Annotated in this window: 108 protein-coding genes and 1 pseudogene (1 of these 109 cut by a window edge); 55 read left to right on the top strand and 54 right to left on the bottom strand. The window is 61.0% G+C overall.

What is annotated here, in order from left to right; translation table 11 throughout:
• Nucleotides 1-266 carry the 3' end of an aspartate aminotransferase family protein gene (locus BG457_RS01720; protein ID WP_071795223.1) on the top strand. It extends 1,063 nt beyond the left edge of the window, so 266 of the gene's 1,329 nt are visible here — the last part of the coding sequence; its start codon lies off the left edge, out of view; its stop codon occupies nt 264-266.
• A gap of 22 nt (nt 267-288) precedes the next feature.
• Here BG457_RS01720 and BG457_RS01715 read toward each other — a convergent pair whose 3' ends face one another.
• From BG457_RS01715 to BG457_RS01700, 4 genes are all read right to left on the bottom strand, one after another.
• Nucleotides 289-480 carry a hypothetical protein gene (locus tag BG457_RS01715; RefSeq protein WP_071795222.1) on the bottom strand — a complete coding sequence of 64 codons (192 nt, stop codon included), beginning with the start codon at nt 478-480 and terminating at the stop codon, nt 289-291.
• A 93-nt stretch (nt 481-573) separates the two neighbouring features.
• A complete protein-coding gene (locus tag BG457_RS01710) occupies nt 574-2,502 on the bottom strand; it encodes a molybdopterin biosynthesis protein (protein ID WP_071795221.1) in 1,929 nt (642 codons plus the stop codon).
• 4 nt (nt 2,503-2,506) lie between these two features.
• Nucleotides 2,507-3,493 (bottom strand): MoeA family protein, encoded by a 987-nt coding sequence (locus BG457_RS01705; protein WP_071795220.1) that lies wholly within the window; start codon nt 3,491-3,493, stop codon nt 2,507-2,509.
• 122 nt (nt 3,494-3,615) lie between these two features.
• Entirely contained in the window at nt 3,616-4,830 is a 1,215-nt protein-coding gene (locus tag BG457_RS01700) for a LysR family transcriptional regulator (protein ID WP_071795219.1), read from the bottom strand.
• A gap of 157 nt (nt 4,831-4,987) precedes the next feature.
• On the opposite strand from BG457_RS01700, the gene BG457_RS01695 reads away from it, so the two are divergent.
• Genes BG457_RS01695 through BG457_RS01680 form a run of 4 tightly spaced genes read left to right on the top strand, consistent with a single transcriptional unit; the run spans nt 4,988 to nt 8,427 of the window.
• A complete protein-coding gene (locus tag BG457_RS01695; protein WP_245770907.1) occupies nt 4,988-5,734 on the top strand; it encodes a PIG-L deacetylase family protein in 747 nt (248 codons plus the stop codon).
• Nucleotides 5,735-5,743: 9 nt separating this feature from the next.
• Nucleotides 5,744-6,700 carry a VOC family protein gene (locus BG457_RS01690; RefSeq protein ID WP_245770906.1) on the top strand — a complete coding sequence of 319 codons (957 nt, stop codon included), beginning with the start codon at nt 5,744-5,746 and terminating at the stop codon, nt 6,698-6,700.
• A gap of 1 nt (nt 6,701) precedes the next feature.
• Nucleotides 6,702-7,373: a 4-carboxy-4-hydroxy-2-oxoadipate aldolase/oxaloacetate decarboxylase gene (locus BG457_RS01685; protein WP_071795445.1), complete on the top strand. Its 672-nt coding sequence runs from the start codon at nt 6,702-6,704 to the stop codon at nt 7,371-7,373.
• Complete coding sequence (locus BG457_RS01680) at nt 7,366-8,427, top strand: 4-oxalomesaconate tautomerase (RefSeq protein WP_071795217.1); 1,062 nt, start codon at nt 7,366-7,368, stop codon at nt 8,425-8,427. The genes BG457_RS01685 and BG457_RS01680 overlap by 8 nt, the downstream gene beginning before the upstream one ends.
• 183 nt (nt 8,428-8,610) lie before the next feature.
• Here BG457_RS01680 and BG457_RS01675 read toward each other — a convergent pair whose 3' ends face one another.
• The 9 genes from BG457_RS01675 to BG457_RS01635 all read right to left on the bottom strand — a co-directional run bounded on the left by BG457_RS01675 (nt 8,611) and on the right by BG457_RS01635 (nt 17,603).
• Nucleotides 8,611-9,615: a branched-chain amino acid ABC transporter permease gene (locus tag BG457_RS01675; RefSeq protein ID WP_071795216.1), complete on the bottom strand. Its 1,005-nt coding sequence runs from the start codon at nt 9,613-9,615 to the stop codon at nt 8,611-8,613.
• Nucleotides 9,612-10,541, bottom strand: a complete 930-nt coding sequence (locus BG457_RS01670; protein ID WP_071795215.1) for a branched-chain amino acid ABC transporter permease — start codon at nt 10,539-10,541, stop codon at nt 9,612-9,614. Before BG457_RS01670 ends, BG457_RS01675 begins: the two co-directional genes overlap by 4 nt.
• Nucleotides 10,534-11,253, bottom strand: a complete 720-nt coding sequence (locus BG457_RS01665) for an ABC transporter ATP-binding protein (protein ID WP_071795214.1) — start codon at nt 11,251-11,253, stop codon at nt 10,534-10,536. Before BG457_RS01665 ends, BG457_RS01670 begins: the two co-directional genes overlap by 8 nt.
• Entirely contained in the window at nt 11,250-11,996 is a 747-nt protein-coding gene (locus tag BG457_RS01660) for an ABC transporter ATP-binding protein (protein ID WP_071795213.1), read from the bottom strand. The genes BG457_RS01665 and BG457_RS01660 overlap by 4 nt, the downstream gene beginning before the upstream one ends.
• Before the next feature lie 61 nt (nt 11,997-12,057).
• The gene (locus BG457_RS01655) at nt 12,058-13,353 is read right to left on the bottom strand and encodes an ABC transporter substrate-binding protein (RefSeq protein WP_071795212.1); all 1,296 of its coding nucleotides are present in this window, start codon (nt 13,351-13,353) and stop codon (nt 12,058-12,060) included.
• A gap of 61 nt (nt 13,354-13,414) precedes the next feature.
• Complete coding sequence (locus BG457_RS01650) at nt 13,415-14,293, bottom strand: SphA family protein (protein WP_071795211.1); 879 nt, start codon at nt 14,291-14,293, stop codon at nt 13,415-13,417.
• 71 nt (nt 14,294-14,364) lie between these two features.
• Nucleotides 14,365-15,264, bottom strand: a complete 900-nt coding sequence (locus BG457_RS01645) for an alpha/beta hydrolase (RefSeq protein ID WP_071795210.1) — start codon at nt 15,262-15,264, stop codon at nt 14,365-14,367.
• Between the two features lie 8 nt (nt 15,265-15,272).
• The gene (locus BG457_RS01640; protein WP_071795444.1) at nt 15,273-16,037 is read right to left on the bottom strand and encodes a coniferyl-alcohol dehydrogenase; all 765 of its coding nucleotides are present in this window, start codon (nt 16,035-16,037) and stop codon (nt 15,273-15,275) included.
• Nucleotides 16,038-16,130: 93 nt separating this feature from the next.
• Nucleotides 16,131-17,603 carry an aldehyde dehydrogenase family protein gene (locus BG457_RS01635; protein WP_071795209.1) on the bottom strand — a complete coding sequence of 491 codons (1,473 nt, stop codon included), beginning with the start codon at nt 17,601-17,603 and terminating at the stop codon, nt 16,131-16,133.
• A 206-nt stretch (nt 17,604-17,809) separates the two neighbouring features.
• On the opposite strand from BG457_RS01635, the pseudogene BG457_RS20670 reads away from it, so the two are divergent.
• Nucleotides 17,810-18,160: pseudogene (locus BG457_RS20670) on the top strand (XylR N-terminal domain-containing protein); the annotation flags it as partial.
• Between the two features lie 15 nt (nt 18,161-18,175).
• The gene (locus BG457_RS01630; protein WP_245770911.1) at nt 18,176-19,480 is read left to right on the top strand and encodes a sigma 54-interacting transcriptional regulator; all 1,305 of its coding nucleotides are present in this window, start codon (nt 18,176-18,178) and stop codon (nt 19,478-19,480) included.
• A gap of 177 nt (nt 19,481-19,657) precedes the next feature.
• Here BG457_RS01630 and BG457_RS01625 read toward each other — a convergent pair whose 3' ends face one another.
• The 3 genes from BG457_RS01625 to BG457_RS01615 are packed head-to-tail and all read right to left on the bottom strand — an operon-like array spanning nt 19,658 to nt 23,544.
• Nucleotides 19,658-21,091: an NAD-dependent succinate-semialdehyde dehydrogenase gene (locus tag BG457_RS01625; RefSeq protein ID WP_071795207.1), complete on the bottom strand. Its 1,434-nt coding sequence runs from the start codon at nt 21,089-21,091 to the stop codon at nt 19,658-19,660.
• A 56-nt stretch (nt 21,092-21,147) separates the two neighbouring features.
• Nucleotides 21,148-22,200, bottom strand: a complete 1,053-nt coding sequence (locus BG457_RS01620) for a tartrate dehydrogenase (protein WP_071795206.1) — start codon at nt 22,198-22,200, stop codon at nt 21,148-21,150.
• Nucleotides 22,201-22,218: 18 nt separating this feature from the next.
• A complete protein-coding gene (locus BG457_RS01615; protein WP_071795205.1) occupies nt 22,219-23,544 on the bottom strand; it encodes an NAD(P)/FAD-dependent oxidoreductase in 1,326 nt (441 codons plus the stop codon).
• A 173-nt stretch (nt 23,545-23,717) separates the two neighbouring features.
• Here BG457_RS01615 and BG457_RS01610 point away from each other — a divergent pair, with 173 nt between their 5' ends.
• The gene (locus BG457_RS01610) at nt 23,718-24,212 is read left to right on the top strand and encodes an Lrp/AsnC family transcriptional regulator (protein ID WP_071795204.1); all 495 of its coding nucleotides are present in this window, start codon (nt 23,718-23,720) and stop codon (nt 24,210-24,212) included.
• Between the two features lie 8 nt (nt 24,213-24,220).
• On the opposite strand, the gene BG457_RS01605 is transcribed toward BG457_RS01610, so the two are convergent.
• The 4 genes from BG457_RS01605 to argE form a co-directional block, all read right to left on the bottom strand.
• A complete protein-coding gene (locus tag BG457_RS01605) occupies nt 24,221-25,126 on the bottom strand; it encodes a 2-hydroxyacid dehydrogenase (RefSeq protein ID WP_071795203.1) in 906 nt (301 codons plus the stop codon).
• The gene (locus BG457_RS01600) at nt 25,126-26,514 is read right to left on the bottom strand and encodes an aspartate aminotransferase family protein (RefSeq protein WP_071795202.1); all 1,389 of its coding nucleotides are present in this window, start codon (nt 26,512-26,514) and stop codon (nt 25,126-25,128) included. The genes BG457_RS01605 and BG457_RS01600 overlap by 1 nt, the downstream gene beginning before the upstream one ends.
• A 16-nt stretch (nt 26,515-26,530) precedes the next feature.
• Nucleotides 26,531-27,361: a GNAT family N-acetyltransferase gene (locus tag BG457_RS01595; protein WP_071795201.1), complete on the bottom strand. Its 831-nt coding sequence runs from the start codon at nt 27,359-27,361 to the stop codon at nt 26,531-26,533.
• Nucleotides 27,362-27,482: 121 nt separating this feature from the next.
• Complete coding sequence (gene argE, locus BG457_RS01590; protein WP_084657391.1) at nt 27,483-28,607, bottom strand: acetylornithine deacetylase; 1,125 nt, start codon at nt 28,605-28,607, stop codon at nt 27,483-27,485.
• A gap of 201 nt (nt 28,608-28,808) precedes the next feature.
• Between argE and BG457_RS01585 the strand changes: the two genes are divergently transcribed.
• Both BG457_RS01585 and BG457_RS01580 read left to right on the top strand, forming a co-directional pair.
• On the top strand, nt 28,809-29,474 hold the full coding sequence (locus tag BG457_RS01585) for a haloacid dehalogenase type II (protein WP_071795442.1): 666 nt from the start codon (nt 28,809-28,811) through the stop codon (nt 29,472-29,474).
• A gap of 3 nt (nt 29,475-29,477) precedes the next feature.
• Nucleotides 29,478-30,767 (top strand): NAD(P)/FAD-dependent oxidoreductase, encoded by a 1,290-nt coding sequence (locus BG457_RS01580; protein WP_071795200.1) that lies wholly within the window; start codon nt 29,478-29,480, stop codon nt 30,765-30,767.
• A 47-nt stretch (nt 30,768-30,814) separates the two neighbouring features.
• On the opposite strand, the gene BG457_RS01575 is transcribed toward BG457_RS01580, so the two are convergent.
• Entirely contained in the window at nt 30,815-31,687 is an 873-nt protein-coding gene (locus tag BG457_RS01575) for a GNAT family N-acetyltransferase (RefSeq protein ID WP_071795199.1), read from the bottom strand.
• Nucleotides 31,688-32,523: 836 nt separating this feature from the next.
• On the opposite strand from BG457_RS01575, the gene BG457_RS01570 reads away from it, so the two are divergent.
• The 3 genes from BG457_RS01570 to BG457_RS01560 all read left to right on the top strand — a co-directional run bounded on the left by BG457_RS01570 (nt 32,524) and on the right by BG457_RS01560 (nt 36,236).
• Nucleotides 32,524-33,453 (top strand): helix-turn-helix transcriptional regulator, encoded by a 930-nt coding sequence (locus BG457_RS01570; protein WP_175546698.1) that lies wholly within the window; start codon nt 32,524-32,526, stop codon nt 33,451-33,453.
• A gap of 102 nt (nt 33,454-33,555) precedes the next feature.
• Nucleotides 33,556-34,944 carry an FAD-binding oxidoreductase gene (locus BG457_RS01565; protein WP_071795197.1) on the top strand — a complete coding sequence of 463 codons (1,389 nt, stop codon included), beginning with the start codon at nt 33,556-33,558 and terminating at the stop codon, nt 34,942-34,944.
• Nucleotides 34,941-36,236 (top strand): hypothetical protein, encoded by a 1,296-nt coding sequence (locus tag BG457_RS01560; RefSeq protein WP_071795196.1) that lies wholly within the window; start codon nt 34,941-34,943, stop codon nt 36,234-36,236. The genes BG457_RS01565 and BG457_RS01560 overlap by 4 nt, the downstream gene beginning before the upstream one ends.
• Before the next feature lie 225 nt (nt 36,237-36,461).
• Here BG457_RS01560 and BG457_RS01555 read toward each other — a convergent pair whose 3' ends face one another.
• The 12 genes from BG457_RS01555 to BG457_RS01500 all read right to left on the bottom strand — a co-directional run bounded on the left by BG457_RS01555 (nt 36,462) and on the right by BG457_RS01500 (nt 47,409).
• Entirely contained in the window at nt 36,462-37,586 is a 1,125-nt protein-coding gene (locus BG457_RS01555; RefSeq protein WP_281249210.1) for a cation:proton antiporter, read from the bottom strand.
• Between the two features lie 48 nt (nt 37,587-37,634).
• Nucleotides 37,635-37,940 (bottom strand): hypothetical protein, encoded by a 306-nt coding sequence (locus tag BG457_RS01550; protein WP_139257499.1) that lies wholly within the window; start codon nt 37,938-37,940, stop codon nt 37,635-37,637.
• A 160-nt stretch (nt 37,941-38,100) separates the two neighbouring features.
• Nucleotides 38,101-38,769, bottom strand: a complete 669-nt coding sequence (locus BG457_RS01545; protein WP_071795193.1) for a lytic transglycosylase — start codon at nt 38,767-38,769, stop codon at nt 38,101-38,103.
• A 3-nt stretch (nt 38,770-38,772) separates the two neighbouring features.
• Nucleotides 38,773-39,276 carry a molybdopterin cofactor-binding domain-containing protein gene (locus BG457_RS20665; RefSeq protein ID WP_071795192.1) on the bottom strand — a complete coding sequence of 168 codons (504 nt, stop codon included), beginning with the start codon at nt 39,274-39,276 and terminating at the stop codon, nt 38,773-38,775.
• 124 nt (nt 39,277-39,400) lie between these two features.
• A complete protein-coding gene (locus BG457_RS01535) occupies nt 39,401-39,850 on the bottom strand; it encodes a DUF2892 domain-containing protein (protein WP_071795191.1) in 450 nt (149 codons plus the stop codon).
• Between the two features lie 141 nt (nt 39,851-39,991).
• Nucleotides 39,992-40,804 carry a DUF2243 domain-containing protein gene (locus BG457_RS01530; protein WP_217649478.1) on the bottom strand — a complete coding sequence of 271 codons (813 nt, stop codon included), beginning with the start codon at nt 40,802-40,804 and terminating at the stop codon, nt 39,992-39,994.
• 256 nt (nt 40,805-41,060) lie between these two features.
• Entirely contained in the window at nt 41,061-41,789 is a 729-nt protein-coding gene (locus tag BG457_RS01525; RefSeq protein ID WP_071795189.1) for a FadR/GntR family transcriptional regulator, read from the bottom strand.
• 19 nt (nt 41,790-41,808) lie between these two features.
• A complete protein-coding gene (gene yjfF, locus BG457_RS01520; protein ID WP_071795188.1) occupies nt 41,809-42,765 on the bottom strand; it encodes a galactofuranose ABC transporter, permease protein YjfF in 957 nt (318 codons plus the stop codon).
• Nucleotides 42,762-43,796 (bottom strand): ABC transporter permease, encoded by a 1,035-nt coding sequence (locus tag BG457_RS01515; RefSeq protein WP_071795187.1) that lies wholly within the window; start codon nt 43,794-43,796, stop codon nt 42,762-42,764. The genes yjfF and BG457_RS01515 overlap by 4 nt, the downstream gene beginning before the upstream one ends.
• On the bottom strand, nt 43,793-45,322 hold the full coding sequence (locus tag BG457_RS01510; protein ID WP_071795186.1) for a sugar ABC transporter ATP-binding protein: 1,530 nt from the start codon (nt 45,320-45,322) through the stop codon (nt 43,793-43,795). The genes BG457_RS01515 and BG457_RS01510 overlap by 4 nt, the downstream gene beginning before the upstream one ends.
• Nucleotides 45,323-45,504: 182 nt before the next feature.
• On the bottom strand, nt 45,505-46,458 hold the full coding sequence (ytfQ, locus tag BG457_RS01505) for a galactofuranose ABC transporter, galactofuranose-binding protein YtfQ (RefSeq protein ID WP_071795185.1): 954 nt from the start codon (nt 46,456-46,458) through the stop codon (nt 45,505-45,507).
• 231 nt (nt 46,459-46,689) lie between these two features.
• The gene (locus tag BG457_RS01500) at nt 46,690-47,409 is read right to left on the bottom strand and encodes a helix-turn-helix transcriptional regulator (RefSeq protein WP_071795184.1); all 720 of its coding nucleotides are present in this window, start codon (nt 47,407-47,409) and stop codon (nt 46,690-46,692) included.
• Between the two features lie 83 nt (nt 47,410-47,492).
• Between BG457_RS01500 and BG457_RS01495 the strand changes: the two genes are divergently transcribed.
• The 3 genes from BG457_RS01495 (at nt 47,493) to BG457_RS01485 (ending at nt 51,278) form a co-directional block, all read left to right on the top strand.
• On the top strand, nt 47,493-47,891 hold the full coding sequence (locus BG457_RS01495; protein WP_245770903.1) for a RidA family protein: 399 nt from the start codon (nt 47,493-47,495) through the stop codon (nt 47,889-47,891).
• Between the two features lie 470 nt (nt 47,892-48,361).
• A complete protein-coding gene (locus BG457_RS01490) occupies nt 48,362-48,997 on the top strand; it encodes a hypothetical protein (protein ID WP_071795183.1) in 636 nt (211 codons plus the stop codon).
• A gap of 145 nt (nt 48,998-49,142) precedes the next feature.
• Complete coding sequence (locus BG457_RS01485; RefSeq protein WP_139257498.1) at nt 49,143-51,278, top strand: hypothetical protein; 2,136 nt, start codon at nt 49,143-49,145, stop codon at nt 51,276-51,278.
• Between the two features lie 313 nt (nt 51,279-51,591).
• On the opposite strand, the gene BG457_RS01480 is transcribed toward BG457_RS01485, so the two are convergent.
• Complete coding sequence (locus BG457_RS01480) at nt 51,592-51,870, bottom strand: ABC transporter permease subunit (protein WP_071795181.1); 279 nt, start codon at nt 51,868-51,870, stop codon at nt 51,592-51,594.
• 332 nt (nt 51,871-52,202) lie between these two features.
• On the opposite strand from BG457_RS01480, the gene BG457_RS01475 reads away from it, so the two are divergent.
• Both BG457_RS01475 and hmuQ read left to right on the top strand, forming a co-directional pair.
• Nucleotides 52,203-52,787, top strand: a complete 585-nt coding sequence (locus tag BG457_RS01475) for a hypothetical protein (protein WP_139257497.1) — start codon at nt 52,203-52,205, stop codon at nt 52,785-52,787.
• A 246-nt stretch (nt 52,788-53,033) separates the two neighbouring features.
• Nucleotides 53,034-53,360: a heme-degrading protein HmuQ gene (hmuQ, locus tag BG457_RS01470; protein ID WP_071795440.1), complete on the top strand. Its 327-nt coding sequence runs from the start codon at nt 53,034-53,036 to the stop codon at nt 53,358-53,360.
• Between the two features lie 62 nt (nt 53,361-53,422).
• Here the strand turns inward: hmuQ and BG457_RS01465 are convergent, their stop codons facing one another.
• The 5 genes from BG457_RS01465 to BG457_RS01445 all read right to left on the bottom strand — a co-directional run bounded on the left by BG457_RS01465 (nt 53,423) and on the right by BG457_RS01445 (nt 59,353).
• Nucleotides 53,423-55,504, bottom strand: a complete 2,082-nt coding sequence (locus BG457_RS01465) for a TonB-dependent receptor domain-containing protein (protein ID WP_071795179.1) — start codon at nt 55,502-55,504, stop codon at nt 53,423-53,425.
• 92 nt (nt 55,505-55,596) lie between these two features.
• Nucleotides 55,597-56,385, bottom strand: coding sequence for a heme ABC transporter ATP-binding protein (locus tag BG457_RS01460; protein ID WP_071795178.1), 789 nt, complete (start codon nt 56,383-56,385; stop codon nt 55,597-55,599).
• Between the two features lie 6 nt (nt 56,386-56,391).
• Complete coding sequence (locus BG457_RS01455) at nt 56,392-57,471, bottom strand: FecCD family ABC transporter permease (RefSeq protein WP_071795177.1); 1,080 nt, start codon at nt 57,469-57,471, stop codon at nt 56,392-56,394.
• Nucleotides 57,472-57,475: 4 nt separating this feature from the next.
• Nucleotides 57,476-58,315: a heme/hemin ABC transporter substrate-binding protein gene (locus tag BG457_RS01450; RefSeq protein WP_071795176.1), complete on the bottom strand. Its 840-nt coding sequence runs from the start codon at nt 58,313-58,315 to the stop codon at nt 57,476-57,478.
• A 3-nt stretch (nt 58,316-58,318) separates the two neighbouring features.
• The gene (locus tag BG457_RS01445; protein WP_071795439.1) at nt 58,319-59,353 is read right to left on the bottom strand and encodes a hemin-degrading factor; all 1,035 of its coding nucleotides are present in this window, start codon (nt 59,351-59,353) and stop codon (nt 58,319-58,321) included.
• A gap of 190 nt (nt 59,354-59,543) precedes the next feature.
• On the opposite strand from BG457_RS01445, the gene BG457_RS01440 reads away from it, so the two are divergent.
• From BG457_RS01440 to BG457_RS01410, 7 genes are all read left to right on the top strand, one after another.
• Complete coding sequence (locus tag BG457_RS01440) at nt 59,544-59,936, top strand: hypothetical protein (protein ID WP_139257496.1); 393 nt, start codon at nt 59,544-59,546, stop codon at nt 59,934-59,936.
• Nucleotides 59,933-60,604 (top strand): MotA/TolQ/ExbB proton channel family protein, encoded by a 672-nt coding sequence (locus tag BG457_RS01435; protein WP_071795174.1) that lies wholly within the window; start codon nt 59,933-59,935, stop codon nt 60,602-60,604. The genes BG457_RS01440 and BG457_RS01435 overlap by 4 nt, the downstream gene beginning before the upstream one ends.
• Nucleotides 60,597-60,983: a biopolymer transporter ExbD gene (locus BG457_RS01430; RefSeq protein WP_139257495.1), complete on the top strand. Its 387-nt coding sequence runs from the start codon at nt 60,597-60,599 to the stop codon at nt 60,981-60,983. Before BG457_RS01435 ends, BG457_RS01430 begins: the two co-directional genes overlap by 8 nt.
• On the top strand, nt 60,980-61,366 hold the full coding sequence (locus tag BG457_RS01425; protein ID WP_071795173.1) for an ExbD/TolR family protein: 387 nt from the start codon (nt 60,980-60,982) through the stop codon (nt 61,364-61,366). The genes BG457_RS01430 and BG457_RS01425 overlap by 4 nt, the downstream gene beginning before the upstream one ends.
• Nucleotides 61,363-62,373, top strand: coding sequence for an energy transducer TonB (locus BG457_RS01420; RefSeq protein ID WP_084657387.1), 1,011 nt, complete (start codon nt 61,363-61,365; stop codon nt 62,371-62,373). The genes BG457_RS01425 and BG457_RS01420 overlap by 4 nt, the downstream gene beginning before the upstream one ends.
• 158 nt (nt 62,374-62,531) lie before the next feature.
• Nucleotides 62,532-62,960, top strand: coding sequence for a hypothetical protein (locus tag BG457_RS01415; protein ID WP_139257494.1), 429 nt, complete (start codon nt 62,532-62,534; stop codon nt 62,958-62,960).
• A gap of 129 nt (nt 62,961-63,089) precedes the next feature.
• The gene (locus tag BG457_RS01410; protein ID WP_071795171.1) at nt 63,090-63,560 is read left to right on the top strand and encodes a Dps family protein; all 471 of its coding nucleotides are present in this window, start codon (nt 63,090-63,092) and stop codon (nt 63,558-63,560) included.
• 15 nt (nt 63,561-63,575) lie between these two features.
• Here the strand turns inward: BG457_RS01410 and BG457_RS01405 are convergent, their stop codons facing one another.
• Nucleotides 63,576-63,815 carry a DUF1289 domain-containing protein gene (locus BG457_RS01405; RefSeq protein WP_071795170.1) on the bottom strand — a complete coding sequence of 80 codons (240 nt, stop codon included), beginning with the start codon at nt 63,813-63,815 and terminating at the stop codon, nt 63,576-63,578.
• 40 nt (nt 63,816-63,855) lie between these two features.
• Nucleotides 63,856-64,038, bottom strand: coding sequence for a hemin uptake protein HemP (hemP, locus tag BG457_RS01400; RefSeq protein WP_071795169.1), 183 nt, complete (start codon nt 64,036-64,038; stop codon nt 63,856-63,858).
• 1,025 nt (nt 64,039-65,063) lie between these two features.
• Between hemP and BG457_RS20095 the strand changes: the two genes are divergently transcribed.
• Together BG457_RS20095 and BG457_RS01390 are read left to right on the top strand one after the other, a co-directional pair.
• A complete protein-coding gene (locus BG457_RS20095) occupies nt 65,064-65,225 on the top strand; it encodes a hypothetical protein (RefSeq protein ID WP_175546697.1) in 162 nt (53 codons plus the stop codon).
• Nucleotides 65,226-65,366: 141 nt separating this feature from the next.
• Nucleotides 65,367-67,793, top strand: coding sequence for a PAS domain S-box protein (locus tag BG457_RS01390; protein ID WP_071795167.1), 2,427 nt, complete (start codon nt 65,367-65,369; stop codon nt 67,791-67,793).
• A gap of 143 nt (nt 67,794-67,936) precedes the next feature.
• On the opposite strand, the gene BG457_RS01385 is transcribed toward BG457_RS01390, so the two are convergent.
• From BG457_RS01385 to BG457_RS01375, 3 genes are all read right to left on the bottom strand, one after another.
• On the bottom strand, nt 67,937-68,635 hold the full coding sequence (locus BG457_RS01385; RefSeq protein ID WP_071795166.1) for a response regulator: 699 nt from the start codon (nt 68,633-68,635) through the stop codon (nt 67,937-67,939).
• 567 nt (nt 68,636-69,202) lie between these two features.
• Nucleotides 69,203-69,595, bottom strand: a complete 393-nt coding sequence (locus tag BG457_RS01380; protein ID WP_071795165.1) for a TadE/TadG family type IV pilus assembly protein — start codon at nt 69,593-69,595, stop codon at nt 69,203-69,205.
• A complete protein-coding gene (locus BG457_RS01375) occupies nt 69,592-70,095 on the bottom strand; it encodes a TadE/TadG family type IV pilus assembly protein (RefSeq protein ID WP_071795164.1) in 504 nt (167 codons plus the stop codon). Before BG457_RS01375 ends, BG457_RS01380 begins: the two co-directional genes overlap by 4 nt.
• 399 nt (nt 70,096-70,494) lie before the next feature.
• On the opposite strand from BG457_RS01375, the gene BG457_RS01370 reads away from it, so the two are divergent.
• The 7 genes from BG457_RS01370 (at nt 70,495) to BG457_RS01340 (ending at nt 77,729) form a co-directional block, all read left to right on the top strand.
• Nucleotides 70,495-70,659 carry a Flp family type IVb pilin gene (locus BG457_RS01370; RefSeq protein WP_071795163.1) on the top strand — a complete coding sequence of 55 codons (165 nt, stop codon included), beginning with the start codon at nt 70,495-70,497 and terminating at the stop codon, nt 70,657-70,659.
• Between the two features lie 117 nt (nt 70,660-70,776).
• The gene (gene cpaB / locus BG457_RS01365; RefSeq protein WP_071795162.1) at nt 70,777-71,547 is read left to right on the top strand and encodes a Flp pilus assembly protein CpaB; all 771 of its coding nucleotides are present in this window, start codon (nt 70,777-70,779) and stop codon (nt 71,545-71,547) included.
• Between the two features lie 103 nt (nt 71,548-71,650).
• Nucleotides 71,651-72,835: a CpaE/TadZ family protein gene (locus BG457_RS01360; protein WP_175546696.1), complete on the top strand. Its 1,185-nt coding sequence runs from the start codon at nt 71,651-71,653 to the stop codon at nt 72,833-72,835.
• 71 nt (nt 72,836-72,906) lie between these two features.
• Nucleotides 72,907-74,328 carry a TadA family conjugal transfer-associated ATPase gene (locus tag BG457_RS01355; protein WP_071795434.1) on the top strand — a complete coding sequence of 474 codons (1,422 nt, stop codon included), beginning with the start codon at nt 72,907-72,909 and terminating at the stop codon, nt 74,326-74,328.
• Nucleotides 74,329-74,556: 228 nt separating this feature from the next.
• Nucleotides 74,557-75,363 (top strand): type II secretion system F family protein, encoded by an 807-nt coding sequence (locus tag BG457_RS01350; RefSeq protein ID WP_217649477.1) that lies wholly within the window; start codon nt 74,557-74,559, stop codon nt 75,361-75,363.
• 10 nt (nt 75,364-75,373) lie between these two features.
• Nucleotides 75,374-76,342 (top strand): type II secretion system F family protein, encoded by a 969-nt coding sequence (locus BG457_RS01345; RefSeq protein ID WP_071795430.1) that lies wholly within the window; start codon nt 75,374-75,376, stop codon nt 76,340-76,342.
• A gap of 34 nt (nt 76,343-76,376) precedes the next feature.
• Nucleotides 76,377-77,729: a pilus assembly protein TadG-related protein gene (locus tag BG457_RS01340; protein ID WP_071795159.1), complete on the top strand. Its 1,353-nt coding sequence runs from the start codon at nt 76,377-76,379 to the stop codon at nt 77,727-77,729.
• Nucleotides 77,730-77,757: 28 nt separating this feature from the next.
• Here BG457_RS01340 and BG457_RS01335 read toward each other — a convergent pair whose 3' ends face one another.
• Entirely contained in the window at nt 77,758-78,156 is a 399-nt protein-coding gene (locus BG457_RS01335) for a hypothetical protein (protein ID WP_139257492.1), read from the bottom strand.
• A gap of 301 nt (nt 78,157-78,457) precedes the next feature.
• Between BG457_RS01335 and BG457_RS19770 the strand changes: the two genes are divergently transcribed.
• From BG457_RS19770 to BG457_RS01320, 3 genes are read left to right on the top strand one after another with little or no spacing between them, the layout of a single operon-like run.
• A complete protein-coding gene (locus BG457_RS19770; protein ID WP_139257491.1) occupies nt 78,458-78,646 on the top strand; it encodes a hypothetical protein in 189 nt (62 codons plus the stop codon).
• A gap of 12 nt (nt 78,647-78,658) precedes the next feature.
• Entirely contained in the window at nt 78,659-79,612 is a 954-nt protein-coding gene (locus tag BG457_RS01325) for a hypothetical protein (RefSeq protein ID WP_071795156.1), read from the top strand.
• Between the two features lie 14 nt (nt 79,613-79,626).
• Nucleotides 79,627-81,228, top strand: a complete 1,602-nt coding sequence (locus BG457_RS01320) for a 3'-5' exonuclease (protein ID WP_071795155.1) — start codon at nt 79,627-79,629, stop codon at nt 81,226-81,228.
• Between the two features lie 76 nt (nt 81,229-81,304).
• Here BG457_RS01320 and BG457_RS01315 read toward each other — a convergent pair whose 3' ends face one another.
• Nucleotides 81,305-83,362 (bottom strand): DUF262 domain-containing protein, encoded by a 2,058-nt coding sequence (locus BG457_RS01315; RefSeq protein WP_071795154.1) that lies wholly within the window; start codon nt 83,360-83,362, stop codon nt 81,305-81,307.
• A 201-nt stretch (nt 83,363-83,563) separates the two neighbouring features.
• Here BG457_RS01315 and BG457_RS01310 point away from each other — a divergent pair, with 201 nt between their 5' ends.
• The 6 genes from BG457_RS01310 (at nt 83,564) to BG457_RS01285 (ending at nt 91,928) form a co-directional block, all read left to right on the top strand.
• On the top strand, nt 83,564-83,977 hold the full coding sequence (locus BG457_RS01310; RefSeq protein ID WP_071795153.1) for an MbcA/ParS/Xre antitoxin family protein: 414 nt from the start codon (nt 83,564-83,566) through the stop codon (nt 83,975-83,977).
• Entirely contained in the window at nt 83,974-84,663 is a 690-nt protein-coding gene (locus BG457_RS01305) for an RES family NAD+ phosphorylase (RefSeq protein WP_217649476.1), read from the top strand. The genes BG457_RS01310 and BG457_RS01305 overlap by 4 nt, the downstream gene beginning before the upstream one ends.
• 197 nt (nt 84,664-84,860) lie before the next feature.
• The gene (locus BG457_RS01300) at nt 84,861-87,254 is read left to right on the top strand and encodes a type I restriction-modification system subunit M (protein ID WP_071795151.1); all 2,394 of its coding nucleotides are present in this window, start codon (nt 84,861-84,863) and stop codon (nt 87,252-87,254) included.
• On the top strand, nt 87,251-88,558 hold the full coding sequence (locus BG457_RS01295; RefSeq protein ID WP_071795150.1) for a restriction endonuclease subunit S: 1,308 nt from the start codon (nt 87,251-87,253) through the stop codon (nt 88,556-88,558). Before BG457_RS01300 ends, BG457_RS01295 begins: the two co-directional genes overlap by 4 nt.
• Before the next feature lie 15 nt (nt 88,559-88,573).
• On the top strand, nt 88,574-88,888 hold the full coding sequence (locus BG457_RS01290) for a hypothetical protein (protein WP_139257490.1): 315 nt from the start codon (nt 88,574-88,576) through the stop codon (nt 88,886-88,888).
• Between the two features lie 16 nt (nt 88,889-88,904).
• Nucleotides 88,905-91,928 (top strand): type I restriction endonuclease subunit R, encoded by a 3,024-nt coding sequence (locus BG457_RS01285; RefSeq protein WP_071795148.1) that lies wholly within the window; start codon nt 88,905-88,907, stop codon nt 91,926-91,928.
• Here BG457_RS01285 and BG457_RS01280 read toward each other — a convergent pair.
• From BG457_RS01280 to tnpA (BG457_RS01260), 5 genes are all read right to left on the bottom strand, one after another.
• Entirely contained in the window at nt 91,925-92,299 is a 375-nt protein-coding gene (locus BG457_RS01280; protein WP_071795147.1) for a CopG family transcriptional regulator, read from the bottom strand. The genes BG457_RS01285 and BG457_RS01280 overlap by 4 nt on opposite strands.
• A 39-nt stretch (nt 92,300-92,338) precedes the next feature.
• Entirely contained in the window at nt 92,339-92,635 is a 297-nt protein-coding gene (locus BG457_RS01275) for a hypothetical protein (RefSeq protein ID WP_071795146.1), read from the bottom strand.
• On the bottom strand, nt 92,635-94,260 hold the full coding sequence (gene tnpC / locus BG457_RS01270; RefSeq protein WP_071795145.1) for an IS66 family transposase: 1,626 nt from the start codon (nt 94,258-94,260) through the stop codon (nt 92,635-92,637). The genes BG457_RS01275 and tnpC (BG457_RS01270) overlap by 1 nt, the downstream gene beginning before the upstream one ends.
• A 62-nt stretch (nt 94,261-94,322) precedes the next feature.
• Nucleotides 94,323-94,670: an IS66 family insertion sequence element accessory protein TnpB gene (gene tnpB, locus BG457_RS01265; RefSeq protein WP_071795144.1), complete on the bottom strand. Its 348-nt coding sequence runs from the start codon at nt 94,668-94,670 to the stop codon at nt 94,323-94,325.
• Nucleotides 94,667-95,035, bottom strand: a complete 369-nt coding sequence (gene tnpA / locus BG457_RS01260) for an IS66-like element accessory protein TnpA (RefSeq protein ID WP_071795143.1) — start codon at nt 95,033-95,035, stop codon at nt 94,667-94,669. The genes tnpB (BG457_RS01265) and tnpA (BG457_RS01260) overlap by 4 nt, the downstream gene beginning before the upstream one ends.
• A 352-nt stretch (nt 95,036-95,387) precedes the next feature.
• On the opposite strand from tnpA (BG457_RS01260), the gene BG457_RS01255 reads away from it, so the two are divergent.
• The 8 genes from BG457_RS01255 (at nt 95,388) to tnpC (BG457_RS01225) (ending at nt 102,800) form a co-directional block, all read left to right on the top strand.
• Nucleotides 95,388-95,774, top strand: coding sequence for a hypothetical protein (locus BG457_RS01255; protein ID WP_071795142.1), 387 nt, complete (start codon nt 95,388-95,390; stop codon nt 95,772-95,774).
• Nucleotides 95,771-96,481 (top strand): P-loop NTPase family protein, encoded by a 711-nt coding sequence (locus tag BG457_RS01250; RefSeq protein WP_071795141.1) that lies wholly within the window; start codon nt 95,771-95,773, stop codon nt 96,479-96,481. Before BG457_RS01255 ends, BG457_RS01250 begins: the two co-directional genes overlap by 4 nt.
• Complete coding sequence (locus tag BG457_RS01245; protein WP_071795140.1) at nt 96,478-96,999, top strand: hypothetical protein; 522 nt, start codon at nt 96,478-96,480, stop codon at nt 96,997-96,999. Before BG457_RS01250 ends, BG457_RS01245 begins: the two co-directional genes overlap by 4 nt.
• A gap of 132 nt (nt 97,000-97,131) precedes the next feature.
• The gene (locus BG457_RS01240) at nt 97,132-97,500 is read left to right on the top strand and encodes a plasmid mobilization relaxosome protein MobC (protein WP_139257489.1); all 369 of its coding nucleotides are present in this window, start codon (nt 97,132-97,134) and stop codon (nt 97,498-97,500) included.
• Nucleotides 97,497-100,268 carry a relaxase/mobilization nuclease domain-containing protein gene (locus BG457_RS01235; protein WP_071795138.1) on the top strand — a complete coding sequence of 924 codons (2,772 nt, stop codon included), beginning with the start codon at nt 97,497-97,499 and terminating at the stop codon, nt 100,266-100,268. Before BG457_RS01240 ends, BG457_RS01235 begins: the two co-directional genes overlap by 4 nt.
• Nucleotides 100,269-100,449: 181 nt before the next feature.
• A complete protein-coding gene (gene tnpA / locus BG457_RS20625) occupies nt 100,450-100,839 on the top strand; it encodes an IS66-like element accessory protein TnpA (RefSeq protein ID WP_084657380.1) in 390 nt (129 codons plus the stop codon).
• On the top strand, nt 100,836-101,189 hold the full coding sequence (gene tnpB, locus BG457_RS19600) for an IS66 family insertion sequence element accessory protein TnpB (RefSeq protein WP_084657378.1): 354 nt from the start codon (nt 100,836-100,838) through the stop codon (nt 101,187-101,189). Before tnpA (BG457_RS20625) ends, tnpB (BG457_RS19600) begins: the two co-directional genes overlap by 4 nt.
• A 54-nt stretch (nt 101,190-101,243) precedes the next feature.
• Nucleotides 101,244-102,800, top strand: coding sequence for an IS66 family transposase (gene tnpC / locus BG457_RS01225; RefSeq protein WP_071795137.1), 1,557 nt, complete (start codon nt 101,244-101,246; stop codon nt 102,798-102,800).
• Nucleotides 102,801-102,966: 166 nt separating this feature from the next.
• Here the strand turns inward: tnpC (BG457_RS01225) and BG457_RS01220 are convergent, their stop codons facing one another.
• From BG457_RS01220 to BG457_RS01210, 3 genes are all read right to left on the bottom strand, one after another.
• Nucleotides 102,967-105,489, bottom strand: a complete 2,523-nt coding sequence (locus BG457_RS01220) for a S8 family peptidase (protein ID WP_084657376.1) — start codon at nt 105,487-105,489, stop codon at nt 102,967-102,969.
• Nucleotides 105,398-106,456 carry an AAA family ATPase gene (locus tag BG457_RS01215; protein WP_071795136.1) on the bottom strand — a complete coding sequence of 353 codons (1,059 nt, stop codon included), beginning with the start codon at nt 106,454-106,456 and terminating at the stop codon, nt 105,398-105,400. The genes BG457_RS01220 and BG457_RS01215 overlap by 92 nt, the downstream gene beginning before the upstream one ends.
• A 145-nt stretch (nt 106,457-106,601) precedes the next feature.
• Entirely contained in the window at nt 106,602-107,087 is a 486-nt protein-coding gene (locus tag BG457_RS01210) for an IS66 family transposase (RefSeq protein WP_071795135.1), read from the bottom strand.
• Nucleotides 107,088-107,500: 413 nt separating this feature from the next.
• Here BG457_RS01210 and BG457_RS01205 point away from each other — a divergent pair, with 413 nt between their 5' ends.
• From BG457_RS01205 to BG457_RS01190, 4 genes are all read left to right on the top strand, one after another.
• Nucleotides 107,501-107,995 (top strand): hypothetical protein, encoded by a 495-nt coding sequence (locus BG457_RS01205; RefSeq protein ID WP_071795134.1) that lies wholly within the window; start codon nt 107,501-107,503, stop codon nt 107,993-107,995.
• Nucleotides 107,996-108,135: 140 nt separating this feature from the next.
• A complete protein-coding gene (locus BG457_RS01200) occupies nt 108,136-108,618 on the top strand; it encodes a hypothetical protein (protein ID WP_071795133.1) in 483 nt (160 codons plus the stop codon).
• A gap of 133 nt (nt 108,619-108,751) precedes the next feature.
• The gene (locus BG457_RS01195) at nt 108,752-111,064 is read left to right on the top strand and encodes an AAA family ATPase (RefSeq protein ID WP_071795132.1); all 2,313 of its coding nucleotides are present in this window, start codon (nt 108,752-108,754) and stop codon (nt 111,062-111,064) included.
• A 944-nt stretch (nt 111,065-112,008) separates the two neighbouring features.
• On the top strand, nt 112,009-113,716 hold a 1,708-nt coding region (locus BG457_RS01190; RefSeq protein ID WP_071795131.1), incomplete at its 3' end, for a recombinase family protein.

Here is a 113,716-nt window from a genome sequence, read left to right as displayed (position 1 = left end):
TGCCGCGCCATCATGCCCTGCGCGGCATCCGCAACTCCGGGCTGTTCTTCGGCATCGACATCGGGGGGCAGGATGACCCGCGCGAATCCCGTCGCAAACTGGCGCTCGATGTGGTCAATGCCCTGCGCGACGATGGGGTTCTGATCAGCACGACCGGCGCCAATGAAGACACACTGAAGGTCCGCCCGCCTCTGATCTGCGAAGCCGAACATGTGGATTTGTTCCTGTCCAAGCTCGATGACGCGCTTACTGGCCTTTCAGGGTAGCGCTGAACCTGGACGTAACGAGTCACGCAGCTTCTTCGGGCCGCATTGCTGCGAAATCCGAGGAAAAATGAGAGCCGCTTGCGAGCGCGGTAAAGGCGGAGCCGCCAAAAGGCGGCGTCCAGCCGAAATGCCGTTCCATCAGCACCGCCAGCGCTGAAACGGAAAAAAGCAACGCGAGCGGGCGAATGATCCGGGACAGGATGGATCTGCGCATCGCCGTCGGATGGCCCCAAAACCCCGGTCTGTCCCTGAAGATCGCGGCGCATCCTGTCCTGACACGCATTCTACCCACTCGCAGAGCTTTTCGTCACCCGCGTGCAAATCCGATCGCGGCCAGTGCCCCCGCGCTATCGCTCAGGGCCGCCTCGAAAGCGGCAAGGGCCTTGGGGTTGCGCGGTTCATCGCTGACGGCAAAGTCGTAGTGCTCGTCCGCGACGGGCAGAAAGCCCAGTCCCATCGCCTCGGCGACTGGCCTGATTGCCATGCCCCAGTCGGCCCGGCCCTGCGCAATGGCCGCCGCGACCCCATTGTGCGAGGCGGGTTGGTTCCAATAGCCGGGCGGGCGGGTGCCCTGCAACAGGCGGTCCAGCAAGACGCGGGTGCCCGACCCCTGATTACGGCCCACCATGATCGCGTCGGGATCGGCCAGCACCGCCGCTAGTGCGGCGTCCAGAGCGCATCCATCGAAGCGCGGATCACCGGGGCGGAACAACAGCCCCTGCATCCTGCGCCAACCGGGGATCAGGCGCATCCCCTCTGACAGGAACGGGCGGTTGTAGGCGCCGCTTTCGGCGTGCAGCAGGTGGATGGGCGCGATGTCGCACTCACGCCTGCGCAACGCCGCAAGGCCACCCTGCGAGCCGGTGGCAAGGATGCGCGCGGTCAAGCCCTGATCGGCCAGTCGCGCTACGACCGCATCCAGCCCGACACAATGACTGCCGATAATGGTCAACCCCGGGGGCGCGACGGCGGATCCGAACAGCGTGACCTCGGCCTCGGTGCCGGGCGCCAGGCTTTCGGCCAGAGGGGGCACGGTCAGAAACCCGTCCGCCTGTGCAAAGGCCGTCACGGCGCCCGAGCCCTTGGTCACAGGATGCGCGACCAGCCCCTCCGGTCCTTCGGTCAGGGCAACCATGGCAAATTCGGTGCGACCCAGTTCTGAGGTCAGGCGCGCGGGCAGCGTTGCCTGAACATGCGCCGCCCCGCGCGGTGGCAAGCCTGCCATCATGCGCAGGGCGGGGGCGACCAGTTCGTGAAAGGTGAACATGGCCGAGGTGGGAAATCCCGGCAGCACTACGACCGGCTTGCCGTCACAGACCGCCAGACACAGCGGCTTGCCCGGCTTCAGCGCCACGCCATGCGCGACAATACCGGGTGCGCCCAAGCCCGCGATCACCTTGACGGTCAGGTCTCCCGCCCCTTTGGAGGTGCCGCCCGACAGGATCAGCGCGTCATGCGCCGTAAAGGCGGCACGCACCGCAGCCTCCAGCGCGGCAAGGTCGTCAGGCACGGCGCCCAGATGCGCGGCCTCGCAGCCGTTTTCGCGCAGGGCGGCGGCAATGACGGGACCATTGGAATCATAGACCCCGGCGGGGCGCAGGGGCTGGCCGGGCTGCACCAACTCGTCACCAGTGGACAGCACCGCCACACGCGGACGGCGCCAGACAGCAGCGCGGTCCAGCCCGACAACGGCCAGCATCGCAACTTCGCGCGCACCGATCAGAGTGCCCTTGCGCAGCAGAGTCTGGCCGCGCGCGATATCGGAGCCTGCGAAGGACACATGCGTGCCCGGAGCCAAAGCGCGGGCGATTGCAATGGCGTCGCCCTCTGGCTCGGTATGTTCGATCATGACCACGGCATCGGCCCCGCGCGGGATGGGTCCGCCAGTCGCGATGGGGGTGGCGGTTCCCGGTGCCACGGAAAGATGCGGTGCAGTGCCGCAATGGATAGTTTCCGCATTCAGGCGCAGAGTGACGGGCCATGTTGCCGAGGCTTCGAACAGATCGGCCGCGCGCACGGCAAATCCGTCCACTGTTGCGCGGTCGAAAGGGGGCGCATCGACCGGGGCGGCAATATCGGCGGCCAGCACCCGTCCGGGCAGGTCCATCAGCGCCACGTCCTCGGACCCCAGCGGCGCAGGGCGCAGGGCCGCGAGAAAGGCGGCCTCGGCCTGGTCACGGGAAGATATCTTGAGGAACTGGTCCTGTACCGAAGGCAGGGCAGGTGTTTCAGGCATGGAGTCACCCAAAAGGCAGATCAAACGGGGTGGCGGAGAGGGACGCGCCGGCGGGCATGCCTTCACTGTCGGGAGGCAGGATCGCAAATGCGCAGGCAGTGGCAAGATCCGACAGGGCGAGAATGCCCGCAGGCCCGGGTAACCACTGGCCATCCTGCTCGCTCAGGAGCACCAGCTCGGACAGGCCCACTGTTGAGGTGAGCTTGCGTGCCAAGGGCCGGGTTCTGGTCTGGGGCGCAGCACCGGTCAGGCGCGCCATCACCGGCAGCGCAAGCCCCAGGCAAGCCGCCACCATGCCGTCGAAACGGGCCGGGACGGTCAGCAGGAGCCCGGCCCCTGTAGGCGCAAGCCATGCCGTTTCCGCCGGGGCAAGGGCAAGGCGGGGCGTATGGTCGGTCGTGGCGCGCAAGGTCAGATCAGCAGGACCATCGACCACACAGGCCCCAAGGCCCGCGAACCAGCCGCGCGCGAAAGCTGTCTGCGCCGGGTCATCAAAGGCGATCGCCACACGCGGCTGGCGCGTTGCAATCCGGGTGATCCCGGCCTTGCCAGCGATCAGGATGTGCCGGGATGTGAGCTTCGTGCCCGCAGGGGCGATCACGTCACCTGTGCGTCCGTCATGGCCCGTGCGCCGCACCCCATCGCCGGGGCTGACGGGCCGGATCGCCTCGCACAAGCCGGATGCGGTGTCGGTCCCGTCCTCGGGCAGAATGGCGTCCGTGCCTTGGGGCAGCGCCCCGCCCGGCACAACCCGGACCGGATCCGCCAGCGGCACCGGCGCGCCAGCGCTTGCACCCACCAGATCGAGCGCGGCAACGGCAAAGCCCGCACGCAACGCCTCGGTTGCGGATGGCAGGTTATGCGGCAGGCAAATATCCTCGGCCAGCACCAGCCCGGCGGCCGACGCGGTCTCCACCCATGTTGCGGGGACCGGTGTCAAATCATCGAGGGCGGGGGAAAGGCAGATCCCGAGAGGCGTGAGGCTGGTCATTTTGTGCAGGTAATCCTGTGCCGCAAGAAAGCCAAGGCCGAGATGAATGATCCCGCCCCGACGTTGGTCCTGATTTCGGCGCGCACGAGATCCTCTCCGCGCCTGTCGTCCTGCGGCATCCGTCACACCACTCTCGCCCCTGAACCTGACGCGGCGGCATCGGGATGGTGGCGTTGCGCGATCTCCTGACCGCATTGGCGCAGATCGTCCATGAGTTCTTGTTGAATGCGCGTCGGCTGCCAGTTGGCGCGCTGCAGGATACCGATGGGACGACGCGTGTTGGCGGGCCGCAGCGGCAATGCGATCAACTGGCCGGAACGCAGATCAGCATCCACCTGCAGCCGTGAGGCGAAGCCCAGATGGTCCGACGCCATCAGGATTTCGCGCATCAGGACAATCGAACCTGTCTCGATCAATGCCGAAGGTGTGGGCAGAGGGGCAAACATGGCATCGAAGGCGCGGCGCGAGGGCGTGCCCTCCGCCGCAACCACCCACCCGCTTGCTTGCAACGGCACCAGATCTGTTGCGGCATTGGCGGGGTGTCCAGGGCGCGCCACAATAAGCATGATATCCTCAAACAGGGGCTCCTGACGCAGGTCCGGCACGAACTCGTCCGGGCGCAAGGCGCCAAGAAGCATGTCGATTTCGCCACGGCGCAGCCCCAGCGCCAGATCGCGGAACGGGCCATCAACCACACGAATGCGCAGATCTGGCCTGCGGGCCTTCATACGAAGGATGGCAGGCGCCATCAGGCAGGATCGCGACAGGGGCATTGCCCCGACAACGATGCAGCCGATATCGCGCCCTGAAAGTTCGGCCAACTCGGATTGAGCCTGCGCGAGTTCGGTCATGGCAAGTTGCGCGGCTGTGGCCAGTGCGCGGGTCAGGCGATGCGCCTTCACCCCATGCGGGGTGCGGTCGAAAATGGGGTGCCCGACCTCTGCCTCGATCTGGGTGACGGCGCGGTGGATGCTGGGCTGGGCCAGCCCAAGCCTGCGCGCGGCCTCGGAGAAGCTCTCGGCCTCGGTGACGGCGATGACAGCGCGCAACTGGGCCGTCGTGGCGGTCAATGGCAAACGGGGCGACAAGTCACACAAGCGCGGATCGAGCAGCCCAAGTGCGCGGGTGATCCTGTTGCCCAGCATCCTGCCCGCCGGAGTCGGCGCCAGCCCTTGCGGACCACGGTCATAGAGCGTGATCCCCAAGCCGCGCTCCACCTGAGACAATGCCTGACTCACGGCAGGTTGCGACAGGTTGATCCGTTTTGCGGCCCGCGACACCGATGCCTCTGCTTGCAGCGCGGCGAGGATTCGGATCCGCCGCAGATTGGTCAGCATCGGGGAAAGCCGGGATGGTCAGTCATGCGTTCGTTCCTCGTCAGCCCGCTTCGGGCCGCACCTCTTTATAGCAGAAATTTATGGCTGATGTCGATCATCTGACTTGGTGGAACAGACCAGTGATGCCACATGCTATGCAGCATAGAGGGAGGCGCAGTTGTCGCAGGATCAAGCTATCACACGCAGCGCTCTGGTCATTTCCGCCCATGCTGCGGATTTCGTCTGGCGCTGCGGCGGCGCGATTGCCTTGCACGCGCAGGCTGGCGTCAAGGTAACCGTTGTCTGCCTGTCCTATGGCGAGCGCGGCGAAAGCGCAAAGCTGTGGAAGCAACCCGGCATGACACTGGAGCGGGTCAAGGCCGCGCGGCGGGCCGAGGCGCGCGCGGCCGCGCAGGCGCTTGGAGTGCATGAACTGATTGAATTCGACATGGGTGACTACCCGCTGGAATTCAGTCGCGAGCACAAGGTCCGGCTGGTGCAGGTGATGCGCGACGCCCAGCCCGATTTCATGCTCAGCCACAGCCTGTATGACCCCTATAACAGCGACCATATGCTGACGACGCAGGTGGTGCTGGAATGTCGGTCCATCGCACAGGCCTGGGGGCATGAGCCGGGGCAGAAGGTTCTGGGGGCGCCGCAGCTTTACCTGTTCGAGCCGCATCAGACCGAGCAGATGGGCTGGAAGCCGGATGTGTTTCTGGACATAACCCCGGTCTGGGACCGCAAGCGCGCTGCGATCGAGTGCATGGCGGGGCAGGAGCATCTGTGGGATTTCTACACCCGCGTCGCGCAGAACCGCGCCAATCATTTCACCCGGAACTCCGGCGGTCAGGGCGGGGGGCAGGCCTGTGCCTATGCCGAAGCTTTTCAGTCGGTTTTTCCGCGCACTGTCGGCGCTTTGTGAGGGATGCACATGTCAGATGCTTGCCATGACATCGCCCATCTGGGCCATGTTGAAATCTATACCGACCGGTTCGAGGAAAGCCTTGATTTCTACACGCGGATCTATGGGCTGAAACTCTCTGCGCAGGATGCGACCAGCGCTTATCTGCGTGCCTGGGACGATTACGAATTTCACACGCTCAAACTGACGCGCCACAATACCACGGGCGTCGGCCATATTGCCTATCGCGCCAGCAGCGAAGCTGCGCTGGAGCGTCGTGTGGCGGCGATCAGCGCAAGCGGGTACAAGGTGCATGGCTGGACGGATGGCGATCCGGGTCATGGCCGCGCTTTTCGCTTCGAGGATCCGTTCGGCCATCTGTTCGAGATCTATTATCAGACCCGCCGCGCCGAGCCGGGACCGCAGGACCGGCCCGTGCTCAAGAATACCGCCAGCGCCTTTTCCGGCGCGGCGCCGCGCAGGATTGATCACCTGAACCTGCTGGCCTCGGATGTGCGCGCGTTCCGTCGCTTCATGGAAACCTGTCTGGGCAGCCGGGTGACGGAATATATCCAGCTTGACAACGGACGGCTGGGGGGCTGCTGGTTCACGGTCAATAACAAGACCTATGATCTGGCCTGCACCGAGGAACATGGCGGCGGCCATGCCCGCTTGCACCATGTCACCTATGCCACGGATCAGCGCGAGGATATCCTGCGCGCGGCCGATATCTTCCTGCAGAACGGGGTCCATATCGAGACCGGGCCGCATAAACACGCCATTCAGGGGACGTTCTTTCTCTATGTGTGGGAGCCAGCGGGCAACCGGATGGAACTGGCCAATGCCGGCGCGCGGCTGATCCTTGCGCCGGATTGGGAACCCGTCTGCTGGACCGAGGCCGACCGGCGCAAGGGTCAGGCCTGGGGGCTGAAGACCATCGAGACATTTCACACCCATGGCACACCGCCTGCCGCGCGGGAGCAGTGACATGAATGTTGTCATCCGCGACTTTCCCCGCGCGCAGGCCGATGTGATAGAGGGTCTCGCGCAGGCCGGGGTGGCGACTGTTCACGAGGCGCAGGGGCGCATCGGATGTCTTGCCAGTTCGCTGCGCCCAATCTGGTCGGGCGCACAGGTGGCGGGATCGGCCGTCACAATTTCCGCCCCGCCCGGCGACAACTGGATGCTGCATGTCGCCATTGAACAGGTGCAGCCGGGTGATATTCTGGTACTCGCCCCCACCAGCCCCTGCGATGCCGGGTATTTCGGCGACCTTCTGGCGACCTCTGCCATGGCCCGGGGGTGCCGGGGGCTGGTGATTGATGCGGGGGTGCGTGATATCCGCGACCTGACCGCGATGGGGTTTCCGGTCTGGTCACGGGCGGTCAGCGCACAGGGCACGGTCAAGGAAACACTCGGGTCAGTCAATGTGCCGATTATCTGCGGCGGGCAGGCGATCCATGCAGGCGATGTGATTGTCGCCGATGATGACGGGGTCGTGGTTGTCCGGCAGGCCGAGGCCGCGACCGTCCTTGAGGCCGCCAAGCTGCGCCTCGACGTCGAAGAGGCCAAGCGCGCGCGGCTGGCGGCGGGCGAGCTGGGGCTTGATATCTATGACATGCGTCCGCGACTGGCGGCCAAAGGGCTGCGCTATGTCTGACGGCATTCCCTGTCTGTGGATGCGGGGGGGAACGTCAAAGGCGGCGGTCTTTCTTGCGCGCGACCTGCCGGTGGAGCGCAAGGCGCGGGACGCGCTGTTGTTGCGGGTCATGGGCAGCCCTGATGCGCGCCAGATTGACGGGATCGGGGGCGGCACGCCGCTGACATCAAAAGTGGCGATCCTGTCGCCCGCCTCGCGGCCCGATGCGGATGTGGATTATCTGTTTCTGCAGATCCTGGCGGATCAGGCGATTGTTTCGGATGCACAGGGCTGCGGCAATATCCTTGCGGCGGTCGGCCCGGCGGCCATCGAGACGGGATTGATCTCTGCCTCTGGCGAAGTGACCCCGGTGCGCATTCATATGCGGAATACAGGCGAGGTGGCGCTGGCCCATGTCCAGACGCCGATGGGGCGCGTCAGCTATGTGGGCGCGGCGCGGATCGATGGCGTGCCAGGGAGCCATGCGCCGGTCGGGCTTATGCTGCGCAATCTGGCCGGGTCGATGTGCCGCGCGCTTTTGCCCACGGGGCATGAGGTGGATCAGATTGGCGGTATCGCCTGCACGCTGATCGACAATGGCATGCCGGTTGTGGTCATGGCCGCCACGGCTTTCGGGCTGACGGGGCAGGAAAGCCCCGAGGCGCTGAATGCCGACCCGGCCTTGCGGGCGTGTCTGGAGGCGATCCGCCTGCAAGCCGGGACGATGATGGGGTTGGGCGATGTCAGCGCCAAATCCGTGCCGAAAATGACGCTGGTCTCGGTGCCGCGGGCGGGTGGCGCGATTGCTACACGTTGTTTCATTCCGCATGAATGCCATAGCGGGATCGGGGTTTTTGCGGCGATCAGTGTCGCGACAGCCTGCACTATGCCTGAAAGCCCGGCATCGGCGCTGGCGCGGGTTCCGACGGATGGTCGCTGGTGGATCGAGCATCCGACAGGCCAGACCGAAGTCCTGCTTGATACAGATGCTCATGGCCAGATCATCGGTGCCGGAATGATGCGCACGGCGCGCAAGCTCTTTGCCGGGCATGTATTCGACCCGCTGCTATCCTGAACACGCTTGTGACGCCCGGAGCCTTGCAGGCGCGAGTGCTTTGATCTCGCGCGGCCCGATTGCTGGTCGCGCCAGCGCCTGATGATGCCCGCCGGGCGCGCGACCAAGCTGTCACGACCTGCCTAACAAGCCGGGCACAGGCCCGGCCCGACTGCAGCAGGAACGCCGGGACGAAAGCTTCGCTCAGCCCCGGGGCAGCTTCAGCCTGCGGCGCATCGACAGCGGTTCGTTATACCCCCTGTCGAGCCATAGGCCGACAATCCCGCGCGGTAGGTAGAGCGCGAACAGGATCGCCACCAGCCCGAGTCCCGCCAGATACCACGCCCCGAAATCGCCGAAGATTTCCTGCAGGGCGAAGAACAGAAGCGCGCCGAGGATCGGACCAATGAATGTGCCGATCCCGCCGACAAGGACCATGAACAGCATGAAGATCGACCACTGGATTCCAAAACCCGTGCGCGGCTGGAAGGTGATGCTTGACGCAAGCCAGAGCGTGCCCGCCAATGCGCAGCCAACCGACGCCAGAATATAGATGCGCTGCTTCACGCGAAAGGTGGAAATGCCCACGGATGCCGCGGCATCCTCGTCGTCGCGGATCGCCTGCGCCTCGGCGCCGGTGCGGCCCTTGAGCAGTGCCCATGTCCCCCAGACGGCGCCTGCCATGCTGACAAGGGCCAGCAGATAGATTGTCATGCGGCGCATTTCCGGCGCATAGGCGTTCAGCGCCACGACGGATGTGCCGGTTTCCCCCTGCACGATGGGATCGAAAGAGACAATCGCACGGATGACCTCGGCGATGACCCAGGTTGCGATGGCAAATTCGCCCGCCTTCATGCGCAGCACGAAAAGCGACAGCACAAAGGCCAGTGCTCCGGTCACAAGCGCCGCCACGAAAATGGCCGGAAACGGCGGCAGGCCCGCATCGACCATGCGCACCATTGCATAGCCACCCAGCCCGACAAAGGCCTGCTGCCCGACGGAAATCAGCCCGGCATAGCCCGCAAGCAGGTTCCACATGACGGCAAAGATGATCAGGATGAACAGCATGATCATCTTGTCCACGATCAATGCCGGGGCCAGAAAGGGAAGTGCGCCAAGGCCCAGCAGCAACAGACCGGCCGCGAGGACAATCAGTTTGTCGCCTTTCGGCATCGGCATGATCTTGTCAGCTATGGCGGCTCGGCTCATGATAGGCGTCCCTTGATCTGTGATCGGTTGAACAAAACGGCGGTCAAGGTGTTGCGCCAGCCGCCGCGCTCGGAGGCGGCGGCCTCGGTCATGCGCAGGGCAAGGATCGCCAGAAACAGGCAATGCCCTGCAAGGATCGAGAATTGCGGCGAGATCATGCCGCCCATCGCTTGCGCCAGTCCAAGCGCGATTCCCCCGATCAAGGTGCCGCGGAGCGAGCCGATGCCGCCGATCACGACAGCCTCGAAGGCGAAGATCAGCATCATCGGCCCGGAAAATGGCGTTACCTGCGCGCGCAGCGCCAGAAAGATGCCTGCAAGCCCGGCCAGCGCGACGGCAATCGCCGCCGCCCCCCGATGCACACGCCGCGCGTCGATCCCGCAGAGCGCCGCCGCCTCTGGATCCGAGGCCGTGGCGCGCACGGCGCGACCAAAACCGGTGCGTGTCAGGATCAAATGCAGGCCACCCAGCACCACAAGCGCGGTCAGAAACATGTAAACCGGCAGCTTTCCAAGGAAAATATCGCCGGGCAGGTGCCAGCTCGCCCATGAGAGTGACCCGATATGCGCGCCCAGCGATTTGGTGTCTGATCCGAATGCCGCGAACATGCCGTTTTGCAATGTTGCAGCCAGCCCGATTGTGGTCAGGATCGGGATAAGGAAGCCGCCGCGCAGGGCGCGCTCGAAGATCAGACGTTGCAGAAGCCAGCCAATGGCTCCCATTGCGGGCAGAGTCAGCGCGATCGCCATCGGCACATTCAGGCCCATGACCTGCACCAGCCACAGCGCCAGCATCGCCCCCAGCACGGCCATATCGCCATGCGCAAGATTGATGAAGCGCACGACCCCGAACATCAGCGACAGGCCTGCTGCCAGAACGGCATAGTAGCCGCCAAGCAATACGCCTTGCAGGATTGCTTCAAGCATCTGCGCCCTCCACCTTGTGAATGCCGAAATAGGCATCGGTAATCTGTCCGCGCGTCAGGTTCTGAGGGGTGCCGTCAAGTTCCATGACCCCCTCTGACAGGCAGATCAGCCGTTCTGCAAAACTCATCGCGCGGGTCAGATCCTGCTCGACGATGACCAGAGTCATATGACCGCGCAGGCGTTCGAGCGATTGATAGACACCTTCGACCGCCGCCGGGGACAGTCCAAGCGACACTTCGTCGAGCAGCAGCACACGCGGGTTGGCGATCAGTGATCGGCCAATGGCGACGGCCTGCCTTTGTCCGCCCGACAGCCCACCTGCCGGACGGTCAAGAAGCGGCGCGATCTGGGGCAAGGCGTCGATCACCGTGGCGAGCGTCCAGTCGCCGCCACAGCCGTTTTCCGCACCGATCTGCAGGTTCTCGCGCACCGTCAGATCCGCAAACAGTCGCCGCCCTTCGGGGCAAAGCGCAAGCCCGGCGCGCAGGCGCGCATGCGCAGGCAGCAAGGTGACATCCTGCCCGAACAGGCTCACGCTGCCTGCAGCAGTCGGATGCAAGCCAGCTAACATGCGCATGAGCGTGGTCTTGCCCGCCCCGTTCGCGCCTATGACCGCCAGAACGGTTCCGGTCGGCAGCGTCAGCGAAATGCCCTTGACCGCATGCAGCAGGCCGTAGCGGCCATGAATGTCGTGAAGCTCCAACGCAGTCATTCCGGCGAACTCCCAAGATAGGCGCGCTGAACCTCGGCATTGGCCATCACGTCGCGCGGCTCGCCTTCGGCAAGAATGCGGCCTTCGGACATGCAGATCAGGCGGGTGACGACACGCATGAGCGCATGGAGGATGTGTTCGATCCAGACGATTGTCAGACCCTCGCTGCGCAGGCTCTGGATCAGATCGACCAGCGCGATCAGTTCGGATTCGGTCAGGCCGCCGCCGATTTCATCCAGCAGGATCAGCTTTGGCCCGGTGGCGAGAGCGCGCGCGACCTCCAGACGTTTTCGGTCCAGCAGCCCAAGGGCAGCGGCGGGGCGGTTTGCCGCATCCGCGAGACCGGTCCGGCGCAACACATCTGCCGCACGCCCGGTCGCCGCCGCGGCATCCAGCCTCGCGCCGGATTGTGCCGCCACAAGCAGGTTCTCGAAAACTGTCATGCCCAGAAAGGGACGCGGCACCTGATGCGTGCGGGCAATGCCCAACTGGCAGCGATCAGAGGCGCGCGTGCCTGTCAGGTCGATGCCATTGAACGAGATTGCGCCCGATGTCACAGGAAACGACCCTGCCAGCGCGCCGAACAGCGTGGTCTTGCCCGCACCATTTGGCCCGACGATCCCGAGCGCCTCTCCGGGAAGGACGTCGATATCGACATCGTGCAGCACCTTGAGCGCGCCATAGGATTTGTTCACCCCGCGCGCGCGCAAGATCGGATCTGCTGTCACAACAGCCCTCATCATCGGGAAGCCTTTCTTGCAGTGGAATGGCTTCGGGTGCGGTCGCACCGCACCCGGTACGGGATTAACCGAAGGCCAGCGGCCGGAAATCGGCGGTCAGCTCGATCTCGGGGAAGTCAGCATTCGACACCAGATCAAGCTGGAACGGGAAGCGCTCTCCGGACACCATGTTCCATTGCCCGCCTGCCAGCCCGCTGACGGTGCAGTTCGGAACCGGCCCGGCGGTGAAATCGACCTTTCCGACAGCGGTATCCGCGACCAGCTTCGGCAGGGTTGCCGCCATGAGCTCCTTGTCCTTGGGATCGCCCGACTGCGCGGCGAGCGCCAGGGCCGCGTCAAACAGCGAGGCCGAGGCCCCCAGCGCCTGCGCCCATTGGCGACCCGTCGCGGCCTCATAGTTCGCGCCCAGATCCGCGTTGCTCAGCCCGGCTGCGGCAGAGCTGAAGGGGAAGGCCGGGTGCCAGTAAACGCCGGTACACAGACCATGCCCCAGATTGCCAAGCGCCTCCATCTCGGCGGCGAACAGCCCCGCCTTGGCCATCTGCATGATCTTCATACGCTGCGCGAGCCCGCGCTGCGCGGCTTGCCGCCAGAAGACCGGGAAATCGGGCGGGAAGGGGAAGCACACGACGATATCGACCTCGGCAGAGCGGAAGGCGTTGATATGGGTCGTGAAATCCTGGGTCATGTTCTCATAGGGACCGGGGTCGATGATCTCCCATCCGGCCTCGGCCATGCGCGGCAGCAGCCCTGCACGGATTGCGTTACCATCGGCATCGGAGGGGATCAGCGTGCCGACACGGCGATTTGTGTCCAGAAGCGACCATTGCCCGGAATAGAGGTTCAGGAAGTTCCCGGTTCCGAAAGAGAAGTGATATGTCCATTTGAAGCTTTGCGTACCGGGCTGGCCGCCGCGCCCGAAGTAATAGGCTTCCCACGGTGCCACGGTCGAAAGGCACGGCGTGGCCCCGGCTTCACAGGCATCCGAGACCGGGTTGACGGTTTCGGGCGCGGAATGGGTCAGGATCAGATCGGGCGCGGCAGAATTGATCATGTCGCGGGTGATCTGGCTGGCGCGAACCGGGTCGGACTGGGTGTCGGCAGTGATGATCTCGACCTGCATATGCTTGCCGCCAACCTCGATCCCGCCCGCCAGATTGGCGCGCAACTGCTCGATCAGCCAACCGTCATGGGCGCCGAAGATACCCAGCGGCCCCGATTGCGGACCGATATAGCCAATACGGAACACCGCGGCCTCTTGTCCCAAGGCGCGCGTGGCGACAAAGGGTGCGGCCAGCGCGGCCCCGCCCAGCATTGTAAAGCGACGGCGGCTGATGGCCGCTTCGGAAAGTAGCTTCATGATTTCCTCCCTTGGCTTATTGGTGGGGCGCCAGGCATCAGAGCTCGGCGCCCCCGGTTGATCAGAACTTCACGGGTGTGAAGATATTGACCTGTAGCTTGGTGCCGCCCGCCTCGTTTCTGGCGCGCACGTCATGCATGAGGTTCACGTTCAACTCGGTCGGGCCGAACCGTCTGGAGTAACCGATGCCGACGGCAAGCGCCTCGGACCGGTTGCCCCCGGCAAAGACCGCGCCGCCGATAGTGTCGGATTTCAGCTGCTTGCGGTAATAGCCGACCAGACCCAGGCTATGATTCTCAGCAACAGATTTCATTGCGGTCCAGTTGATCAAGATCTCGTCGCCGGACTTGAAGTCATTGGCGCGATTGCGGCCATACCGGAAGTAATTGGCATGGACCGAGGCATTCCAGCCGTCTTTCAGATAGCTGAACCCGACATCCAGACCGGTGGTGAGCACGTTATTGCCCAGATTTGCCTGTCCCAGCCCGTTATACTTGCCGGTCGGAAGGCCAAAGCTCAGCCCGGTCTGCACGAAAACGCCGGGGGACAGCATCCAGGATACATTGAAGGGCGAGATCGTGATATCGCCGACACCGGATCTGCTGGTGCCTGCCACCTTCAGATTCACCAGCGGGACAAGCGCCATCGCGCGATATGTGCCGCCAAGGATATCGAGGCCCGGAACCCAGTGGAACTGCAGCACTGTCGCCTTGGCATCCAGCGAAATGGGCAGCTTGTTGCCGGCCCCGTCATAGATATCGCCGAAGAAGATTTCGTTGCGGCTGGAGAAATACAGCCCCGGCGGCGGGTTGGCGCCGACCGGCACGGCAACTGTCGCGCCACCGGGCATTGCCGCCGGGGTGCCCGGTTCGCGGGCCAGCGTGGGGCCAGCCAGCAGTGAAAGGCCAAGCGCGGCCACTGCGAGAATTTTCAATGTCATCCTGTTCCTCTTCCCTTGTTTTCTTGCGCGGCAGGCTTCCCTGACCGGCGTTCGTTTCGGGCCCTGATCTTTCAGGCCCCGAGCGACAGGTGCAGCCGCGCAAAGGCGCCTGCTTCGTTCAGCGATTGCATCCCCTCCTCCAGGAAAGGCGCGAAAAGCTGATGGTTGTGGCACATGCCGTCCCAGACACGCAGGGTCACCGCGCCACCGGCCGCCTGCATGCGTTCTGCCAGCGTCTCGGAATCCGAGCGCAGAAGCTCCCAGCTGCCGACATGGATCAGAGTTGGCGGCAAGCCGGTCATATCGGCGTCAAACGGGGTAACACTTGGCGAGAACGGGTCGGTTTCGCCCAGATAGAGATAGTTGAACACCTCCATCAGGCGCCGGTCCACCAGCGGCGCATCTGCCATTTCGCGATGTGAGACGCCTTGCCCTGCCAGATCGAGCGCAGGTGACATCAACACCAGCGCGGCGGGCAATGGCAATCCTGCATCGCGCGCCCGCACTGCCGTGGCGAGCGCCATATTGCCGCCCGCCGAATCCCCGGTCAGAACCAGATCCGGGCCGGAATAGCCTTGCGCCAGCGCCCATTCATAGGCCGCGAAAACATCATCATGTGCAGCCGGTGCCGGGTCTTCCGGCGCCAGACGGTAATGCACCGACAGAACCGCGCAGCCGCTGGCGCGCGCCAGGTTTGATGCGATCACCCGATGCGAGCGCGGTGAGCCAAACAGCCAGCCGCCGCCATGCACATAGATCACCAGCCGCCCTTCGGGCGCGCCGCCGGGGCGCAGGATCTCGCAGGCGATGCCGTTTATCGCTATCGGCTCTACAGCTACCCCCTCGGCGGTCGGAGTGGGGGCCATCATTGCCTCGAACCAGTCGCGCATGGCCTGCGGGCCGTCTGTGGCGGGCGGCGGCGGATTCTCCGCGCCCATCGCCAGAATTGCGTGTAATTGTTCTGTCGACATCTGAGCGCTCAGGTGTAAAGCGCGTCGATGCCACCATCGACAGGCAGGTTGATGCCGGTGATCCAGCGGGCTGCGTCCGAGCACAGGAACAGGATGGGCGGCGCGATCTCGTCGGCGATGGCGGGGCGCTTGATATTGGCGGCGTCGGCGGCCACGCGCTCTTCGCCCAGCATCTGCACGAATTCGCCCAGGATCGGGGTCATCACCGGCCCCGGCGCGACCGAGTTCACGCGGATGTCATGGTCCATGAACAACCGGTAGCCGCGCTTCTTCGTCCAGACGACAAGCGCTTCCTTGAAATACTGGTAGCAGGTTTCCTGAGGAACCGGATTGTCTGCCAGCCATTTCAGGCCCGCTGCGAAATCCGCTGTCTCGGCCAGCGCCTTGTGCGCATCCAGCCGTGCCTGCCAGTCGAAGCCGAGGATGGAGGTGACATTGACCACTGCCCCCCCGCTCAGGCGCGGCACCAGGGCTTCGGTCAGATGGCGCAGCCCCAGATAGTTGACCTTGGCCACAAGATCACGATCCGCGAGACCAGAGATCCCCGCCGCGTTCACCAGCGCATCGACCCGCTCTGGCAGCGCTGAGACGGCCGCATCAATGCTTGCGGGATCCGACAGATCTACCTGAACGAAACCATCGAGTGTAATCGCGGGATCATTACGATCCATACCGATTACCTTGGCGCCCATGAAGCGGGCCAGACGCGCGGTTTCCGCACCAATTCCGGACGACGCCCCGGTAATGACGATTGTCTTTGATGTCAGTGACATATTGATTTCCTTTGGGTAATGCGGGCCACCCGGCCCGGAGATGTCCGGGCGGCCCAAGTCACTCTGCGACAGGGAGAAGTGCGTCGCCGAGTGTCAGAACGGATAGACGACGGCCTGAGGACGAGTGGTTACCCAGACCCATTGGGTGAATTCTTCCCAGATGGCCGGGCCAGAAATCCGCGTTCCATTGCCTGATCTGCCCCGCCCGCCAAAGGGCGCGAAGGGGCTGGCCATCACGGTCTGATCATTGATGTGCAGATGGCCGACCCGCAGCCGGTTGCCAACGGCCCTCGCGCGGCCCAGATCCTGCCCGATGATCCCGGCGGCCAGCCCGTAATCGGACATATTTGCCAGTTCAACAGCATGGTCATCATTGTCATAAGCGACAACCACAGCGACCGGCCCGAAGATTTCCTCGCGGAAGGCGCGCATCTCGGGGGTCACGTCGGCCAGAACCGTGGCGGGGAACATCCGCCCTTGTGGTGTGCCGCCCGCCAGAAGCCGCGCGCCCTTGGCGACGGCATCATCGACAATGCCGCTGATGCGCGTGGCTTCATGCTCTGAAATCAGCGGCCCAAGGGCGCATTGATCGCTCGCCGGGTTGCCGACCGGCAGGCGCCCGGCTTTGACAGCAAGTTCTTCGGCCAGTTTATCTGCTATTGCTGCAGGAGCAAGAATCAGACCTGTCGCCATGCAGATCTGCCCCTGATGCAGCCAGGTGCCCCAGGCGGCATTTGCGGCGGCAGCGGTGAAATCGGCGTCATCCATAATGATCAGCGCGTTCTTCCCGCCAAGTTCAAGCTGCACGCGCTTGAGGTTGCGGCCACAGGCTTCGCCAACCTTTGCCCCGATTTCCGGCGAGCCGGTAAAGCTGACCATGGCGATATTCGGGTCTTCACACAGGGCCGCACCGACATCGGCGGCACCGGGAACGATATGCAGCAGGTCTTTCGGCAGTCCGGCTTCCTCGAAGATGCGCGCGATGATGATGCCGCCGGTAATCGGCGTGCGCGGGTCGGGCTTATGGACCACCGCATTGCCTGTGGCAAGTGCCGCCGCGATCGCGCGGATTGACAGGATGAGCGGAAAGTTGAAGGGCGAGATCACAGCCACGACGCCATGCGGGACGCGCAGCAATTCCTCGTGACGGCCATCCTGGCTGGGCACAAGCCGCCCGGCCGGTTCGACCGCCGCCGCCGCCGCCGCGCGCAGGAAGCCTGCGGAATGCTCGATCTCGATCCCGGCTTTGGGCGGGATGGACCCGGTTTCGCGGATGATCCAGGGGATCAGTTCCTCGCCGTTGCGCTGCAGGATATCCGCCGCTTCGTTCAGGATGCGCGCCCGCTCATGCGCGGGCGTCGCTTCCCAGCCCGGTTGCGCGGCGCGTGCTGCTGCCGCTGCCCGTACCACATCGGCCGCAGACGCCTGTCCGACCGATGCGACCAGGCTGTCATCCCCCGGCGCCATGATCCGTCCCGCCCCATGTTCCCCGTCGGTCCAGCCGCCAGAGTAGATTTTCCCTTCCCATGCGTGCTGAGCGATGAAGCCGTGCTGTGCACCATCCATGGCTGTTCTCCTCCCTTGGTAAATATCAGGGCATGCAAATGCCTGCCTCCCGCGACAATCCAACATCTTGAAAGTCGTTTACTTCAATAAATATTTTCTGATGTAACAGAAGTCAAAAATAATACTTTGAAAACAAAGTTATAAAGGAATTTATTGCGTTGCAGCAAGTTTCATGCTTTCATGAACTGTCCTGAAAATTGCGTGAAATGATGAAAAGCCGTATTTCTCTGACCGAAGCCTCCCGTCGCGCACCGCGAATCACCGCGCGCGGCGACAGCCGCCTTCTGGAAGAAGGCGCTCCGCCGACATTTGCGGATCTCGCAGGCGCTCTTCAGTTCGCCCTTGGCGATGGCCGCATCTGGCTGAATGACGAGCGCATGGTCATGATGCAGACTTTCGTCCTGGGTTATCTGCGTCGGCAGTTGATCGATACAATCGGGATCGATGCCGCGCGCACCCTTCTCTATCGCACCGGGTGGAGCCAAGGCGAAAAATACGCGGATCTCGTCCAGAAGCGCTTCAAGCAAAATGACCTGACCGCAGCGCTTGCAGCAGGACCGCGCGTGCACACGATGGAAGGCTTCGTCAAGGTCACAACCAAACGGTTCGAGTTCGATGTCTCGCGCGGTTACTATCATGGCGAGTTCCACTGGCATGATAGCACCGAGGCGCAGGAACACCTGACCCATTTCGGCATTTCGGATCAGCCCACCTGCTGGATGCAATGCGGTGCGCCTGCCGGGTTCACCTCGACGCTTCTGGGCCATCCTGTGATTTTTCGAGAAGTCGAATGCGCTGGGATGGGGGCGGAACGCTGTGTTGTCATCGGTCGCAATGCCAGCGCCTGGGAGGATGACCTGCCCGAACTCGCCATGATCGGACAGCCGCAGGCCAAAAAGCGCAAAGCGCCGTGGAATCCACCTGCGGCCCCTCCTCCGGTCGAAGCTCTGCCGGAAACCCCGCATCTGATCATTGGGCGGACCGTTGCGATAGAACGGGCGAAACGATTGCTCGAACGTGTGGCAGGCTACGATGAGCCGGTTCTCTTTCTCGGTGAATCGGGCACCGGCAAGGAGTATTTCGCCCATCGTCTCCATGATATCGGGCGCACGCCCGGCGGGGCGTTCATTTCGGTCAATTGCTCGGCCTGGGCCGACGGGCAGACGCCCCCGCCGCTTGTGGGACCGGACAGCGCGTTTGAAAGGGCCAAAGGCGGCACCTTGTTCCTGAATGATGTCTTCGCACTGCCGCTGGGGCAGCAATCGCTGCTGGCCAGCCAGCTTGGGCGGGAAGGGGAGCGCCCGCAGTTGCGTATTATGGCGGCGAGTTCCAGAGCTCCGACCGAAGCACTGAAATCCGGAAGCTTCCGCAGTGACCTGTATTACCGGCTATCAATCCTGCCCATTGTCATCCCGCCCTTGCGCGACCGGCGCGACGATCTGCCGATGCTGATTGCCCATTTTCTGGACCTGCACAGCCGCAAGCACGGCAAGCCCTTGCGCCAGATCTCCGGCACCGCCATGGGGCTGTTGTTGCGCTATGATTTCCCCGGCAATGTCCGCGAGCTGTCTAACCTGATCGAGCGCGGCGTGATCTATGCCGAACCCGGCGGCGATCTCGAAATCTCGCATCTTTTTACCGGGATCGAGGAACTGCCCGAATTTGTCGAAGGGCTGCATGTTTCTGGCCGCATCGTGCGGCGAGTGACCGGGCAGGCTGATGCGCCTGAGGGGATGACCTTTACCGAGATCGAGGCCGAAACCTATGACAAGGCTCTCCGGGCCGCCGATGGAAATGTTTCTGCGGCGGCCCGCACACTTGGGCTGTCGCGCGCGAAACTCGAATACCGGCTGAAGAAATACGGGTTGCTGCCGTAACCCATTTAGTCAGAATCTGTCTGTCAGCGCAGCGGGTAGAGCAGCGTTCACGTCGGCTTGGCAGACTGAGCATAGCGACCCGGCGGACCGGATCGCGGGGGTGGTTATGATGCCGGGGGCCCCACCTATAGGCCCCCGGCTGCTGAATTTTCCCCATCATAGAACGGGGTGGGGCAGTCAGAGCCCGCCGAAATGCAGCGCCTTGGTTTCAAGATATTCCTCGATCCCTTCCTGTGCCCCTTCGCGCCCCAACCCGGACGCCTTGACACCGCCGAAGGGCGAGACCTCGCTGCTGATCAGCCCGGTATTGAGCCCGACCATGCCGAACTCCAGCGCCTCGCCAAAGCGGAAGGCGCGGGCCATGTCGCGCGTGTAGAAATAGGCCGCCAGACCGAAGGGCGTGCCATTGGCCAGGGCCAGCGCCTCGTCCTCGGTTTCAAAGCGGAAGATCGGCGCGACCGGGCCAAAGGTTTCCTCTTCCGCCAGCAGCATTTCAGTGCTTGCGCCTGCCAGCACCACCGGGTCAGCAAAATGCGAAGGCAGATCGCGCGGCAGGGTCACGCGGGTTGCACCCTTGTCCAGCGCATCTGCCACATGGGCGTTGATCTTGTCGATGGCGGCAGTGTTGATCATCGGGCCGATATCCACAGCCTCGGTCCCCGCGCCGACGCGCAACTCATCAACGCGCTTCGCCAGCGCAGCCACAAAGGCATCATGGATGCCGGATTGCACAATGATCCGGTTGGCGCAGACACAGGTTTGCCCGCCATTGCGGAACTTGGACTGCATCGCGCCTTCGACCGCGGCGTCAAGATCGGCGTCATCGAAGACGACAAAGGGCGCGTTGCCACCCAGTTCCAGGCTCAGGCGCTTGAGCGTCGGCGCGCATTGCTCGGCCAAAAGGGCGCCGATGCGGGTCGAGCCTGTGAAGGAAAGCTTGCGGACCACCGGGCTGGCGGTCAGGGTCGCGCCGATGGTTGCGGGCTTGCCGGTCAGGATGTTCAGCACGCCCGCCGGGATACCGGCGCGCTCTGCCAGCACGGCCAGCGCCAGCGCCGAATAGGGGGTGAAATCCGAAGGTTTCACCACCATCGTGCAGCCCGCAGCCAGACCGGGCGCGACTTTGCGGGTGATCATGGCGATGGGAAAGTTCCAGGGCGTGATGATCGCGCAGACGCCCACCGGTTCCTTCATGGCAAAGATCTTCTTGCCCGCCGTGGGCGAGGGGATGATCTTGCCGTTGATCCGCCGCGCCTCTTCGGCGAACCAGCGCACGAAGCTGGCGCCATATGCCACTTCGCCGCGCGATTCCGACAGGGGCTTGCCTTGCTCGGCGGTCAGGATCTGCGCGAGATCCTCGGTATTTTCCAGCATCAGCGTGTACCAGCGCATCAGGATATCAGCGCGTTCAGCATGGGTGCGGGCACGCCATTCCACCATCGCGGTTTCAGCACTCGCGATGGCGGCCAGAGTTTCCTCGGCAGTGCAGTCCGGCAATTCGCCCAGCACCGCACCCGTCGCCGGGTTTGTCACCGCCATATCAGGGCGGGCCAGCCACTGGCCGCCAATCAGTGCGGCATTGCGAAAGAGATCGGGATCTTGCAGGTTCATAGGGGCTTCTCCAGTGTGGCAAGGGTCGGCGCGAAACGGTTTTTGGGGATGCAGTGTCATGCGGGTTTCTCCAAAGCGGTCAGGATGGCCGTTGTGATCTGATCGGTGGAATGGCGGCCCGGCGCGGTGCCGATGCCCTTGGCTGTGACGGCCTCTATGGCGGCCATGACGGCCTTTGAGGCGGTGGTTTCACCCAGATGATCGAGCATCATTGCCGCCGACCAGATCGCCGCGATCGGGTTGGCGATGCCGCGGCCTGCGATATCGGGCGCCGATCCGTGCACGGGCTCGAACATGGATGGGCCGGTGCCATCGGGACAGATATTCGCGGAAGCTGCGAAGCCCAGTCCGCCCTGAATGGCCGCGCCCAGATCAGTGAGGATATCGCCAAAGAGGTTCGAGGCCACCACCACGTCAAGGGTTTCCGGCGCCATCACCATTTTTGCCGCCATGGCGTCGATATGCATCAGTTGCATGGTCACATCCGGGTAATCGGCGGCAACTTCTCGCGTCACCTCGTCCCAGAACACCATCGAGTATTTTTGTGCGTTGGATTTGGTGACCGAGGTCACATGCCCCCGTCGCACCCGCGCCTGATCAAAGGCGAAACGCAGGATGCGCTCAACGCCCGCGCGGGTGAAGATCGCGGTTTCGACCGCGACTTCATTGCTCATGCCCTGATGCACGCGACCGCCGGCGCCCGAGTATTCGCCCTCGGTGTTTTCGCGGATGCACAGGATATCGAAACCGGAGGATTTCAACGGGCCTTCAACCCCCGGCAATAGCCGGTGCGGGCGAATGTTGGCATATTGATTGAAGGCTTTGCGGATCGGCAGCAAGAGCCCGTGCAGCGATACGGCATCGGGCACGGTATCCGGCCAGCCGACCGCGCCCAGATAGATCGCATCAAACCCGCGCAGGGTCTCGATACCGCCTTCGGGCATCATCGCGCCGGTTTGCACGAAATGCGCGCAGGACCAGTCAAAGCGCGTTGCCTGCACGGAAAAGCCATGGTTGCGCGCGGCGGCCTCGACCACTGCCATCGCCGCGTCGGTTACATCCACGCCGATCCCGTCGCCGGGGATGAGCGCCAATCTGTGGGTTTTCATCGTATTCTCCCTGAGGGCCTAGAATTCAGCCACCTTGCCCCATTGGCTGCGTTCGAAACGTGCCAGCCGGTATTGCGTCACTTCGGTGATAGGTTGGCGGCCAAGCAGCATATCGGCGACCAGATGGCCGACGCCGGGGCCAATCCCGAAGCCGTGCCCCGACAATCCCGCTGCCAGAACCAGTCCGGGAATGCCGATATCGGAATCGATCACCGGCACGCCGTCGGGGGTACTGTCGATATATCCGCCCCACGCGGCCTGCACCGGAACATCACGCAGGGCGGGCAGCAAGGCGCGGGCGCGGCGCAGTGTCAGGTTGATCTGGCTTGCCGAAGGGCGCGGGTCCAGAACCCGCACGCGCTCCATCGGGGTGGGACGGTCCAGCGCCCAGCGGCGGCGGGTCTCGAACCCGGCGGTCCAGGCTTGCGCCCCACCGGGGCGAAGCGCGCGCCAGCGTCGGGCGAACATCGGCACGAAATGCCGCGCGCCCATCAGGGCACCCGGCGTCGGGTCGAGGTTGGCACGGCCCGAAATGGCCAGCGTATAGCCGCCGTCCGCGCGCCGCGTGACCGACACCGGCGCGGTATGCAGCGCATCGGGCAATCCCTGCGCGCCCGGAGCCACCGAGAGGATCGAAGCGCGTACCGATGCCTGCGGAAAGGCGATGCCCAGCTGATAGAGGAAGCTCGCGGCCCAGGCCCCGCCCGCGACCACGACAGAGCGCGTGCGAATGGTGCCCTTTTCGGTGATCACCCCGGCGACGCGCCCGGCCTCCAGTTCCAGCCCGCGTGCCGCGCAGTCCTGCACGACCTGACCGCCCAGCTTTTCCACGCCCTTTGCGATCATCGGCGCGGCGCGGGCCGGATCGGCGATGCCGTCACTGGGGGCCCAGACGCCGCCCAGCCAGCTTTGCCCGGTGGCCGCACCGCGCGCGGCGGCCTCGGCCGCCCCCAGCATATGCGTCTCCACCCCCTCGCCACGGGCAAAACGGCCCCATTTTGCCCAGCCTTCGATCTCGGCGGCGTCGTTGGACAGATAGAGCAGCCCGCAGCGGGTGAAGCCGAGGCTGTCCCCGATTTCCTGTGCCATCTCTTCCCACAGCGCAAGGCTGCGGGTCGAAAGCGGCAATTCGCGCGCGTCGCGGTTCTGCTGGCGACACCAGCCCCAGTTGCGGCTGGATTGTTCGGCCCCGACCGCGCCCTTTTCCACCAGCACAACCTTCTGACCGGCGCGCGCCAGCCAGTATGCCGCGCAAACGCCGACAATTCCGCCGCCGATCACCACGCTATCGGCAGAGGGGGGCAGGTCATGCTGCGTGGCAATGGCAAGTAATGGCGCTGTCATGCTCGGTCCTTTCCGTTGCCACGATCCTAGACACCGCAATCAAGCGGGTTGTTTCGGAGTTGGGACCGCAAACGGCATTTCCTGTTGAAATTTGTGGATAAATGGAGTGCTGTGAACCAGCGGCCCCGATGCGCCGTCATTCTGGCAGCCTGATGCCAGTACGAGGACAGACAATGACGACGCACTATAAACTCGACCGTATTGACATCAAAATACTGGCGGTCCTGCAACGCAATGGCAGGATAACCAATGTCGAACTGGCCGATGAGGTCGCCCTGTCTCCTTCGCCCTGTCTGATGCGGGTGAAGAAACTGCAGCAGGCGGGCTATATTACCGGCTATTCTGCCCAGATCGATCTCGCGCGGCTTGGACAGACCTTGACGGTGTTCACTGAATTCACGCTCAAGAACCACCGCCAGATCGATTTTGCCCGGTTTCAGGAGGCATTGGAGAAGATCGACAGTTGTGTGGAATGTCATCTTATCTCGGGCGGGTACGACTATCTCGCGAAATTCGTCACCGCCGGGATAGACGATTACCAGTCGATCATGGAGGGGCTGATCGACCGCGAGCTCGGGATAGACAAGTATTTCAGCTTTGTCGTGCTGAAATCGCCTTTCAGCAAACAACATATCCCGCTGTCGCGTCTGTTTGCTGACCCGAATTGAACTTCGGATCAATAGCCCCTTGCCTGATCGACAAGTCCGGGGATAGGTGCGCCCTGCCGCAACGCCTGCATCACCGTCAGAGCATGGCGTGCGCCCTCCAGCGCGTCGGTCTGCGCGGCAATATGGGGCGTCACGATGATCCGCGGATCGCTCCAGATCCAATGCTCTGTCGGCAGAGGCTCGGGGTCGGTCACATCCAGCATGGCGGCGGAGAGATGCCCTGCGTCAAGCGCCGCGCGCAAGGCCTGCGCGTCGAGATGCGCACCGCGTCCGGCGTGGATCAGGCCCGCGCCCGCAGGCAGTTTCGCCAGCGTTTCGGCATTCAGGATGCCCCGTGTCTCGGGCGTGAGCGGCAACAGGCAGATCAACAGGTCGCTGCGGGCCAGAAAGGCATCGCGTTGGGACGCCGCAAACATCGGCACCGTCCCGGTGCTGCCGGTCCGCGACAGGCCCGCAACATCGAAGCCCAGCGCCTGCAAGCTGCCTGCGACCAGCCCCCCGATCCGCCCCATCCCCATGATGCCGACCCGCCGCGACGTCGACAGCCGCACCGGATGCGTACGCCATTCACCCCGGCCCGCCTGGTCGATATAGAGCGGCATGTCGCGGTGCAGCATCAGCGTCGCCATCACCACCCAGTCACGCACCATGGCCTCGATCCCCGGAGCCAGCGTCCGCGCCAGCGCGACGCCCTGCGGTAGCGCGGGCAGATGATCCACCCCGGCTCCGACCGAGAGCACAAGTCGCAGGTTCGGGTAGCGTGACAAGTCCGGCGGGGTCCAGCAGGCGATGGCCGTCACCTCGGCTGGGTCGGTGACAGCATCTTCGCCTGCGATGAAGGGCTCGCCTGCCTCGGCAAACAGCTTTTGCCAGATCGGCAACCGCGCGGGCGTGGTGTGAAACAGCAGCGCCATCAGCGCAACACGGCGCGAATTTCGGGGTCTTCGAGCGTAAGGTCGAGCACCTTGCCGGTGCGTTCGACGATCGCGTCGATTTCCTCGGCGGTGCAGCACAGCGGCGGCGCGTAGCCGAATACCCCTTGCGGGAAAGCGCGGATCACCAGCCCCTGCTCCCAGGCGCGGTCAAAGAGCCGCGTCGCGGCATTCAGTTCGGCAGGCAGGGGCGTCTTGGCCGCCTTATCGGTGACAAGCTCGACTGCGGCAAGCATCCCGCGCCCGCGCACATCGCCGACCAGCGGATGATCGGAAAGGCTGCGCAGCCCTGCTTGCAGACGCGCGCCCATCGCGCGACCGTTCTCCAGCAGCCCGCCCTCATAGAGGGCAAGCACCTCCAGCCCGACGGCAGCCGAGACAGGATGCGCCGAATAGGTGAAGCCATGGCCCACCGCCTTGGCCCCGGCGCCTTCGGCGATCACCTCATAGACATGATCCGCCATCAGCACCGCCCCCATCGGCACATAGCCCGAGGTCAGACCCTTGGCCACGGTCATGAGGTCAGGCACGATCCCCTCATCCTCGCAGGCGAAAAGCGGCCCGGTACGGCCAAAGGCGGTGATCACCTCATCTGCGACGAACAGGATGCCCAGTTCGGCGCAGACCTCGCGCATGGCCTTGACCCAGCCATCAGGTGGCACCAACACCCCGCCCGAGCCCTGAATCGGTTCGACATAGAAAGCGGCGACACGCCCGGCCCCGATTTCTTCGACCTTGGCGCGCAGTTCCGCCACCGAGGCCGCGATCACCGCCGCCGGATCATCGCCCAGCGGGTTGCGATAGAGCGCATGCGACGAAATTTTGTGCTGCCAGTCAAACGGGATGCCGAAGCCATCATGAAACAGCGGCAGCGCCGTCAGCCCCGCCCCGGTGCTGGAGGAACCGTGATAGCCCGACGCCACCGAGATAAACTGGTCTCGCTCCGGCTGGCCCTTGGCATGCCAGTAGTAGCGGATGAAGCGGATCGTGCTGTCCACCGCATCCGATCCGCCAAGGGTGAAATAGACATGGTTCAGATCACCCGGCGCGCGTTCTGCCAGCGCTGCGGCCAGCCGGATCGGAGCCTCAGCGCCCAGATCGAAATAGCCGGTGGCATAGGGCAGTTCGCGCATCTGGCGCGCTGCGGCCTCGACGATGCTCTCCTGCCCATATCCGGCGTTCACGCACCACAGCCCGGCAAAACCGTCGATAAGCTGGCGGCCTTCGCTGTCGGTGACAGTGGCACCTGTGGCCGAGGTCAGCAGCCGCACGCCGCGCGCCTCATGCCCGCGGAAGGAAGACACGGGATGAACGAGGTGACGGCGGTCAAGTTCCGTAAGAGAATTGGCAAGGGGCGTTTTGGTCAGCATGGGAATCTCCGATAGCTCAGCCGAGGGCTTGCGAGATAAGAGCGTGGGTCTGCAGGTTGCTTTGCGGGCGGGGCCGTGGTGCGCGCACCATCGCCGTTCCGCCGCCCGACCTTGACAGGCCAAGAGTTTCGACAAAGGCGGCCAGCCCCTGATCTTCGGGCATATCAATCCGCAGGAAATGCCCGGCCAGATGGCTCGCGGCAGCGGCGATCAGCGCGCGGGCGGTGGCGGCATCCTGCGCCACAACCGGGCCAAGGACGTGGCCCCGGCCAAACGGGCGCAGCAGGGCAAAACCGCCTTCGGTTGTCAGGGTCTCGCCCATCTCCGCGATACGCGTCAGCAGGGGCTGGCGCTGCATCCCGCTGGCGGCCAGGTCCATCGCGGCCAGCATGTCAATATCGGCAGGGCCGACGCAGACCGGTCGCTCGGGTGGGGTTGCGCGGGCCAGCCCCTGAAGCTGCACGATACGTCCGGCCTCGGAAAAGCCCAGTTTGCGATAGAGCGGCAGCCCCTCGTCGGTGGCGACAAGGCGCATCTCGCGATCCCCCGCCAGCGCGATGATGCGCTCCATGACCTGCCGCCCCAACCCCTGTCCGCGCATGGTTTCATCGACGATGATCATGTTGAGCGTCGCCACCGGCCCGTGAAAGGAGCACAGCCCCGTGCTGACGACGCGGCCGTTCGAGACGGCCGCAACCCCTTGCGATACCGACAGGCCAAGCGCCCAGTCTTCGATCCGATGTGGCCAGCCCGCGGCCTGCGACAGGGCCAGCGCACCGGGCAGATGGGCCTCGGTGAAGGGCGCGATTTCGAGGGCAGTCGGGGCAGATGTAACAATTTCGGTCATGGCAGGTTTCCCTGTTTCGTTTCCTCTAGCCTACGCCTTGGGGCACGGAATCTTTGTCCTGTTCCCGCCTTGGTGCGGCAGTTTGCGCCACGGCTCGCAAACCATGCCGCAGAAAATGCTGTCAGTCGCTCAGGGTTTCGCCCAGACGCCGGATCAGCGCACAGGTTGCGTGCAACTCGGTGCGGGTGAGGTATTCCTCGGGCTTGTGGGCGCGGGAAATGTCGCCCGGTCCACAGATCACGGCGGGAATGCCAGCAGCCTGAAACAGACCGGCCTCTGTGCCATAGCTGACCGCCCCCAGAGGCTCCCGCGCGCTCAGCCGCGTGATCAGGGCCGCCAGCGGATGATCGGGCGCCAGCGCCAGCGCGGGATAGCGTGACAGCAGCTCGACATCGACGCCCGCAGCTTTCGCGGCGTCGATCACCGGGGTCAACAGGTCTGACGGGTCCACCCCGGCAATGGCGCGGGCCTCGATCTCGGCCTGCGCCGAGTCGGGGATGATATTGATCGCCTGCCCCCCCGCAAGAGTTCCGATCTGCAAGCTCGACCAGGACGGGGCAAAGCGCCCGTCCTGTGGACCACTTTGCAGCGCCTGCGCCTGTTCCACTGCTGCCGCAAGCACCGGGACCAGATGATGCACCGCATTTCGCCCCAGATCGGGACGCGAGGAGTGCCCGGCAACGCCCTTCGCGCTCAGCCGGATGGCCGCCTTGCCCTTATGCGCGAGTACCGGTGTCAGGTTCGACGGCTCGCCGATAATCGCGCCTGCGGGCGGGGCGCAGAGTCCGGGCAGTGCCGCCAGCAGATGCGGCACGCCGCGACACCCGGCCTCTTCGTCATAGGAGAGCGCCAGGTGGATCGGTGCGCGCAGCTTCATGCGGGCAAGTTCGGGCACCATGGCCACAGCAGCGGCAACAAAGCCCTTCATGTCGCAGGCCCCGCGCCCGATCAGCCGCTCGCCGTCCTCGCGCAGGGTGAACGGATCGCCGCGCCAATCGGGTTCAGAGGCGGGCACGACATCGAGATGCCCCGACAGCACATAACCCGGCCGGTCCTCCGGGCCGATGCTCGCGAACAGATTCGCCCGGTCGCCTTCGGGCCCCGGCAGGACATGGACAGACAGGCCCTGCACGCTCAGCCCCTCACGCAGGAAGTCGATGATCGGCGCATTCGGTCGTCCTACGACACTGTCGAAACCAACCAGACGCGCCAGCATCGCCTCGGGGGTCAGGGTCTGAAAAGTCATGTCATGGGTCCTCCTGTCATCCTGCCCGAAACCATGCCCTGCCCCGGTCAGAAGGGGCGGGTTTGTTTTGCCCGCATCCGGCAGGCTGTGCCGCGACGTGCCGCGGATTCGCAATTTCCTGCGCTTGTCCTGCCAGATGCAGCAAGCTCTGTCGCGGCGAGGGGGCAATCATGGAGTATCAATCGCAACCCGGAGACCGCCATGACCTTTCGCCCGAAATTTGTCAGCTTCGACTGCCACGGCACCATGATCTACTTCGACATGGCTGGCGCCGCCCGCGACCATTACGGCGCGCAGCTTTCCCCCGAGAAGATGGAAGAGTTTATCCGCGACTTCTCTGCCTATCGCCTTGACGAGGTGATGCAGGACTGGAAACCCTATGCCGAGGTCGTCTACAATTCGCTGGAGCGTACCTGCAAGCGCAACGGCGTGGCCTTCGATCCTGCTGTCGCGGAAGAGATCTATAACCGCGTACCGACCTGGGGGCCGAATCCCGACGTGCCCGAGGGTCTGGCCAAGGTCGCCAAGGAAATCCCGCTGGTGGCACTGACCAATTCGATGAATGCCCAGATTCCGCATAATATCGCGAAACTCGGCGCACCCATCACCCATGTCCTGACCGCTGAAAGCGCCGGTGCCTACAAGCCGCATATGCGCGCCTTCGAGTATATGTTCGACACGCTGAACGCCGGTCCCGAAGATTTCCTGCATGTCTCGTCAAGCTTCCGCTATGACCTGATGACCGCGCATGATCTGGGGATCAAGAACAAGGTCTGGGTCAATCGCGGCCACGAGCCTGCAAACCCCTATTACGGCTATACCGAGGTGGCGAACGTCTCGTATCTGCCCGGCGTTCTGGGGCTCTGAACCATGAAACTCGCCTCCTACTGGCACGACACGGCTCCCGCCTTTGCAGGCGGGCATGCCGGGCCGGTCGAGGGCCGCTATGACGTGGCGGTGATCGGCGCGGGGTTCACTGGTCTCAATGCCGCGCGCAAACTGGCGCGGCAGGGGGTGAAGGTCGCGGTGCTTGACGCTGCCCATGTCGGCGCCGGTGGGTCGGGGCGCAATGGCGGCCATCTGAATAACGGCGTGGCCCATGGTTATGGGGATGCCAAGGCGCATCTGGGGGCGGAGCGCGCGAAGGCGCTCTATCAGGCCTATGACCGCTCGATCGACATGATTGAGGATGTCATCGCCGAGGAAGGCATTGCCTGCGATTTTCGTCGTTCTGGCAAGCTGAAACTGGCATCAAAGCCCAGCCATGTTGCGGGGCTGCAGGCCAATCAGGAACTGATCGCCCGCGAGGTTGATCCTGACACTGCCTGGCTGGACCGCGCCGATCTGGCGGGTGAAATAGGCTCGCAAGCCTTCCACGGTGCGGCCCTGTTCCGGAAATCCGCCATGATGCATATGGGCAAGTACCTGACCGGGCTGGCTGATGCCAGCCAGCGCCACGGCGCCACGATCTGGGAAAACACCCCCGTCACCGGGCGCAGGAAAACCCGCGACGGGTGGGAACTGGAAACCCCGCGCGGGCGACTGGCTGCGAATACTGTGATCGCGGCGACGGGGGCCTATTCAGCGCAGGTGCCGGGGGCGCCGCTCGGCCATTTCCGCAAGCGCATTATCTCCATGGCGTCCTTCATCATCGCGACACGGCCCCTCACAGAGGCCGAGGTGGCGGCGACGATGCCGGGCAACCGTACCTGTGTCACCTCGCTCAATGTCGGCAATTATTTCCGCCTGTCGCCCGATAACCGCCTGATCCTTGGCGGGCGGGCACGGTTTTCGGCAGTGTCAGACCAGAGATCCGACGCGAAATCCGGCGAGTTTCTGCGCGCGGCGATGGAAGGGATCTTCCCGCATTTGTCAGGCATCGAGATCGACTATTGCTGGGGCGGGCTGGTCGGGCTGACCACCGATCGCTTCCCCCGTGCGGGCGAGGCCGACGGGATGATCTATGGCATGGGCTATTCCGGCCACGGGGCGCAGTTGTCCACATTGCTGGGTCAGGTACTGGCCGATCTGGCGATGGGGCGCAGGGATACCAACCCGCTGGACGGGATGGACTGGCCCGCCGTGCCTGCGCTGAATGGCAAGCCCTGGTTTCTGCCGCTGGCGGGGATGTGGTTCAGGCTGAAGGATCGGCTGTCGTGACAGGATCGGCGGGGAAGATCCCGCCGTTTTCCTTTTTCAGCTTTCAACTAGCCCAACGAATGGGCAGCAAGACCATAGGTCTTCAAACCTTCGCTCGCGCGGCGCTGCGGGCCAAGGCGCATTTCGGTAACGGTGTCGAACTCCGGCAGTCCGGAGTCGGTCAGAAACCTGCGTAGCCCCTGCCCCGCGCAGGGCGTGTCAACCCGCACAAAGCTGCCTTGCGCCTGACGCATCAGACTGGCGGCGATCAGCATGGCCAGCGCTTCGCTATCGGCCACCAGCGGGCCGATGACATGCCCCTTGCCGAAGCGGCGCATCAGGGCAAAGCCACAAGGTTGCCCGCCGCGCATGGCGACCAGCCCGGTCGACACCCCCAGAAGCGCGTCAAGAACTGCAGTGCGGCTGGCGCCGAAGGCGCGCGCATCCATCTGAGCGATTGCGGCACTGTCCTTGGCACTGATTACCGCCAGGTCGACCCCGGCCACCGAATCAACCTGCGCCACGGAACCGACCATGCCCTGATGCTGATAAACCATCCCGACATCGACAAATCCGGCGCTTCTGTAAAGCCGGTAGCCCGAGCGGGTGGCGTTCAGTCGCAGGTCACGCCCGTCGCAATCTTCCAAGATCCGTTTCATCAAGGCGCGCCCCGCACCTTGTGCTTGCAGGCGCGGCGGTGTGACCATCATCCCCATCATGGCGAAATCATCCCCCATCGGGAAATGCATGGCCGAGCCTAGCGGGCGTCCGATTTCATCCAAAGCAATATAGCCTTTCCCGAGCCGGATCAGCAGATCAATATCACTTTCGCGGTGAGGCCAATGCACACTGACCGTCAGTTCATGCAGCAATGCACGCGACTGAGCGGTGATCGGCTCTATCTGCGCTTCGAAACTGTCAATGCGGAGCGTGTTATTCATGCGGTTTATCCCGAAAACACCGGGCAGGACCGGAGCGAGATCCCGTTGCTTGCTATTCCCTTCGGAACGATAGCGCAACACAAGTTCACCTCGCAGGTCCGGCTTGACCCGATTACCTTAGCATTATGCCGAGCATAACCTGCCCCGCGCGGCAGGTTCACCCGATTTCGGACATAGTTTGGAAGTTTATGCGCCACCAGCTCTTGGTTTTCGTGTCGCGCCCAAGGGACATGTCCCGGAAAGCGCACAGAGATCGAGCTTGCATCCTTGCACCCAGCGCATAGGTGGTGGCCGCCCGTGCTGGATGATGCCGAGCGGTAAGGCGCTGATTCTCACTCCATTCTCTCGGCTTTGGGTGCTGTATTCCCGGGCAGTTATCCGCCTGATCATCTTGCGCATCGCGCCATCGCGCCATCGCGCCGTCGCGCCATCGGGCTTTTCGACCCTCTTGCTTCCACGGGACTGCGCGGCATAAGAAAGCCCGCCTGTTGGCGGGGACAGGATTTGGAGACTATTTGGATATTATGACCGGGTATCGCGCGGATCCGCACAATCGATTACGCGCATGACGCAAGGCGGGGTCACCACGTCTGATATGGTCTGCCCTGTTTGCTTCATGCTCAATCCGTGCCCGGCGGATCGGTTCAGGGTGATTCTTCTCCCAAGAAGCCCTGTGCTTGCGACAATACCCTGTAGATGGCGGTGCATTTGCCTTGAAGTGCAAGATCCTCTAATATGCGCCGCGCCGTCGGGCAGCGGAGGTGCCGATGCATTCGCAGCAAGTCGATTTTGCACCAGTGCGATTTTCAAGCCGTAGATTGGCAGAACGGGATCGCTTGCCCGCCTTGCGGAGCTTCTGGGAGCGACAGGTCTTCAATGCCCGGATTGAACCTGTCGGTGAGACTCCGTTGCATATTGATGTGACAGTGCGCAGCTTGCCCGATCTTGTCCTTTGGTCCTCCGCCAGCTCGCCGCTGCGGATTGTCCGCTCTCCATCCATGGTGACAGACGGGGTTGAAGCGATCGGGCTGGTGGTCCCCTCCCATGGTTTCGTTGCCAGACAGAACGGGCATGAAGTCGAGGTTCGGCACGGTCAGGCCAGTGGGTTGATGGCTGAGGAGGCCTCGACATTCGCGTCCCGTTCCTTCGGAACGTTCCAGACCTTCTGCGTGACGCGCGCAACGATTGAACCCCTGGTGGTCGATCTGGATGCGGCACTCATGCGCCCCATGCCCACGCGGTCGGGTGCCTTTCGGCATTTGCTCGGCTATGTCGAATTCCTCAAGGCGCATTGGAGGACATTGGACCGGAGCGCGACACAGCTGGCGTCACGCCATCTGTGCGATCTTCTGGCCCTCGCATTGGGCGCGGGGCGTGATGCGACCGAACAGATTCGCGGGCGTGGTCTGCGCGCCGCTCAGTTGGCGTCGATCAAGCATTTTGTCAGCAAGCAGTCCAAGGATTGCGGCCTGAATATCGGTACTGTGGCGGCGCGGTTCAATCTGACACCGCGCAGTGTGCAAAGACTGTTTGAAACCGATGGAACGACCTTCACCAAATTCGTGCTGCACCAGAGGCTCGCCCATGCACGAAGGATGTTGAGCGACGCACGCTACAGCGGGTTCAGCATCACCACCGTGGCCTTCACCTGCGGCTTCAGCGATATCTCCTACTTCAACCGCTGTTTCCGCCGCCGCTTCGGTGCAACCCCCGGAGAGATGCGCAGCGAGGGGGGGCGACCGGCTGTCGCGGGGCTCTATCCCTGATCGCGCTTTCGCCTGAGTCCAAGTCTTTGTCGCGGCAGCCCAAGACGAGGCGGCGCAGTCGCACATATCCTGCATCCGACCGGCTCAACACGGGAGGATGTCATGAGCGAAGAACTGGCAACGGCACTGGCCGAGATTTTGCGCGGGCGCGTAGTCCGGCCCACCGATGGCGATTATGACAGCCTGCGCGCGCTCTATAACGGTATGATCGACAAGCGCCCGCTGATGATCGCACGATGCACCGATGCCGCCGATGTCATTGCGGCGGTGAATTTCGGTCGCGAGAAGGGCTTGCTGATCGCGGTGCGCGGCGGCGGGCATAATGGTCCGGGGCTGGGCAGTTGCGACGACGGCCTGTTGATCGACCTGTCGATGATGAAGGGCGTGCATGTAGACCCGTCCGCCCGCGAAATTCGCGCGGAACCCGGTTGCACACAGGGCGATGTCGATCACGCCGCCCATGCGTTCGGACTGGCCACCCCGGCGGGCATCGTCTCGACCACGGGTATTGCCGGGCTGACGCTCGGTGGCGGCATGGGGTATCTGTCGCGCAAACACGGCCTGGCCATCGACAACCTGATTGCGGCCGATGTGGTTCTGGCGGACGGCAGTTTCGTCACTGCGAGCGAGACGGAACATGCGGATCTGTTCTGGGCGCTGCGGGGCGGCGGGGGCAATTTCGGCATCGTGACCAGCTTTCTCTTTCGCGCCCATCCCGTGAACACGGTCTATGGCGGGCCAATATTCTGGGAGGCACGGCATGCCGGTGCGGTCATGCGCGCCTATCGCGATTTTCTCCAGACGGCGCCAAGAGAATTCAGCTTTTTCGTGGGACTCAAGCGCGTCCCATCCGTGGATCCCTTCCCGAAGGATTTCTGGAGCGCGAAGGCCTGCGCCATCATCGGCTGCTATAACGGCCCGAAGGAGGAAGGGCAGGCCGTTCTGGCACCATTGCTCGACGCCTTGCCGGAACCGATTTTCAACTGGGTCGACCAGATCCCCTTTCCGGCCATGCAGTCCATGTTTGATCCGTTCTTCCCCAAAGGGCTGCAATGGTACTGGAAGGGCGATTTCGTGACATCGCTTTCCGAAGAGGCCATCGACACGCATATCGCGCAGGCCGCCAAGGCGCCAAGCGAATTGTCGCTGATGCATCTCTACCCGATCAACGGGGCAGTCAATGAGGTGAATGAGGGCGCAATGGCCTGGAATGCACGGCAGGCAACCTGGTCCATGGTCATTGCAGGTGTCGATCCCGATCCGGCCAATGCACCGGCCGTCAAGCAATGGGCGAAGGACTATTGGGCGGCTGTCCATCCCTTCAACGCGAAAGGCGGCTATGTGAACTTCATGATGGATGATGAGGGCGAGGAACGGGTGCAGGCGAGCTATGGCGCGAATTACCAGCGCCTCGCCGCGATCAAGGCGAAATACGATCCGGCAAACCTGTTCCGGGTGAACCAGAATGTCAGACCCGGAACATCGTCATGAGCAAAGACGACCCGCTCGATCATCTTCTTGAATATCCGCTGATGGCTGCGATATTCGGTCGGCGCTCGCGGCGTTTCGGGCGCGGAATGGAAATCGCCTCGGGGCCGCTCGCCTTCAGGTCGCGCCACGCGCCGATGCCGCTTTCTGAACTGGAGCGTGCAGTGCTGGTCGCCGCAGCGACCGGGGTCACGGGCTTCAGCTTCGGGGTGCCGCACGGCCCCGACCGGCCCGAAGAGCACGCGCATTACACGCTGCGCTATACCGGGCGCACCGCGCCCACGGCAGGTGGTTTCGGCACGCCCGCCATGCTGATGACGGACGACGCGGGCACCTATCTTGTCAACACCCGCGACGTGACACCCGAAAAGCTGCGCGAGTTTGACGGGCTGAAGGACGACGCGGAGCGCATTCTGGCGGTGGCGCGTGCCCAGACGGTCAAGCTGTCCGGCACCCGCCTCGATCTGCCCCCGGTGCCGCCGCATATGCTGGAGCCCAACCTGTGGATGGCCAATGCGCCGGGTTCGACGCTCTTCATGCCGATTGCGGACGCGGCAGAGCAGGCGCTGGCGCTTCTGGCGATCATGATCGGGAATGGCACTGTCGTCATGGACGATGACGCGGGCAAACCTGCAGGCGATCTGGAACCTTTCATCCGCTCTGGCCTGCTCGATGAGGCCAAGCGCGCGCCGCTGTCGGTCCTTTTGCAGATGACTTATGAGGGCAACTGTTCCGAACTTGCCTTCATGGGGCATAATCTGGTGCTGACCTTGCAGGCGATGGGCCTGGGCGGGCTCTATTTCAACGGTCTGAATCGCTGGAGCATTCTCGGAGCCTTCGCCGAGCACGGCATCAAGGGCTTCGGTTTTCGCTTCCAGCATGATGAGCGCTGGACGCTGCCCAATCCGGTCGGACTCGACGGGCATTTCGAGGCGATGTGCCCACCTTATCACACCGATATGCACGCTGCGGTGCGCGCCTTTGTTGCGCGCAAGTTCGGACAGGACGGCACCTATGATCCCGCGCGGCCCGGACCGTGGAAGGAAACTGAGAAGGTCAAGCAGGGCGTGACGCCCTATAGTGAGGAATTCATCGACTGCATGGCAGAGGTGGCAAGCTACATCGACAGGAAGTTCGGCCGGTTTCCGGGAACCTTCACCACGCTCGTTCTGACCGGGTTCGTGCAGGCCGTGCATCTGGATACCGAGTTCTACGACACCCATTACGATGAGGGTGCCTATCTGCGGACGCATGTTGACCATATGCGGCGCTGGCACGGGGCCGATCCTGCCTGATCCATAGGGCCGGGCATCGCGAAACGCAGTCCGCGCATTCAGACCAGCAGCAACAACAATGGGTCCCCGTGATACTGCCGATAGCCAACGCGACGGTTGAACGGATCGTGCCAGCCGCGTCCGAGAATGCGCTTGCCGAGAATGACGGGCAGGCGAAGGTCCTTCTCCCGGGCCGACAAATCACTGCACAAGCAGGGCAGATCCCGAAAGTCGGGCAGGTTGTCCCTATTGGGGATCCCTCAAGAGCTTCAGGGCGGAGTAGCGGGTAAGCAGAGGGCCAATAAGACAGGTCAGGAAGATGACGATGATGATTGCATCCGCTGTAACCGGATCCACCAGTCCGAGTTCCAGTCCGAGAAACACGACGGCGAGGGTCGCTGCGGCCTGCGGGAATGAGAGGCTGGCAATCGCCAATCCTTCCATGCGCGAATAGTTGAAGCGTTTTGTGACCAGAAGGGCCGCGAGGCTCTTGGAAGCGATCACGACCGCGATAAGCAGCAGCGCAAGCAGCCAGGTCGAGGGCTCTTGAAGCGCCGCCAGTTCCAGCCGCATGCCCGTCTCCACGAAGAAGAACGGAATGAACAGCATCCGGCCAATGAATTCAAGATGTTCCTTCAGCTCCTTGCGTCTGTGGAGTGCGCGATTGAGACACATACCAGCGAGAAAGGCACCAAGTATGTCTTCTGTCCCGATCAGATCGGCCATGATCGCCAGCAGAAGAAGCGCGGCCAGAAGGAACAGCGCCTTTTCCGCAAGCGTATGCTTCTTGTTTGCCAGAACCGCATGCGCCATCCGCGGCACGATCAGCAATGCCCCGCCGGCAAGGATTGCCAGCAACAAGATCGGCGTCAACCAGGATAATCCGCCTTCGCCATTCGACATCTGGATGACAACGACCAGTACGAGAAGGGATGCCGTATCGGTGAGCAATGTACCTCCGGTGGCGGCGACAATCGGCCGTCGACCCGGCAGGCCAAGTCGGCTAATGATCGGATAGGCCACCAGAGTGTGCGAGGAGAGCGCGGCGCCAAGCAGCAATGCACCCCAGATATCCAGCCCGAACATCAAACCTGTGGCGGCGGCGGGAACGAACGAGAGGATGAATGCCAGACCACCAAACGAGGCGACCTCGCGCTTGTGGTCGCCTGCGAGATCAAGATCGATCTCGGCGCCTGCGATGAACATGATATAGAGGAGTCCGATCGATCCGAAGAGTTCCACGACGGGCTCTTCGGGGAGGATGGCCGCCCCGCCGGGGCCGATCGCCATGCCAAGGATGATAAGACCGATCAGGCCCGGCACGCGCGTGCGTTCGAACAGAAGCTGGACCGACAAGACCGCCGCGACCACCACGGCGAACTGGATGATGACGTCCTCTATGGGGAATTCGGGAAGCACCTATCGACCGGCTGTTTCCAGATCGGAGCAGTGGGACCACCGCTGCTCGCTGATCACGGCGTCGCGCAATTGCTCCACGACCCCTTCGCCCTCGGCATACAAGTCAAGCAGGCAAAGTCGCTGTCCGTCGCTGTCGAGTAAGCTGAGGGTCACATAGCGGCAGCCACCCGGCATGACCTGACCGTCGCTACCGAGCAGTTGCCCCAGTTCCCGCTGGCTTTCGCATACGGGCACGGTCTGCAGCGCATTCGCAGCGGAATAGCCCAGACAAATGGCGGAAGCCGCAATCAGAGTAGGTCGTAACACCTTCTCCTCCTTTCCCTCGCCCGGGCTTCCTGCCAAGGTTGCCGCAGCAGGGTTGTTCGAGACGAGGCGATGGCGCGTGCAGTCTCGGGCCGGGATGAAGGCAGGCGAACTGCCACCGCAGGGTATCGACCCGTAGCGGCTGCCGACCGGCATCTGGTGGTTAGCGGGCGGTGCGGATGTCGGCCACGTCGATTGTGGTCCCCTGCTGGCAGATGCTGACTTCCTGCACCTCACCCCGAACCTGCACCACATCCCCGTCATCATGACCGTCAAGGTCGCCGGTCAAGGTGTAGAGCTGGCCGTCATGCCCGCGCATCGCTTGGCATTCCACCCCTTCAGGCGTGAGGATTCCAGTTACCTGGGTGCCGGGAGCGGGGGATGTGGGTTCTCCGGGGGCACCATGGCGCGGCGCTATGATAATCTGACCGATCTGCAGGGCATCGGGGTTGATATCGGGATTGGCCTCCAGCAGAGCATCGAGGGTCACACCCATGGCCCGCGCGATATTGAACAGTGTGTCGCCGGCACGAACCTGGTAGCGGTCATCCGGCATCGGTTCGTCGCGCTGTGCCTCGGTACTCAGTTGCAATGTCTGCCCCACCTGCAGGTTGGACGCGTCAACACCCGGATTTGCCTGCTCGATGAAGCCCACCGATACATCGCAGCGCTGCGCGATGGCAAAATAGGTATCGCCAGGCTGGACGGTCGTCGTCGGCCCGCAGGGGCTTTGGGCGGAAGCGGGCTCGACCATTGAAACCAGAAAGACCGCACCGACCCCCGCGAGGATCCCGTTGGTCAATCCAGTGGCAGAGATATTCATGGTGTTCATGGGTCATTTCCTCATGGCTAGAATTGGTCGAGTGTGATTCCCCAACTGATGAAAAAGGCGGATTGTTCCGGTCCGCGACGACAATTCCGGACGATTGGAGGCGGGCGCTGCCGTGGCCCTCGCCAAGTCGGCAGCGACGCCCTGATCTTTTCGGCCGTCAGGGGGATGTGACGCAGCCGAATACCGGTCGCATGGGCGGGCGCATTGGCAATCGCCGCCGCAGCGGGCCCCTGCACGGCCTCGCCGGTGCCGAGACACGGGGCGATGAAGTGCACTTTTTGCTCTGTCTCGCACCCTGCGCCCCCGCATGATTGGATAAGTTCTCCAATCGCGACTGGTGATTCTGGTGCGCTCAAAACGGACCTGCTCGTAGAGAGTCCAGCTTGCTGCCTGCAGGAACGCGCCATCGCTCTGGTTTCGTATGCCGTTGGGGTCGACCGCCGAACCGCTGTCAATCGCGCAGACCGCCCCCCAGCACGCCGCACGATCAGTTCGGCCAGCTTGCATTCTTTCCTCCCGCCGGAAAGATCATAGCAGAACAGATTGCCGTGGCTGGTTTCCCGGCGCGCCACACCCGCTGCAAGCCGGTGGGGCCGGGGGTGGTCCGGCTTTCGGATCCCTTGCGCATGGACTACTTGTCGCCCCGGACGAAGGCGCGTGCGGCTTCACTGCGTCCCTCGGGCGGAACCTCGCCCAGATCGCCGCGCAGGAGGCGCAGCGCCGCGCGTTCGCGGTCGATCTCGCGCATCGTCCGGAAGCCGAGCCGACGCAGGATCGGCAGCGGCGGGCACCACCCCTGAAGTGCGTGTTGCAGCAGGAACGCGGCCACGCCCGCCGGCAGCGCCAGCCATCTGCGGTCCCGCGTTGTGCCGAGGGTCAGGCCAACCAGCATGAGCGACGAGGCATTTGCCTCAAGCATGCGCTCGATATCCCATTCGTCATCGAGTTCTTTCAGCCGCGAGGGAATCTTCTCGGGATGCGCGGCATAATGGTCAATCCTGTCGTCGAGTTCGCGCTCGATCCGGCGGTTGATCTCGGCGGCAGTGTGGCTTGGAACACGGTGGCTGGAGGATGGGAACATTGCGTGGTCTCCTTTGGGCTATCAACGCCACCCGGGCGTGGCGGTTCCGACCGTGTCCGGCACCGACTCTCCGGTGAATGGCGCGCCAGCGCCCGAGAAGCTGGCCGACTTGATCAGCCGAAGCAGGAGCGGCGCATCGCGTCAAATCTCCATCCAACTCAGGCAGCCTACCGCCACCGAGCCGTTCGACACCATCAAGGCCCCGTGCCGATAAAGTGCAGCGGGTCGCGCCCCCTCCCCCAGCGCGATGAGCCACACGCCCTGGCTCGCGTCGCTCCAGACCAGGCTGCCCCCGACTGCATCGGTCGCGGCGGCGATATCGGTGAAGGAGAGCTCTGGGCGGAACAGCGCTAGCGTCATCCCATCGTCGAGCAGGTCCGTCGGCGGCAGCGCCGCAATCGGCCCCGCCACCATCACCGCCAGCGATAAGGACGCCGCCATGCGTCCTCCGTTCGGCCCGGCACCATCGCCGGAGCCCCGGCGCAGCATCCAGATGCCAATGGCCAGCGTAACAATGCCAAAGGGCACCAGCCAGATCAGATCCCACAGCAGCGGATTGTCCACATCCATCCGGATTCGGTGCAGTTGCAGCATCCAATGAGACACCACCGCATCAATGATATGCCAGCTTCCGAAGCCTATCAGTGCCCATGCGATGATATCGCGTCCCGCGCCATTCGCAGCAAGCCCCGCGCGTGTGGACCAGATCAGCCAGAGCCCCAGAACCATGAAGACGTAGTGGACGAGGTGGAAGACCCCGTCAGCCAGAATCTGGTATCGCAGATCAGGAACCGTGCCGGATGGCCCCACCCCGGCCAGCAGGTGGTGCCATTGCAGGATCTGATGGAGCAGGATACCGTCGAAAAATCCACCCAGGGCAAACCCGGTCCAGAACCCGCCCCATGCCAGCCGCTTGCGCATCCGAGCGGCGTCAATGAAATGCTGTTGCGTCATGAAAACTCCGCCGCTTGCCAAAAGCGGAACCCGTGGAGCCTGCCGATGTTCCCGCTTCGCGGCTTCGGCAGGTTTCTTTGTGGCGGAAGGCGAAGTGGCGCTGCCTAAACCAAGGTCACCGCCAAGGCTTCACCGCGTCGCTTGACGGGCCGTCTCCGAATGTCGAACATTCCGGTTGCAACCCGCTGTCTTTCGCCCTTCCCTGCTTGCGACACGGCACGCGCGCATGCATCGCAAGATCGCTTTCGCGCGCAGCTCAGATATCAGTGCCTGATATCCGGCGCTGGCCATACAGGATCACGTCACGCATTGCTTGTTCGGCCCCATGCGGGTCACGCCTGGCGATCGCCTCGACAATGCGCAGATGGCTGGCCGCCACGTCTCGCTGCGTCGCGGGTTCCGATGCAGGGGAACTCAGGCGAAAGGCGGCCAACAGCGCGGCTTCGATCAGAGTGCCTACTGAATGCATGAAGACATTTCCCGATGCTTTTGTGATTGCCCTGTGCAGAGCCAGGTCGGCGAAGGCAAAGGCCTTGTCGTCCTCCGCAGTTCGCATCGCTTCCACATGGGTATACAGCACTCTGATTTCTTCTGCAGTGGAGCGGCGTGCCGCCATGGCCGCCGCGGCCGGTTCCATAGTCAGCCGCATCTCATAAAGCTGATTCAGAAACACGATATCTTCGTTTTCATCGAGGTGCCAAACAAGAACCTCGGCATCAAACAAGTTCCAGTCCTGTCTGTCACAGACACGGGTTCCGACACGGGTGCGCGCAACAATCATGCCTTTTGCCGAAAGGGTTTTCATCGCCTCGCGCAGCACTGTGCGCGACACACTGAACTGACCTGCAAGATCGTCATCCCGCGGCAGGAAACTGCCCGGCGGATATTTGCCGCTGACGATGGCACGTCCGATCCATTCCACCACCTGCCCATGACTGTTACGTACAAGCGTTTTGTTCATAGCATCGCGGAGCAGGCCGGACATATGTTCTCCTCTGACCCGGTTACTGGCTGACACGCAGCCGCAGGAGCCCCTTTTGAAGCAAAATGAACATCAAAAGCAAAGCGCCTATCGCGATCTTCGTCCACCAACTCGAAAGGCTTCCGTCAAAGACAATATAGGTCTGGATCAACCCCATTGTCAGCACACCAATCAATGTTCCGAACATATATCCGCTGCCCCCCGTGAGCAGAGTTCCACCTATGACCACAGCAGCAATCGCACTCAGTTCAACCCCCACAGTCGCCAGCGGATACCCCGCCGAGGTATAGACCGAGAAAACAATTCCCGCCAACCCTGCCATGAAGCCCGAGAATGCATAAACCGCCACGGTCGTGCGTCCTACGGCAACCCCCATCAGGCGTGCCGCCGTCGCATCGCCGCCGAGGGCATAGACATTGGTGCCAAACCGCGTGCGGTGCAGGACGATCATGCCTAGAATGACGGCGGCAATCATGATCATGCCCAGCAGGGTCAGCCGCCCCCGTCCCGGCATCACGAAATAGGCCCGCTGCATCATCTGGTAAAACGGATCGGCGATCGGCACGGAATCGATCGACAGCATGTAGCCGGCCCCGCGCGCCAGAAACATGCCCGCAAGGGTCACGATGAAGGGTGGCATGGCCAGCAGATGGATCATCCCGCCCATCGCTGCACCAAAGGCGGTGGTGATCAACAGCAGCATGGCGAAGACCACCAGCGGATGCAGTCCCGTGTCGCGCAGGATAACGGCAATGAACACGCCCGCAAATGCGATGACAGACCCCACGGACAGATCGATCCCGCCCGACACAATAACCACGGTCATTCCCACCGCGACGATACCCAGATACGCATTATCCGTCAGCAGGTTACCGATCACGCGGGTAGACAGCATGGCGGGAAACTGGATGTAGCAGATCAGATAGGCCAGCAGAAAGATCGCGATGGTCGCATAAAGCGGCAGGGCGCGGATGCTCATGGTCTATCCTCCGTCATTGCGGCTCGCAGGGTTTTTGTTTGCGGCGATGTTCTGCGCCGCGACCACAGAACCGCAAATTGCGGCAGCAAACGGGGCGATTGCAGAACCAGAATAATGATCACCAGAACCGCCTTGATCACCAGATTGTATTCAGAGGGGAATCCGGCCAGCAGAATGCCGGTATTGATTGTCTGGATGATCATTGCGCCCAGCAACGAGGCCAGAATGGAAAACCGCCCCCCCAGAAGCGAGTTGCCTCCGATCACCACGGCCAGAATGGCATCCAGTTCCAGCCAGAGGCCTGCATTATTGGCATCCGCGCCACGAATATCCGCCGTGGCAATAATGCCCGCCAGCGCCGCGCAGAACCCTGACCCCATATAGACCGCGATCAGCAGCACGCGGCTGTTAATCCCGGTCAGAGTGCTGGCGCGCAGGTTCACCCCGATGGATTCGACCAGAAGCCCCAGCGCTGTACGTCGCACAAGCAAGCCAAAGAAAATTCCGGTCAGCACCCAGATCACAGCAGGGACCGGAACACCCAGGAACGTGCCTGAGCCAAGATAGGCAAAAGCCTCATTGTCGAAGGTCAGAATCGTGCCGCCGGTGATCAGTTGCGCCACGCCGCGCCCCGCCACCATCAAAATCAGTGTGGCAACGATTGGCTGAATACCGAATACGGCCACCAACAGACCATTCCACAAGCCACAGATCAGCCCCGCCGCGCCCGCAATACCAAGCGCGGCCCAGATGCCAAAACCCTGATCAATCGACCATGCGGCACTGGCCCCACAGATGGCCATCACCGCCCCCACCGACAGATCGATACCACGTGTCGCGATCACCAGCGTCATGCCGATTGCCAATAGCGCCACCGGTGCGCCGCGCTTCACGATATCTATCGGAATGCCGACCAGCCGGTCATTTACATAGACGATCTGCCAGAAACTGGGGAAAAACATGCTGACAAGCACGATCACTGCCGACAGGGTGAACAGCTGCGGGGCAACCCTGCGAAACACGCCCTTCATGCCATGACCTCGCGGGTAGCAGCGCTGTCGGAACCGGGTTCAGCTTCGGGGGCGGCGATGGCGCGAACAATTGTGTCCGTGGTCACATCCTCCCCCGTCAGTTGCGATACATGCTGGCGGTCACGCACCACGATGACCCGGTGCGACACGGCCACAAGTTCATCAAGTTCCGACGAGATCACGAGGATCGACATGCCTTGCGCCACCACATCCTCGATCAGCCGCAGAATTTCGGCATGTGCGCCCACATCAATACCGCGCGTCGGTTCGTCCAGGATCAGAAACCGCGGGTTGATGGCGAGCCAGCGTGCAAGGATGACCTTTTGCTGGTTCCCGCCCGAGAGCAGGCCCACGGGCTTGTCAGCATCCGGCGTGCGGATATCGAGGCGCTTGATATAGTCATTCGCCATGCGGCTCTGTTCTGCCTGCGGGATCGGGCGCGCCCAACCGCGCCGCGCCTGTAGCGCCAGAATGATGTTTTCGCGCACGCTCAGCTCCGCAATGATACCCTCGGTCTTGCGGTCTTCGGGCGCGAAGGCGAAGCCTGCAGCGATGGCCGCGCGCGGATTGCGCAGATCAACCGGCCCGTTGGTATCTTCGGCAGTACCGCTGTCGCCGGGCACCGCGCCGAACAGAACTTCCGCGCTTTCGGTGCGCCCTGACCCCAATAGCCCGGCCATGCCGATCACCTCACCTTTATGGACGGTCAGGTCAAACGGCGCGATCCGCCCGCGCCGACCCATTCCAGAGAACCGGATGGCATCAGTGGGATCCACTGCCGGGCGGTGGCGGGTGGCGGTTTCGTGTTGCAATTCATGACCCAGCATCAGGGTGATAAGCTGCATCCGGTCCAGCTCCGCTGCGGGATGGGTGGCGATATGACGACCATTGCGCAAGATGGTCAGACGGTCAGAAATGTCATAGACCTGATCCAGAAAATGCGAGATGAAGATGATCCCCAGACCGCGCTTTCGCAGATCACGGATGACATCAAACAGCATCTGGACCTCGCGCGCATCAAGGCTTGCGGTGGGTTCATCCAGGATCAGAACGCGGCCTGACAAATGCACAGCGCGGGCAATAGCAATGATCTGCTGCACAGCAACCGAATAATATTCCAGCGGCCGCCGCACATCGATATCGAGGCCATAGCCCGCCAGCATGTCTTCGGCCTGTGCCCGCATTGCGCGCGGATGAATGATACCAAAGCGGCGCGGTTGATGACCCAGCGTCAGGTTTTCTGCCACTGTCAGGTTGGGCAGAAGATTGACCTCCTGATAGACAGTGCCGATGCCGATGGCCTGTGCTTCCAGCGTGCTTTGCGGAAATATCGGCTGGCCTTCGAACAGGATATCACCCGAATCGCGCCGATATGCACCGGTAAGGCATTTGATCAGGGTAGACTTCCCCGCACCGTTTTCACCAAGCAGCGCATGCACCTCGCCCGCTTTCAGGTCAAAATCGACAGCGTCCAGCGCCTTTGTGCCGGGAAATGCCTTGGTCAGATCACGTGTCGACAACAGCATCGGGTGCCTCGCAGATCATGCAGCCACAGCACGCCCGCTGTAACCCTGTATTATGTTACCCGTTATCCTATGCAAACCGGCTGTGTTGCGTCACAACTTGCGTTCTGCCTTGTGCAACGGAACGCCGGTAGCCGGGACGCGGCATGAACGTCGCGCGCCCCGGACATGGTTCAATTTTGGGTTCAGTACCCCAGATCTTTGCGGCCCTCATACTGGGCGGCAGGATCATCGGCCTGCGTATAAAGCCGCGATTCCGTCTGGATGAACTTTTCGGGCAGCGTGCCATCGGCGAAATATGCCTCCAATGCATCAAATGCGGGGCCTGCCATGTTCGGCGTCAATTCCACCGTAGCATTCGCTTCGCCCGCCGCCAGCGCCAGAAAGATGTCGGGCACGGCGTCAATCGATACCACCAGAATATCCTCACCCGGCTTCAGACCGGCCTCTTTGATGGCCTGAATGGCACCGACAGCCATGTCGTCGTTATGGGCATAGAGCGCGCAGATATCCGCACCGCCGTTCTCAGCCTGAAGGAAGCTTTCCATCACTTCCTTGCCACGCGTGCGGGTGAAATCGCCGGTCTGGCTGCGCACGATCTGGATATTGTCAGCACCCGCGATGCCCTGCTCAAAACCGTTCTTGCGGTCGATAGCAGGGGAAGAGCCTGTGGTGCCCTGCAACTCGACCACACGGCAATCGGCGCCATTCACAGCCTCGACCAGCCATTCGCCTGCAACACGGCCTTCATGCACCAGGTCGGACCCGACTGCAGTCAGGTACAGATCGGGCGAGCTGTCGACCATACGGTCCAGAAGGACAACGGGGATTTCAGCTTCAGCTGCCTCTTCCAGCACAGAATCCCAGCCGGTTGCGACCACCGGGGCTACCAGAATCGCGTCAACGCCTTGCGCGATGAATGACCGCATCGCGGCAATCTGGTTTTCTTGCCGCTGCTGGGCATCCGAGAACCGCAGATCAATGCCGCGGCGTTCGGCCTCCTGCAGTGTCACAGTGGTTTCGGCAGCGCGCCAGCCGGATTCAGAGCCGATCTGCGAAAAGCCGATTGTCTGTGCATGTGCTGATACGGCACCAAGCATCGTGACGGCCACGCTGGCCATCAGAGTTCTTCTAAACATTGGAAATCCTCCCAAGATCTCACTGGCCCCGACTGGACCTCGAATCAATTAATACTATTATATACATTCCGGCAATGTTTTTTCCCGGTCACCCAGCAGAAAAGCGCGAGATCGACGCGACCCAGCTTGGGACTGTCGGTGTTGATTGTCAGTGAGACCTGACCCGGCGGGGGGCCAGTCCAAGCGCATGGGCCAGGAAAGATCGCCAGCACTGTACTTGCGCGGTGATCCTCATAGTCGCAAACTGGTATAGGGGCAGACGTCCTGATCAAAGGGCACATGGCGCTGTCGAAACCGCGTCCCGCTGACGACAGACGGGTTGCTGATCCGGTCCATCCGGAAATGCCGGAAATCCGCGCGGGCTGGATCCCATGCCACCAGATACCACAAGGGCGGCAGGATCAACATGGCCTGCGGCTCGACCTCGCGGGTCGTCTTTCGCCCCTTGGCGTCGTGGTAGTCAAACCGCAAGTATAGGCGATCCAGAAACGCAGTCTCGAAGGCGGGCAAAAGATCCGGGTCGATAGCGCCCATGTCCGACAGATCCTGAAGCGGTGAAACCCGGCCCACATGCAGGCAATTCAGAAACCGGCGCAGATCGCGGGTTTTCTCGGGCGGTAGGGTCTTTTCGATCTTCGCGAGGCCCGCATCCGCAAGGCCCGCGAAAGGCAAATATCCAGCGGCGCGCATCGTGGCCACGCTGATCAGCAGGGCAAAGACCTCGGCCACAGCAAGCCGCGTTGTCGTCTGCATCGATTGTGGATCAAGTTGCAGCCCCCCACCGCGCCCGGGCTCACCGTGAATGACAAAGCCTTCATCACGAAGGGCCACAATATCGCGCAGCACTGTGCGCCGCGACACACCAACCTCGGAGGCAAGTACATCGACAGTCGCCGCGCCGGAGCGGCGAAGGTGGCGGAGAATGGCATCCTGGCGCGCGCGAATATTCATTTGGGCAGCATAGCATGAAAGGTGCCAGAATATGGCACCATTTCATTCCATAGGGTCTGCATGGACATCACAAAGGAGACCTCATGATGCAACGCAGAGCCGTCAACCCCTGGGACTGGTCGCTGAAACTGGGCTATAATCAGGCCGAACTCATAACGGGCGCAACACGTCAATTGACTTGCTCTGGCCAGACGGCGGTTGATGCACGGGGCCATCCACAGCACCCGGGCGATATGCGTGCCCAGATCGGGCTTGCACTGGACAACCTGGCCGCGATCCTTGAAAGCGCAGGCATGGACCTGAGCCATGTCACCCGCCTTGGGATCTACGCGACAGATGTGGACGAGGCGCTGAAGAATTTCGATCTGTTGGGCAGGCGGTTTGGGGCCGTGCAGAACACCCCTGCGATGACGCTGGTCGGAGTGACAGCGCTGGCCATTCCCGGCCTGATGTTCGAGATCGAGGCAACCGCCCACGCCTGAGCAGGCAGGAAAGCCATCCGGAGCGCCATCAGCGAGAGATGGTCCCTCCAAGCTGAAAAGGTGGGGCCTGATCTCGTGACCTTGGTGTACATGTCGCCATGTCATAAGGGCCATCGCGATATATCAATATCTTAGAATACTGCAACACGCCACAACACTTCTTTCACCAAAATCCAACCTTCTACACTCGGAAAGCCTCTGTTTCATTGAACCCGGCAACGCCAAACCGGACTCAAACCCATAGAGAAGTGTCGAAGTTGGGATTTCAGCTCTTGAGAGGTCAATATTGGACGCCGATTAGGGGGCACGATTCAATCCTTATTTACAATTGTGAAGACGATATGACTAAACTGCACCTCTTTTTATTTAAAACAAAATTGCGCCAGTTTGCTGACGAAGATATTGTCTAGAGGCGCGGTTTAGAAACTGCGAGACTAAACATCTTTTCACCTTCAGGAGATAGAAATATTATGCAAAACAAGTTCGCAATGGCGGTCGCCGCTAGTTTTCTTCTAGTGGTGCCGGGCGTGGCTTCGGCCCAGGATTCTGCAGTTGCCGCGTCTATCGGCATTGTTCTCAATGATGGCTCCACCAGCTTTACAGTCGACGATGCTGGTCTCGGTGGTCAAATCGATGGAACTGTTGGGACCTTCAACTCCTCAATTGCTATCGGTTCCAGCGCTGTTTCCGCTGGCGCCAGCACGGCCACGACTGCAACCACTTCGGCCGGTTCGACAGTGGTTGTCGGCTCGGCACCAACCGTTACGATGACGCCTGATAGCTCTGGTTACACGACGAGCATCAGCTTTGGCGCATCTGATGATGTGCTCGGTCGTCTGGCCGCGCTTGAGGTTGGTCTGGAGGATCTGGAGCAGTTCGTTGACGACGAGGTGGAGCGCATCGAAGCTCTGATTGGCACGTCGATCGCGGAATTCTGCGAAAACGCTGAGGTTGGCTTCACGCTTGCAACAGTGCCATTCCGGACCACTTCAGGTACTGGCGGCGCTCAAATTGGTGAGGTGCGTCTCAACAATCACCCCTCAAATGGTGTGGTCGCTATTGCCGTTGATGTCGAGGGTGACATCAATCTGGTTTGCGCGAGCTGAGCTGACGCCGCAGAGAGTAAGTCTCTATGAGAAAATAAATTGCTCCGGCCGCTTTCACGGCCGGAGTGTTGAACTAAAGCGTGATATGAAGTCGTGCTTTATGACGAAGTCATGATTTGAAAATTTTCCATCCGGGAGTGTCGCCATGGTAACACGAAGCGCTTTTGCAACCATGGGCACAGGGTTACCTTTCGTAATAACAACATTTCTTCTTGTCTGGCCTGTCAGTGCCCAGAATCAACCGGGCACGGAGGGATTAATCGATGAGACAGAGTTCTCCGGCGCGTTGCAGTCGCCGACCCGGCCGCAGGTGGGGATAGCTCCACTTGCGTCTCGCTTGTCATTTAACAGCACGCAGATTGAATTCGGCAAAAAAAGGATTCTAAATAGCGAGTTTGAATTTGGAGACAACCGCAATCTGATCCCTGGCGGCGAGTTCAACTACATCTTCAATACTGACATCAACCAGCATCTTGCAATTGGAAAAGGCGGCAATCGGCTCGAAACAGCTCAGCGTGCCTGGGTCTTCCAGTTACGTGCCATCGATCGGCAACGAACGGTGACCCGCTCAATCGAGCGAAACGGCGCAATTCTGGGTCTTCAGCTCGATTACAGCATCACCGGGCAGTGCATCTTGCCAGGGTCACAAGCTGATGATTACTGCACTTACACACCCGGCGTCGCGACCATTCCCGGTGCAGTCGACTCTGACACGCTCGCACCTACAGGATTTCTGATTACTACCGATTTTGGCGATACCATCAGCCAAGAGTTGCACGACTCTCTCCAAACAGAGAACTTCTTTCAGCGCGGCGAGGACGTGGATCCTGATGGCCTTGTAGGTCTTTCGATGAACGTGCCAAATGCGGGCTTCTTCTCCGCAATCGATGCACCAAATCTGTTCGAGGATGGGGCGGTAGCAACGATACGCGGCACTAGGACTGAGACGGTCCAACGCCGGATTGTTCCCTCTCTTGGCCGGATCGACCAGACCCTGATGTCCAACAGTCGCGAGGCAGCAGCGACCAGGACGACGCGGGCGCTGATCATTCCTGATCGAGACGAGGTTGACACGCGCTTTGTGCTTATGCAACTCGCAGCTTGGTTATTGCCTTCGGCCCCGTCCTCTGTGCCCTATAGGGTCGGAACGCCAGTCACGAGCGTCTCAAACAATCTTTTTTTCTCGCTTAACAACGCGCGCGTTCCTGCAAGCAGCTTCACCATGTTTCAGACTGGCCGCGCGAAGGTAAGTCATCCACGAACCCCACCTCAGTCGGCGGCACAGACGCCGGAGGCGCAATATCTGGGCTTCTGGATGGGGATGTCGCCAGTCCGCGACACGCGTGTGTCAGTGCGGGAGCAGTTCACCCCCACGGGTGACCGGTTGTCCATCACAGATCCGGTTTTCCGTCAGGGGGGATTTGGCACGCCGTTTCAAGATCTACTCGATACAGGTGTAACAGTTTTTGATCAGTTCGACCAATCCATCACCAATCTTGAATTTCAGAATATCGACGACCTTTTTATCCAGGTAGGCCTTGACGTTAGCACTCAGGACGCGTTGCGGCGCGTTTCTACTATGGATACGACACGTTATCGCCTTGTGCCGCATCTTTCCGTTAACGGCAATCGGACCGGAGGTGAAAGCATGCTGCGCTACTACGCGGGGGCGATCTTGGGCGACAAAACCAATGCCTATATCGGCCTGGACTACTCGTTTCAAACCGAAACTGGGTGGAATGCTTATGGTCGACTTGATCTCTACGCTAACCCAAACCAAGATCATTTCAGTGAGGCGGAGCTGCGCGCTAGCCGGACCTTTACGATCAACCCGACACGGCAAGTCACGCTGGGGGCGGGCGCGGTCGTAGGGCTTGATAATAGTGCCCGACTGTTCGGCAATGGTGGTTTGACTGTTGGTGGAGCCAATACGCGCGCCGATATCGTTGGACGATGGCGCGAAGGCTCAATGGACTTTACGACCCGTCAACGTTTTAGCCGTGATGAAGGTCAAGATTGGGCAAGAAGCACAACACTTGGCTTTGCTTATGCCGCGGGTAATCAGCTCTCCATAAGCAGTCAAATTACACCAATCTCCACTGAGAAATCTTTCATCGAGGGCGCAATAGGCCTTAACTATCGGTTTTCCGACAGACCGGACGCACCGTTATTCCGGGCACAATATGTTCGTGCGCGCTATGATATTGGTGCGGGGGTGAATGGAGACCGGCTAAGAAGTACAGACAATATTTTTCAAGCGGGTTTTCAGGCTCAGTTTTGAGCGGCGGTGAAAATGAGGAGTAGTTAGATGAGCATCAGGATAACGATATTTTCTGGGTGTATTCTTGTTGGGTTCGCGGGGGCGGCGTCGGCCCTTCCACCGGATAATACAGTAGTTCGCATGGCGATCATCGGATCGTCGGAAGGCGACAGCTTTCGAACAGATTCTGTTAGCCTGTCCATCGGGACTGGGCCTGGATTTCGGGGAATCACCTTCGGCGATCCAAAGAGCGGATCGGTCGGCACTGCTGTAGGCAGCATCGGCACGCGATTTTTTGTCGACGACCTAGAGCTTCCAGATGAAGATCCCGCGTTTACGTCCAATATCCTGTGCTTGCCTGGCGGCTGCCCCGAACCCAATTAAAACGGATCGGCGGATCAGTTTGTCCCCAGAGGGCCTGTAGCATCATTTTCTCCCTATGCACGCTGTCCGTGACCAAATAGGTCAGCAGCGGCACCGAGACATTACGCAGCCCGTGCCGCCACAGAACCTGCGTGCGGCTCAGGCCCTTCCACTGGGCAAAGGCGTAAAAGGGCTGGGCGGCGACGCTGGCCATGGCGTCGCGGGTGATGCGGGCGTTGACCGCGGCCATGGCGCCCCAATCGCCGCCAGGCGCGTAATCCGAAAGGACAGTGCCAATGGGATCGGGGATCAGCGCCAGATTGCGGGCGATCAGGCCAAGTTCCAGCGTGCCGGCCTGATGCCCGGCCGGGATTTCCGAGGAATTGGTCGAACTGATCGCAAGTTCGATCCCGACAGCGCGAAACGCTGCCCGTCACGGGTCAGGATGCCGTCCGATCCGGCCGCCCAGCCAAGGTTCTCCAGCATCACCCGCGCGGCTTCAGGGTCATGGGCCTGTGCAATACGTTCCCGAAGACTGGCCGCGCATCAGAGCCGCCAAAGACACAACCGGAGGCCGCGCCAATGTCAGGTTTTAACCCGCAGCGTCCGTCATTGCGGCGGGAGAACGCCAAGGGGCGCGCCGTACAGGGCAGTGCGGCGCCGCAATGGGCTGACGCGCGCGGGGCGCAGGATCATCACGGCGGCGCGACGCGCTCAGGCCAGCCCGACGAGGTGCATCTGGATAGCCTCAACCTTGACCCGTTTGGCCGCCTGACGCTGGCGCTGATGCGGTTTCATTTCCAGACATTCGCTGCGCCCGAAACGCATGGCTGGCTACTGGCGCTGCGCTGCGCAACTGCCCATGTCGGCCCGCGCGCGGCAGGGCCGCTCTGCTATGATATCGTGACTTTGGTGCAGACCCTGCGCTCCAGCCGGAGCACGGCCTTCCGGTTCAATTCCGAGGGCTGCGCGTGCTGTCGGGTCTGGCTGACTCCGGAAGAACGGCAGATGATGGAGCTTGTGCAAGCCTTGCGGCAGCGCCGCACAGGTCGGGCGCGTGCCGTTGTGCAGATGCTGTGCGAGGGTGCACCGGGCGAACAGTTGATCGCCGCCATCGAGCAATATCTGCACCAACATGCGCCCGAGGCCCTGCGCAAATCTGTCTGATGCAATGGATACAAAACAGCCAGAACCCGCAGTCATTGCGGGTTTTCGGCAATGTTCACAGCGCCGCGCATCAGCGAACGCCTTGCAACCCATATCAAAAATACACTTTTACTTTTGCGCGCGAAGTTGGGATACAGAGCTACCCAGCCAGCGATTTCCGTCCAGCTCGGCATCACTGGCGCAGACGTGTCGAAAAGGATTCGGTCTGCGCGGTGCCTATTCCCAACCAACAAGGAGACCATGCCGATGTTCATCGCCATGAACCGCTTTACCGTGCCGCTGGAGAATGCCGAAGCTTTCGAGGCCCTGTGGCTTGGCCGCGAGTCCCATCTCGACCAGATGGAGGGATTTGTCGAGTTTCACATGCTCAAAGGCCCCGAGGCTGATGGAATGCGGCTCTATGCCTCGCATACTGTCTGGGCGTCTGAGGAGGATTTTCGCGCCTGGACGCGCAGCGATGCATTTCGTGCGGCCCATTCACGCGCGGGCGACACGCGCAAGCTGCATGCCGGTGCGCCACAATTCGAGGGCTTCACGGCCATTCAGCATCTCACCGCAAAGCAAGCAGCCTGACGAAAAGCAGCGCGGGAAAGTCTCCCGCGCTACCGGCTTTCTACCTTCCCTGGAAGGAAAACCTACCAGTTGAACTGCCGTCCGACAGCCAGCCGGATATCACGGCCCCGGCGGGGTTCGTTGCTGGCAAGGCCACCGTTCAGGATGTTGCGGTATTGCTTGTTCAGGACGTTATTCACGGCAAGCTGCACTTCCAGCCCCGCCATCACACCCTGATCAGGCCGCCATGTGGCATAGAGATCATTGACGCCGTAGCCGGGGAAAGCCTCGCCATCGGCGCGGGTGGCGCTGCGCAGGAATGTCCCGCGCCAGCCATATTCCAGCGTCTGATCGAAGGCCCGCGCCCCGAGTTCCAGCACCAGTTCATCCGCAGGGGTGGAATTCAGCCGCGCACCGGTCGTCTGGTCCGTGCCGAGGATCCGCGAATAGGCGAATTTGCCGAAGATAGTTTCAGCATCATAGCCGCCTTCAAGCTCGACCCCGCGGATCCGGGCGCGGGCGATATTGGCATAGGTCGGGCCGGGAACGGCATTTCCGGGCCGTTCGATCTTGTCCTTGATGCGGGTGTTGAACACGGTCAGCTTGAAATCCAGGCTGTCGCCATTGGCGAAAAAATCGCGCCCGCCATAGGAAAAGCCTGCCTCCAGCGTGCGCGCACGCTCTGTCTTCAGATCAAGCGAGGTGGTCTTGCCCGGTGCAGACGCAACATCGAACATCTCATCAATCGAGGGCGCGCGTTCGGTCTGCGACACGGACCCGAAGACAGCCCAGTCCTGGGTGAGTTTGTAATGCACCGCCAGCGACGCAACCCGCGCGGTATGGCTGCGCTTTTCCCCGCCTGCAACTTCGTCCGAAGGCGTCAGGGCGATGCGGTCAGCGCGCAGGCCCAGCACAGCGGTCAGGCGTTCATCCCAGATATACTCGTTCTGCAAGAACAGCCCATAGCGACGGTCTGTCCCTTCGGGGTGAAACGAGATCGCCCCGGATTCGCGCTGTGCCTTGCGCTGCAGATCAGAGGCGGTGATCCCAAGGGTAAGGTAATTGTCCCAGCCTGCGCCGGAAAAGGAAAAACGGTTCTCTGCGCGCAATGCCAGCGTGCGATACTCGTAGAAGGAATCCTCGAATAGCGGGTTTCCAATCAGCGCGGGCGTGCCGGGCACGGCATTTTCCTGATCGATCAGCGTGCGCGAGTAGGTCAGAGCCACGCGACTGTCCAGCAACGGGTTGCCGCTGGCGGGATTGGTCCACAGAAGTGTCGCCGTGTCGTCCTGAGCTTTGCGGTCCACAGTCCCGAATGCCGGGGCAAAGGCGTATGCGGAGTAATTCGCGCCCTCCTCGTCGCTGAGCCAGCGCGACAGGGACAGGCTGAGGGCCTGTTCATTCCCGTCGCCGAAGCGGTAGGTTCCCTTCAGCAGCCCCGAACTGCCCGCCATGCCCGAGCCGTCAACGCGCGTTCCGTCGCCGGATTTGTAATCCCCCTCGCGGCGATGGTTCAGCGCGGCCAGAATTTCGAAACTCTCGCCGAAACGATGCGCCAGAATGACCGATCCCAGCGCGCCCGAACCGTTGCTGTTGCCTGCGGCCTTCACGCGAAGGGCTGTGGAGGTGCCGTCTTGCAGAAAATCGGCGGCGTCTTTGGTTTCAAAAGCCACAACCCCGCCCAATGCACCCGATCCGTAGAGCGCCGAAGACGCCGGTCCACGCAGGATTTCCACACGCTTGTAGAGTTCCGGTTCGCCAAAGAACTGGCCAAGCCGGTAAAGCTCGCCATATTTCTCGGCACCGTCCACAGTGATGATGATCCGGTTCTGATCAGATGCGTCGCTGCCGATCCCGCGGATGTTGAAGCTCTGGCCTGTCATGCGATCTCCGCCGAAGGCGGTGGCGCCCGGAACCGTGCGCAGAAGATCGCCGGGTTTCGACGCCTGTTCGCGGTCGATATCTTCCTGCTCCAGCGTGCTGACGGCCTGCGGCGTATCAATCGCGGTGCGCGCGCGGCCAAAGCCGAGGATGATCCGCCCGAGGAAGGATGTGGCCTGTACGCTCTCGGATTGTTGGGCGAGGGCGGGCATTGGGGCCAGCAGCAGCGCAGTTGCGGAAATAGTCGCATAGAGGCGCGCGCGGCGCCTTTTCTGTAGTGTCATCGGTATCCCCTTGTTTTCGTTTTGTGGCTGGCGATACCGCTGGCGTTTCGCTATCTGCGCTACTTAACCCGAGTTAAAGAGTCAAGTATTCGTCAGGCGATTTCTGCCGCCTGTGGCAGGATATATGTTGCCCCCTGTGCGGGCGGGCTGGAGACGCGCAACCGGCAGCCATAGGCGCGCGACAGGTTCTGCTCGGTCAGCACCTCTCGCACTGCGCCTTGCGCCAACACGCGCCCGTCGAGCATCAGCATGACATGATCGGCAAACATGGCGGTCAGGTTCAGATCATGCATGACGGCGACCACCCCGCCGCCTTGTTGCGCGAAACGCCGCGCCAGATACATGACCTGCAGCTGATGGCCAATATCGAGCGCCGCGACAGGCTCATCCAGAAACAGCCAGCGCGGCACGCCGTCCTGCACCGGCTCCCAGACCTGCAACAGCACGCGGGCGAGTTGCGCGCGGGCCTGTTCACCGCCCGAGAGTTCCTGAAAGAACCGCCCGCCATAGCCCGCGAGGCCCACACGATCCAGCGCGCGTGCGGGCAGTTGTGCCGCATCCGGGCGCAGCGCGATGCGCCCGGTCAGGCCCAGCCGCACCACCTCATGCACCGTGAAGGGGAAGGCGAGCACACTCGCTTGCGGCAGCACGGCGCGGCACTCGGCCAGCGCATGCGGGGGCAAGGCGCGCATGTCTTCCCTGTCCAGCCAGACAGAGCCGCGACAGGCCAGATCACCGGTGATCGCGCGCAGAAGCGTGGTCTTGCCCGAACCGTTCGGCCCGACGATGACGGTCGTCGCACCGGGTTTTGCCCTCAGTCCCGCACCATACAGCACCTGTTTGCGCCCAAGGGTGACGGAAATATCGCGTGCCTCCAGCATGCTCCCTCACATATCCACGATGCCGCGACGGCGCAGCAATATCCACAGAAAGACCGGCCCGCCCAGCACCGCTGTCACGATGCCGATGGGCAATTCCGCAGGTGCAATGATCAGCCGCGAGATGATATCCGCGAGCAGCAGAAGCCCTGCGCCCAGCAGGGCGGCAGCGGGCAGCAGAAAGCGATGATCCGGCCCCATGACCAGCCGCAGCAGATGCGGCACAACGATGCCAATAAAGCCGATCCCGCCCGACACAGCGACCGCAGCGCCGGTGGCGGCAGCGACAGTCAGAATGGCAAGGTTCTTCATCCGCTGCACTGCAATGCCCAGATGCGCCGCAGCCCCTTCACCCAAGGCCAACCCGTTCAACGCCCGCGCCAGCATGGGGGCGGCCAGCAATGCCAGCATCATGATCGGGGCGGCGGCGGCCAGTTTCGCCCAGCTTGCCCCTGCCAGCGAGCCCAGCCCCCAAAAGGTCAGATCCCGCAATTGCTGATCATCCGCGATATAGACCAAGATCCCGGTCAGCGCGCCCGAAAGCGCGCCAAGGGCAATCCCGGCCAGCAGCATGGTTGCGACCGATGTGCGCCCGGCGCGGGTTGAGACACGGTAGAGGATCAGGGTTGTCGCCCAGCCGCCGAAAAACGCGGCCAAAGGGACCAGATGCATCCCGGTGAAAGCCAGAACAGCAGGCGGCAGGAAGGCCCCCAGCACAATCGCCAGCACCGCGCCGAGGCCCGCGCCTGCGCCAACCCCCACGATGCCCGGATCCGCCAGCGGGTTGCGAAACAGCCCCTGCATCACCGCGCCCGAGACAGCGAGCGAGGCGCCGACCAGCATCCCGGTCAGCAGTCGCGGCAGGCGGATGTCGAAGAGCACGACGCGCTCGCGCAGGCTCAGGGCCTCGCCCGTAATCCATTTCGCCAGCACGTCGCCCAACGACACGCCTGCCGCGCCTGTGCCGAGCGAGGCAACCGCCGCCAGCATCACGAAAACCACCAGCGCAAGGATGGTGAGGCGCGCGCGCTCCGAGCGGTCGCCTGTCGCGTCCCGTTCCGTGCCGCGCCCCCAGGGCAAGGCCACCATCGGATCAGCCCCCCTTGTGCGGCTCGGCGTAGAGCGCGCTGTGCAGATCCTGCCCGGCCTCCGCCGTGCGTGGGCCAAAACCCAGCAGGTAGATGCCATTCATGCGGATCACCGCGCCGGTTTCTGCCGCAGGGGTCAGCCCGAGCGCCGGATGCGCAAGGATCTCCGCATCCGAGATCGCGTGATCCCCGCCGCGATCCATCATCAGGATCACCTCGGGGGCGGCAGCGGTGATCGCCTCGTCACTCAGCAGCCGGTAGCCCGCGAAATCGGCGAAAGCATTGACCCCGCCCGCGAGTTCGATCATCGCGCTGGCCCCGGTGTCGCGACCCGCCGCGTTGATCCGCCCGCCCTGCGCCGAGAGCACGAACATCACGCGCTTGGGGGTGGTGACTGCCTCTGCCGCAGCGCGCAGGCTCGCGAACTCGGCTTCCAGCCGGGCGATGAGTGCTGCGGCCTCGGGCTCGGCGTCAAGCTGCGCGGCGACGGTGCGCACGCGCTCCAGCACGGCGTCAAGGCTCGGATCTTCGGTGATCTGCACGAAGGGCACCGAAGCCGCCTGCATGATCTGCACGGTTTCCGCAGGCCCGGACCCTTCCGAAGCAAGGATCAGATCGGGGTCCAGTGCCAGCAGCCCCTCGGGCGAGAGCGCGCGCATATAGCCGACATCGGGCAGGGCCTCGACCTCGGGCGGAAAGCTGGCGGTGGTGTCGCGCCCGACCAGCCGGTGCTCCTGCCCGAGTGCATAGACGATTTCGGCCAGCCCGCCGCCCACCACGACCACGCGCTCCTGCGCGGCCAGCGGGGTTGCGAGACAGGTCAGAACAAGTCCCAGACGCAGCATGGCTTATGCTCCTGACTGACGCGGCAGCGCCTCGACCATAGCCCTGAACGCACTCGTGTCGGGGTCGCGCTTGCCGAAAATCTGCAGGATCAGCGTGCCCTGCGCATCGAACGCCTCGACCGAATGGGCCATGCCATCGCGGACCGGCTTGATCACATGCCAGACTTCGGCGATGTGATCGGCGCGCAGATGCAGGTTGAAACGCGGGTCCAGCACATTGATCCAGGGGCCCATCGGCGCGATCCGTGCAACAGTGCCACCATGGATCTGGATACAACCCTGATTGCCGACAAAGATCATCAGCGGGATCCTGCCCTCGGCGGACTGATGCAGAACCTGCGCCACCGCATCAGGGCGCAGAGCAAAGGCCCAGGGCGCGCCCGCGACGCGATAGGCCCCCAGACGGTTCATCTTCAGCTTCGAGACCATGCGCAGAAACTGGTGCGTATCGGTCATCTCGCCCCATTCGCGGCGCAACTCCTCGGCTTTGTCGGCGCGCAGTTTCGCGGCCTCGACAGGCACATGGGGCGTCAGCGTGATCGTGTCACCCTGATCGGGCAGGCGCAGATCGCGCACGAGTGTTTCAAACGCAGCACGATCAGAGGCATCGGTCAGAAACACCTTATGCACCGCATCGCCCGCGGCATCGAAAACCTGCACCGAGGGGCGCGGTCCGTCTAGCAGGGCAAAGCCATGCGCCCAATGTTTGGGGAACATGCGCAGATCAATCTCTGCGCCCAGCACCATCGAGGCATGCGCGCCGGAATGGAAATCCTCGTATGTGCCGGTGCGTTCATGCACGCAGGATGCATTGCGCGTCAGCGCCATCACCTCGCCCAAGGTCTGGATGGCGGGAAACAACCGGTCCAGCCCGGCATCAATGCGCACAACCTGCACGCCATCGACATGGGCGGCAACCAGCGCGGCTTCGGTCACGCCAAGGCTCTCGGCCAGATCACGGGCGCGGGTCTTTGGATTTTCCGCGCGGGCATTGCGCAGATCGGCGGGTGACGGGGCGGCGAGTGTATCCAGCGACATCAGAAGGCTCCTGAAACGGTTGAGGGTCAGGCGCGTGTCTGGCTCGGGGCTGGATGGCGCATGAAGCGGGTTGCGCTTCATTCTTGACAGATTTACTAAGTCAATGCTAACGCCCCTGCAAGAAGAAATTCTTGCCATGCCAGCCAACGTGCCAGCCTTTCCCGAAAATATGAATCTGAAAGGCAGCATCATGCGTGCGCTTGCATTTTGTCTTGGGCTAGGTCTGGCGCCCGCAGCGTCCGGGACGCTCTCGATCAGGCTCGATCAGGCCAATTCAGGCGCGGCTCAGTGCCAGTTGGTCTTTGTGCTGGAAAACGGGCTTTCTACAGAATTCGAGAGCCTGCAGGCCGAAGTCGTGCTTCTGACGCCTGAATCCCGCGTGCTGCGCCTGAGCCTGCTGGATTTCCAGTCCCTGCCCGCAAACGGATTGCGCGTGCGCAGTTTCAATCTGGCGGGGCTGGAATGCAGTAATATCGGGCGGGTGCTGTTCAACGCGATGGGTCCATGCACTCCCCTCGACGCGAGCAGCTGCACGGCCGCGCTGGCCGTCAGCAGCGCAACCGATATCGAGGTGCTGAAATGACCGATCTTCTTGATACCGTGCAGGGTTTTCTCGCGCTTGGCGGCCCGGTCGTCGCCATCCTGCTGGCCATGTCCATGCTCGGGCTGGCACTTGTGCTGGTCAAGCTCTGGCAGTTCCGCCGCGCAGGTGTGGGCGATCACGCGGCTCTGATCGCGGCGCTGGATCAGGCCGATCGGGGCGCGACACAAGGCGCGCTGCAGCAGGCGGCAAAGGCGCGCAGTCATCTGGCCCCGCTGGCGGTGCTGGCGCTCAATTCCGGCGGCGAAGGCGAGGCGCTGCGCGCGCGGCTGTCCGGGTTGGCGGAAGAGGCGATCGCCCGGTTGCAATCGGGCTTCCGTCTGCTCGATTCCATCGCGCAGGTGGCACCGCTGCTGGGGCTGTTCGGAACCGTTCTCGGCATGATCACGGCGTTTCAGGCGCTGCAGGAAGCAGGCGCAAATGTGGACCCTTCGGCGTTGGCCGGTGGCATCTGGGTCGCGCTGCTGACCACGGCGGTGGGGCTTGGCGTGGCGATGCCCGCCGCTTTGGTGCTGACATGGTTCGAATCCCGCGTTGCGCGCGAGGCGCGCCTGGCCATGCAGATCGTCGATGTGGCGCTCTGCCGGGGGGTGGCGCTGGACACCTGCCCGATGGAAGCGCGCTCCAGCGCGACGCTGGCCCATGCCTGAACGGCTGGCGGTCACATTGCGGCGCAGGCGGCTGTCGATGACCTCGCTCATCGATGTGATCTTCCTGCTTCTGCTGTTCTTCATGCTGTCCTCGACCTTTGCACGGCAGGGCGAACTGCCCCTCGATCTGGCGATGGGCGGCGCTGCCAGCGCGCCGGAAACGCCGCCCGCCTTCGTGCAGTTGCGCGAGGACGGGTTGCGGCTGGATGCGGTGCCCACCACGGCGGCAGAGCTGCGCGCCAGCCTTGCGGCGCGTGGGGAGGGGCTGGTGTTGCTCGCATTGGGCGAAGGCGCCAGCGCACAGGCTTTCGCCGAAATGCTGCATCTGTTGCAGGGGCTGAGCAGCTGGCGGCTGGCCGTACTGGGTGCTGCACCGTGAGGCGCGCGCTCATCCAGACCGCCCGCCCGCATGGCGAGCCGACGATCGCGCTGATCAATATCGTCTTTCTGATGCTGATCTTCTTCCTGATCGCAGGCAGCCTCGCGCCGCGCCCGGACAGCGATGTGGCGCTGGTCTCGCTGACCGAAATCAAAACCGAGCCGCCTTCGGACGCGCTCGTCATGCTGGCCGATGGCAGTTTGCGCCATGCAGGCGAAACCCTGACGCGCGAGGACGCGCTGGTGCGCTTCGGGGACACCGCGCACGTCCGCCTGCTGCCCGACCGCGACGCGCCTGCGGGAGAACTCGTCGCTCTGGCGCAAACCCTGCGCGCGGCGGGTGTCGCGGAATTGGTGATAGTGACCGAAAGGGGGCTGGAATGACCGCGACCGCGCTTTTGCGCGCCTGCCCGCAGCGCAATGGCTGCCCGCTGGTCAGTCCGCGCGACCTGCGCCGGTTGGACCTTGCGCCCCGCGTGAAAACCCTCGCGCTGGCGGCGGGCGCATCCGTTCTGTTGCATCTGGGCGCAATGGCCGCCCTCGCCCCGCGCGAGATGGCGCTGATCGCAGGCGGCGGCGAAGCTGCCCCTGCAGCGCTTGGCACCAGCTTCGCGGATTTCGCCGAAGGTGTGCTGTCACCGTCAGAAGCGGAGCCGCTTGAGGTCGAGCACGCAGACACAATCCTTCCTGTCGCGCCGGCGCAGGCCCAGACGCCTCATCCCGCGCAGCCGGACAGGGCGGCGCTGGCCGTCCCTTTGGCCCCTGACCAGAACGCCGCCCTTCTGCCCGCAATGCCAGAGCAAGTCACGACGACCACACCTCCGGAACAAATGCCAGAAACGCCCGCTGCGCCGATAACTGCTCCGGCGGAACTTGCCCAGACACCGCCGCCAGAGATCCTTGCGGCGGCCCCGTCAGAGACCGTCAACCCGGACACAAGCCCGTCGGAGCTTGCCCCCACCACAAGCCGCACGCCGCCCCCGCGCCCGGATCGTACTCAACCGACGCGGCAAGCCCGCGCCCCACAGGGCAATGCGGCCCAGTCCGCCACCCGCGGCGGTCAGCAGGGCAGCACAGGTCAGACGGCAAGCGAGGCCCCCGTTCGCACGCAAGCCAGTGCGCAAGGCAATGCGGCCGCATCCAATTATCCCGGCGAGGTCTTGCGCCGCATCCAGCGCACGCGGCAAGCCCGCAGCCCCGCGCGTGGGCAGGTTCTGGTGGCCTTCAGCGTGGCGAGTAATGGCGGGTTGGCATCAGTCTCTGTCGCGCGCTCTTCGGGGCACGCTGGTCTGGACCAGGCAGCGCTTGACCATATCCGCAGGGCCGCGCCTTTCCCACCCCCGCCCGGAGGCGCACAGCGCCAATTCAGTTTCGAATTCGTCGGGCGATAGCACCTGCAAATGAAACCGGCGGTGCACAGAAAGGATGAAACACGGGATGCTCCAGGATTACCGGCCCAAGCGCAAAAAAGCTAAGTGTTTTTGTCGGATAAGGCTGGATTTCGTAGGCGATGGTCGATATATCAGTGTCATATCCAGAGGACATGCCAATGCAAACTGCCGCTCTTGTGCCACATTCCGCTCCGTTTGGTGCGCCGCTTGAGCCAACATTGGCATTATTGCGACTGCTCATGCGCCAATGCCGCGCCAAAGCGCGTGTTGAAGTGTTCGAGACCTGCCGCCTGCTGATGCACAACCCGCGCGAAGGCGCACAGGACTATGCAGATGCACTGCTGCGCATCCTGAGCACGGGCTTGCCCAAAGCGCCCGTAATCCACGATCTTCGCGCCACAGAGCGGTCTTTTGACGAGGACTGGCTGCTCGCGCTCTTTGCGGCTTTGCAACGCGACGACCGATGCAGCGCAACCTTTCTGCTGCGCGCGCGACTGCCACTGCACCTGCGCCGCCCCGTGGGCTGGTTGGCCGCAGAACTGGTGCAACGGATGCAGGCATTGACCGAGAGAAATTCTCAAGATTAGAATTGTTCTAAGAAATACCTTGAACTGGCTGTCCGCCTGCACTAGTTTGACAGTAAGCGGACAGCCAGCCATTTGCCAGCCAGCTCCGTGTTGTCATTCACCATGATTAATAACACGAAAGGGAGGGTCATGACCCAGACCGCAGAACAATTGACACCCAGCGCCAAGGAAGCGATCTGCGAAGCGTTGAATCAGGCTGTCGCAGAAACCGCTGTCACGACGATGCTGGCGCAGAATTTCCACTGGAACGTGACCGGGATGGCCTTTGGCCCGCTGCATGACATGTTCCAGAAAATCTATGAAGACCATTTCACCGCGCAGGACGATCTGGCCGAGCGCGTGAAAGCCTTAGGCGGTCATGCCGAAGGGCAGTTGGCCGGGATGCTCAAGCGCTCGAAGGTCGCGGAACATGATGGCCACGCAAACGCCGAAGTCATGATCGAGACGCTTGCCAAGGCGCAGGAAACGATCGCGGCAACGCTTGCCGGTGTCGCATCTGTCGCCGAAGAGCATGGCGATCTGCTGACGCAGGATCTGGCCATCGGACGCGGGCAGGTGCATGAGAAATTCGCCTGGCTCTTGCGCGCGCATCTGGGCTGAGCCGCCGTCAATGCCCTAGATCGGGCACTTCACGCCTTTCCTGGCGCAGCGTCGCGCATAGGCGTCAGCCCAGTGGCGGTATTTGCCAAGATCATTCTGCTGATGCACCAGCATGTCCAGAAAGGCATGCTGGTGTTCTTCTTTTTTCAGCTTTTTGAACATGGATTTCTGCGCCTTCGTCATCGAACAGCCGATGCAATGGCCTTCGCGCTTGAACTTGCACACATCGATGCAGGGAGAGGGGATTTTGCTCATGGTCTGACCTGACTTGCCCGCGATTGCGAAGGCGGCTGGGTTATTTGGTGAGAATCAGTTTTCCGGCGCGGGTAATGCGCAGCGTGTAGATCTGGCCATCCAGATCGATATGAGCTGTCGTGCCGTCCTGTGTCAGGCTTTGCGCGCGGTGCATCGGAATGCTGTGGGCGGCATGCGCCTTGCATTGCTCAAGTGGTTTCAGCCGCCGTGGATCTTCACGCATATGTCCCACCGTGGCCGGGCGCCGGTCGGATCGCAGGAATAGAGGGCTTGGACATCTGGCGCGCTCCTTGAGCTGTTACTGGATGCGCCGGGCTGACAGGACGTTCTGGCTAGGCAATGAACATTATCTGACAGAAACACTCGGCTTTGTCAATTAATGCACTGGCACTCAGTGCTCCAAGAGTGCAACGCAATCGCAGATGCGCAAACGCACACGGGCACCCACAACAAAACTGCCCCCTGCACCGGACAAGACGTCTGGCCACCGGGGTTGAGCGACAACAGGCCGCGGGCGCGCGCAAAAAGAGCGCAACCGCAAACGGCCCCGCAGGTGCGGGGTTGGAAGGTATTGATTGTATGGTGGATTTTGGTTGCGGGGACAGGCTACCGCCGTAACTTACCCATGCCCTTTTGCTTGGTTTGAGTCAAAACCTTCGGCCATCAGTTTATGAGCCCCGACTAGGCGAAAACCGGTTCTCGTTTGATTTCAGATGGTTAACCCGACAGCTTCTGACGCAATGTCCACGGTATAATAAAACTGAGAGCGATTCTCCTTTTGGTTGCGCTCGTCTCGCAAGAAATATCAGGCGTCGCTTCGGCGTCACGGTCAAGCAGTGCCTTTTGACGACCGCAACCAGAACGCTTCTCCCTCACTTCGGCGTATCGGGCGGCGCGCCATTTATTGTGGTGGCGTGCCGCACCCACTCAGAACGAGAACTGGAGATAGAATGGCATTACCACCAAATGCATTTTCACGGTACACGAAGCAGCCTCGCGCTGGGGCTGTATGGTCGCCGATATCGTCGGCTGGACGATCGGGGGAAGCTCGACATTATTACCGGCATTCCCCTTGCGGTCTGCGAGACCGAGAAAGTGGCCGGACTGATCATCATTTCACCGAGGACATGCTGCCCCTGTTCCGACGTGACAGCACCGGGCCAAGCTCCGTCCGGCTGTTGCGGATCACGCCTGAAACCCGAGAGGACTGGCTTTTTGTAACCGAGCAGGATGACGGGGGGCGAAGCCTTGATCGCCGATCTGCTGATCAGCGGCCCGGATGTTTTGCGCTTTGAGGACGAGTACGATCTGTTGCGCCGCATCGGCGGCGGCTCCGGCGCGCTCTCGCCCTATGATTGGGAAGGCATGTATGTGGCCATGATCCAGCGCATTCATGAGCACGGCTGTTAAGGATAAATATCTTGCCGCACACAGTTCCAGGAGTTGACGCTGCAGATTCGATGATGCAACTCTTGATTGAGCATTGCAGATAGCGATGCAGCCGAAACTGTGGGACTTGGGGATCGCCTCTGCATGATGAGAGCTATCACCATGACACCGGATGTGGCGTCGTTCTTCGACCTGTGCCCGACGGTCATGCTGCTATTCGAAATTGACGGCTTTCGCATCGTCGTAGCCAATGCAGCAGCGGTCGAAAAATACGGCTATACCCGCGAAGAACTTACGACGATGACCATACTGGATTTGCGGCCACCAGAGGATGTGCCGCGGATTACCCGCTTTGCCAGCCGCCTGATGGACGGAACCGATACCAGTGGGCGCTCGCGCCATATAACGAAGAATGGTGATGTCTTTTGCACTGAGGTGCATACCCGCGTGGTCGAACTAGAAGGCAGATTGTGCAAACTTGCCTCTGTTTATGACGTCACGCAGCAAGTGGAGCTGGAAGGGGCAACGCGTAAACGTCTCGCACAAGCGGCCGCGCATGCGCACGCCACCGATGCGAAAGCGCGCCATTTCGCGCAGCTGTTCAACTTGGCGCCCGGCTGTCTTGTGGTGCTCGCCCCCGAGGATTTCGAGGTGGTCGCGATCACAGAGGATTACCTGGCCCTCACGGGGCAGACGCGAATGCAGGTGATTGGCCACCCGTATTTTCGACCCGCCCAGGAGGATGGACAGACATCTGAGCCAGATAAATCAGAGGCCCTGCTCGCCTCGCTGCGCCACGTGGTCAGCTCGGGGCACATGAAGGTCATGCATGTCGCGCGACTGCCGTTCGCTAGATCGGCCAGCGCAAGAGTAGATACGCGGGGCTGGTCGGTTGTGCTTATGCCCATCTTGGCGCCTGACGGGACCGTGGCGATGGTGTTGCTCGCCGCAACTGAAGCAGGGGACGAAAGGGCAAGATACGAGGCCGCGACGGCCGATTCCCCGCAGCTGTTTGGCGAAAAGATACAGTCGCATGAGGTCGCGCATCTGTCACAGCGTCTGGCAGAGTATGAGGCGCTCACGCGGATCAACGAGCGGTTACTACATGTCCATATCTGGCGCCTCGATGTCGAAAGCTGGCGGCTTGAATGGTCTGATGCGCTGTTCGATCTGCTGGGCCTTCAAATCGCCACTCAAGCGCCCACCTTCAACGAATACATAGAGATGGTGCATCCAGACGATCGCAACGCCATGATTGCGTCTTACTGTGCAGATCTTGACTCGGCGCAGACGGAGTTCACATTTGACCACCGGATCATACGTCCGGACGGGCAGATAGTTCATCTGGTCGGCGCAGCAGAGCGGATCACCGTGGGTGGGCGCACGTTTTTCAGCGGTGTGGTGCAGGATGTCACGCGCGAGCGTAAGATCGAAGCAAACCTGCGCCGGTCACAAAAACTTGCGGCACTTGGTCAGCTTGCTGGCGGCATCGCACATGATTTCAATAACCTGCTTACGGTCGTCCTTGGCAATACCGAACAGTTGCTCGAAAACCTTGATGATCACGATGATCTGCGCGCGATGGCCGCTTTGGCCGTACGTGCGGCCGAACGCGGCGCTGCGCTAACAAATCGGCTGCTGGCTTTCGCCCGACAGCAGCCGCTGGAACCGGTAGCAAGTGATATGAATGCCAGGATCGTGTCGATGGCACCCTTGTTGCGCCACAGCCTTGGCGAAAATGTTGACCTGCAGCTCGTATTGACTGATGATCTGTGGTTCGCCGAGATAGACACCGCACAGTTCGAGGCAGCATTACTTAATCTCGCTCTGAATGCCCGTGATGCCATGCCGTCGGGAGGCACACTCAGCATTAAAACCGCCAACGCTTACATGGATGCCAAGAGCGCAGCGCTGGTGGACACTGAAGAGGGTGACTTTGTTGTCATCTCGGTAACCGACACGGGCAACGGTATGATGCCCGAGATCACCGAACGGGTCTTGGAGCCGTTTTTCACAACCAAAGAGGATGGTAGCGGACTGGGACTACCGATGGTTTACGGCTTCCTGTGCCAGTCTGGCGGTGCGCTCAACATTTATAGCGACCTCGGCGAAGGCACGACCGTCGAGATGTATTTGCCGCGAAGCTGGGGGAAGATGGATACAGCCCATGTGCCTCCTGAGCAGTCAGAGGCCACCCTTCCCGTTGGGCAGGAGCATATCCTTGTGGTCGAGAATGATGCATTTGTGCGCCAGCACGTGGTCATATTAGTACGCAGTCTCGGCTACCGTCACAGCGAGGCAGAGAATGCCGAAACGGCCCTCGAGGTGCTTCGAGACACCGACGATATTGACCTGCTGTTCACCGATATCATCATGCCGGGTAAAATGAACGGCCGGGAACTCGCCGCAGCTGCGCTGCGCTTTCGCCCCGAACTTCGCGTACTCTACACCTCTGGATACGCCGAGAATGCTATCCTTCAACAGAGTCCGCTTGGTCTGAGCGCGGAGCTGCTCCCGAAGCCCTATCGGCGCAATGAACTGGCGCTCAAGCTACGCGCCGTGCTGGACCGGACCATGGCCGGGCCGTGAAGCATCCGAGCGCGGTCTGCTTCGTCCTTTGGAATGGGATTGAGCATCGGCCCCCAGCGTTGCCACTATCAGTCCATTTGCGCCATTCCCATCGCGACCGGGATGCTTTCACGACCTCAGCGTCGCTCGTTTTCGCAGAAGGGCTAAAGGATCTCTCGATCCAGAAGCCTTGCACCAGCTGTGGCGGCTTCCACGCGATTGCATGCCCCCAGAACACGAAAGACGGCTGACAGGTGAAACTTGATCGTGCCTTCGCTCAGCCCGAGGATACGCGCCATTGCCTTGTTCGACTTGCCTTCGATCAGCAGTTTCAGAACCTCATGCTGGCGCGGTGTCATTCCGGACGGACAGCACCCTACAAGTGTCTGCGGGGGCTCTTCTGAACCCGGGGGGTGAGCCGTGCTATTGTCGGTGATGGCAAGCTCTGGAAAGAATGGCGGCAGATAAACGTCACCCCGGCAGATCAGGCGGATAGCGCGTGCCAGTTCCGAAACGCCAAGCCCCTTGTTGATGTAGCCTTGCATGCCGATGCTGAGCGCCGTCAGAATATCATTTCGATCACGTGACCCCGTCACGACAGCAACCCGGATCTCGGGGAAACACTTCCTGATGGTTCTTAGACTTTGCCAGTTATCCGTGCCCGGCATGTTCAGATCGACGAGCGCGACCTCGATTTCACGACACCCTGACGTTTCTTCCACGGCCTCATCGAAAGAGCTGGCAAATACAACATTTGAAAACCCGAGTCTGTCGCACAAGACGTTGCCAAGCGCGATCCGAAAGAACTCGTCATCGTCCGCGACCAATGCCGTTCTGCCGACCCCGGAGATATTTCCATTCATTTCCAAATCAGCACGCCCTCTATCTGTACAAACAGCGCTTTTTCCTGCGCGAATGTGTGTGATGCGATCCGCTAGTTTGATGTGCCGGAACTAGGCCAACTATACTGTCTTTTTGGTCCACTTTCGGCCAGGGCCGTCAGCAGTGATGTTCACACCGGTGGCGCGTTGCGCCTGACGAGTGTTCATCACGATCCTCCGTCTTCTTAGGACAATTCCGGCACTGAAAGTGCGCAGTGTCGAACGGGTTGGCCGCGTGCTGCCAAACAGGTTGTCGCTCGCGACAATGTTACACAACTATAGATTGTGTTTTGCTATTTGCAACTCAATATTTTAATTTTGCATAGTTTTTCGCGCCGAAAAATGGCAGCCGACACCTGCCCACGGTCCAAAGCCCCCGATAAAGGATCACGCCGTGCGTCGATAATTCTGGAAATGCGCAATGATCAGATTGTCAGTGGCTGGCGCCAGACCACATGACAACACGTGCTGTCGCGCAACCGATCCTTGTCACCTGTCCGGGCGTGTCAGCAGGCGCTGGGCGCCATTCCCGTGACGCACGATCCAGTCTCAGCGTATCGGCACGCGGCGATCGACACTCAGCATCAAACGCCTATGGTTCAGGCTAGGAATGGTCAGGTTAACCGGATGACGTATCAGTACTGTGCGAAAATCGACGCCCTGAGAGCTCTCGGTGCCGAACGTGATCTGTAAATCCGATGATGCAAAGGCCATTGCATCTCGCAGGGCAAGCTCCACCTCGGCGTTTGATATGGCCGGGTTCATCATGATCTGCCTCGCTGCGCGATCTGCTGCATAGGACATCTCATTGCGCATATGCAGCCCCCGACCAAATTCGATGATTCCGAGGAAAAGCACGATTGCAACCAAACCCACCAGCGCAAATTCGACAGCGGCCGCGCCACTTTCAGACTGTCGGAAATGGCGCAAGCGCGCGCTCATCGCACCTGCACCCAAAGCTCGCGCGTTTGCGAAAACCTTGGCAGGAACAACGCATCATAGGTTTTCGTTGCCGACAGGACATAGAAGATCCCGGTGGGTGTGTCCCCGTCACAGGTGGTGCCACGCTCGACGGGCGTGGATGGCGCTTCCGGGCAGGCGTGCAAAACTGTGACATTGAGCGCGAGCGCGGTGTCGTCTTCTGATATGGCTGCTACTTTCATGGTCTTTTCTGCGGTTGTGCGCAGGACCTGATCAACGGCGGACTCGCCTATATCCTCAGCGGCACCCTGGGCCCCTGCCCGCAAGACATGCCCGATGGTCATCCGCTCGGAAATCGCAAGGCCAATATCAACCATCGCCAGAAGCGCGAAGGTCAGCATGGGCGCAATAAGGGCGAATTCGACAGCCGAAACACCCCGGTCATCGTGCAGAAAGGCGCGCAGCCTGCGTCGCGCAACGGTCCTGTTATAGGTTAACGTATGTTGAGGCTGGGAACCCATTGGCTGCGGTACATCCTGAAATCGCATGCACGGGCTTCAGAGCTCGGGGGTGTCGTCCATAGCGGACCCGCGCAGGGCCCATGCTACAGGCTCGGGATGCGCAAACCCACTTGATCTGACGGACTGGCCATATGGCCAGGTTCAAGCTGCCGACACACAATTCATGGAGCGTTTGCAGCGTGATGGGGCATTTCCACCCAGCAATGCAGCGCCAGTTCCGGCGACACTCGCCCGCCTGGCTGGCCAGATGTCCAGCCCATCAGTCCAACTATATCGGTGCAGCCGAATCAGTGCAGCCTTTCTCTCGACGCTGATGGTTCGGCGTTGGCCATGTCCCGGAGATGCCAACGTGCGTCTATCTGGGAACTCCCCCTCGTACCGAAGGATAGGAACACAGCAATGAAAAACCTCATCACTCGCTTCAAGAACGACGAATCCGGCGCAACTGCAATCGAATATGGTCTGATCGCGGCGCTGATTTCGGTCGGTCTCGTTAGTGTACTTGTCATATTCGGCCCGCAATTGGCCGGAATCTTCACAAGCATCGGTGATCAGATTCCCTGACGGTCCCGCATAAGACCCAAGCATTGCATATCGGCGGGGTCCAGCTCGCCGATATGTGCGGGCCCGTTCGGACCCGGCGGCAATGACGGACGCGCTTGCAACTCGAAAGGACGACACATGTTACGCGGATTCATCCTTCTTGTGGCCCTGAGCGCCGGCGCTATCGCCGCATGGATGTCGATGGGGGCAACGGGCGCATTGACGGCGGCAACCGCGCATGAAGAAGCTGAACCAATCCCCCGCATGACAGAGGTCCTTGTCGCCTCTACTGACCTTGCCACTGGCACGCTGGTGAACCCGAATGCCCTGCGCTGGCAGGCCTGGCCCGAAGCGGCGCTCAACCCCGCCTTCATCACACGCGAACACCGCCCCGATGCCGTGCAGGACATAGACGGGCTGGTTGTCCGCAGCGGCTTGCTTGCTGGCGAGCCGATCCATGACGCGAGACTTTCGGCTGCAGATGCGGGAGCGTTGTCGGTCATGCTCGCGCCTGGCAAACGCGCCGTCGCAGTTCGGGTCAGCGCGGAGAACAGCGCGGGCGGCTTCGTCCTGCCGAATGACCGCGTCGATATCCTGCTGACGACAGCGCAAACGAACTCAGGCGGGAGAAGCAACGCCACAAGCACCGTCATCCTGAAAAACGTCAAGGTTCTTGCCGTCGATCAGATGAGTGACGGTGTCAACGAAGCGGTCGTCGGAAAAACCGCAACGCTGGAGCTGACCCCGGCAGAGGTCGAGATCCTGACCGCCGCCGAAGCCTCGGGCGCCTTGTCACTTGCGCTGCGGTCACTGTCGGACAGCTATGAGAACGCCGAAGTCGTGATTGCCGAGAGGCGAACCGTGCGGATTCGTCGCGGCGGGAAAATGGATGTGGTCGAACTCGAATGACGGCTGTCACACCGGAACTGGATTTTTGATCGGATCGAAGATGAAACACGCCCCGCTGAAACTAGAGCCTGACACAATGGTCGGCATGCCACGGATCCAGCCAGTGGGCCGGACGCCGCATATCTCTATGCACGCTTATTGCGAAACGCCGACTCTGGCGGCCTCGATGCGGCGTGCGGCCAGTGACCGGCGCCTTTATCGGGCAACATCCGACATAAGGCTGGGCGGGATCAGCGCGGCGATTGCACATTACCGCGACAATCCAACCCCGGATCTGCTGATCCTCGAAAGTACTGCTGCGCGCGATGAGCTGCTCTCGGATCTGACGAGGCTCGCGCCTGTATGCGACAGCCGGACCAAGGTTATCGTGGTAGGCAGGTCCAACGACATCGGGCTATTTCGCGAACTAATGTCAGGCGGTATCGCGGAGTATCTGATTGCCCCGATGGATGCACTGACCATCATCGGCGCTGTACTGAGGTTGTTTCCGGAAGAGAACGGAACACGCATTGGCAAGGTCCACGCCGTGATCGGCACCAAGGGAGGGGTCGGATCGTCCGTGCTGGCGCAGAACCTTGCATGGACAGTGTCGCGAACCACACATGCCACGCTGCTTGCCGATCTGGACCTGCAGTTCGGAACTGCAGCGCTGAACTGCAATATCGATTGCCCGACCGGGTTTGCCGAGCAGCTACCCGACCAGGGGGATCGGCTTGACGGAGCGCTTCTGGAAAGGCTGCTGTTCAAGCATGGGCCTGGCCTGAGCGTGCTACCCTGTGCAACCAGGGCGCAAATCGCCAGCGATCCGGATCTGGCCATAATCGAAAAGGTGCTTGATCTGGCACGGAGCACGTTTCCGCATGTGGTGCTGGATCTGCCACATGCGTGGTCGCCGATGGTGCGCAGCGCACTGCTGACTGCGGATGATATCACTTTAGTTGCCGAGCCAGACCTGGCCAATCTGCGCAATGCGCGTTGCCTGCTCGATTTCCTCAGGCAGGTGCGGCCGAATGACCCCCTTCCGCGACTGGTCATCAACAGGGTGGGCATGCCCAGACGCAAGGAAATACCCCCGAAGAAATTTGCCTCCGCTTTGGAGATCCCGCTCGCAGCAAAGATTGATGATGACCCGGTCGTGTTCAGCGCAGCTGCGGCAAATGGGCAGATGCTCTGCCAAGTCTCGCGCAAGGCGGCGGTCGCGCCGGCACTCGAATGCCTTGCCCGGCAGTTAACCGGCGCGGCTGCTCGAAAGAGACGCAAAGGGTTCTGGGGGTTCTGGGCGCGCTAGCAAGCGCTGCGTCTGGACCGGGGGATTGTCCGGGCGTCGGTCCAACGACGCCCTATCGAGGAGTGCGCCAGATGTTTGGCAAAAGACGTGAGTTCACGCCTGCTGTTGCGCCGACACCAACAGATGCCGCCCCACTGAAGGTGGTGGCAGGAAATGTTCAACCCGCTGCTGCGCCGGTCGAAGACACGCGCACATCGGAATCGCAAAGGGCCAAGGCCTATTACGACCTCAAGCGCGAGATTTTTTCCGCCCTCCTCGAAACGATCGATGTGGCGCAGCTTGGGAACATGGAGGTTGAAGAGGCCCGGCGCGAGGTCAGCGGTATCGCAAACGACATCCTGGCGGCGAAGAAGGCGGTCATTTCGACCGCCGTTCAGGAGGAGCTGGTATCCGACATCTGTGATGATGTGCTGGGCTACGGGCCGCTAGAACCGCTGCTCGCCCGCGATGACATTTCTGACATTATGGTCAACGGGGACAACTACATCTTCATTGAGACTGGCGGAAAGGTCACTCAAACCAACATCCGGTTTCGCGACAACTCACAGCTTCTCAATGTCTGTCAAAGGATCGTCAGTCAGGTTGGCCGACGGGTAGACGAGTCGAGCCCGATCTGTGACGCGCGCCTGCCCGATGGCAGCCGCGTCAATGTCATAGCGCCGCCCCTTGCACTCGAGGGGCCCACCCTGACAATCCGGCGGTTCAAGAAAGACAAGCTGACGCTGGATCAACTAGTCGAACTCGGCGCGATCACCTCGGAGGGAGCCGAAATACTCAAGATAATCGGTCGAGTCAGGTGCAATATCCTCATTTCGGGCGGCACCGGATCCGGCAAGACCACACTTCTCAATTGCCTGACCCGATATGCCGAATCTGACGAACGCATCATCACATGCGAGGATTCGGCCGAATTGCAGCTGCAGCAGCCGCATGTTGTCCGACTGGAAACCCGACCCCCAAATATCGAAGGGGTCGGTGAGATCACGATGCGGCAACTGGTCAAGAACTGCCTGCGCATGCGACCAGAGCGCATCATTGTCGGCGAGGTGCGCGGCCCTGAAGCCTTCGATTTGCTGCAGGCGATGAATACCGGCCATGACGGTTCCATGGGGACGCTGCACGCCAACAGCCCGCGAGAGGCGTTGTCGCGGCTGGAGTCGATGATCACGATGGGCGGCTTTTCACTCCCGATGAAGACGGTCCGCGAGATGGCCGTGTCCTCGATCGATGTGATCGTGCAGGCAGCACGCCTGCGCGACGGGTCGCGGCGGATCACGCATATCACCGAGGTCATCGGGCTCGAAGGCGATGTGCCGATTACCCAGGATCTCTTCGTCTACGACATGATGGGCGAGGATGCCCAGGGCAAGATCATCGGCCGGCACCGCTCGACCGGGATCGGACGCCCGGCGTTCTGGGACAAGGCCCGATACTACGGAGAAGACGAGCGTCTGACTGCCGCACTCGCGACCGCGCATGCGTCCGATTCGTAAACCGCCCGCCAGAAGTAAGGATATAGAATGTCCCTGTCTGCCAATGCGTCCATGGTACTGATCTCGCTGCTGACCGCGCTATGCGTGGGCGGCTTGCTGTTTGCGGCATTCCAGCCGCAACTGGCCAGCGCCGCTCGGACGCGGCGCCGCTTCGGGATGGTGCTGGGTACGCGCAGGCCAACCGCAGCACGGCATGCAGCCAGTGACGGCAAACGCCGCAGGCGCTCCGTGGAAGAAACCTTGCGCGAGATAGAGGAAAAGCAGAAGGCGGTCGCTAGAAGCCGCTCGCGCAAAAGCTTGCAAAGCCGACTTGTTGAATCGGGGCTGAGTTGGTCCAGAAAGACATTCTGGGGCGTCTGCATTGCAACGGCGACTGCGGTCTTGCTGGTGATTTGGGCCACAACTGGCCTTGCGCTTCCAACCGCTGCGGTCCTGTCAGTGTTGGCCGGCATCGTGCTGCCCGAAGCATATCTTCGCTTTCGCAGAAACCGCCGTCTTGCGGCATTTGCCGTGCAGTTCCCCGACGCTGTCGATGTGATCGTGCGCGGCGTCAAGTCGGGGATGCCGCTGGCAGATTGCATCAGAGTGGTTGCGTTCGAGGGGCAGGAACCCGTCCGAAGCGAGTTTGCGACCATCATGGATGATCAGACCCTAGGTGTGCCGATGCAGGAAGCCGTTCAGCGGATGGCAGACCGGGTTTTTCTGCCGGAAACAAATTTCTTGTCCATCGTCATCACGATCCAGAGCCGCTCTGGCGGGAACTTGACCGAAGCCCTGGGCAACCTGTCCACGGTGCTCAGAGAACGCAAGAAAATGCGCGCCAAGATCAAATCCATGAGCGCCGAGGCCAAAGCGTCAGGCTGGATCATCGGGGCACTGCCGGTGATCGTCGCGTCACTGCTCTTTGTCACCAGTCCCGAATACATCTCGCTGCTCTTCACCACGATGATCGGCAAGGTAGTTCTAGCCTTTAGCGGGTTCTGGATGCTGACGGGTGTGTTGATCATGCGCAAGATGATCAATTTCGATTTTTAGGATGACCACGATGATACTCGAAACCGTTTTTGCCCAGAGTGACCTTGTGGTGACGATCTCTGCAGCACTGGCGCTATTTTGCGGCGTCATCGTTCTGGGATGGCCTTACCTTGTCCGCGATCCCCTGACACAGCGCATGAAACAAGTCTTGGACACGCGCGTAAGAGACAATGTTCGCCACAGATTTCAGGCGACCGAGGGCAAAAAACGGAGGCTGCTGCGCAGCGAACCGAGCAAGATGCTTGCGGCGATCGTCGAACGATTCAATCTCTCGCGGCAACTGAAAGACGGGATGACCGTGCAGTTGCTCAGGACAGCCGGATTTCGTGGCCGCTCCCCCGTCATCACCTTTCTCGCAATGCGCGTTCTGATGCCGGTCTGTGTTGTGGGCGTGGTCGCGTTCTATACCTTCGTGGTCATCAAGCCGGAAGTCCATCTCATAGCAATTCTCGCGATTATCTTGTTTGCTGGTTATCTGGGCTATTTCTTGCCCCTGATCTATGTGAAGAACAGGATCGCAAAGCGCCAGCAATCGATCAAACAAAGCTGGCCCGACGCGCTCGACCTGCTGCTGATCTGTGTCGAATCCGGCATGAGCAGTGAACACGCGTTCCGTAAGGTGGCCGACGAGATTGGCGAACAGTCAAAGGAACTCGCTGAAGAACTGTCGCTGACCACAGCCGAGCTGTCATTCTTATCGGATCGGCGGACGGCCTATGAAAACCTTGGCAAACGGACTGATCTGGATGAGGTCAGGGCCGTTGTGTCGGGGCTGATGCAATCCGAGAAATACGGCACATCACTTGGTCATGCGCTGCGCGTCCTCGCCGAAGAGAACCGCGCCATGCGCATGAGCGAGGCAGAGAAAAAGGCCGCCGCACTTCCCCCGAAGCTGACCGTGCCGATGATCATCTTCTTCCTGCCGGTCCTGTTCGCCGTCGTAATCACACCCGCCGCAATCCAGATCATCAACAACTGAGTCAGCCCCAGCAGTAGTTATCGGAGACGACACCATGTTCGAGCACACTCAATCTGCTAACCGTCAGTCTGGCATCCACCCCGCGAAATCCGCGTTGCGCGCCAGGGTCGCTCAGCGCCTCGCAGCGTTTGGCAATGATGACGCCGGTGGCGTTGCAATCATGGCGACGCTTTTGATGCCTGTGTTGGTTCTTGGCATGGGTCTGGGGGCTGAAACCGGCTACCACTATATGACGCAACGCAATTTGCAACACGCCGCGGATCTAGCGGCCCATGCCGGCGGTGTTCGGTTGCGTGCCGGGGACAGCACCTTGGAAATACACTCCGCTGCCTTGCATATCGCCACGACCGCTGGGTTCGGGGCAGAGTTCGACAGCTTTGATCTGAATACACCGCCTTCCAGCGGTCCCAATGTCGGCAACGCGGATTCCGTCGAAGTTCTGCTGACGAGAAACCAACCGAGGTTCTTCTCTGCGATACTTAGCATTGAGCCAGTCCAAATTAGTGCGCGCGCTGTGGCGCAGGTCACGCCCTCAGACACAGCAGCCTGTGTTCTGGCGCTTGCCCCCACGCAGTCCCGCGCCATCACCGTCAGCGGGAATACCGACGTCTCGCTCGATGGGTGTGATGTCGCCTCCAATTCACACGCGTCCGATGCATTCTGGATGGCAAATTCATCGGCAAATCTGACCGTTGGCTGTGTGCATTCGGTGGGCGGTTCTGTCAGCAGCACCAACCTGCGTCTTCTGGACTGCGTGGCACCCAATGATTACGCGCCCCAAGTGCGCGATCCATATGCAGACCTTGAAGAGCCCAATGTCAATGTTGTTCCCTGCGAAACAAACACCAATGTGTCAGTGTTCGAGGCAACGCATTCGCATCCAAGCGGAGTTCCGGCGATGCGGATCTGCGGTGGGCTGGATATCAGAAGCCAGGTTTCATTCAAGCCCGGCCTTTACATTATCGATGGCGGTGATCTGTCGTTGAACGCAAATGCCGACGTCTCTCCCGCCGAGGCGGGCATGTCCGTTGAGGGGGCGACCTTCTTCCTCACTGGAAACTCCAGACTCATGCTTTCTGGGAATGGCGGCCTAAACATGCAAGCACCGACATCCGGCCCATACGACGGGATTCTCGTATTTGCCAGCCGCAGCCAGAGCGGGCTAACTCACCAAATCCGCGGGAATTCCGGATCGACGACCCAGGGAGCACTCTATGCGCCCACCTCCAAGATCAGCTTCAGCGGGAATTCAACAACCACCAATGGCTGCACGCAAGTGATCGGCTATTCGGTCGAGTTCACGGGAAACTCAACACTGCGATCGACCTGCGCCACCTTCAATGCACGGAGGATCGAAACAAATGTCATGGTTAGAATTGTGGAATGACAGCTGAAGAGAGAGCACAGATGTGCGTTCATGTAGTTTTCGGCTTCAGCAAACACGCGATTGCGTCGTGAGTGACGAAGGCCGCCGTGCGCGCGCGTGCAAACTCGCTATGGAATTGCGCACCGGTAGCACATGCATGCTGCAAATCAGAACAGGCGCTGCCCAACGCTTCGAACCCCATAATACCCGCTCGTGCGACCACTAAATGCGCGCACTGAAACAGATGATCGCGGTCCACATCTGATGCAAATTTGTGCAGAAAGTTCTCTTCAAGGATCGATAAGAGCTCTTTCAACGCCGCTTGCGTTGGCTCACTCCCGAGCAAATGGCGCGCCTCTTCAAAGAGTTCCGGGACGAGAACCTTCTGCGGCAAAGCCGAATTTGATCCCTTGGAAACCCCAATAGATCGTGACAGCGTCGCTTCCATGTTGCGTATGTTCTTGAAGTCATTTGTCAGAGTCATTGACGGTTGCCTGATTGCACTATGCGTTGAGCCGAATCGGCTGATCCCGAAAGGTGCAGGACGTTCTCAAGGCAGATTTTCGCCTCAGCTCCGGCGCCACCCCTTTTATCATCGGTTGATCAGATTTGGCCTTATCTAGCTACTTCCGTCAAGCTGAGCAACAGGTGATGTGGCAAATTTCGTGAAGCGTGAAATATGGCGTTGACATGTCTCGAATCGATACCTAGATATGACTCAACACATCACACATCACGGAATTTGCCACATGCGGAAAATCATCAAAGAGTATCGCCAGATCTGCAGCGCCGAAGGCGTTGCTCTGCTCGACATCAAACCGCGCGGCCATCACTACGCCCTCCATTTCGAAAGAGGGTTCCTCATCGCGGCCTCCACACCCTCTGATGACCGCGCGCGCCACAACCTGCGCGCAGCGATCCGCCGCCTGCACGCCTGAAGGAACTTGAACATGAACCCTACGAGCCGACCAGAAACGTTGACAGCCGAGGGTCGCCGTCAGTTATGGATTGAACGTGACATGTCCGGGGACGGCGACGAAAATGACTGGGAATACAGCGCAGAGCTGCATGATATCCTTGCCTCACGATTTCGCACTATCGAGGTTATCCTGGGAAAGGAAACGGCCGCACCTCACCTCCTCAAAATGCTCCCCTGCCATAATGTCAGGTCCGATGACTGGGAGGTAATTCTTGACGAATACTGGCCAGCGAGTTGGCTCGAAACAAACGGGGGTCGTCTTATTGACGACGCAGGGCTGTACGGTCGGTATGGGGTTACTCCGGCAGACGTCACACCAAGCGCGCGAAGGCAGTGGGTTGATGCGCTTGGCACACGGCTGGAAGCGTTCCGTAGCCTCGCACTCTCCGGGTCGCATGGCATCGTTTCCCGTATCATCAACCTCGCGATCTCACGCCACGCAATCGATACGGGTGAGGGAGAGGTTGACCTCACTTCTCTCGCAATCCTTGGTGGCGTCACCGAAGGTCGGATCCGGAATATTCTGTCCAGCGGCGAAGGCGGTCTTGAAAAGATCGGCCAGCGCGTGACGGCCACCAGTGCCGCCGCATGGCTGAAGGGGCGCAAGGAGTTCTTTGCCTCGATCTGGCAGCAGCCTGACGATGAAGCGCCCGAGGCGCCGAGCCCGGATTTCTCCGATGAGGTAGTCTTTGTCCCGGTTGCGGCCGACGGCAGCCACTTCCATCCTGGCCTCGCGCGCAATGGCAAGTTCAGGATCGGCTCGAAGGAAGAAGATGTTCCTTACGACACCTTCGAGGAGGCTCTTGCTGCCCTCCAGAAGATGGCCACTCCGCGCTGGCGCCGCCCGAATGATGCAGGCAACTGGGGTATTGTTTCGGGCCGCGACTGGAAGCGCATCGAGCGCCGCCAGTTGATGTCAATGTGATCAGGAATCGAATTATGCGTTATTCTGCCGAAGACCTGCTTTCCGCGCTGCTTGAAGCCGCGCCCCGCCCTACCGTTCAGGCACCGCGCGATGCACGTGGCATTTACGGGCTCATCGATCACAACGGTGATTTGCGGTATATTGGCTCCACGAGTTCAACGGATCAGACCTTTTACGAACGGATCCACCAGCGCCATCGCACCGGATCCGAGGGCATGAGCCATTACTTCTCGCAGATGTACAATACCGGTCGCATGTGGCGTGATCGCATGGACGCGCTGACCAAGGCGGATGGGGATATCGCCAAGGCGTTGCGCAACGAATTCGTCGTCGATCACTGCCGCGCTGTCTGGCTGCCCTTGCCCGACACGGCAGATATCGCGAGGCTGGAGGCTGAGGTTCTGTCCCTTGCACCGGAACACGCCATCGCGTGGAACCGGCGGAAGATGAATTCTTATGACGAGCCCGTGGATCTTGTCTCGGCAACGCTTCATCGCCTTGGATGGGGCACGACGGAATTGGCGGCCATCGAGCGGCAGCGCCAGCGCTTTCTGTCAACGCTGACTGGTCCGAGCATGCAAACAAGGTCTACGCCCAAGCCCTCGCCCGTCCGGCAAACGCGAGTGCCCGCCTTCCCGAAGGGCCCGTTCCGCTTCTTCGCTCTGGATGTCGAGACTGCAAACAATGACCGTGGCAGCATTTGCCAGATTGGTGTTGCCTGCGTACGCCCGGACAATTCCATCGAGACATGGGTGACCTATGTCGATCCTCAGGTCGACCATTGGATCTTTACATATCTGCACGGGATCAGCGCCCGGACAGTTCGGAGTGCTCCGACATTTGCCGACGTGCTGCCGATCCTTCGGGATGCGCTGGATGGCGCGACGATCTACCAGCATTCGGGTTTTGATCGCAGCGCGGTTGCTGCTGCTTGTGGCAACAGCTGTCTGCCGGTCCCACAGTGGCAGTGGCGCGATAGCGTGCGGGTTGCTCGCGCAGCCTGGCCCGAGTTGCGTGGCAATGGTGGGCATGGCCTCGCAAGCCTCAAAAAGCATCTTGGACTGACATTTGATCACCATGATGCAGGTGAAGACGCGCGTGCCGCCGCCGAAGTGGTCTTGCGCGCAGAGATCTCTCAGCCTGCGGTCTCACGCAGCATCGTGCATAAAGCGTCGGCTTCGGCTCAGGACGCTGATGACTTCGATCTGATCGAGAGTTTCGATGACATTGCCGTCGTGCGCGACAAGCCCGCAGTGGCGGATACTCATTCAATGCCGGACGCGAACACTCCGGCAGCGCGCATCATCGGCACTGTGGAAATCACGCAGGGAAACATCGACCACAACCATATCTATCTGCGGAGCTTATTCGACAAGTTTCCAGCCGAGGCGATCAGTGGGGCAAACCGTGCAGAAGCGGCCAAGTGTGAGATTGCCGTTCACTGGGGCGCGGGCAATATCGTCATGACGGACCTCGACGGCAAGAAGAAGTTCTTTCGCAAGCGCGGCTGGATCAGGGAGTTCTTCTCGCGCAACCACACGCGGCCCGGTGACATGGTGGCGATAGAGCAGATCGATGCCTATAGCTACCGCCTCACCATGCACAAACGGGGCTGAAACACATCACACCGCATGGCATTGTCTTTACCTATGGGCGGGCGCCAGGCGCGGCCCATAGGCGCCCGCCAAGCCGCTACGCGAATTTGATGAACAGCTCATCCTCGAGCCCGAGCTCGGTCAGGATGAATTTCATCCTCTCGAACTTAGTTGTGGAATCAACGTTGCCTTCGACAAAATACCCCTCGCCCACCTGCACCGACTGCCGCAGGCTGCCGGCATCAGCGGTCAACTGGATGCGATCACCGAGTTTCGTGCCATGGAACGCGTCGGGCTGTTCCGAAAGCAGATGCTGGATGACCTCGACATAGAGACGGCTGACCTGTGTGACCCAGAGGCGGTTGCCAAGGAATACCGCATATTCCAGCTTCTTGAACTTCGGCTCTTCCGCCTCGAAAATGTTGACCTCTTCCGCATCCGGGCCAACCAGTACATCCACGCTGGGCGCAGGCCAGACTTCCAGAAAGCGCTGGGCGATGCGCTCGGCCCGCGCTTCGATCTGTTCCACGTTCCAGTGATCAAGGGTCTGCAAATCGCGGTTGAGCCAGAGGCGGCTGAAACGGTAGCCCTGCTCTCCGCCGCCCTCGTTCATGTCGCGCTTCTCGGCAAAGGTCTTATTGCCAAGGCGGCCGTTATTGCCCGACAGCGTCAGATTGCCGATCGTGTTCAGATACTGCTCACCCATGGCGGCATAGTCATCCTCATCGACCGTGTTGCGCCATTCCAGATCAGGGTTCTGCGGGAAGATATGCTCGATGGTGATGCCGGGCACGGTCACATCGACGATCTCGCGATTGTTGTGGTTCTCCAGCCGGTCGAAGAAATAGGTGCGCGTGCGCCCTTTCATGCTGTACAAGTCCTTCTCTTTCAGGACAGCCAGCACCTCGGCATCGCGCGGGAAGCGCTGCGTGCCACCGCGCTGCATCAGCGCGCGCTGGTTCGAGACCAGATATTCCTCCGGGTCGACCCGGTCATAGAGCCCCATGAAGATCTTGTTCAGCGCATTGGTCGGCAGGCCCAGAATGGCGCGACGCCAGACATAGCTTTGCACCAGGCGCAGCACGGCCGCGAAATCATCGCGCGAGATCACCCCCGACTGAAAATCCCGGTAGACCGGCATCAGGAACGGGTAGGACACATTAATCTCGAGCGTGCGGATATAGCCCAGCTCGCGCGCGATCACGGCGTCGGTTTCCATGTCAGGGTTCAGCAGGCGCGCATAGACATTCGACAACTCGCGGATCTCAACCAGCGCCTCCATCAGCTCGGGCGAGCTGGGCACCGGAAATCGCTCCTTGAACTTGGCATAGACCGCGCCCTTGTTGGGAATGTCCTTTTGCTTCAGCGTCAGGTAATCCCTGATGAAATCCGACACACGACTTTCATTCACTTCGAGATTGCGGGCGTTGCGTTCGATCGGCTCCCAGTACTTGCGAAACACCTGCTCCTGTTCCTTGCGCGGCAAGCCCATCAGGATGTAGTTGCGGATCAGGTCTGCCTGCGAAAGCTCCAGCCCCGTCGAGTTCAGGCTCTCGAAGATGCGCTGCGGATTGTCCTTCTGGCGGTCGAGCGCGATGTTGACAAAGATCAGCTTCGACAGCCCCTTCAGCACGGTCGCCACATTGGACGCATCGATCCGGCTCTGGAAGAAACGGAAATTCTCGATCAGCCGCGAATAACCGCTGACCTTGACCGCCTCCTGTGGGTCCATCATCTGCGTCAGTGCGGCCTTGTTGTTGTCGGTGGGTTTGAGCTTCAGCTTCTCGGCATCTTCGGCAAATTCATTGATCAGATAGGTCTTGTAGATGCGCTGGGCTTCGCGCTCTTCGCCTGCGGCCAGGAAATGCCGGTAGATCGCGATATAGATCAGGGTCAGCGTGGTCAGGCGCTGTTGTCCATCGATGATTGTGAATTCCTGCAGCGCTGCGACCGCATGCACATCATCATGGATATAGACGATGCTGCCAATGAAATGCCCTGGCTGGTCATCGTCCGCGCCGACAGCCAGAATGTCCTTGAAGAGCTGCGCGCATTGCGTCTTCGCCCAGTCGTAATTGCGCTGGTAGACTGGAATGGCGAACGCGGTCTCGTTGCTGCCGAGGAACCGATCAACCTTGGTCTCTGCTGCCTTCATGAAATGCCCCAGATTTAACTGTTTGTTAATTTCCTATCCGGGTGACGCCCCAGAGTCACGCGCCCGCACCATCGTCATCCTGTAGGACACGGCGGCAGTGAGGGGCTTTGGGTGGGTTTCAAACGAACTAGCCGAGATAACAGCTGTCCAGCTATTGCCATTTGGCAATTAATCTATACTTTAAAGCCAAAGGAGAGCATCATGCAGTTCGCTACGGTTCAGCCAGTCGCCGCACGTCCTGACCTGCCTGTCATCACCGACGAGGAGGCCGCAGCGCTGGCGCGGGCCACGGTCAACCTGTTCCGCCTCTGGGGCCTGAGTGATGCAGAGGCGCGCACCCTTCTGGGCGACATGGCCCCGCGCACATGGGCGCGCTGGAAAGCGGGCGATATCGGGCGCATCGACCGCGACCTGCGCGCGCGCATGGCGATCCTGATGGGTATCCACAAGGCGCTGCGCTACCTCTTCACCGACCCCGCACGCGGCTACGGCTGGATCCGCAAGCCCAGCGCGGCTTTCGGGGGGCGCAGCGCGCTCGACATCATGCTGCGCGGCGAGATCACCGATCTGATCGAGCTGCGCGCCTATCTCGATGCCGAGCGGGGGGCGTGGTGACTCCACCCCTCCGCCGCATCACATGGCCCCGCACCTCCCGCATCATCCGCTCGATCCATCCGCCCATCGACCTCTTCGAGGATATCGCCGATCCCGCCGACTGGGAGGCACTGGCCTCTGCCGAAGCCAAATTCAACCCGCGCATCCGCGACAGTATCGGCACTCTCTCGAAAGTGCCGGTCGCGCGCCGCGTGACAGGCCCCGGCGCAAGCTGGGTCATGGCGCCCTTCGTCCATTGCTCGCCCCTGCGACCGGGGCGCTTCTCGGATGGCCGTTTCGGCCTCTACTATGCTGGCGACCGCACCGAAGTGGCGATTGCCGAGACCATCCACCACCACACCCGCTTCATGCGCGCGACCGAAGAGCCCCCCGGCTGGACCGCGCAATTCCGCGAGTTGATCGGCGCCATAGATACCGATCTCGATGACGCCACAGGCCGCGCCGATCTGCTCGACCCTGACGACTATCGCCCCTCGCAGCGCTTCGGCGCCGCGCGCCGCGCCGCCGGGTCAAACGGCATCACCTGGCCCAGCGTTCGCTATCCGGGCGGGCATTGCATCGCGGTGTTCTGGCCCGATGTGATCCCGATTCCGGTGCAGGGCGGACATCTCGCGTATCACTGGGACGGCGAGGCGGTGGACTTCATCAAACGGCTGGAAACAGGCGAAGTGTGGGAGGTGACGTGACGCCGCTCGAACCTATCAAATCGCTGGGCTCTCAACTGAGAGAAGATTTGCATCCGCGTAATGCCGATGGCTCGTTGCAGGTCAATCCGATGCGAATTAGGGTCCCGATTAGATATGTGCCGCAAGGGCTCGGATTTCTGAAGATATTTCCGACACTGACCGTTCCGGCGCTAAGGTAAGGACAGCAGTGTAGAACCATGAACCAAGCCGCCCACAACAAGCTCATCTCCTTCATCTGGTCCATTGCAGACGACTGCCTTCGCGACGTCTATGTGCGCGGCAAATATCGGGACGTGATCCTGCCGATGGTCGTTCTGCGCCGTCTGGACACGCTTCTTGAGCCGACAAAGGCGGCTGTGCTGGAAGAGGTCCGGTTCCAGCGCGAGGAGATGAAAGCCACGGAACTGGACGATGCCCCTCTAACCGCGGCTGCCGGCTATGTGTTCTACAACACCAGCAAGTGGACGCTAAAGCAGCTCTACGCGACCGCGACCAACAACGAGCAGATACTGCTTGCCAACGTCGAGGAATATCTCGGCGGCTTCAGCGACAACGTCAAAGAGATCATCGCCCGATTCAAGCTGCTCGAGCAGATGCGGCACATGGCGAACAAGCATGTCCTGCTCGACGTCCTCGAAAAATTCATCTCGCCCAACATCAACCTGACGCCTCATGACGCCGAAGACCCCGACGGCAACATGATGCCGGGCCTGTCCAACCTCGGCATGGGCTATGTCTTCGAGGAGCTGATCCGCAAGTTCAACGAAGAGAACAACGAGGAAGCCGGGGAACACTTCACCCCGCGTGAGGTGATCCACCTGATGACCCACCTCATCTTCGACCCCATCAGCGGCCAGTTGCCACCGGTGATGACGATCTACGACCCGGCCTGTGGCAGCGGCGGCATGCTGACTGAGGCGCAGAATTATATCAAGGAACCCGAAGGCCCCATCGCAGCCAAGGGCGATGTTTATCTCTACGGCAAGGAAATCAACGACGAGACCTACGCCATCTGCAAATCCGACATGATGATCAAGGGCAACAATCCCGAGAACATCAAGGTCGGCTCGACCCTGTCGACCGATGAATTCTCTGGCCATCGCTTCGATTTCATGCTGTCGAACCCGCCCTATGGCAAAAGCTGGAGCAGCGAGCTCAAGCACATCAAGAATGGCAAGGACGTCATCGACCCGCGCTTTCAGGTCGATCTGGCAAATTACTGGGGCAAGGTGGAAACCGTCGATGCCACCCCCCGTTCCAGCGACGGCCAGCTTCTGTTTCTGATGGAAATGGTGGGCAAGATGAAGCCCATCGCCAACAGCGCCATCGGGGCGCGCATCGCGTCCGTCCACAATGGCTCCAGCCTGTTCACCGGCGATGCGGGCAGCGGCGAATCCAACATCCGCCGCTTCATCATCGAAAACGACATGCTGGACACCATCATCCAGCTGCCGAACAACCTGTTCTACAACACCGGCATCACCACCTATATCTGGCTGCTGACCAACGCCAAGCCCGAGGTGCGGCGGCGCAAGGTGCAGCTGATCGACGCCAACCTGATGTTCCGCAAGCTGCGCAAGAACCTTGGCGACAAGAACTGCGAGTTCGCGCCCGAACATATCGACCAGATCACCGCCGCCTATCTCGCTTTCCAGCCCATCGAGCGCCAGCTGGACGCCAACGGCGATCCCACCGGCGTCGCGGTGCAGATATTCGACAACACCGATTTCGGCTATCACAAGGTCACCATCGAGCGCCCGGACCGCCGCCGCGCACAGTTCAGCGCGGAGAGGCTGAAACCCCTGCGCTTCGACAAGTCCCTGCGCGAGCCGATGGAGCATCTGTGGGCCGAGCATGGCGACAAGGTCTACGAGTCCGGCTTCCTGAAAACCGAGGCCAAGGCGATCCAGGCCTGGTGCGAGGAGCAGGAGATCGCGCTGAACGCCAAGCAGCGCGCCAAACTGGTCGACAGTGCTCTCTGGTTGCGCCAGCGCGATCTGATCGGGGTCGGCCATCAGCTGATGCAGGCCGTCGGCACCGAGGAAACGGCGGATTTCAACGCCTTCCGCGACCGGGTGGCCAAGGTGCTGAAGGCCCGCAAGATCAAGCTGACCGCGACCGAGAAGAACGCGATCCTGAACGCGGTCAGCTGGTATGACGACGACGCCGAGAAGGTCATCGGCAAGATCCTGACCTTCACCCGGTCCGAACTGGAGGAGGTCGCGGCGCGGCTGGGCTGCCACATCGACGAACTGGGCGACTTCGGCCTCTATGCGCAGCCTGATGGCAGCTGGCTGACCTATGAGGCCAGCACCGACCTGCGCGACAGCGAGGCGGTGCCGCTGAAGGACAGCATCCACCGCTATTTCAAGGCCGAGGTAAAACCGCATGTGTCCGAGGCCTGGATCAACCTCGACACGGTCAAGATTGGCTACGAGATCAGCTTCAACAAGTATTTCTACCGCCACAAGCCGCTGCGCGCGCTGGAAGAGGTGACGCAGTACATTCTGGCATTGGAGGAAAAGGCCGATGGGCTGATCGCGGATATTCTGGGGGTGAAGGTGGCCACGAAGCTGGAGCCCGCGGAATGAACACCGCAGCTTATCCGAAATATGACAGCTACAAGGACAGCGGCGTCGAGTGGATCGGCGAAGTCCCCGCCGGCTGGCACGTCGAGCCGGGCCGTCAGTGCCTGTATGAAAACAAAGACAAGAACACCGGTATGAAGGAAAGCACCGTGCTTTCTCTCAGCTATGGCCGTGTGATCGTAAAGGACGAGGACAAGCTGACCGGTCTGGTTCCGGAAAGCTTCGAGACCTATCAGATAGTCCAACCCGGCGACATCATCATTCGCGGCACCGACCTGCAGAATGATATGACGAGCCTGCGCACGGGTTTGGCGCGGGATACGGGCATCATCACGTCGGCATACATCAATCTGCGGCCCAAAGCCGAAATTGACCCAGTTTTCCTGCACTATCTGCTGCATTCCTACGACGTGAAGAAAGTATTCTACGCGCTCGGCTCGGGGCTTCGGCAGAACCTCTCCTACGACGACTTCAAATACCTGCGCCTGCCCATCCCCTCGCCCGAGGAACAACGCGCCATCGCGGCGTTTCTGGATGAGAAATGCGCCAAGGTGGACGAGGCGGTGCGGATCAAGGAAGAGCAGATCGCGCTTCTGCGCGAGCGGCGGCAGATCCTGATCCAGCAGGCCGTCACCCGCGGCCTGAACCCCGCCGCCCCCATGAAGGACAGCGGCATCGACTGGATCGGCCAAATCCCCGCGCATTGGGTGGTTGTTCCGATAATGGCTGTTGGAGACGTAATCGACCCAAATCCTAGCCACCGAAACCCAGAGTACGTAGAGGACGGTTTCCCGTTCATCTCAACGCAGGAGTTCCGCCCCGACGGCACGATAGAAATTGATACTCCGCGTCGAGTGTCCACAAAGACGGTTGAAGAACAAGAAGCGCGCTGCCATTTTTCTCAAGGATCACTCGTGTTCTCCCGCAAGGGAACCATTGGGGCAGTAAGAATTCTTCCATCTGGGGTGAGATTGGGAATTCTAGACTCCCTTTGTGTTATCAATCCGAAAAAACGAGTAGATCCAGAATTCTTATACTGGTCCCTATCTTCAGACTACTTGGCAGCTCAGTATGGCCCAACTCTGCGAGGTGCGGCTCTGCCTCAGCTTAGTGTCGGACGGGTTAGGTCATTGAAAATCATTTTGCCGCCGAAGAGTGAGCAGCCTTCGCTTGTTGAGCATATCGCTCGTGAAGCGGGGAAAGTGGATTCCGCTATACGCCTCAAGGAAGAGCAGATCGCCGCACTCAAGGAATACAAGACCAGCCTGATCAACGCGGCGGTCACGGGCAAGATCAAGGTAAGCTAGTAGGAGTTTGAAAACATGAACCCCGCCGAGAAACTGTATGATGATCTTGTTCGTCAAATCGAAGCAGACTGTGCAAATAAGAATTATTCTGGCTCACTAGAGCTTTGCCAATCTTCAGGAATGCAGGGTGGAGAGAAGCCCTATGGCGCGATGGGGCAGCACTTTGTCTATGACTTGGAATTTGAAAACGGTGACAGGGTGGAGTTCGAATTCAAATGGTACGACAAGTCAAAGCCATTTTCGATCCAGCCCGACATCCATCGGTTTAGCGTCTCCTACAAACCCAAGGGTGGCAAGCCGAGGTCGCATTCGAATGCATATGGAGAGTGAGTAGCAAGGGGGGATCATGGTCAGCAACACCAAGGAAGTGGCTCTGGAACAGGCGATCCAGCGGCGCCTGACGGGCCTGACGACCGAGGAGCTGGCTGGCCAGCCCGCCCCCGAAGGCCATGGCCCGTTCCGCGTCGGCCTGCCCTCCGACTTCGACGCCGAATACGCGCTCGACACCCGGCTGTTCTGGGAGTTTCTGGAAACCACCCAAGGGAAAGAGCTGGCCAAGTTGAAGGCCCGCAATCCCGGCGACTGGCAGCGCAAGATCCTTGAACGCTTTGACCGGCTGATCAAGAAGAACGGCGTGCTGCACTTGCTGAAGAAGGGGCTGAACGTCGACGATGCCTTCTTCGCGCTGATGTACCCTGCGCCGCTGGCGAGCTCCGCGGCCAAAGTTCACGAAAACTTCGCCGCCAATATCTTAAGCGTGACCCGGCAGGTGCGCTATTCGCAGACCAACCCGGGCGAAGAGATCGACATGGTCCTTTTCGTCAACGGGCTGCCGCTGATCACCATCGAGCTGAAGAACGCCTGGACCGGCCAGACCGCCCGCTATCACGGGCAGAAGCAGTATCGCACTGGCCGCGACGCCACCCAGCCCCTGCTGCAATTCGGCCGCGCGCTGGTGCACATGGCCGTGGACACTGACGAAGTGTTCATGACCACGAAACTGGCCGGGCCCGCGACCTTCTTCCTGCCTTTCAACAAGGGCCATAACGAGGGCGAAGGCAACCCGCCCAACCCGAACGGCCACAAGACCGCGTATTTGTGGGAAGAGGTTTTCACGAAGGAGGGCCTTGCGGGCATCATCCAGCATTTCGTGCTACTCGAGGGCAAGGCGACCGACCCGCTCGCCAAGAAAACCCTCATCTTCCCGCGCTATCACCAGTTGGAGGTGGTGCGTCGATTGTTGACCCATGCGGCCACGACCGGCGTGGGGCACAGTTACCTGATCCAGCACTCGGCGGGTTCGGGCAAGTCGAACTCGATCACTTGGACAGCCTATCAGCTGATCGAGACGTATCCGGCCAAGGCAGGCATTCCGGGCGCCAAGGGGCTGGACCAGCCGCTGTTCGACAGCGTGATCGTGGTGACCGACCGACGGCTTCTGGACAAGCAGCTGCGCGAGAACATCAAGGACTTCTCCGAGGTCAAGAACATCGTCGCCCCGGCCATGCGGTCGGCTGATCTGAAATCGGCGCTGGAAAACGGCAAGAAGATCATCATCACCACGATCCAGAAGTTCCCCTTCATCATCGACGGGATTGCCGACCTGAGCGACAAGCGGTTCGCGGTCATCATAGACGAGGCGCATAGCGGCCAGAGCGGCCTTGCCCATGACAAGATGAACCAGGCCATGGGTGCTGGCGGTCAGGACCCGGACGAGGATGACCCGCAAGACCGGATCCTTGCCGCGATGCAGGCGCGCAAAATGCGTGGCAACGCGTCATATTTCGCCTTCACCGCCACGCCCAAGAACACGACGCTGGAGAAGTTCGGCGAGCGCCAGGCCGATGGCAGCTTCAAGCCCTTCCACCTCTACAGCATGAAGCAGGCCATCGAGGAGGGTTTCATCCTCAACATGTTGGCAAATTACACGACCTACAAAAGCTATTACGAAATCCAGAAGTCCATTGCCGATAACCCCCTGTTCGACACGAAGAAGGCCCAGAAGAAGCTGCGCGCCTATGTCGAGCGCAGCCAGCAGACGATCAACACCAAAGCCGAGATCATGCTCGACCATTTTGTCGAACAGGTGGTGACGCCCAAAAAGCTGCGCGGCAAGGCGAAGGGTATGATCGTTACGCAGAACATCGAGTCAGCCATTCGCTATTACAGGGCGGTGACCAAGCTGCTGGCGGAGCGAGGAAACCCGTTCAAGGCGCTGATCGCATTTTCGGGCGAGAAGACCGTGGACGGCGTTACCTACACCGAGGCCGAGATAAACGGGTTCGCGGAAGCGGACACGCGAGATCGATTTGAAGACGATGATTACCGGCTGCTGGTCGTCGCAAACAAGTATCTGACTGGGTTCGACCAGCCTAAGCTGACCACAATGTATGTAGACAAGAAGCTACAGCACGTGCTTGCGGTGCAAGCATTGTCGCGTCTGAACCGATCGGCGAACAAGCTAGGGAAGCGAACCGAAGATTTGTTCATCCTGGATTTCTTCAATGACGTGGAAGACATCAAGGCAGCCTTTGATCCATTCTACACCGTCACAACCCTTTCCTCAGCAACGGATGTCAATGTGCTGCACGAGCTGAAGGAATCGCTTGATCAGGTCGGTGTATACGAATGGCAAGAAGTCGAAGAGTTCGTCGCTCGTTATTTCGCGGGCGAAGATGCTCAGGCGCTGAGCCCCGTCATCGACATGGCCGCAGACCGTTTCAACAATCAGCTAGAGCTCACTGACAAGGACAAGATCGACCTTAAGATCAAGGCGCGGCAGTTCGTCAAGATTTATGGGCAGATGGCGGCAATCATGCCCTTCGAAGTTGTCGATTGGGAAAAGCTTTTCTGGTTCCTGAAATTTCTGGTTCCCAAGCTACAAATCAAAGACCCCGACCAGGACATGCTAGACGAATTACTGGAAGCAGTCGATCTTTCATCGTACGGTCTCGAGCGGACGAAACTGAACCATACTATTGGTCTTGACGCCTCAGGGTCTGAGCTTGATCCTCAAAACCCGAACCCTCGCGGATACCGTGACGGCGACCCAGTAAAGGACCCGCTAGACGAGATTATCCGCAGCTTCAATGAGCGATGGTTTCAAGGCTGGAGCGCAACGCCCGAAGAACAGCGGGTGAAATTCATTAATGTGGTGAACAGTATCCGGTCGCACCCCGACTATACCGAGAAATATGAGGCAAATACCGACCCTTACAACCGAGGATTGGCCCTCGAAAAAATGCTGCAGGATGTGATGCTGAAGCGCCGAAAAGAAGAGTTGGAGCTGTATAAGCTGTTTGCGTCCGACCCCGCTTTCAAATCTGCATGGAGTCAGAGCATTGAAAAGGTTCTGATGGAAAGAGTTTAGCTCTTGGTGTTTCTCCCGTTATCGTCATCCACCATTTCATCCGCAAAGCTACGCCCTTGCTGCACGCGCTTCCCCAGCGTCTCGAGGAAGCCCTCGAACCGCTCGCGGCCCTTGGCCTGGGCGCTGGCCTGGTCTTCGGGCGGGATCGGCGGTGTGCCTGTGAGCCAGAAGCGCACGAAGAGGGCCAATGTCTCGGTGGTGATGCGCTGGTCGCGTTCCAGCCGGGCGACCTGCCGCGACAGTCGGTCGAGCCTGCGGGTCAGGGCGGCTTCCTGCATGTCGGCGTGATCGGGCGACAGGAAGGACTCCACCACCGCCTCGACCACGGCCGAGCGGGTGACGCGCTTGCGGCTGGCGATCCTCCGTCCCATCCGGACAGGATCCGCTTTTTCATGGTAACCGGTCGGTTGTTACCGCGGTGATTGGGCCTTGATGCGGGCGACGAGTTCTGCGTCGTGGACGAAGTCGTCAAGGAATTCGTGCCAGCTTTCGGTTGTAATACGGGCATCCCTGAGCATGTCGGTCAGTTCTTCGATGCCGTCGTCGTTCAGTGCGGTAATGGCTTCGTCCGGGCCGGTATGGACGGTGACGATTGATCCGTAGGTCAGGTTGTCATCGTTCCAGACGATGGCCTCGAGAAGCTCCAGGTCTTCGTCCATCATCTTGGCGGCGTATTCGAGGGCGTAGATGTGGGTGATGGCAGCCATCAAGCGGCCTCTGCGTTTGGGACGGCGAGTGGCGACCAATTCCACGGGAGCAGTTCGTCGAGGCGATTGATCTTGTGATCGTGTATGCGGGCCAGGATGTCAGCCAGGTAGGCCTGTGGATCGAGGCCGTTCATCTTGGCGGTTTCGATCACTGTCATTGCCCGCGCGAGGGTCTCGGCGCCAGTGTCAGCCCCCGCGAATAACCAATTCTTTCTTCCGATTCCAATGGGTCTGAGCGCGCGTTCGGCAGGGTTATTGTCGATGGCTACCCTGCCGTCTTCGAGAAACAAACTGAATGCGGCGCGTCGGCTGAGGCCGTAGCGAAAGGCCTTGGCCAGATCGCCCTTGCCGGGGATCAGCGCCAGCTGGCTTTCAGCCCAGGCAAAGAAGGCGTCGACCCTCAAGGCGCTGTGTTTCTGGCGGGCAGCAAGTCGGATATCGGCGGGGTGACCGGTGATTTCGCGCTCGATGTCATAAAGCGCGCCGATACGGTCCAGCGCCTCGCGGGCGATGGCGGATTTGGTCTTGCTCCATCCGTCATGGAAATCTCGCCGCAGATGCGCCCAACACGCCGCCTCGCGCAGGCGCGGTGTCCCGTCAGGGTCAGGCTCGTAGAGTTTGGCATACCCTTTATACGCATCGGCTTGCAGGATGCCGCGCGTGTTGGCCAGGTGGCAATGAACGTGTTCTTCTTTCCAGTCCGGCGCAAAGGTGTAGACCGCGCCGGGCGGCGACGCGCCTGCCCACGGCCGCTGGTCGCGGATATAGGCCCAGATCCGGCCCTTCTTCACGCCCTTGCCCAGCCCTCTGTCGCGCAAGGATTTGTCCAGAACCCGGATCGGGGTGTCGTCGGCATGCAGCAGATCACTGGCCATGACATCCGCCTCGATCCGCTCGATCAGCGGTTGCAGCACCTTCATCGCCCGTCCGCACCAGTCGACCAGCGTGCTGTCGGGAATGTCGGCCCCCATGCGGGCGAAGATTTCAGCCAGGCGATACAGGGGAAGGTGGTCATCGTATTTCGAGACCAGAATGTAGGCCAGCAGCGCAGCGCTCGCCATGCTGCCGGGGATGGGTCTGCTGGGTGCTGGTTCCTGCACCATCTTCTCGCAGCGGTGGCAGGATTTCTTCAGGCGCGCGATCTGCAAGACCTTGAGTTGCGCCGCCACCAGATCCAGCATCTCGCTGACATCCTCGCCCACCAGACGCAGATCGCCACCGCAATCCGGGCAGCACGATCCGGGGTCATGCTCACGGCGCTCGCGTGGCGTGGTGTTAGACACACGGGGACGCCGACGGGGTTTGCGTTCAGTGGCATCTTTGTTGGCATCGGCAGACGCGTCATCTGCGGCATCATCGTCTGCGGGCGCAGCGGTGCTTTCAGCCGCTGCGATCAGCAGGTCTTCCAGTGCAAGTTCGAGCTGTTCGATCTCGCGCTCGACCTTCTCCGAGGACTTGTCGAAAGCCTGCTTCTTCAGTTTTGCGATGCGCAACCGCAGGGTCTGGATCAGCTGGTCATGGGCACGGATCGTCGCCGACATCCGCGCATTCTCCGCCTGCAAGGCAGCGATCATCGCCTTCAAAAGCGCAGGGTCTTCGGGCAGGATTGCGGCATCATTCGACATGCCGCTGACTACCATGAATCAGCAGGATATGCCATAAAAACAAGGCATTGCAGACAGATAAATCACCCCACGCGCGCCGGTGGCGCGCCCCAATCCGGCCTGCGCCAGTCGATACCTTCCCACAGCATGGCCAGTTGCGCGGAGGTCAGGCGTGCAGCCCCGGAGGAAGTGTTGGGCCAGGGAAAGCGCCCGCGCTGGAGCACCTTGTAATAAAGGCAAAATCCCTGCCCATCCCAATAAAGGAGCTTCAACCGGTCACCCTTGCGGCCCCGAAACGCAAACACCGCGCCGCCCGTTGGCTTCTGGCGCAACACGTCCTGCGCCAACGCCGCCAGGCCTGCGATCCCTTTGCGCATGTCTGTCGCGCCACAAGCCAGATAGACCCGAATACCGGTGCCCGGCCCGATCATGCGCCATCCACCGCGCGGATCAGACGCGTCAGCGCCTTCTCGTCAATGTCACTCTCGAACCGCAGCACGCGCCCCTTCGTCAGACGAAGCTCAATCCAGACAGCAGGCGCAGGATTGGTCATGGCGGGCAGATCCGAGATGGATGGCGCGTCAACCGGCAGAAACAGCGCCCCAGCATCCGGTGACCAGAGGCCCTTGCGCTTTAGCTCATGACGCCAGGCATAAATCTGCTGCCGGGTCACATCGTGGCGCTGCGCAACCTGTGTCACCGACGCGCCGCCCACACCGACCGAACTGACGATCGCCAGCTTCTTGTCATCGCCCCAATTCCGCCGCCGCTCGACCCCCAGAATTTCGCCCCGCATGACCCCTCCGCGCATAAGAGACGTCATTAACGACGTCGCTATGCACGTCTCTTAGGCCATCAGCCCGCCTCGCGGCAGGCGGTGACAACCGGTCGGTTACTTTTCATGAGCCTTTCTGCCTTCCCCTACTGCCCAACACGCCATGCGGAGAAGCCTCTGGCGCCGACAAGTTGCACCATCCTGCGAGAAGAAGACACCTCAGTGTCGCCGCCGCTGCAGGATCAGGGGGGGACGGTTTACCGTCGCCATACCCTGCTAGGGATAGCATTATTCGGAAAGAGGAAAGCGAAGATTTATTTTGGTTTTTTCAGGGTCATCAAAGACACTCGTCATGTAGCACGAGGATAACATCATGGCACTCAAACGGGAACATCTGAAAAATGCGAGGACGGCCCTCAAATCCATGTCAACGCGGCGCGAGAGGAAGTTGACCGCCTCGGATTTCGTCGCCGACCTGATCCAGGACATCCACGCAAAGATGACGGCTGGTTTCTCTCTGGAAGAGATCTGCGAGGAACTAAACAAGACCCTTCCGGACTTGGAGAAGCTCAACATGAACACGTTCAAAACATACGTCCGGAAAGCCCGGACCGAGGCCGGGATCGCGCCGACCAGGACATGGACGCGCCGGACCGCTCCAGCTGACCCCAAGATAAAGACCACAGCTATGAAGGGGAAAACAGAGGCACTGAAAGAGGATCGCGCATCGGATTTTCGCGATCAAGGAGGTGAACTGTGAAGCGTATTTTTTTCATCCATGGCGATAAAGGCGGCATCGGCAAGACCGAGGTGGCAAAGCGGATGGCCGCCGTGATGCTCCAGGCAAAACAGTGTGTCACCCTGATAGATGGCGACAACAAAAATCCCGGCCTTCACGCCGCGTTCAAAGAAAGCGGACTTGATGTCCACCAAATCAACGTCATGACGCGTGCCGGCCGCGACGCGCTCTTTGACGTCATTGCGGAAAGCCCGGGAGATGTCCTGATTGATCTGCCCGCGCGCGGCTCCGACGTCACCGCTAAACTGACCCAGGACGGCGCCTCGGAAGATGGGTTGAGCCTCGAATTGCTTCTGGCGGAGCTGGACGCCGAGCTGACCATCGTGTTCGTGATCGATCAGACCCGGCCACCGCTCGCGGCACTCCGTGATGAGTTGGCCGCGCTACCGGATGCCACGCGCTGGATCATCGTGCGCAACTGGCGCGAAGAACGCGACTTTGACTTGTTTGACAAAAGCCGTGTCAAAGCCGATCTCGACGAACGCGGGGCCCTCATTATCGACATGATCCGGCTTGATCCCCGTGTGAATGACATTCTTGAGAACAACGGACGGAACCTGATCACCGCGCAGTCTTCTGACAAGCTTTCGTTTGTGCAGAAGATGCGCGTGAAAGCGGCGGTCCGGTCCTGGTCGGAGCAAATGAAGATCGCAGGGCTGCTTGAATGACCGTGCTTCCGGAGGACCTGTTCACCCAGATTTACCGCCGCGCGCCGACGGAACAAGACCGCACCCGACTGACGGGGGTGAAGGCAGGGCTGGGTCTTTCCCCCCGCGACGAGCTTTGGCCGATGATCATGGTGCTCGATCATTACGACCAAACGATCAGGGCGGGCCGGTCGGCCACCGTGAAAGACGTCCAGCGCGTGCTTGACGAATTGCGCGCTGTCCCGGACCGCGCGGGGCCGATCGCCAGCGCAGCGGCCCAGAAGGCGGTTGCGCGGATCATTGAGGAGGCATCTGACAAGATCGCCCACGCCTCGATGCAGAAATCGATCACGACAGCGGACCGCATCTCCCGGCGGGAGCTCATCGTCGCAGCCATTGCCGGTGCCCTGCTCGCTGTCGGTCTCGCAGCTGCAGCAGGTTGGGGGATGTATCTGGTCCTCGAGGCGCGCGGCCTCTGTGCGGAGCCTCCCGGCGCGACGTTCGAAGGTGATATCGCGTGTATCGTCCAACGGTTGTGAGGGCTGATCTCCTTCTCCGCCCGATGGCGTCGGCAGGATCAGCTGCGGGCGTTAGGGGGGAAGGTGCCCGTTAGGACTTTTCAGGGAGGGGGCATAAAATAGAAAGAGGGTTGAATTGAGGCTTGGGAAGGCATGGCACGGGCAGGCGACGGGAAAAAAAGGTCCGATAGCCGTAAACGGCACAACCTCCTTCAGAAGCGGGTGAATGATGCCGAACTGGCCGGTTTCATCGCACGGGCGCGTAAGGCCGGGTTCCAAGACCACCGCGAATATCACGACGCCTTGATTTCTGGCGATGTCGGGTTCGATCGCCGCCAGCGCTGTGATCTCCTTCGCATCCTTGGCGAGCTGGGAAAACAGGGCTCGAACCTCAACCAGCTCGCCCATGCCGTAAATTCTGGGCGCATCACCGCATTGTCTGCCGATGATTTGCGCGTGATCCATGAGGCGCGCACCGCAGTTGAGAACGCCGCTGCGCAGATCCGGGTGCAGCTGGCATGATCGGCGAGGCCATCAAGAAGGAAGGGGAGAAGGGCTCTGGTGGGGGGGCGGACGCCTTCAAGCCCGGGGTAACGTATGTATGCGGCAAGGCCGCCCGGATCGAGCTGCGCAACATCGCCTCGTCCAGATGGCAGGATGCGGCCGAGGTTATGCGACTCACATCAGAACTGAACAGCCGTGTCCAGAAGCCGTACTACCACCTGGTTCTCAGCTGGCATGAGCTAGAGCAGCCGAACGATGACCAGATGGTTGAGGCCGCCGACCACATGATCCGCAGCCTTGGGCTGGTAGAGCATCAGATCGTCATCGGCACGCATCACGACACGAAGCGGCGGCATATTCACCTGGTCTGCAACACGGTTCACCCCGTCACTGGAAAGGTCTGGTCGAAATCGAACGATCATCTTCGGATCGAGAAGGCTTGCCGCGAGATTGAGCTAGCACAAGGCTGGTCACATGACCGGGGTCGGTTCGAGTTTGATGTGTCCGCAAACGGCACGGTCGAGCTGAAGCCCAGCCCGGCGGCTTGGAACAAAAAGAAGTCGGACCGAGACGCTGGAAAGAGACCAAAAGCGTCCGGTGCGCGCAAGTTTGAAAAATCGAGCGGAATCGAGACATTCGAACATGGCATCCCCGCCGCCCTGAAGGCCCGGTTTGCAGAGACCGTTGGCTGTGCACAGGGCTGGCAGGGCCTTCACGCCGAGCTCGCGGCACTTGGACTGCGCTATTACAAGGCAGGGTCCGGCGCGCGGATCGGTATTCTGGGAAGCGACGAATTCGCAAAAGCCTCGGCGTTCGGATCGAAGTATTCCATCAGGAAGATGGAGGCATGCCTTGGGGCGTATGAAGATCCGGGCAGCGCATATGTCAATGATCTCAAAGAGGATCACAAGGATATTGAAAGCATATCTGGCGTGGTCTGGGAGGGGGATCAAAAAGCGACCGCCGCGTCGGTGTTCAAGCTGACGCTCTTGCGCCGTATCTACTGCGACCTTCATCTAGATCCCGCCGTCTCTGAAGCGATCCGCTTTGTGGATCTGCAGGATGTGCCCCCTCAGATCACGTTCCGGAACAATACAACGCTGGTCGATCATGGCGACCGTCTGTCGGCATCACGCAATACCAGAGAGACGCGTGCGGCCATGATCGCGATCGCGAAGGCCAAGGGTTGGTCATCTGTGAAGTTCACCGGTTCACCTGAGTTCGTGCGTCTTGCGTCTCTCGAGGCAGCCCGTGCGGGTCTGCCCGTGCATGGTGCCCCAGAGGAAATTCAGGCGCAGTGTGATACGATTCTGCAACGGCTGGAGCGCCAGCAGCGCCGGATCCAAGCTCAGGCCCGGGCGGGTCAAAAAGCGGCTCACGAGGCAATTGCAGACCGAGATCAGGCGATCCGGGGGAATGACGCGGAGCGGGCTTCGGCATTAGCCGAGGTTGACTTCCGGACTGCCGAGGCCAGAGCCGTGATAGAGGCCATCGGCTCTGGGCGCGATCCCGTCCGGACAGCCCTTCGGACCGTGGCGCGCGCAGAAGAGAAGCGGATCAAAGAAGAGTTGCCGGATCGCCGGACCGTCTCGACCCCGCAATCCGCCCCGGACGCAGATCGCAGAACCGGCAGCACAGATCGTTGGGTCGCAAGGGCGGTCAAGGAGAACGATCATCACGAACTGGACCGGATGCGTGCAGTCCACATCGATGAAATCGCGGCTCGCTGTGGCTGGTCCCATGACCGCAAACACAAGGACGGACATAACGACCAGCAGGGTCGGGATCGTCGCACCTATGTGCGCGGCGCTGAGACGATCAAGGCAACGCGGAAAGGGGCGGTCTGGGTCTGGACGAATAACAAGACCGGCGAGAGCGGATCGGTTATCGACCTTTGGTTGTCAGACAATTCGGGATCAACGCTGGGCGATGCGCGCAAAGCGTTCCGTGAGATGATGGGCGCCGGCACACCGACACCGGCGCCCACGGCAACGCCGGGCCGGGATGACAGTCTGCGAGACCACACGGAGGCCCGGCGCAGGTGGGAGGAGGCCCTCTATATCGATGATCAGCGGACCTATGCCGAAGACCGGGGCATCTCGAAATCAACCCTCCAACGCTTCCGGAAAGATGTCCGTTGCGGCGCGTTTGGCGGCATTTATTTCGCGCACCGCAACCCCGAGACTGGCGATATTCAGGGGTTTGAACAGCGATGGGAGAAGGACGGTGAGAAAAATACGGCGCGCTTTGCCAAGGGCGGCCTGAAGACCGTGTCGGTCCTCGGCAATCCGGCCACGGCCACACGCATGGTGATCCTTGAAGGTGGCCTCGACGCCCTCGCGTGCGCGGAACTCGAGGCCCGAGAAGACACGATCTACGTCAGCACGGGCGGTGGATTTGGGCCGAAGACGGTGGCGGCCCTCTTCAAGCTCGCTGAGGGCCGGCAGGTGTTGTCAGGCTTCGACAATGACGCGGCAGGGGTTGCCCTTCATAGGCAGCTCACCGAGTTCTTGCCAAGAGCTACTCGTCTTGCACCGCCGTCACGGGTTGAGGGAGCAGAAAAGTCCTGCAAGGACTGGCTCGATGTTCTCAACGCATCGAAGGTTACGCCATGGCCCGCCATACCGCCGACCAGTCCCGGGTCTGCAGTTGACGGCGCGCGCGAATCTGGGCGGTCAATACCGGCGCCGCGCGGGTGTACTTCGGGTTCTGAAACGGAAGCACCTTCTGAAACTTCGCCCACGGCACGGCCTGTGGATGAACCCGGGACGCCAGAATTTGGGTGACATGAATACCGCTAGGGCTACCAGATTGTAGCTACGGCGGCGATCCTGTCCTTCCGCTGCTGGCTTCGATGGTAAGCGTTGCAAGTGACCCCTATTCGTAAGCGTATTCTGCGCCCCACCTTCCGGCTGTCACGGTAATTGGCTCATTGGACCATGGTGATTGTTGGAATGGATTTTCTCCATGGAGACTACATTGGAGCTTCTCCCGGCTGGCGGCCGTGGCCGTCGGAACCGGAAGTGGCCGGATGAGGTGAAAGCGCGGATCGTTGCGGAGACGCTGATGCCGGGCGTGACGGTGAACGCGGTTGCGCGGCGGCACGGTGTGCTTGCGAACCATGTGTCATCTTGGCGGACGCTGGCGCGGAAGGGGCGGCTGGTGCTGCCGGCGCCGGAGGATCCGGTGGAGTTCGCGGCGCTGATGCTCGGCCCTGCGGAGGATGCACCGCGCGCCGATGTCGGTGGCGCGGCCCGACCGGAGATCGTCGCAGGCGCGGTGGTGATCCGTCTGGAGGCCGGGGCCTCTGCGGAGCGGATTGCGTCGGTCGTGCGCGCCTTGGCGGCGGGATCATGATTTTTCCGTCCAACCGGGTGCGGATCATGGTGGCGACGAAACCCGTCGACTTCCGCAAGGGTCATGATGGCCTGGCTGCGCTGGTGTCGTCGGTGCTGCGCAAGGATCCGTTCACGGGCACGGTGTTTGTGTTCCGCTCGCGCCGGGCGGACCGGCTGAAGCTGCTCTATTGGGACGGCACGAGTTTGGTGATGGCCTACAAGCGGCTGGAGGATGCGCGCTTCACCTGGCCCGCCATCAAGGACGGGATCATGGCGCTCAACCATGCCCAGTTCGAGGCGCTGTTTGCCGGGCTGGACTGGCGCCGCGTCAAGGCGCTGGAGACACGCCCACCAGCTGCGGCAGAATGAATCAGCCGTTTGATTTTGCATGTTTTTGCCCGAGATTTTTGATAAAAATCGGGCATGTCCGCCGCCTCCGCCCTTGACCTTTCCGCCATTCCCGACGCGCAGCGCGCGGCGGTTCAGGCGTTGCTGGAAGAGGTGGCGGCCCTCAAGGACATCACCAAACGCCAGGAGCATCTGATCGCCGAACTGAACCATGCGCTGCATGGCAAACGGTCGGAAAAGCTGTCTGAGGATGAGCGGCAGCTGGCCTTTGAGGACCTGTCCATCGCCCTGGCCGAAGTCGAGGCAGACAAGGAAACGCGGGCCGCCAAAGCGGGCGACGGGACGACCAAGCCTGCGCGGCAGCGCACGATCGGCAACCTGCCAGCTGCGCTGCCGCGTATCGAAGAGATCATCGAACCCGACAGCCTGATCTGTCCCTGCGGCTGCGGCGTCATGCACAAGATCGGCGAAGACCGCTCGGAGCGGCTGGACATCGTGCCTGCCCAGTTGCGCGTGATTGTCACCGTGCGCCCGAAATATGCCTGCCGGTCCTGCACCGATGGGGTGACCCAAGCGCCTGCGCGCCCGCATCTGATCATGGGCGGTCTGCCGACCGAGGCGACCCTCGCCCATGTGCTGGTCAGCAAATATGCCGATCACCTGCCGTTATATCGCCAAAGCCAGATCCTGGCACGGGCGGGGCTTGATCTGCACCGCGCGGTGCTGGCCGACTGGGTGGGCAAGGCTGCGTTCCATCTGAAGCCAGTGGTCGACCGGCTGGCCACCCTCCTGAAACAGTCCGGCAAGCTGTTCATGGACGAAACGACGGCCCCGGTGCTGGACCCGGGGCGTGGGACGACAAAGACCGGATATCTCTGGGCACTGGCCCGCGATGACCGGCCCTGGGGCGGCGAGGACCCGCCCGGCGTGGTCTACTTCTACGCCCCCGGCCGTGCGGGCGAGAATGCCGAAACCTTCCTGACCGGCTTCGATGGCCTCCTGCAGATAGACGGTTACACCGGTTACAACCGGCTGACCAAACCCTCGCGCAAGGGCGGCGCACCCATTCGGGTAGCCCATTGCTGGGCGCATGCAAGGCGCAAGCTGAAGGAAGTCTTCGACCGCGACGGATCAGAGATCGCCGCCGAGGGTCTGCGCCGCATCGCCGAGTTTTATGCCGTCGAGGCCGATATCCGTGGCGTCTCGCCCGGCCAGCGTCTGTCCGCCCGCCAAGCCCGCACCGCGCCGCTGGTCGCTGCCTTTGGCGACTGGCTCCAGGCGCAACGCCGCAAGATCTCCACCAAATCACGCCTGGGCGAAAAGCTGACCTACATCCATAACCACTGGGATGGGCTGCGAACCTTCCTGACCGACGGCCGGATCGAGATCGACAGCAACAGGGTCGAAAACCTGATCCGCCCCATCGCCCTCAATCGCAAGAACGCACTCTTCGCCGGCCATGACGAAGGTGGCATCGCGTGGGGCCGCATCGCTTCGCTGATCGAAACCTGCAAGATCAACGGCGTCGAGCCCTTCGCTTATCTGAAGGCCACCCTCACGGCGATTGCCAATGGCCACCCTCAAAGCGACATCGATGAACTGCTGCCGTGGAGCTTCAAGCCGTCAAGCTAAGCCTGCAGTGGGGGCCAGCGACCGCTTACCCCTATTCTGATGTCTGCCGACGTCGACATACAGGGCGTATAATGGCGCTGCGCGCCATAGAAGAAACGCGACTCGCATGCACTTGCTGGGAATTTTGTGCTTTTGTATAAGAAACTGTGCCAGTACCCACTATCGTCTAAGTCGGAACTTGGATAAGCGGTTTGAGCGCAACACAATTCAAGATATCAGAGTATATGGTGGTTTGGCCCGCCATTTCAAGCGTGACAACAAGCGCAAAGTTGACAGCCTGATCGAGATCGTCCGCTTCACGCTGCACATCAATCTCAAAAAACGATGTTCCCGCGATGGCCGCAGCGCGATCTCCATCCCAATGACGATGAACAACGGTGCCTTTGTGGGCCTGCTTCGGATCTGGCTGTACCTTCGCTGCTCGCACTCCTGCTGCACCGAGTTGGCTCGGCTCCAATATTTTCATTCTTACAGCACGATAAGCGACGGCACCTGGCTTAGGTGGAGAAAACCAAGCCAGTGTGGCGCGAATCCCGTGCGGCAGCGCTTTGCCGGACATGGTGGCTGGCCAAGGTATCCTAAATCGTTGGCCACTATCCGCATTGAGTGCACCAACTGCCCAAAGCGTAGCACGGTCGTCAGCGCAGTTGATGATCATCTCGGGATCGTAGGCACCATAGCCGAGATAGCGACGAACATTGTCCTTTTGCCGATAATGCTGCCTATTATCTGAAGGACCTAAGATCTCAACAATCATGTCGCGGGCATGTGTCCACCTAGAACCGTGGATCAGAAGAGCTTTCAGAAGCGCAGCGCGTTGACCACTCGGCAGTTGTCCAAAATCTGGATAGGCGATTTCGAGCGCTTCGTGCGCGCGAGCCGCAACGCCGGTTACGAGCGCGGCGGAGATACTTGTACCTATCGAGCGTGCGGCAATATCGGTGCTTAGCGATGTTGCTGATGGGGGCGCAGCAACGGCAACGCCGCCGAACGCCGCCGCATTTGTTGTCAACGGTCGCAGCTGATGCCCGCCATTGGATGGCGCGAGCCGTACATGATGTTTGCCGCCCGGCGCAAGGATATCGGGTTTGATCGCTCCGTTGAAGCCAGGGCCCAAACCACTTGAAATCGAGCAAAGACCTGTCTCGGCCCAAACGTCGAATATGTCAGCGGGAAGGCTACGCGAATAAGTGAAGTGATCTGAATGATGCGCTCCAACGGTGATAGCGTTTATTGCCTCTGCCGGCGCAAGAATACGGCGCATAGCTAGCTGAGATGCGCTCGCGCGTAATGCGACACGCGCTCTTTCTCCCGAAGCCAGCGCTTCAAATGCTGTAGCATTCATGCCCATTGTTTCGAGAGGCTTGTCATGATTTCCGGCGCTGATGACAAACAAGATGCCGTATTTGCTCGACAGGAAATCTACGACACGCGCCCATCCTGACATTCGGTTGTAGAAAGGCTTGTTTATGTCCCCCAGCGACGCATTTACGATTAATACATGAGGAGCGATCGGATCTGGCCCTTCTCGCATCCGGGCAACGGCTATTTCGAACATGTCGGCGGGTAGCAGATCAGGGAAGCTCTCTGGCACGCCAGCGGCACCGCCTGCATACAGCATGTTGACGAAGTGGATTGGTCTTTCGAGCGAACGTGCCCAAGGAAGATTCAAATCCCCATGAATGACGGCCGAAGCCATTGCTGTGCCATGCTCACGTAAGCCAACCGCGAGCGGTTCAAGATCAAAGGGATCGTCAACATTCAGCGCGCCATTGAGGCGGGGATGTGCGGCCAATGGAACGGCGTCAAATATCGCGGCTATCGGATCGCCACGCCACTCCTCGGGCTCCATATATTCGGGAGCGACAGCCATTTCTTCTTGAGCAATCGTCTGGAACACGCTTTGTGGGCGAATTTGTAGTACTGCTTCGCTGCCGGCGATACTTTCTGGGTCATGCTCAAGAGCGGCCAGTAGCGCGTTCGCTGGGATATCTGCGAGAAGGGCATGATATGCAGCCCCCGAAATGCGAGATCGTGCAATAACTCTACCGCCGAGCTGAGTGATCTTTGTACGAACGCGCGCCTCGGGCACATCGCCATCGCGCCGAAAAACCAACTCAATCTCAACACGAACGGTTGCGGTGCCAGATGCGACCTCCGCTTCAAGTACCTCATGATCACCGGGTGCGATCCGGTCTTGCGGCCCCCACGGCCGAACATCTCGCAGCTGAGCAAGCATTGTCTTCCAAGTACTGAAGCCGGGCGGCACCGTTTGGTTTTCTTGCCAGCCCCGCCAAAGGGACTCTATGTTCTTCAAAGCCCCTTCGGATGGGACCATCAAATATACTGTTGGTTTGGCATCTTCGGCGTCCTCCTCAAGATCTTCGGATCCCAAGAACTCAAGCCCATCAATGAGACGCACTGCCCTTTCGAACTTATAGACGCCGCCAGTTAGCTCGAAGACGAGCAGACGCTCGGGTGCTAAAGCGTTGGGGTCAGCGCGAATTTGTAAGGCGGTTTCACTCGCGGCAAGCTGATCTCGTAGACGGCTTAATTTGCGACCGGCAGGAGTCGCGAGCTGCTGATCAGGAGAAAGTCTACGCGGTATGGGCGGTCGTGTTCCTGTTTGTCTTGGAATTCTTGTTGGCGCGTCGAGGCGCAGCAGTGGTTGTTTCGGTGAGGTCGCCATTCACATCCGGCCTTATTCGGGTTTTCCAAAGCTTGAGTTCTTGGCTGAGAATTGCCTTCAAGGCTTCGTCACCTTGGGAAAGGATGTGGCGCCGCCTGACATTCTGACAAAACTCAAACACTTCTGCAAAGCTAATGGAGCCCAGCTGGGAAGCGACCGACTTGGCTGTCATGCCCGGTGCCTCTGGCCAAATCTGGAAAAATCGATCAATTAAAACACCTCTCGCTTCAGCCGAAGGAGAGGGCATGTCGATACGAAACTGAAAGCGCCGCCATACTGCTCGATCTAGAAGCTCAGCATGGTTGGTGGCGGCAACGACTATAACGTAGCTCGGCAGCTGATCGAGTTGCATAAGCAAAAACGAAACAACGCGCTTAATTTCACCGGTTTCATGAACGTCGCCACGCTCTTTGCCGACTGCATCAAATTCGTCGAAAAACAATACGCATGGCATCGTACGAGCGTACTCGAAGAGCCTTGAAAGTCGGGCATTGGTCTCGCCCAAATAAGCGCCGACCAATGCATCATATCGAACTGTCAAAAGCGGCACGGCGACAGCTTCAGCGATAGCTTCCGCGAGCGAGGTCTTCCCGTTACCCGGTGGCCCTGACAGAAGAACGCGATGACGCGGCTGCATGCCCTGTGTACGCAGGAGGTCAGCTCGCCGCTGCTCCTCGACGAGTTGTTGCGACAACTGGCTGGCTGGTAGCGTCAGAATCAGCTCGTCTAATGTTACGCGTGGGTCAGTCTCAATAACAAAATCTCGCCCAAGAGAGTTTGGGCGGCGAAGCTCGCTAGAGGCGGTTACTGGGACGGATTGAAGAGCACGGTGCAGTCTATCTGCCAAAGTATTGTGCTTCTTTGCTCGCTCTTCGGCGACAATTGCTTCTACGGTAGAAGTCAGAGTTGATCGATCGCCCGAAGCGCCGGCCTTAACCAGAGACACCAGAAGATCGCTTCTCGCCATTTTTTTTGCTGCCTTACGTTCTCTTTAAACGTCTAGCACAACAGGCTCCGTCTGTGAATCCCCCTTCCTCCTCTTGACGTCACGCAGCTTAACCTGCCCGGCTTGAGCCGGGCAGGTTCGTGATTTTCTGTCGGCTCTAAGGGAACTATTCGATCCCGAAGCGCCCTTTCGGACAGTTCCACGGTAGCAGCATATCATACTGTGACCGGGGCAAGCCGTTGGCCATCTGCCCGAACACCCAGTTCAGATAGGTATAGGGTTCGACGCCATTCATCCGGCAGGTCGCCATCAGGCTGGCCATGACAGACCAGTTGCGACCACCGACCGGCGATCCTGCGAACAGCGCGTTCTTCCGCAGCATCGCGATGGGCCGGATCGTGTTTTCGACCGGATTGCTGTCGATCTCGACGCGGCCATCGGTCAGAAACACGGTGAGGCCGCTGAACAGCTTCAGCGTGTATTTGCTGGCGTCCCCGAGCGTGTACTTCATCGCGATCTGGCCGGAGAAGGTCTCAAGTGTCTGAAGCAAGTGTGCAATCCTCGGTGCAGTATTGACCTGGCGTACTGCAAGGCGGGCTTCAGCCAGTTGCCCCTTCAGACGTGCTTCGATCTCATACATCTCGTTGATCATGACCTGCCCCCAGTCGTCCCTCATTCATAACGAGTGGCCTTGGTTCCCTGTGGCCCGACCCAGTCCGGGTTTCCCCTTTTGACTCTCGCAAAGCCTGCAACCTGTCAGGTCACCTCTGGGCAACCATCGTCAATCCATTTTTGGATCAGCCGCCTAAGGAACTCCGGCCTGCCCGGTTCGTCAGGTAGTGCGGCCCGAGCGTGGTCTATCGCCACCACATAGGGGCGTGGAAGGCGCAGCATGATCGCTTCCGTGTCTTTTTTCGGAGGTGCCACAAAAAATCTCCATTTTGATATTGATATCACGTTCTAGCAAGCTTATACTAATATCAGTATCACAATGAAGTTCGAGTGGAAGCAGAAACTCTGACCTTTCTGCCCCACTCTAATCACCGGACCTGAATAGGAGGCCCAATGACTATTTCAACCTTTACCACCATTCCCGCTCCGACCGAAAGCGCCGTTTCGCGGGCATTCACGATCTTGCTGCATCGCCTGTCGGACCTTGTCCGCCTTGAGGGCAGAATGGCCCCGAGGGAGTGCGCCGAGGCCCACGAAGATCGCACCAATGATCTGACCCGTGCGCGCGCCGCTGTGCTCGCTGCCGCGCAGGACACGCTTGAGACGCCCGCTGAACACCCTCTCGACGGCCCGCTTAACAGGCTCGCGACCCTCGCTGAACTGCAGATGACACTTCACTGTCTGGATGAACTCACGATTCTCTATAATCGGGTTATGGAGCATCACGATCTGTTTGAGATTACGGGTACAGGCGCAATGGATCGGCGCGTGCGAGGTTTGCAGCAGGTGTTTTTCAAACAGTATACTGCTTTGGTGCAAGGCTCGCAGATCGCTGCCAAGAATCCTGACACCGGTCACATCGAGGCGCGCGAAGCGATACCGGCATGACGCTTCCTTAGGCGACCAGCATCTACACGGGGCAGCCTTCTGTCCCGGCCACACCTATCCCATATCCGGAGGCTATCATGCCCCTTCAGCCGTTTCTTCCGGGCCTGTCGGCGCCCGCAACCCCGTCAAGAGCGTCGCATATGTCGGCCAGCTTGCTGCACTATCCTGATGTCAGTTCTGGTGTTCTGTGCGAGAACGCCAAAACCTTGGGCCATGCCTCTGAGCTGCTTGTTGACAGCGTTTTCGCGCGACTGGGCATTCCCGTTGCAAGCTTCGCTGAACATTCCCCCTTCGACCGTATGATCTGGATCGGGTCCAACTGTCTGCGAGTGCAGGTCAAGGGGCGGCATCGCATGACCGATGGCGGGTATCATTTCGACATTAAGCGCGGCTATCAGCGCGGGCCCAATGGCACGCGCGAGTATGACCGGGGTGATTTCGACGTGTTAGCTCTGGTGGGCCTGCCCCATGATATCGTGAAGTTCACTGCCAGCTGGTCGAAATCGCATGTGATCCGGGGCCATGAGATTCCCGGGCTGCGCAACAGGCCCGGGGCTTCGCTCCAGCAAGCGCTTGATGCTCTGGGTCTGTCAGGAACCACCCCCGCAGACTGCGCGATCTGACCGAGCTCCCAATTCCAACCAAATGACACCTGACCCCGCTCTGGGGTCTGGACGCTCCCCTATTGCTTTCCAGAAAGGCCAACCTATGCCCAAACACACATCTTTGTCGGGCTCTCCCCGCACACAGCAGATCATGACGGACCAGACGCATGATCTTGATGCATCCACGACCGATGCGCGGCCCTTCCGGCCCGATACCACTCCCTCCAGCCCTTGTACTGAAGCGGACTGGAAGAGTTTCGCCGCTGACATTTTGGATAAACTGCTTGCAGGCGGGCATGAGCGCTGGTCGCACAGGATTATTCCGGGTGCCATGCCACTTAAGCCCTCCACGCCCAAGAGCCCCGCCCCCCGCAAAAAAATGAGTGGGCCGGATCGCAGTGGCTGGCACGACGCTGACGATATCGACTCGATGCTTGATGAGATTGCGACCGAAGATTTCGGCCCGCTCCTGCCGCCAAGTACCAAACGAGAAGACACCACCCCGCGCAGGTATCTGCCGCAAGCGGCGGCGGCCATCGTCGCGGCACAACTCGCGCGTCAGTTCAAGAGCGCGACTGAGCTGCGCCACGCGCTTTGCGTCCCCGGTGCGGTCATCCATCTCGCGACAAGCGCACCCGAGCTTGAAGACATCACGTTCAAGGCTCTCGAAGTCCTGATTGAATCGGAGGGCCCTTGCGCTTCGCTCAGCACGCCTCGGCTCTTCTGTCTGGACGATGCCATGGCCTCGGCATCGAAATCAAAACCCGAGGTCCTCGGCGCATTTGATGCTGGATTTCGGAATAGTCTGATCGAGAGCCAGACGATCATCGTGCTCGCGCCCAAGCATCAGCCCTTACCGCCTGCTCTCTCAGCGCTCATCACGCACCGGATTGCGCTGCCGGAGATTGATGCCGCGATGCTGCCGGAGATCCTCGCGCAGCTTTTCCCGGATACAGCGCCTGTGACCCTGGATGAAGATGATCTGGCCATCATGAACGCGAGCCCGGAAGCGCTCACTCTCTGCGCACGGGCCGACAGTCCCGAGATGGCCCTGGCACAGCTCCGGGCGCGCAGCGAACGCGTGGTCGCGGATGGTCCCGGGCTCATTGATTTCCCGCTCGCTCCAGACGTGCGCGCGCCCCTCGATCAGTTGATCGCGGATATGCAGGATTGGGGCGTCGGCAAGATCGGCTGGTCTGATGTGCAACGGGGGCTCCTGTTCGTTGGTCCGCCAGGCTGCGGCAAGACGGAAATTCCACGCCTTATTGCGCGCTCTGTCGATATTCCGGTGCTGCCGGGCTCGATGGCAGCCTGGCAGGCAGACGGAAGTCGCGCGTCCGAGATTTGTCGCGTGATGCGCCAGTTCTTTAACAAGGCGCGAGCTATGGCCCCGTGTGTCCTGTTCATCGATGAGCTCGACACATTCGGCGATCGCGCGCGGCCTCATGATCAGAACAGCACCTGGACTGACATGGTGATCGGGGCGCTGCTTGAATGTCTCGATGGGTTCAATGAGCTCGAAGGGGTGGTTGTCATCGCTGCGACAAATCACCTGTACAAGATCGATGCAGCCCTGCGCCGTCCGGGTCGATTTGATCGGTTGGTGTCGATTGAACATCCCAGTCTCGAGCTGTTACCGCAGGCGTTCCGCTGGCATTTGCGCGATGACTTGGACGGGGTCGATCTGACCGAAGCTGCGATGGCCGCCGCGGGTATGAGCGGCGCGGAGATCGCCGCGACAGTCCGGGAGGCAAGGGCCATCGCGCGGCGGCGCAAGACCCCATTGACGCTGGGTGACCTCATGACCGCCATTCGCAACCGTCGCCCGCGGGTTGATGCCGCGCTGCATTGGCGGATCGCAGTCCACGAATGTGGTCACGCTATCTCGGGCCATCTCGTCGGTCGGGCCATTCCGAAACTTTTGACGATCAACGGGGTCGGCGGCGATGCAACAATGCTGCGGCGTTCATGCGCGGGCACGAAGGCGGATTACGAGAATGACCTGATCCTGCTCCTGGCGGGCCGGGCCGCCGAGCGCCTTGTACTTCGAGAACCGTCCGGCGGTTCCGGAGGGGATGAACGCTCTGATCTCGCGCAAGCCACCACCATCGCGACTGCGATTGAGACGAGTTATGGCCTGGGGGCGAGTGGCACGGTCTGGCAGGCTTCGCCTGAACAGGCCGTCGAGCGGCTGCGGTTCGACGGCCCCCTGCGTGACCGGGTGCAGGCCCATCTCCAGAAGGCCGAGGCGGAGGCCACCCGGATTCTGAAGGACAACAGGACGCTTCTGGAAGCCATGGCGAAGACCCTCTCCGCGCAAGGCGTTCTGACAGGCCAGCCCCTCCGGGACTACCTTGATCAGCTCCGGGAGGCGCCTTCCGTTGCCACCTCATCAGATGAGCCGTCACAGCCATCTCTCATCAAAAAAACGGTCGCAGATCAGGACAACATGAACGTGAGTTGATGGTATTAATGGCAACCCGCGCTGACGAGGCGCGAGGAGCGCATCCCCCCCTTTCTGGGTGCAGCCGAAGCGGACGCAAAGAGGGGACACGCCCCGAAGTTCACTTCACCGCGCTTGAAGGGGTCTGCCCGGGCATTTCCCGGGCATCGCAATTCCGGAATCGCAAACGCAGCAGAGGAGGCCATCGCGTGCGCAGAGGACGCTGAACCCCGCGACCTAGAACTCCTCGTCCATTTCGCTCTGCAGCTCTTGCCATCAACGGTCGGCTTATGCCGTTGCAGCCGGAGACTGGTAGGCGCCGCTTCGGGCCAACACGGCGCAGACGGTCCGCACCATCTTGCTCGCGAGCGCCACGCCGCAACAGCAGTCCACGCAGGTGCCCGGCCCCTGCCCCGACCCGGAACCAGCCGCATTTGTCAAGTTGCACCCGGTCGATTGTTGTGGAGAACAGCGCGATATCGACAGATTCATGTGGACAGAGCAAAGCGCAACCCATTGTATTGCTTCTGTTTTGTCCACATAAAAATGCGTTTGCGAGGTATTCAGACGGTACGCAGCACGCAACTTCTGGTAAAGTGATGACATAACCCGCCGGGATCAAAGAACGCAGACATCCCCCGGCTCCATGTCAGAAACACCGCCTGCCAGAGCCCACTCCGGCAGGCCCGCCGAGAGGTACCGCGTATGCGCGAACAGAGAAGTTATGCCGATTGGCGACAGCGGAGTGGAAGCTTCCGGACATTCACATATGCGGGGCGCAGATATGGCGCCGCGTAAACACAACAAACCGCCCTGCCCGAACACCCCGGGGCTTAAGGACCACAAAACTGTTGCCCAACTCGCGCGAAGCCGCACAGTGGTGTCGCCTCATCCGGGTCTAATCGCCCTAGTACAAATTATGGCACGCGCGCAAGCAAGGACAGAAATTTCGAAGGAACCACCCCATGATGACTGACGCCCTTTATTCGTCCGGCCTGCGCGCCGCGATCTACACCCGCTATTCCTCTGATATGCAGTCTGCAGCCTCAACCGTGGATCAAATCCGCATCTGCCGCAAGCTTTGCGAGGCACGCGGCTGGAAGATTGTCGACATCTTCTCTGATGAGGCCCTGTCAGGCGCAACCCATCAGCGTCCTGGGTTTCAGCAGATGCAGCAGAGAGCGATGGCGGGCGAATTTGATGTGCTTGTTGCGGAAGCACTGGACCGCCTCTCACGCGATCAGGAACACATCGCGGGGCTGCATAAACGGATGCAGTATCTCGGTATCGGTATCGTCACCAAGTCCGAGGGAGAAATTTCAGAAATGCATGTGGGTCTGGGCGGGACGATGTCTGCGCTATTCCTGCGCAATCTGGCCGAGAAGACCCATCGTGGTCTTGAGGGGCGCATCAAGGAAGGCAAGTCGGCCGGTGGGATCAGCTATGGCTACGGGGTGGACCGTCATCTGCTGCCAGATGGCACGCTCACCACTGGTGATAGAGCAATCGACCCGGAGGAAGCCGCAATCGTGCGCCGGATCTTTACAGAATATGACCAAGGGCGCTCTGCGCGCACCATTGCGAAGGGGCTGAACAATGACGGCGTCCCGTCCCCGCGCGCGGGTGGGAAGGGCACCGGCACATGGTCTTTCTCTACAATTTCGGGAAACTGGAAGCGCGGCACAGGCATTCTGAACAACGAGCTTTATGTCGGACGGCTTATCTGGAACCGCCAGCGCTTTGTAAAGGATCCTGATACGGGCAAGCGTCAGGCCCGAGCAAACCCGACCGATCAATGGAACATCGAGGAAGTTCCGCATCTGCGCATCATCAATGATGACCTGTGGGACCGCGTCAAACGTCGCCAAGGCGCGATCCGAGAGAGTATCGTGAGCGCGCGCGATGCCACTGCTGAAACCGGCGCGCCGCGGGCCGAGCGCGGCAAACGCCCGATTTATTTGTTTTCTGGGGTGTTGAAATGCGGGTGCTGTGGGTCGAATTACATCATGATCAGCGCAACGCGCTACGGTTGCTCTGCAGCACGTAACAAGGGCACCTGCAACAATCGCAAGACGATCTTGCGCAAAGATCTCGAAACCCGCATCCTTTCAGGCCTCCGCGACAAGCTGATGCATCCGGATCTGGTGCGCGAATTCATCGATGAATATCGACGCGCGCTGCGCGAAGCCGATGCACAGGATACCACCGCGCGCGAAAACCACAGGCGGCGGCTGGAAGCCTTGGACAAAGAGATCAGCAATATGATTGATGCCATCGCAAAAGGCATGTTCCAGGACAGCATGAAGGTGCGCATGGACGCGCTGGAGGCCGAGCGCAAGGATCTGGAGGCTCGGATTGCAGCTTTGCCAGACCCATCACCTGTGACGCTGCACCCCTGCCTTTCGGATGTCTATGCGCGCAAGGTTGCCGATCTTAGCGCGGCACTGGATCAGGACGGCACCCGAGCCCAGGCGGCAGACGTGCTGCGCGGACTGGTGGATCGGATCGCGATGATCCCGGACCCGGACGCGCCAAACGGGCATGTGATTGAGCTTTATGGGGAATTGGGCGCGATCATCGCGCTATGTGGTGGGGAAGGAGGTACAAATGCCAACGCCCACCGTGAAGGTGGGCGTGTTGGGCAAGTAACGATGGTTGCGGGGACAGGATTTG

The sequence above is a fragment of the Natronohydrobacter thiooxidans genome (assembly GCF_001884735.1).
Classification (GTDB): domain Bacteria; phylum Pseudomonadota; class Alphaproteobacteria; order Rhodobacterales; family Rhodobacteraceae; genus Roseinatronobacter; species Roseinatronobacter thiooxidans_A.
The sequence above is the reverse complement of the archived record's forward strand: the minus strand, read 5'-3'. Positions and strand labels throughout refer to the sequence as shown.

What these genes read in the sequence shown, in the direction of transcription:
- BG457_RS01565 (WP_071795197.1), top strand. Translation starts at nt 33,556, where the DNA reads ATGAGCGAAGAACTGGCAACGGCACTGGCCGAGATTTTGCGCGGGCGC.
- BG457_RS01615 (WP_071795205.1), bottom strand. Translation starts at nt 23,544, where the DNA reads ATGACAGCGCCATTACTTGCCATTGCCACGCAGCATGACCTGCCCCCC.
- BG457_RS01390 (WP_071795167.1), top strand. Translation starts at nt 65,367, where the DNA reads ATGACACCGGATGTGGCGTCGTTCTTCGACCTGTGCCCGACGGTCATG.
- BG457_RS01240 (WP_139257489.1), top strand. Translation starts at nt 97,132, where the DNA reads ATGGCACGGGCAGGCGACGGGAAAAAAAGGTCCGATAGCCGTAAACGG.
- BG457_RS01275 (WP_071795146.1), bottom strand. Translation starts at nt 92,635, where the DNA reads ATGGCTGCCATCACCCACATCTACGCCCTCGAATACGCCGCCAAGATG.
- BG457_RS01635 (WP_071795209.1), bottom strand. Translation starts at nt 17,603, where the DNA reads ATGGATGGTGCACAGCACGGCTTCATCGCTCAGCACGCATGGGAAGGG.
- BG457_RS01610 (WP_071795204.1), top strand. Translation starts at nt 23,718, where the DNA reads ATGACGACGCACTATAAACTCGACCGTATTGACATCAAAATACTGGCG.
- BG457_RS01530 (WP_217649478.1), bottom strand. Translation starts at nt 40,804, where the DNA reads ATGACGCAACAGCATTTCATTGACGCCGCTCGGATGCGCAAGCGGCTG.
- BG457_RS01320 (WP_071795155.1), top strand. Translation starts at nt 79,627, where the DNA reads ATGCGTTATTCTGCCGAAGACCTGCTTTCCGCGCTGCTTGAAGCCGCG.
- BG457_RS01525 (WP_071795189.1), bottom strand. Translation starts at nt 41,789, where the DNA reads ATGTCCGGCCTGCTCCGCGATGCTATGAACAAAACGCTTGTACGTAAC.
- hemP (WP_071795169.1), bottom strand. Translation starts at nt 64,038, where the DNA reads ATGCGTGAAGATCCACGGCGGCTGAAACCACTTGAGCAATGCAAGGCG.
- BG457_RS01675 (WP_071795216.1), bottom strand. Translation starts at nt 9,615, where the DNA reads ATGAGCCGAGCCGCCATAGCTGACAAGATCATGCCGATGCCGAAAGGC.
- tnpB (WP_084657378.1), top strand. Translation starts at nt 100,836, where the DNA reads ATGATTTTTCCGTCCAACCGGGTGCGGATCATGGTGGCGACGAAACCC.
- BG457_RS01310 (WP_071795153.1), top strand. Translation starts at nt 83,564, where the DNA reads ATGCAGTTCGCTACGGTTCAGCCAGTCGCCGCACGTCCTGACCTGCCT.
- BG457_RS01235 (WP_071795138.1), top strand. Translation starts at nt 97,497, where the DNA reads ATGATCGGCGAGGCCATCAAGAAGGAAGGGGAGAAGGGCTCTGGTGGG.
- BG457_RS01300 (WP_071795151.1), top strand. Translation starts at nt 84,861, where the DNA reads ATGAACCAAGCCGCCCACAACAAGCTCATCTCCTTCATCTGGTCCATT.
- BG457_RS01650 (WP_071795211.1), bottom strand. Translation starts at nt 14,293, where the DNA reads ATGACATTGAAAATTCTCGCAGTGGCCGCGCTTGGCCTTTCACTGCTG.
- BG457_RS01645 (WP_071795210.1), bottom strand. Translation starts at nt 15,264, where the DNA reads ATGTCGACAGAACAATTACACGCAATTCTGGCGATGGGCGCGGAGAAT.
- BG457_RS01285 (WP_071795148.1), top strand. Translation starts at nt 88,905, where the DNA reads ATGGTCAGCAACACCAAGGAAGTGGCTCTGGAACAGGCGATCCAGCGG.
- BG457_RS01450 (WP_071795176.1), bottom strand. Translation starts at nt 58,315, where the DNA reads ATGCTGCGTCTGGGACTTGTTCTGACCTGTCTCGCAACCCCGCTGGCC.
- tnpB (WP_071795144.1), bottom strand. Translation starts at nt 94,670, where the DNA reads ATGATCGGGCCGGGCACCGGTATTCGGGTCTATCTGGCTTGTGGCGCG.
- BG457_RS01420 (WP_084657387.1), top strand. Translation starts at nt 61,363, where the DNA reads ATGACCGCGACCGCGCTTTTGCGCGCCTGCCCGCAGCGCAATGGCTGC.
- BG457_RS01495 (WP_245770903.1), top strand. Translation starts at nt 47,493, where the DNA reads ATGATGCAACGCAGAGCCGTCAACCCCTGGGACTGGTCGCTGAAACTG.
- BG457_RS01705 (WP_071795220.1), bottom strand. Translation starts at nt 3,493, where the DNA reads ATGACCAGCCTCACGCCTCTCGGGATCTGCCTTTCCCCCGCCCTCGAT.
- BG457_RS01640 (WP_071795444.1), bottom strand. Translation starts at nt 16,037, where the DNA reads ATGTCACTGACATCAAAGACAATCGTCATTACCGGGGCGTCGTCCGGA.
- BG457_RS01205 (WP_071795134.1), top strand. Translation starts at nt 107,501, where the DNA reads ATGACTATTTCAACCTTTACCACCATTCCCGCTCCGACCGAAAGCGCC.
- BG457_RS01500 (WP_071795184.1), bottom strand. Translation starts at nt 47,409, where the DNA reads ATGAATATTCGCGCGCGCCAGGATGCCATTCTCCGCCACCTTCGCCGC.
- BG457_RS01580 (WP_071795200.1), top strand. Translation starts at nt 29,478, where the DNA reads ATGAAACTCGCCTCCTACTGGCACGACACGGCTCCCGCCTTTGCAGGC.
- BG457_RS20665 (WP_071795192.1), bottom strand. Translation starts at nt 39,276, where the DNA reads ATGCAAGCTGGCCGAACTGATCGTGCGGCGTGCTGGGGGGCGGTCTGC.
- BG457_RS01410 (WP_071795171.1), top strand. Translation starts at nt 63,090, where the DNA reads ATGACCCAGACCGCAGAACAATTGACACCCAGCGCCAAGGAAGCGATC.
- BG457_RS01340 (WP_071795159.1), top strand. Translation starts at nt 76,377, where the DNA reads ATGTTCGAGCACACTCAATCTGCTAACCGTCAGTCTGGCATCCACCCC.
- BG457_RS01415 (WP_139257494.1), top strand. Translation starts at nt 62,532, where the DNA reads ATGCAAACTGCCGCTCTTGTGCCACATTCCGCTCCGTTTGGTGCGCCG.
- BG457_RS01600 (WP_071795202.1), bottom strand. Translation starts at nt 26,514, where the DNA reads ATGCTGACCAAAACGCCCCTTGCCAATTCTCTTACGGAACTTGACCGC.
- BG457_RS01710 (WP_071795221.1), bottom strand. Translation starts at nt 2,502, where the DNA reads ATGCCTGAAACACCTGCCCTGCCTTCGGTACAGGACCAGTTCCTCAAG.
- BG457_RS01380 (WP_071795165.1), bottom strand. Translation starts at nt 69,595, where the DNA reads ATGAGCGCGCGCTTGCGCCATTTCCGACAGTCTGAAAGTGGCGCGGCC.
- BG457_RS01445 (WP_071795439.1), bottom strand. Translation starts at nt 59,353, where the DNA reads ATGTCGCTGGATACACTCGCCGCCCCGTCACCCGCCGATCTGCGCAAT.
- BG457_RS01605 (WP_071795203.1), bottom strand. Translation starts at nt 25,126, where the DNA reads ATGGCGCTGCTGTTTCACACCACGCCCGCGCGGTTGCCGATCTGGCAA.
- ytfQ (WP_071795185.1), bottom strand. Translation starts at nt 46,458, where the DNA reads ATGTTTAGAAGAACTCTGATGGCCAGCGTGGCCGTCACGATGCTTGGT.
- BG457_RS01335 (WP_139257492.1), bottom strand. Translation starts at nt 78,156, where the DNA reads ATGGAAGCGACGCTGTCACGATCTATTGGGGTTTCCAAGGGATCAAAT.
- BG457_RS01490 (WP_071795183.1), top strand. Translation starts at nt 48,362, where the DNA reads ATGCAAAACAAGTTCGCAATGGCGGTCGCCGCTAGTTTTCTTCTAGTG.
- argE (WP_084657391.1), bottom strand. Translation starts at nt 28,607, where the DNA reads ATGACTTTTCAGACCCTGACCCCCGAGGCGATGCTGGCGCGTCTGGTT.
- BG457_RS01575 (WP_071795199.1), bottom strand. Translation starts at nt 31,687, where the DNA reads ATGAATAACACGCTCCGCATTGACAGTTTCGAAGCGCAGATAGAGCCG.
- BG457_RS01660 (WP_071795213.1), bottom strand. Translation starts at nt 11,996, where the DNA reads ATGATGAGGGCTGTTGTGACAGCAGATCCGATCTTGCGCGCGCGCGGG.
- BG457_RS01195 (WP_071795132.1), top strand. Translation starts at nt 108,752, where the DNA reads ATGACGGACCAGACGCATGATCTTGATGCATCCACGACCGATGCGCGG.
- BG457_RS01690 (WP_245770906.1), top strand. Translation starts at nt 5,744, where the DNA reads ATGTCAGATGCTTGCCATGACATCGCCCATCTGGGCCATGTTGAAATC.
- BG457_RS01475 (WP_139257497.1), top strand. Translation starts at nt 52,203, where the DNA reads ATGTCAGGTTTTAACCCGCAGCGTCCGTCATTGCGGCGGGAGAACGCC.
- BG457_RS01210 (WP_071795135.1), bottom strand. Translation starts at nt 107,087, where the DNA reads ATGATCAACGAGATGTATGAGATCGAAGCACGTCTGAAGGGGCAACTG.
- BG457_RS01515 (WP_071795187.1), bottom strand. Translation starts at nt 43,796, where the DNA reads ATGAAGGGCGTGTTTCGCAGGGTTGCCCCGCAGCTGTTCACCCTGTCG.
- tnpA (WP_084657380.1), top strand. Translation starts at nt 100,450, where the DNA reads ATGGAGACTACATTGGAGCTTCTCCCGGCTGGCGGCCGTGGCCGTCGG.
- BG457_RS01345 (WP_071795430.1), top strand. Translation starts at nt 75,374, where the DNA reads ATGATACTCGAAACCGTTTTTGCCCAGAGTGACCTTGTGGTGACGATC.
- BG457_RS19770 (WP_139257491.1), top strand. Translation starts at nt 78,458, where the DNA reads ATGCGGAAAATCATCAAAGAGTATCGCCAGATCTGCAGCGCCGAAGGC.
- BG457_RS01665 (WP_071795214.1), bottom strand. Translation starts at nt 11,253, where the DNA reads ATGACTGCGTTGGAGCTTCACGACATTCATGGCCGCTACGGCCTGCTG.
- BG457_RS01545 (WP_071795193.1), bottom strand. Translation starts at nt 38,769, where the DNA reads ATGAACACCATGAATATCTCTGCCACTGGATTGACCAACGGGATCCTC.
- BG457_RS01375 (WP_071795164.1), bottom strand. Translation starts at nt 70,095, where the DNA reads ATGGGTTCCCAGCCTCAACATACGTTAACCTATAACAGGACCGTTGCG.
- BG457_RS01585 (WP_071795442.1), top strand. Translation starts at nt 28,809, where the DNA reads ATGACCTTTCGCCCGAAATTTGTCAGCTTCGACTGCCACGGCACCATG.
- BG457_RS01280 (WP_071795147.1), bottom strand. Translation starts at nt 92,299, where the DNA reads ATGGGACGGAGGATCGCCAGCCGCAAGCGCGTCACCCGCTCGGCCGTG.
- BG457_RS01655 (WP_071795212.1), bottom strand. Translation starts at nt 13,353, where the DNA reads ATGAAGCTACTTTCCGAAGCGGCCATCAGCCGCCGTCGCTTTACAATG.
- BG457_RS01460 (WP_071795178.1), bottom strand. Translation starts at nt 56,385, where the DNA reads ATGCTGGAGGCACGCGATATTTCCGTCACCCTTGGGCGCAAACAGGTG.
- BG457_RS01255 (WP_071795142.1), top strand. Translation starts at nt 95,388, where the DNA reads ATGGCACTCAAACGGGAACATCTGAAAAATGCGAGGACGGCCCTCAAA.
- BG457_RS01385 (WP_071795166.1), bottom strand. Translation starts at nt 68,635, where the DNA reads ATGAATGGAAATATCTCCGGGGTCGGCAGAACGGCATTGGTCGCGGAC.
- BG457_RS01685 (WP_071795445.1), top strand. Translation starts at nt 6,702, where the DNA reads ATGAATGTTGTCATCCGCGACTTTCCCCGCGCGCAGGCCGATGTGATA.
- BG457_RS01220 (WP_084657376.1), bottom strand. Translation starts at nt 105,489, where the DNA reads ATGGCGACCTCACCGAAACAACCACTGCTGCGCCTCGACGCGCCAACA.
- BG457_RS01485 (WP_139257498.1), top strand. Translation starts at nt 49,143, where the DNA reads ATGGTAACACGAAGCGCTTTTGCAACCATGGGCACAGGGTTACCTTTC.
- BG457_RS01405 (WP_071795170.1), bottom strand. Translation starts at nt 63,815, where the DNA reads ATGAGCAAAATCCCCTCTCCCTGCATCGATGTGTGCAAGTTCAAGCGC.
- BG457_RS01670 (WP_071795215.1), bottom strand. Translation starts at nt 10,541, where the DNA reads ATGCTTGAAGCAATCCTGCAAGGCGTATTGCTTGGCGGCTACTATGCC.
- BG457_RS01560 (WP_071795196.1), top strand. Translation starts at nt 34,941, where the DNA reads ATGAGCAAAGACGACCCGCTCGATCATCTTCTTGAATATCCGCTGATG.
- BG457_RS01295 (WP_071795150.1), top strand. Translation starts at nt 87,251, where the DNA reads ATGAACACCGCAGCTTATCCGAAATATGACAGCTACAAGGACAGCGGC.
- BG457_RS01245 (WP_071795140.1), top strand. Translation starts at nt 96,478, where the DNA reads ATGACCGTGCTTCCGGAGGACCTGTTCACCCAGATTTACCGCCGCGCG.
- BG457_RS01430 (WP_139257495.1), top strand. Translation starts at nt 60,597, where the DNA reads ATGCCTGAACGGCTGGCGGTCACATTGCGGCGCAGGCGGCTGTCGATG.
- BG457_RS01630 (WP_245770911.1), top strand. Translation starts at nt 18,176, where the DNA reads ATGGAAGGCTTCGTCAAGGTCACAACCAAACGGTTCGAGTTCGATGTC.
- yjfF (WP_071795188.1), bottom strand. Translation starts at nt 42,765, where the DNA reads ATGAGCATCCGCGCCCTGCCGCTTTATGCGACCATCGCGATCTTTCTG.
- BG457_RS01700 (WP_071795219.1), bottom strand. Translation starts at nt 4,830, where the DNA reads ATGCTGACCAATCTGCGGCGGATCCGAATCCTCGCCGCGCTGCAAGCA.
- BG457_RS01480 (WP_071795181.1), bottom strand. Translation starts at nt 51,870, where the DNA reads ATGGCCGCGGTCAACGCCCGCATCACCCGCGACGCCATGGCCAGCGTC.
- BG457_RS01680 (WP_071795217.1), top strand. Translation starts at nt 7,366, where the DNA reads ATGTCTGACGGCATTCCCTGTCTGTGGATGCGGGGGGGAACGTCAAAG.
- cpaB (WP_071795162.1), top strand. Translation starts at nt 70,777, where the DNA reads ATGTTACGCGGATTCATCCTTCTTGTGGCCCTGAGCGCCGGCGCTATC.
- tnpC (WP_071795137.1), top strand. Translation starts at nt 101,244, where the DNA reads ATGTCCGCCGCCTCCGCCCTTGACCTTTCCGCCATTCCCGACGCGCAG.
- BG457_RS01355 (WP_071795434.1), top strand. Translation starts at nt 72,907, where the DNA reads ATGTTTGGCAAAAGACGTGAGTTCACGCCTGCTGTTGCGCCGACACCA.
- tnpC (WP_071795145.1), bottom strand. Translation starts at nt 94,260, where the DNA reads ATGTCGAATGATGCCGCAATCCTGCCCGAAGACCCTGCGCTTTTGAAG.
- BG457_RS01370 (WP_071795163.1), top strand. Translation starts at nt 70,495, where the DNA reads ATGAAAAACCTCATCACTCGCTTCAAGAACGACGAATCCGGCGCAACT.
- BG457_RS01715 (WP_071795222.1), bottom strand. Translation starts at nt 480, where the DNA reads ATGCGCAGATCCATCCTGTCCCGGATCATTCGCCCGCTCGCGTTGCTT.
- BG457_RS01315 (WP_071795154.1), bottom strand. Translation starts at nt 83,362, where the DNA reads ATGAAGGCAGCAGAGACCAAGGTTGATCGGTTCCTCGGCAGCAACGAG.
- BG457_RS01440 (WP_139257496.1), top strand. Translation starts at nt 59,544, where the DNA reads ATGCGTGCGCTTGCATTTTGTCTTGGGCTAGGTCTGGCGCCCGCAGCG.
- BG457_RS01455 (WP_071795177.1), bottom strand. Translation starts at nt 57,471, where the DNA reads ATGGTGGCCTTGCCCTGGGGGCGCGGCACGGAACGGGACGCGACAGGC.
- BG457_RS01435 (WP_071795174.1), top strand. Translation starts at nt 59,933, where the DNA reads ATGACCGATCTTCTTGATACCGTGCAGGGTTTTCTCGCGCTTGGCGGC.
- tnpA (WP_071795143.1), bottom strand. Translation starts at nt 95,035, where the DNA reads ATGCGGGGCGAAATTCTGGGGGTCGAGCGGCGGCGGAATTGGGGCGAT.
- BG457_RS01620 (WP_071795206.1), bottom strand. Translation starts at nt 22,200, where the DNA reads ATGAAAACCCACAGATTGGCGCTCATCCCCGGCGACGGGATCGGCGTG.
- hmuQ (WP_071795440.1), top strand. Translation starts at nt 53,034, where the DNA reads ATGTTCATCGCCATGAACCGCTTTACCGTGCCGCTGGAGAATGCCGAA.
- BG457_RS01510 (WP_071795186.1), bottom strand. Translation starts at nt 45,322, where the DNA reads ATGCTGTTGTCGACACGTGATCTGACCAAGGCATTTCCCGGCACAAAG.
- BG457_RS01200 (WP_071795133.1), top strand. Translation starts at nt 108,136, where the DNA reads ATGTCGGCCAGCTTGCTGCACTATCCTGATGTCAGTTCTGGTGTTCTG.
- BG457_RS01465 (WP_071795179.1), bottom strand. Translation starts at nt 55,504, where the DNA reads ATGACACTACAGAAAAGGCGCCGCGCGCGCCTCTATGCGACTATTTCC.
- BG457_RS01290 (WP_139257490.1), top strand. Translation starts at nt 88,574, where the DNA reads ATGAACCCCGCCGAGAAACTGTATGATGATCTTGTTCGTCAAATCGAA.
- BG457_RS01535 (WP_071795191.1), bottom strand. Translation starts at nt 39,850, where the DNA reads ATGTTCCCATCCTCCAGCCACCGTGTTCCAAGCCACACTGCCGCCGAG.
- BG457_RS01325 (WP_071795156.1), top strand. Translation starts at nt 78,659, where the DNA reads ATGAACCCTACGAGCCGACCAGAAACGTTGACAGCCGAGGGTCGCCGT.
- BG457_RS01625 (WP_071795207.1), bottom strand. Translation starts at nt 21,091, where the DNA reads ATGAACCTGCAAGATCCCGATCTCTTTCGCAATGCCGCACTGATTGGC.
- BG457_RS01595 (WP_071795201.1), bottom strand. Translation starts at nt 27,361, where the DNA reads ATGACCGAAATTGTTACATCTGCCCCGACTGCCCTCGAAATCGCGCCC.
- BG457_RS01215 (WP_071795136.1), bottom strand. Translation starts at nt 106,456, where the DNA reads ATGGCGAGAAGCGATCTTCTGGTGTCTCTGGTTAAGGCCGGCGCTTCG.